Here is a 115,343-nt window from a genome sequence, read left to right as displayed (position 1 = left end):
CAGTGAAAAATATAACCTCTCCGATGAGGAAAAAGCGGAGATCATTCAAACTTTCCGCGCGGAGATAGACGAGTTGTCCAAGCGGCGCGGTTACATCACCGAAGATATCGTGGCCTTGTCCCCGGAAACGCCAAACTTGGAACAACTCCTGCAAAATTTCAAGAAAGAACACCATCATCCCGACGATGAAGTTCGCTTCATTGTCAGCGGACATGGCATTTTTGCCATCCAGGGACCAAATGGCCGTTATTTTGATGTGGAGCTGGAGCCGGGCGATCTCATTTCCGTTCCCGAGGGTTACCGCCATTACTTTACCTTGATGGAGGACAGGAAAGTGGTGGCTGTCCGGATTTTCAAAACGAAAGAAGGATGGGTGCCGATTTACGAGAAAGAGTAAAAACACCCGTGTTTGATCAGAGAAAAAAACCCGTATTTCACAGGCAGATTAGCCAAGAAGTACGGGTTTTCGACATGGATTAAATGGGAATGGCGGAACCGAAGATCTCGTAGTGCATATCGGTATCTTTTACGCCCAATTGGCCGAGGAGCGATTTGACCACTTTCATGAAGGGAACGGGACCGCAGAAGTAGAAATCGGCTTCCGGTGAAGGAATCAGCGATCTCAGCCAGTCCAGATCAAGATAGCCTTCCTTGTCAAAGTTTTTCAGGCGGCGGTCCTCATCGCTCGGCTGCTCATAGCAGACAAAATAGCGGATGTTGTCATGTTGCTCGGCCAGATTTCGCAAATGGTCTTTCATTGCATGAACCCGGCTGTTCAGGGCGGCATGAATAAAGGTGACCGGGACGTCGTGTCTGCGCTCTGCCAGGGTGTTCAGCATGCTGACCAGCGGAGTGAGGCCGACGCCGCCGCTGATGAGAACCACCGGGCGGTTTTCTTTTTCCTGCAAAACAAAGTCTCCGGCCGGAGCGCTGATCATGAGAGAATCCCCTTCAAGGATCCGGTTGTGCAAAAAGGTGGAAACAATGCCGGCGGGAAACTGATCATTTCCGTCTTCCCGTTTCACACTGATCCGGTAATAAGGTTTGCTTGGAGAATCAGATAAACTGTACTGGCGAATATGCGTGATCTTTTCTCCCGGGATGTCCATTTTCACGCTGATATACTGTCCGGGTTGAAAGGAGCAGATGGCTTTCCCGTCCTTGGGCACAAGATAAAAAGAAGTGATCACATCGCTCTCTTTTTCTTTTTTGTCGATCACAAACTCGCGGAAGCCGGTCCAACCTCCGGGCTGCTGCAGAAGTTCTTCCGCTAGTTGAGTCTCAATCCGAATAAACTGATCAGCCAAAAAGCTGTAGACTTCAGCCCAGGCATTGAGAATTTCCGGTGTCGCCTTTTCTCCCAAAACTTCTTTAATCGCCGCGAGCAGATTTTCACCGACAATCGGGTATTGTTCCGGTTTTACATCAAGACTGCGATGCTTATGGGCGATGCGGGTGATCGCCGGGGCAATCGCTTCAAGGTTTTGCAAATGCATGGCGGCACTCATGACCATTTCCGCCAGCGCTTTTTGCTGTTGTTTTTGTTTTTGATGGGTCTGATTAAAGAGATTCAGTAGTTCCGGATGGTTACTGAATAATTTTTGGTAAAAAACGGTGGTGATTTTTTCACCGTGTTGTTTCAAAAACGGAACGCTTTCCATGACAAGACGCATGGAGGCCGGATTTAGCGTTGTCAGTTGGGCCATACTCCATTCACTCCTGTTGTTTTAGTGTAATTTTATTATGAATTTAAGAATGAAGAGGGTGCTGTGATTTCAATCACATCGAATTTGGCAAATAAGTGAACGGGAAGGAGATGGCACGGTTGTGTTTGCGGAAAAAATTCGGACTTTTCCGATAGAGGAGCTATTTTGTTTGGGGAATGGACGGGTCGGCCGGTTACGGATTCCGTCGTCCGCAGAAAGATCGACTGTTCCCGATCAGTAATTGATGTGAATCGAAGGGGGGCAACGGAGCGGTGCCTGGCTCGTGCCTTTAAGGCAAAGGCACATAAAAAGGTACGGGAAAGAAAATACCCATACCCCAAAAATGGTTAAATATTTCGTATTTGGGTTTGTTCCTTGTCAGCAAAACCTCCCCAGGGAAGAGGGTGTTTTTTTTCGCCGACAAAGAGCCGATGGTCCAGTTTGACATGGTGCAGTTTGTGCAAGCAATCCCAGCAAACCAGGATATTTTTCCCTTCATATTGCATAAACGCTTCATATTTGGCCGCTTTTTCATGGCAGTGTTCACACAGATAGCCTCTCGTTTTTTTCATGCTTCTTTCCTCCTTTACCCAATGTTTGTTTTCCAGTGATCAAATAAGGATCGAACTTGACGGGGCTTGTTCTCCTCAGATCAAAATCCTGAAAACAACGGTCAATTTATTAATATTTTCTTCATTCCCTTTCTTCTGTTTTCCGAAACCTTTTTTCTTCAAGTCAGGTAAACAAGTGTTGAACGGGATCTGTGATAAGATAATATTAAACTACCGATTTTTATTTTTGGCAACCCAGCAGAGGAGTGGCTTTAATATGAAAAAACGAATCGAGAAAATTTCAGCATGGCTGAAACGGCAAAACGCTGACTTGGCTTTTATTCATTCACCACACAGCGTTTTTTATTTGAGCGGGTTCATGTGTAATCCGCATGAACGCCTGATGGGGATCTTCGTTTTTCCGGAAGCGAACCCGCTGCTCGTTTGTCCCCGGCTGGAGGAAGAAAATGCCCGTCAGTCAGGATGGGCGCATCAGATTCTCGCTTATGATGATGCGGAAAATCCGTGGGAAAGAATCCGGGAGCAATTGGTGAGATGTTCGGTCGGGGAAGGGGCAGTCGTCGCGGTGGAAAAAGATCATCTTTCCGTTGCCCGGGCGGAACAATTGCAGCAAGTGATTCCGCGGATGGAGCTCTGTCCGGTTGATGAATACTTAAATGAATTGCGCGTCCTGAAAGATGAAACGGAGATTGCCATTTTGCAGAAAGCTGCCAAATTGGCCGATGAAGCGGTTGCGGTCGGAATCGACGCCTTGAAGCCGGGCATTACCGAGATGGAAGTGGTGGCAGAAATCGAATTGGCCATGAAGAAAAAAGGGGTACAGGCGATGTCTTTTGCCACGACGGTTCTGTTTGGGGAAAAATCAGCCCTGCCACATGGAACTCCGGGTTTGCGTCCCTTAAAAAGAGGTGAGCTCGTTCTGTTCGATCTGGGGGTTGTTGTCGACGGCTACTGTTCCGACATTACCCGCACTGTCGCCTTCGGGCCGATCGATGAAAAACAGAAGGAGATCTACCATACTGTATTGGAAGCGGAAACGGCTGCCATCGCCGCGTGCAAACCGGGAGTCCGGCTTGGCGATCTGGATTTGGTTGCGCGCAGGGTGATTGAGGAAGCGGGGTATGGCCAGTATTTTACCCATCGCCTCGGTCACGGTCTGGGAATCGATGTGCATGAGTTTCCCTCGATTCATCAGGCCAATGATCAAGTCCTGCAGGCCGGAATGGTCTTTACCATCGAGCCGGGGATTTATTTGCCGGGTTCAGGCGGCGTTCGCATTGAAGATGATGTGGTGATTACCGAAGAGGGCTGTCAGGTATTGACCCATTATCCGAAAGAACTGATCCAATTGTAATCCCAAACGCGGAAGGTGGTGCTGCGAAGGAAGAAGCACTGCCTCCCGCGTTTTGTTTCCCAAACCGTCACTCGCTTTTCAACGGTTGTTCACCTGAAAATTGCTTTTTCAGGTTAAAATAAAAACAGATCCTTTGATCATAAAACGACAAAAATTACATAGACGAGGAAGTGAGAGCGTGCCACGCCATCATTTTCACTTGAAGGCAACATGGAAGGGAGGCCGGAATGGTACCGGAACGATTGCCGCCGGCAATTTGCAACAACAAATCTCGATCCCCAAGGAGATGGACGGCCCGGGGGTGGGAACCAACCCGGATGAAATGCTCATCGGGGCTGCGGCGACTTGCTATCTGATCACCCTGGCAGCCATCATCGAGCGCAAACAGTTGCCGGTGACCAAACTCTCCCTGGAAACGGAGGGCATTGTCAAAGTCGAGAACAAGTTTACTTTTGAAAAAATTATTCACCGCCCGCATTTATTGGTGAAGAAAGAAGCGACAGAAAAAGAATGGGAAATGATCCGCCACGCCACGGAGATGGCCGAGCGCTCCTGCATGATTTCCAACGCGCTTCGGGGAAATGTGGAACTTGCTGTGGAAGCGGAATTCGAAACTTGCGAATAATTTTTCGGATATGAATGGGCATTGGGCTCCGGCTGATGCCTGTTTTTATTACAGGGAGTGGACTTATGCTGCATACGGTTCTGCATTATTTACAGAGTTTCGGTGTCTGGGGATTATTCGGTTCCACGGCGATTGAAGCGACTTCCGTTCCGTTCCCGGGCGCTTTGTTTCTCTTGATTTATGGATATCTGATGCCGATCGGCACGTGGCAGCTGGTGTTGCTCAGTGCGGTAAACAGCCTGATTTATACACTGTTTTCCTTGATTCCTTATTATATCGGCATGAAGATCGGGAAATTGTCAAAAAAGAAATTGGATCCCCAAAAAATTGAAAAGGCGCAACACTGGTTTCAAAAATACGGAGATTGGAGCATCGCTTTATCGCGACCCACCGGCTTTGGAAATTATATGTCCTACATCTGCGGATTGAGCAATATTTCGATTTGTCGTTATCTCGTGTTCACCTTCATCGGAGTTTTTCCTTGGAATACATTACTTTTGTTTATCGGCCGTCAGGGGAACCTGGAAACGATCCAGAAATTTCTCCAGCTGCTGAAACAAGGAGGAACAATTGCCTTGATCGTCTTTGTTTTGGCATGCAGTGGCTGGATTTTCGCCAAGAAGATCCGGATGGGAAAGGGAGAGTCATCCCCTTATTGACGGGGAGAATACAAGCTGGCGGAGCCGGTCTGAGAATATGAGAGGTAAAGGGAATCCCATTGCCCGGAGAAGGGGGCAATGGGATTTGTAGTGTTGAAGCACTGATGCCCGGTTTGCAGTCAGGACGAAAGAGTTCACCCGGATCAACGGAACTGATCATCGGCCGATTCCCATCCCATTGCCTGCTTTCTTGCTGTTGCCCGGTATTCCGGGTAAAATCGGAAATGATAATATGGAGTGGAGGCAATGAGATGAAAGAACGTTACGTACTGAAACGAATTGGCGAACCTTTGGAAGATAAGGGGTACAATGTGGTGGACAGCGAAGCGGACGAGGTGATCGCATGGTTTCAATATCTGGCCGACGCAGATCTTTTTATCGCGGTTCTGCAAGAAAAAGAGCGGCAGGAACAAGAAAAAGCGAAACAGTAACGGGGCGCATTTTGATTCCGGGCTGACACAAGCGGTTTTGTCTTGCTTTTACAACGGAGTAAAGCCTATGATATAGTAACGACGAGTTTGATCATGGACGGTGTAGCCTGTGTTTCGATCCCTGATACCCGATTTGTATGCCAATTCGATTTACCATATCGATTTAGATGAGTTAAAGGCGCGTGGGATCAAAGCGGTCATTGTCGATTTGGACAATACGCTGGTGGAATCAAACCGCCCTGATGCCACGCCGAAATTGGTAACATGGTTGAATGAAGTGCGAAAACTCGGATTCAAGGTGATGATTGTATCCAACAACAACAAGACGCGCGTGTCCCGGTTCGCGATTCCCTTAAAGGTTCCTTACATCCATGCGGCCCGAAAACCGTTGTCCCTCTCTTTTCTCAAAGCGATGAGGATGTTGGGGGTTTCCAAAGAGGAAACGGTTGTGATCGGGGATCAGCTGTTGACCGATGTGCTTGGCGGAAACCGCGTCGGGCTTTATACGATTTTGGTGGTGCCCGTTTCTGAAGTGGAAGGATTCTTCACCAAGCTGAACCGGCGGGTGGAACGCTTCGTATTCCGCTGGATGGAAAGAAAAGGGCTTTTGAACTGGGATCAGACTTGAGACAAGCGGACAGAAGGTTGAAAGGAAGGTTTGTGACATCATTGAGCAAAGTTAAAGCAGTTCGTTGTGAGGGGTGCGGCGTTCCCGTGCAGACGGAGTCCCCCGAACAAAAAGGATATATACCGGAAAAAGCGTTGGAACGCGAAGTGATTCTGTGCCAGCGCTGTTTTCGCATCCGGCATTACGGGGATTTGGGTGCGGTGGAACAAGATCCGGAGGCCTATTTGCGGGTACTGGATGAGATTGCCGCGACAGACAGCCTGGTGGTGCTGGTCGTAGACCTGTTTGATTTTGCCGGGAGCTGGATTCCGGGATTCAGCCGGCGGATCGGAAAAAATCCCGTTTTGCTCGTCGCCAACAAAGTGGATCTGTTTCCCAAAACAGCCAATTGGAAGCGGCTGCGCGACTGGGTCTCCGCTTCGGCCAGGGAAATGGGTGTACACCCGGTCGATACCCTCCTGTGCAGCAGTGCCAAAGGCTTGAAAATTCCTGATGTGATGCAGGCGATGGAGCATTATCGGGAGGGAAGGGATATCTATATTGTCGGCACCACCAACGTGGGGAAATCGACCTTGATCAACCGGCTGCTCAGGGAAGCGGGCGGAACTCAAGACGAGATGATTACCACCTCACCTTATCCGGGAACCACTTTGGACACGATTCGCATCCCGCTTGAAGATGGCAAGGAGATCATTGATACGCCGGGAATCGTCCGTAAGGACCGCATCAGTGAATGGGTTGACCCAAAAGAACTGAAGATCGTCGTGCCGAACGCGGTGCTGAGGCCGAAGGTATACCAGTTAAACGACGGGCAGACCCTGTTCTTCGGCGGACTGGCCCGGTTGGATTATGTGCAGGGGACAAGGCAGCCGTTTGTCACTTATATGTCAAACCGCCTGTATGTGCACCGGACTAAACTGGCGCAAGCGGATGAAATTTGGCAAAAACACAGGGGGGAACTGCTCGCTCCGCCAAAAGACCCGGCTGCGATTCCGCCGCTGACCAAACATGTGATCACCCTGTCCGGGAAGGAGAAAGAAGATATTGTGATCGCCGGATTGGGATGGGTGGCGTGCGGAAAAGAAAAAGCGCGGGTGGAACTCTGGGTGCCGGAAGGGATTCAGGTGAGTACACGAGCGGCTATCATTTAGCATTGCGCCCGTCAATGGGGCGCTCTTTTATTAGGGAGGGGAAAGGGATGCAAAAACAAAAAAAGGCTGGCCGGATTGTGGCAATGGGGTTGATCGGGGACCCGGTCGCCCATTCCAAGTCGCCGGAGATGATGAACGCGGCGTTTGAGCAGCTCGGATTGCCTTATGTATACCAGGCTTTCCGGGTTGCCCCGGCCGAGCTGGAAGAAGCGGTAAACCGGTTAAAAGCACAGGATTTGATCGGATTTAATGTAACGATACCGCACAAGGTGGCGATCATGGATTTGCTGGATGATTTGGATCAGACCGCTGCCGAGATCGGAGCCGTCAATACGGTCGTGCGGCGAGAAGGAAAGTGGATCGGCACCAATACCGACGGTCCCGGTTATTTGCGTTCGCTCATCGAGGAGTGGAATCCCGCTTTTTCTGAACTGTCGGCTGTGATTCTGGGGGCGGGAGGAGCTGCGCGGGCGGTCGGTTATATACTGGCGACAGCAGGTGTGCCGAAAATCACCGTTGCCAATCGCACCCTGGACAAAGCGGAGGCGCTGGCGGCCCATTTGTCGCAGTGGACCAAAACCGAAGCCGTCCTGCTGGCAGATAGCCGGGCAGAAGTGGAGAAAGCACAGCTGGTGGTCAATACCACTTCGGTCGGAATGCATCCCCATACGGAAGAAAGCCCGGTTCCTTGCGACTGGCTCCGGCAGGGGCAAATTGTCAGCGATCTGGTCTATCATCCAAAAGAAACGCTTTTGTTGCGACAAGCGAAGGAAAAAGGAGCGCGCATCCATACTGGATTGGGCATGCTGGTTCATCAGGCGGCGCTCGCTTTGGAAATGTGGTTGCAGAAAAAAGCGCCGGTTTCCCTGATGAAAGAGGTTTTGGAAGCGTCATTAACAGGAACAAAGGTAAAGAAAGAGTGAATTGGACATGAGGGTAGGCATTTTTGGCGGCACCTTTGATCCCATCCACATGGGGCACCTGTTGCTTGCCCAGCAGGCAATGGAAACGGCATCTCTGGAACAAGTCTGGTTTATTCCGGCCGGGGAACCGCCGCATAAGCAGGAAAATGAAATCACTCCGGCCCAACACCGGCTGCAAATGGTCAGATTGGCAGTCGAAGGCAATCCCCGATTTCTGGTGAATGAGATGGAATTAAAAAGGGAAGGTCCTTCCTATACCGTTGATACCATTCAGATATTAAAGGAATCGACGCCCGAACATGATTTTTTTCTGCTGGTGGGGGCTGATACGGTGAAAGATCTTCCTCATTGGTATAAAATAAAGAAAATCCTTCAACTGGTCCAAGTGATCGGATTGGGGCGGCCCGGTGTTCGGGCGGAGGGATTGCCCGATTTTGTGACTGACCGCCTGCAGTGGATCCCCGGGGCCATTGAAACTTCGATTTCTTCGACCGCCGTCCGGCAGCGGGCCAAGTGCGGCAAATCTTTGCGCTATCTCGTTCCCGACCCTGTTTACCAGTATATAAAGGAGCATCGTCTGTATGGAACTTGATCTTTTATTACAAGCTACAAAAGAACAGCTTCCCCAGCACAGATGGGAACATACGCTTCGTGTTGCCGAGACGTCAATCCGGTTGGCCAGACGGTTTGGAGCAGATGAACAGAAAGCGGAAGTGGCGGCGATTTTGCATGATTACTGCAAATTCTGGCCGGACGAGCAACTGGTGCGTTGGATTATGGACAGGGGTCTTCCAGAAGACCTGCTTCAGTTTAACAAAGAACTGTGGCACGCGCCGGTCGGTGCCGAAGTGGCAGAGGTTCGTTTCGGGATCCAAGATGAAGACATCCTGAACGCGATCCGCTACCACACATCGGGACGTCCGCAGATGTCACTTCTTGAGAAAATCGTCTTTTTGGCCGATTACATCGAACCAGGACGCCGTTTTCCCGGGGTGGAGGAAGTGCGGAAAACGGCGGAATCCGATTTGGATCGTGCCGTGCTGGCGGCACTTGACAAGACGATTGTCTTTTTGATTGAGCGCGGGCAGAAAGTGTATCCTCTCACCCTGCATGCGCGCAATCACATGTTGGAGCAAACAGCTCAAAAGCGATAAGGGAGGAATCTTTTTGAACGTAGTGGAAATCGCTCAGTTGGCGGCCACCGCTGCCGAGGAGAAAAAAGCGCAAGATATCATCATCCTGGATATTCGCGGCCTGTCCGTGTTTGCTGATTACTTTGTGATCTGCCATGGAAATTCGCAAACACAAGTGCAAGCCATCGTCAATGGAATCAAGGATAAAGTGCTGGAATCCGACCTCATCCTGAAAGGGATTGAAGGATTTCAAGATGCGCGCTGGGTTCTGATTGACCTCGGTGATGTGGTTGTCCATGTTTTCCACAAAGATGAACGCGAGTTTTATGATTTGGAACGCCTCTGGGGCGATGCCAGACAGTTAAAAGTACAATAAAAGAATATTCTCCATAAAAAAGGGTTAATATAAAAATATATTTTTGTTGATAATGATTAAAAAAGCGTTGACACTGCTTTAACCTTGTTCATATAATGTTAATAAACTATTTGAGCGAAGCAAGGATGGGGAGCAGTAATCTGTAAAGCCCAGCGCAGAGAGTTGACGGTTGGTGAGAGTCAATCTGGGCCACAGGTGAACTCGCCTCATCGCTCCAAAGGGGAAAGGGGATTTCCTCACTACTCTTTGGCGGTTCATCTCCGTTACCGGATTTGAGTGAGTGCAGTCATCCGACATGCACTAAGCAGGGTGGTACCGCGGGAATTGTCAGTCAACCTCTCGTCCCTAGCACGGAAGCTGGGGGTGGGAGGTTTTCACTTTTCATTGGCGAAAAAAGGGATATTTGAAGTTTACTGTGGAGGAGAACGAACATGAAAGAGTACAGCCCGAAAGAGATTGAAGCCAAATGGCAAAAGGTTTGGCAAGATACCGATTTATATAAAACGGATGAAGATCCGTCCAAGCCGAAATATTATGCCCTGGAACAATTTCCCTATCCTTCCGGGGAAGGATTGCACATGGGGCATATGCGTGTTTATTCCATCGGTGATGTGGTGGCCCGTTTCCGCCGCATGAACGGTTACCGCGTTCTTCATCCGATGGGAGCCGACGCCTTCGGTCTGCCGGCGGAAAACGCGGCCATCAACCGCGGTGTCAATCCGCGCGAATGGACGTTGAACAATATGGAGCGGATTCGCAGAGAACAAGCATTGCTCGGTGTTTCATACGACTGGGACCGCTATGTGGGCACCTGCCTGCCCGATTATTATAAATTCAACCAGTGGCTGTTCCTGCTCTTTTATGAACGGGGGCTGGCTTACCGCAAAAAAGCATCGGTGAACTGGTGCCCTTCCTGCAATACGGTTTTGGCCAACGAGCAGGTGGAAGACGGCAGATGCTGGCGCTGTGATTCGGAAGTGACCAAAAAAGAGCTGGAGCAGTGGTTCTTGCGGATCACCGATTATGCGGAACGGTTGCTCGAAGGTCTGGATCGCCTGCCGGATTGGCCGGAAAAGGTGAAAGCGATGCAGCGCAACTGGATCGGGAAAAGTGAAGGTGCCCATGTCACGTTTTCCGTTCCTGAATGCGGCGATGAGAAGGTGACCGTTTTCACCACCCGTCCCGATACGCTTTACGGAGTGACCTACCTGGTCCTTGCACCGGAGCATCCGTTGGTTCCGCGCCTGATCAAAGGGAAAAAAGAGGAAGAGCCGATTCTCCGGTTCATTGAGGAGATGAAAAAACAGTCGGAGATTGAGCGCACTTCCACGGATGCGGAAAAAGTCGGTTATCCGACCGGCGCGTTTGCCAAACACCCGCTTACTGGGGAATTGGTCCCGATTTGGATCGCCAATTATGTGCTTATGGATTACGGTACCGGTGCGGTGATGGGGGTTCCCGCACACGATGAGCGCGATTTCCAGTTTGCCCGCAAATACGGGCTGGAGATCAAGCAAGTCATCCGGCCCAAAGACGGCGATGCGCCTGCCGAACCGCTGGCGGAAGCTTATACCGAAGACGGCATCCTCATTTCCTCCGGGCCGTTTGACGGATTGGACAATCGTGCGGCGATCAAGGCGATTGCCGACAAACTGCAAGAGCAGGGATTGGGCGGTTCCACCGTCAATTACCGCTTGCGTGACTGGCTCATCTCCCGCCAGCGTTACTGGGGCACCCCGATTCCCGTGATTTATTGTGATGATTGCGGCGTGCAGCCGGTTCCGAAAGAAGATTTGCCGGTGGTGTTGCCGGAAGATGTAGTGTTTGACGGCAAGCGCAATCCGCTGACTACATCGGAAACTTTTGTCCATGCCAAGTGCCCTTCCTGCGGCAAACAGGCGCGTCGGGAAACGGACACCATGGATACGTTCGTCGACTCTTCCTGGTATTATTTCCGCTACACCGACGCACATAATGAAACGGTTCCGTTCAGTCCGGAAGAAGTAAACAAATGGCTCCCAGTCGATGAATATATCGGCGGGATCGAGCATGCGGTACTTCATCTGCTCTATTCCCGATTTGTGACCAAAGTTCTGTACGATGCCGGCATGGTTCAGGTGGATGAGCCGTTTAAGAGCTTGCTCACCCAGGGGATGGTTTTAAAAGACGGATTCAAGATGTCCAAGTCCAAAGGGAATGTGGTCAGCCCGCTGGAGATCATCGACCGGTTCGGCGCGGATACGGCCCGCCTGTTTATCCTGTTTGCAGCTCCGCCGGATCGTGACCTGGAGTGGAGCGATACAGGAGTGGAGGGAAGCCATCGCTTCCTGAATCGGGTTTGGCGCCTGATCGTCCAGAATGAAGAGCTGTTCAAGCAAGAATTCACCCCTTCCGCATCGCTTGACGCCGAGGGCAAAGAGTTGCGCCGCGTGCTTCATCAGACGATCAAAAAAGTGACAGGCGAAATCGGCGAACGCAGTCACTTTAACACGGCGATCAGCAGTATCATGGAATTGGTCAACTCCCTGTACAGCTACCCTGATACGGCAGATCGTGCCATTTACAAAGAAGCGCTGGAAACATTGGTGCTGCTTTTGGCCCCGTTCGTCCCCCATATTGCCGAGGAGATGTGGCAGATGACCGGGCGGAAGGGAAGTGTTCATCTCGCGTCTTGGCCGAAATATGACGAGAGCGCCCTCGTATTGGACGAGATCGAGATCGCCGTCCAAATCAACGGCAAGGTAAGGGACAAACTCGTCGTTTCCGCGAATGCTTCCCGCGAGGAAGTGGAAAAACAGGCGCTGTCCACCGACCGGATTCAAGGCTGGATTGATGGAAAAACCGTGCGAAAAGTGATTGTCGTGCCGGGCAAATTGGTGAACATCGTTGCCAACTGACATTGTTGTCAAGGAAGAGAGCATATTGGAGCCCGCTTGCCGCGTTTGGCAGGCGGGTTTTTTTGTTTTGGAAATTTGTTCATAAAGACTTGTCTGAAAAGCGATCATCATGTACATTGTTAGATATAAAATAACGGAATATTCAGAGGTGTTTGCCTTTGGTTCAATGGGACTGGACGCCGCGTGAGAAAATAATGGCCGGAGCGGTATTGATTTTATTGCTGGTGGCTGTTGCGGCTTGGGTTTTTCAACCATCCGCGGAGAATTTGCCGACGGAGGGCCTTGAACCGTATCAATCTGAAGTGGCGAAGGCGGAGAAAGTTGAGCCTGCAGAGAAAAAGCAGAAGAATGATGTGATTGTCATCGATCTGAAAGGAGCGGTCTCCCATCCGGGACTTTATCATCTCGAATCAGGGGCCAGGGTATACGATGTGTTGGAAAAAGCGGGCGGTGCGGGGAAGGATGCCGATCTCAACCAGGTGAATCTGGCACAGCCCCTGAGCGACGGCATGGTGGTTTACATACCCAGGCGCGGGGAAGCGGTTCCGGAAGGATGGATAGCATCGGGACAAGGCAATATGCAAGGAACATCATCATCGGACAAGATCCATATCAACCAGGCCACCCTGGAAGAACTGGAGAAACTGGATGGGATCGGGCCGTCAAAAGCGAAAAACATTTTCCAGTACAGACAGGAACACGGCCCTTTTCGCACCATCGAGGAAATTGCGAATGTTCCGGGCATCGGGGAAAAGACACTGGAGAAATTTCGCGCACAGATCGTCCTGTAAGAGGATTTGAAAAAGAAAAAACGGCAACCTCGACAGGAAGCCGCTTTTTGCAAAAATTAACGCTCCATGACTTTGCGCACTTTATCGAGAGCCAGATCGAGTTCTTCCCGGGTGATGATGAGCGGGGGAGCAAAGCGGATGGTATTTTCATGGGTTTCTTTGCACAAGAGTCCTTCTTGCATCAAGGATTCACAATAAGGCCTTGCCGCTTCCGTCAGCTCCATTCCGATAAACAAGCCTTTGCCGCGTACTTCTTTGATTTTCGGGTTGTTGATTTTGCGCAATTCCTCAATAAAATAGGCTCCGAGCTCGCGGGAGCGCTTGGGTAACTCTTCTTCGATCAGCACATCCAAGGCGGCAATGGCCACGGCGCAAGCGAGAGGGTTTCCGCCAAACGTGGACCCGTGGGAACCAGGTTCAAAGACGCCGAGAACCTCTCTGTCTGCCGCTACGGCCGAAATCGGCATCACACCGCCGCCAAGCGCTTTTCCCATAATGTACAGATCCGGTTTTACGTCTTCCCAGTCGCATGCGAACAATTGCCCCGTCCGGCCGAAACCGGTCTGGATTTCGTCGGCGACAAAGAGAACATGATGTTCTTTGCACAATTCATATGCTTGTTTGAGGAATCCTTCCGGAGGCACGATGACGCCGGCTTCTCCCTGGATTGGTTCGAAAAGGAACGCGGCCGTGTTCGGGGTAATCGCTTGGCGAAGCGCTTCCAAATCGCCGTAAGGGATTACTTTGAAGCCTGGGGTCAGGGGGCCGAAACCGCGTTTGTACTCATCGTTGGACGAGAGGGAAACAGCGGTGACGGTGCGGCCGTGAAAGTTGTCGGCGCAAACGATGATTTCCGCCTGGTTGTTCGGAACCTTTTTCACATCGTAAGCCCAGCGGCGAACGGCTTTGATCGCCGTTTCAACGGCTTCGGCTCCTGTGTTCATCGGCAAAACCATCTCTTTGTCCGTCAGTTTTGCCACTTTTTCGTAAAAGAGACCCAATTGGTCGTTATGAAAGGCACGTGAAGTCAAGGTGACTTTGTCAGCCTGCTCTTTTAACGCCTGGATCAGTCTGGGATGGCGGTGTCCGTGGTTGAGAGCCGAGTAAGCGCTTAACATATCCATGTAACGGTTACCGTCGGCATCCTCAACCCAGATTCCCTCTGCTTTGGAAATAACGATCGGCAGAGGATGATAGTTCCTTGCCCCGAATTTATCCGTAAGCTCAATGAGTTCCTGGTTGCGCGACATGGAATTACCCCCTTAGCTCAAAACTATTTGATCATTTACAAATTTATTGTAAGGGAAGTATGTTAAGAAAATCAATGAAATGTATACTCTATCAATGACAAGTATAAATATCACTCTTGACGTGGCCGGAACTGTTTAGTATAATCTGTAAAAGATGAAAAATTGAAACCGGAAAAGTTAAAATGGGATAAAGGTTCTCTTATCCAGAGTGGCGGAGGGACTGGCCCGATGAAGCCCGGCAACCTCGGCGGCGTTTGCTGCCGGAAGGTGCCAATTCCTGCAGAAACGAGTGTTTCTGAGAGATAAGAGAAGAGAGATTGACCGTCGCAGGTTCTGCCTCTTCTCTGGATAAGGGAAGGGGTTTTTTTATTGGCTAACTTCTGGGAGGGATCACCTGTGAAACTGGAAACGAGACTGGCACAAATCGGCAACAAGAAGGAGAAGAAGACAGGGGCCGTTAACTTTCCTGTGTATTTTTCCACAGCATATGAGCATATCTCTTTGGGAGTTAGTACTGGTTATGATTATTCGCGCACAGCCAATCCGACCCGGGACGTGCTGGAAGAGGCGATCAGCCAGTTGGAGGGAGGAAACGGCGGGTTTGCCTGCAGTTCGGGAATGGCGGCGATTCATACATTGATGGGGTTGTTTTCCGCCGGGGATCATTTCGTCGTATCCCTTGATTTATATGGTGGAACCTATCGTCTGTTTGAAGAGGTATTGACCCGGTTCGGTCTGTCCTTTACTTACGTGGATTTGCGACGGTCGGATGATGTAAAGCGGGCAATCGGTCCGAATACAAAGGCTGTTTTTATCGAGTCGCCCACCAATCCGCTGATGCATGTAACGGACTTGAAGCAGATTGCGCAAATTGCAAAGCAGGCGGGCTGTTACACCATTGTTGACAATACCTTTATGACTCCGTATTTCCAGCGGCCGCTGGAGCTCGGTGCCGATATCGTCGTCCACAGTGCGACCAAGTATCTGGGAGGCCACAATGATGTGCTGGCAGGGTTGATTGTCGTAAAAGGAGATGAATTGGCTGAACGGTTGCGCTTTATTCAAAATTCGATCGGAGCTGCTCTGGGGCCGCTGGATACGTGGTTATTGATGCGCGGGATGAAAACATTGGCCTTGAGGATGGAAAAACATCAGGAAAATGCGCTGGCGATCGCTGAATATTTAAAGCAACACCCGCTGGTGGACGAGGTTTTTTATCCCTCGCTCAACCCGGAATCAAAAGCGATTTTGGATGAACAGGCGGACGGATACGGGGGAATGATTTCATTCCGGGTCAGGAATAGTGGGATGATTGCCTCAATCCTGGAAAATCTGAATGTGATCACTTTTGCGGAGAGTCTGGGCGGCGTGGAGAGTTTGATCACCTATCCGGCAAGGCAGACCCATGCGGATGTGCCGGCTGAGATCAGGGAGAGCATCGGGGTCTGCGATCGCTTGTTGCGACTGTCAGTGGGAATTGAACACAAGGAAGATCTGATTGCTGATTTGGATCAAGCGCTGAAAAAAGCGGATCAGGAATAGAAAGGAAGGGGAGCAAGATGAGATTTGAGACAAGGCTTTTGCACAACGGGAATGAAATTGATTCGTTTACGGGGGCTTCCAGCATTCCGATTTACCAGTCATCGACTTACCATCAGTTTTCCATTGACCAGCCGGGCGAATTTGACTATGCCCGTTCGGGCAACCCGACGCGCAAAGCGCTGGAGCAAACGATCACAAGACTCGAAGGGGGCTGTCGCGGCTATGCGTTCGCTTCCGGAATGGCGGCGATTTCCACGGTATTTCTCTTGTTCTCGCGCGGAGATCACCTGATTGTGTCCCAAGATGTGTACGGGGGTACATATCGCGTCTTGACAAAGGTGTTTGACCGCATGGGAATTGAAACCACGTTTGTTGATACGACCGATTTGGAACAGGTGGCCGCTGCGATTCGCCCCAACACCCGGGCGATCTATGTGGAAACCCCGTCCAATCCGCTGCTCAAGGTGACGGACTTGCGTGGCATTGTGCGGATTGCTAAAGCGTACCGTTTGCGAACCATCGTCGATAACACCTTTTTAACCCCGTATTTCCAGCGGCCGCTCGAGCTGGGTGCCGATATCGTGGTTCACAGCGCAACCAAATTTATCAGCGGGCACAGTGATGTTGTGGCCGGACTGGTTGTGGTGAAGGATGAAGAACTGGCCGAGGAGATCGGACTGCTGCAAAATGCTTTTGGCGCCATCCTGGGTGTGTACGATTCTTGGCTGGTGCTCAGAGGTCTCAAGACGTTGCAGGCACGGATGGAGTTGTCGACGCAAAGCGCGGAAAAGGTGGCACTGTGGCTGGAACAGCATCCGGATGTCAAACGGGTTTACTATACCGGCCTTCCGTCACACGAAGGGTATCATTTGCAAAATGAACAGGCGAGCGGGCATGGAGCGGTTCTCTCCTTCGATGTCGGCAGCATGGAGAAAGCCAAGCGCATCCTGTCACGGGTCCGTCTGCCGATCGTGGCGGTCAGTCTCGGTGCGGTCGAAAGCATTCTCTCCTATCCGGCGATGATGTCCCATGCGGCAATGCCCGCGGAAGTGCGGAATCGTCACGGGATTACGGACGGGCTGCTGCGCCTGTCGGTCGGACTGGAAAACGCGGATGATCTGATTGATGATCTGGCGGCGGCCTTGCAAGAAAAAAAGGTGACGATCCCGGCAGGTTTTGGTAATTTATAGCGTCTCCTCCAGGGGGCGTTTTTCTTTTGCAGATGATCATGTAAAATGAGAAGGGAAATTTTGCACAGAAGGAGATTGCAGGAAATGGCCATTAAATCGGATAAATGGATACGCGAAATGGCGCTTCATCATCAAATGATCGAGCCGTTTATCGATCGGAACGTGGGGAAAGGGGAAGCGGTCAGTTTTGGACTCAGCAGTTATGGATATGATTTGCGCGTTGCGGATGAATACAAGATTTTTCACAATGCGCTGAACCCCGTCATCGATCCGAAAAAGATCGATTCCGATTCGTTTATCGATTTTAAAGGAGAAGTGTGCATCATTCCTCCCAACTCATTTGCCCTGGCGCGGTCGGTGGAATATTTTCGCATTCCGGAAAACGTCCTGGCCGTGTGTGTCGGCAAGTCAACGTATGCGCGCTGCGGAATCATTACCAATGTGACCCCTCTCGAACCCGGCTGGGAAGGGTACGTTACGTTGGAAATCTCAAATACGACACCGCTGCCGGCAAAGATTTATTCCAATGAAGGCCTTTGTCAGATTCTGTTTTTGGAGAGTGATGAGATTTGTGAAGTCTCTTACCGCTCCAAACAAGGGAAATACCAGGGACAAACGGGAATTACACTGCCAAAGGTATAACAGGATCATAGATGATACAAACAGACGGCGAAATCCATCGGCCGTCTTTTTTGCCTTTATTGACCGGATCGTGAGGAATGCATCAGTCTCCGATTTTCTTCTTTCATCCCAGGATTTGAGTGAGAGGAAAAAATCCGATCGTCATTTCGGGATGATGCGGGAATTACCCGTCTCTGCCCTGATCACTTGGATATGTGTTTTTCAGATCGGAAAAAAATGTAAATTCGATCAGGTGATTGCCACCCGGTTTTGTGATAAGATTACATGCAGAAGTCTTCGTGGACAGGCGTGTCGATCACATACAAACGGAAAATCAGCATGTCTGACCATAAGAACGGGGAGATTCGAGAAATTGAAAAAACTGGGAAACGTTATCTCTTCAAAAATGAAAGAACGCTTCAGTCCGGATCAGATGGAAAGGCAATTAAACGCGTTGTTAAAACACCCTTTAGTGGTCAAATATATGGTGGAGCATGAAGTTTCCGAGGCAATCTTAAAACGTTCGTTCTCCAAGCTCCATCAATTCGTCCAGGAAAATGAAAACTGCAAACAGTGTCTCCGTTTGAGTGAGTGTCCAAACCTGATGAAAGGGCACTTTCCGACTTTAAGGGAATACGGCGGTTTTGTGGATCTGGTCATGAATGAATGCAGCAAGCTCAAGGCGAAAAAAGAGGAAGAGCGGAGAAAAAACTTAATTCAGTGTCAGCAAATTCCTCTGGACATTCAAAAGGCAACGTTTCAAACGATTGAATTGGATCATGGACGGGAAAAGGCGATCGATGCCGCTTTGGATTTCTGCCTGAGAATAGCCAACGGGGAAACGGTTAAAGGCCTTTACTTTTGCGGATCATTCGGGACGGGAAAAAGTTATATTGCCGGTGCTATTTTAAATACCCTGGCTGAATACGGAATTCCCTCCATGATGGTTCACACTTCGGCACTTGCCCAGGAACTGAGGGATACCATCGCCAAGAAAGAAGGATTGCTCAATAGTAAACTGGAAGCATTAAGCAACGTCCCCATATTGGTACTGGATGATATCGGGGTGGAAAACCTGACTTCCTGGTTGAGGGACAGTGTATTGGCCGTGGTTTTGCACAACCGGGTATCCAATCAGCTTCCGACCATTTACACTTCCAACCTCACGCTTGATGAATTGGAGGAATGGCTCTCCATTACGCTGTCAAACGGATATGAACGCCATGAACCGCTGAAGGCCAAAAGGATCATGGAAAGAATCAAGCCTTATGTGACGGTTGTTGAGGTACAGGGAAGAAACAGGAGATATGCCCTGAACAATAATGCCAATTGAGATCTGGTCAGCTTATTTTCCAGTCTGTTCGCTTTTCTCCCGTTCCTTTGGCATCAGTCGTAGCAGAAAAGCACCGATTCCTTATGCTCCGGTTTGAGCATCACGCCAATGGTGATATTGGCGTTTTTTTGTGCCTTGAAAATTAATGACCGGATGGAAAAAGAAGAAGGAAAATGTAGGAAAATGGAGAAATCCTCCGAAGTTTGTAAAAAAAAAGGAGGGGAAGGAGGGTGAAGCGGCCGCTCGTATGGGTCAGCGCGGGATGGATTGCCGGGGTTTTCGCCGCACGCGGGTGGAATGCATTTTTCTTTTACGGATGTGCAGCGGTCCTGGTCGCGCTGGCCGGAGGCTGGATCGTCTATCATTATCGAAAAGGCCGGGTTGTCCTGTTTCTGCTGCTCGGACTGTTTGCCGGAGCATTCCGTTATGCCTGGGACGTGGCGAACAACGTTTCCCATCTGCCGCGCCAGTTTTTGAACAGCCCTCAGGTTGCGATCGGAAAGGTTGTTTCGCTTCCGGATATCGAGGGAGACCAGTTAACGTTCGAAATGATGGTCTTCGACGTAAAAACCGATCGGGGATGGCGCAGAGTGATTCCCGAACGGGTTGCTGTCAGGCGGAAGCTGCATTCTTACGACGAATGGGAAGAAGCCCGGCAGTTAAAGCGGCTGTCCACGATCCGGATCAGGCTCACCTTCAGCAAACCGCCCCGGCCGCGCAATCCGGGAGCCTTTGATTATGGCGCGTATCTATATCGTCGGCATATCCATTTGATCGGACAATCTGACTCGCCGGAACGGATCAAGGTTTTGGCTTCCGTCCCGCATCATCCGCTGGTACTGATCGATCGAGGGCGCGCCTGGCTGGATCAACGAATTGAGAAACTGTACGGCCGAGATCAGAGCGGATATCTTCGCGGCCTTCTGCTGGGAGAGCAATCAGCTGTTCCCGACAGTTTGGAGACCCAGTATGCCACATTGGGCATTATTCATCTTTTATCTGTATCCGGGCTGCACGTGGCTGTTGTGATCGGCTGTTTTTATTTTTTGTTGACGCGCCTGGGGCTGACGCGGGAAAAATCGGCGTTGGCAATCCTTTTGTGTCTTCCGGTGTACGCCGTTCTGACAGGACTTGGTCCGCCGGTGATCCGCGCGGTGATCATGGCCGGTTTTTCACTTTTAGCCATCGTTTTGAAAAAGTTTCGGGATGCCCTTTCGTTTTTGGCTGTTTCCTTTCTGGTCCAGTTAGGATGGAATCCCTTTCAAATCGAAGAAGCCGGCTTTCAGTTAAGCTATCTGGTGACCGCTGCTCTGGTTGTGGGGACGGAGCCTGTCGCCGGCCGCATTCCTGTTCCGTCGCGCAGTCTTCGTCAGTTTTTGGCCGCCAATCTGATTGCAGAGCTGGTGTCGTTCCCGGTTCTCATCTTTCATTTTCACGAGTTTTCGCTTCTTTCTTGGCTGGCCAACCTTCTGTTCGTTCCATTGATCAGTTCCCTGATTCTTCCGCTGTCTCTCGGTTCGCTTCTGCTTGCTTTTGTTCCGGGACCGCTGGCTTCGTGGCTTGCCAGTCTCACCAGCCAATTGCTGGAGCTGGTTCATCAGGGTGTCCGCTGGATGTTGCAATGGACATGGGCATTTCCGTCATGGGCCGGGCCGTCCGCCCTGTGGCTTGCACTTTATTGCTTTACAGTCATAAGTCTGGCCGTCGTTTGGATGAAGCCGTTTGTTCCTCAATGGAAGCGGATCGGTGTCGTTCTTTTGCTGTTCAGTTTGGTGGCATTTGCTTATGGGAAACGTAACGGAGAGGGAGCGGAAAACCGGATCGCATTTCTCGACGTGGGTCAGGGAGATGCGGCAGTTGTGGAAACGCAGACAGGAAAGACGATTCTCATCGACAGCGGAGGGTTTTCCTCGCGCGGAAACCGCTTCGGATCAGGCAGCCGCCGCTTTGATGCCGGTGAAAATGTGATTATTCCTTATCTCAAATACCGGGGCATCAAACAGATTGATCTGTTCATTTTAACGCATGGCGATGCGGACCATATTGGCGGAGCGAAAGCGGTGGTGCAAAGATTTCCGGTGAAAATGGTGATCCGTGGCCCTCTTCCGCCGAAAAGCGCGTTGGAACAGGATTTGTTAAGAGAGATGCGGGAACGAAAAATTCCGATCCGGATCGCCCGGCCGGGATTGAGATGGCAATTTTCGCCCGGTGTGTTCCTTACATTTTTGCATCCGGCGACCGCGAACCGATCGGCAAATGATGAGTCCGTTGTTTTTTTGTTATCGATCGGCCGCTTTCAAACCTTGATGACAGGAGATATCAGCAGTGAAGCGGAAAAGCGGATATTAGCCGGGTGGAGGTTGTCGCATGTCCAGGTGCTAAAGGTGGCACACCACGGGAGCCGCACGTCCACCGGTGCAGAATGGCTCGATGCCGTGGCCCCGCGCTATGCCGTTATCTCCGTGGGGCGGCATAATCCGTTTGGCCATCCCTCTCCCCTGGTGCTTCAGCGCTTGCGTGCCCGACATGCCGTGATCTTGCGAACTGATCAGCTTGGAGCGATCATTTTTCACGTCGAAAAGCAAAAGATCCGGGTGGAAAGCACTTCTCCTTGAAGATGTAAAAAAGGATTCGTCTTTTGCCCGATTTGCCCCGCGATATAATAGTATTATTTATGTACATACATAGGGTGTTGCAACCTGCCGCAGTTCAAACAGGTCTAAAAGAATATAGGGGGTATTTCGTTGCTTGATTCAGAGTTGATCAAACAGGCTCAGTCGGGCGACAGGAAAGCGATTGTGCAAATACTTAAGCAATTGGAGACATCGCTTTATCGCACCGCTTATTATATGATGGGAAACGAACAGGATGCTTTGGACGCCACACAAGAAGCTCTGTTGAAAATATATAAATATCTCCCTTCCTATAAAGGAGAAGCTTTGTTGCATACATGGGCGCAGCGCATTGTTACCAATGTATGCATCGATTTGTTTCGCAAACGGAAAAACGTCATACTGTTTGATGAAGAACCGCAGCATGAGGATGGCAAAGCGGCTAAAGAGGTGGAGCGGGGAGCGATCCTGTCTGATTTGAGACAGGCGATTCGCCGTCTGCCCCTGCAACAGCAAACGGCGATTATCCTGCGCTATGTACAAGGTTATCATTACCAGGAGATAGCAGAAGCGATGGGACTCCCCCTGAATACGGTCAAATCGCATTTGTTTCGTGCGCGCAAACAACTGCAAAAGTGGTTGTCGGAATATCAGGAAGGAGGGGATGTATCTTGGCAGATGAAAAAGTGATGGAATGGATTCAACGTGACTTGGATGGTGATCTGACTGCGGCAGAAAAGAAAATGCTGGAAAAGCAGCTGGAACAGTCGCCGCAATGCCGGGCAACGGCGGAAGAGATGCAGTGGCTGTCCGGTGAACTATCCCTTCTTCCCAAAGTGGAGCCACCGCACAGCGTCGTCGATGCGGTGCTGGAGGCGATCGAGGACGACAAAAAGAAGACGAAGCCGCAAACAGTGATCAAACCGAGATACAATTGGCTCCGATTAGGGAGGATGGCTGCTGCGCTCGTCTTGTTCCTCTTTATCGGTCTGTTTTATCTGAGCAAATGGGGGGCCATTCCCATCAATACGGCCTCCAAAATTGCCGATCCGGTTCCGCCGGAGCATACAGACGGGAGCAAAGATCGGGCTGCCAAATTCGAGCTGGAAAATATTCAGGAGGTTTGGTCACCTGATCGTCAATATTGCGCCATTTGGCAGGGAAATCATTTAATCGTGCGCAAGGCGGACGGAAGCGTCCAATATCGCAGCCGCATTTTTCGGAAGGTTGACGGCTCGCCATCGGTTGTATGGCAAAACAAACAACGCGTTCGGCTGATCCTGCCGTCTGCTGATGGAAAAGACGACCAGACCGTCATGATTGATGTCAAGGAGAAAAAAGAGATAAACTAGGAGGAAGAGGTGGCGAAAATGGATCGTTCATGGCTGAAAGAGTGGCAGGAAGATAACATCGCTCCCGTTTATCTCTTTTATGGTGAAGAAGGTTTCTTGATTGAAGAAGCAATTGAATGGATGAAAAAAAGGTGGAGTCCGGAAGAAGTCTCCTTTGGTAATCTCATGCAGATTGATTTGGATGAGACGCCGGTGCAGATGCTGGTGCAAGAGGCGGAAACTCTGCCCTTTTTTGGGGACAGGCGGTTGATTATCGGTCAGAATGCCCGCTTTTTGACAGCCGGGAAAGGGAAAAGCGGCGTTCAGCATGAAACGGATGCCCTGCTCCAGTACTTAAAGCAGCCTCTGTCCACCAGTGTGGTGGTTTTAACCGTTTCCGGCGAGCAGCTTGACAAGCGAAAAAAAATCGTGAAGGAACTGCTTAAACATGCGCGTGCCGTTGAGTTTCCCCTGTTGGCGGGGAAGGATTTGCTTCAGTGGGTGGAAAGGCGGTTTGCCAAATTGCATGTCCAGGCAGATCCGCAAGCGGTTCTTGATTTGATCATGCTGACTGGTCCTGATCTCCGGCTTCTCCACGCGGAAGTGAGCAAATTGGCCCTTTACGTCGGAGCGGGGGGAAAGGTGACACCGGACATTGTCGCCGAACTGGTACCGCGCACCCTGGAGCATGATGTATTTAAGCTGACGGATAAAATAGCGAAGCGCCAATTGAACGAAGCGTTCCATATCTGGAGTGACCTGATTTTTCAAAAGGAAGAGCCGATTCGCATCCTGGCTCTGATTACACGTCAGATTCGGTTGATGCTGCAGGTCAAGATCTTGCAGCGGCAGGGGATGTCTGACAAAGAGATGGCGGCATTTCTCAAGGTTCATCCCTACCCGGTGAAACTGGCGGCAAAACAGGGAGCGGCCTTTTCCGAACAGCAACTGCGCCTCTTGTTGGATACGGCGATTTTGACTGATCAAGATATCAAGTCAGGAAAAGTGGACAAACATTTGGCGGTGGAACGCCTGCTTTTCCAAGTCAACCTTTCTGCTTGAGCCTCCCGTTGCCACGGAGAGGCCTTTGGCCCAATGATTATGAAAATATAAAAAAGGTGGAATCCCCAACGATGGATGAAAACCGTTTATGTGAACTTCGAAAAAAACAATCCATTTACTCCAATCTGTTCTACCTTTGCATAATCGCACTTCTCTTTGTTTTCCTCTTAGTGGAGCCTGCCGCCCGGCTTGTTTATTTCATCTGGGGTTGCCTGTTTGTCCTGTTCCCGCTCATCAGTTGGTGGATGAAGTCGCCCAATCCGTTTCTTCATCTTTTTCCGGAGATGAGAGAGCTTTATCAGTATGAACGGGACAAGCTGGGGGAGAAGTGGGGAGCCTATTACACTTCCACGTCATTGTTGCTGTTCGTCGTCGGGATTTTTTTCTTCGTCCAGGCTTGGATACGCGAGGGGAACATCCGGTTTGGCGAAGGAATTTCGTGGTGGTATTTTGTTATTGTTCTGCTTTTCTTGATCCTGCTCGGCAATGTTCATTTGCGTAGTCAGGCGCGTCGGATCGACAGCAAAACACCGGAGGAGTTAAAGGATTATGCCAGCGATAAAATGCTGTTTTCATTGGTGTTCGCATCGGTTGCCATCGGAATGACCCTGATCGGCACGATCGTTTACATATTGATGGGAGCGTAAAAAAGCAACCAGCATCAGGCGCTGGTTGCTTTTTTCATTCCTTCCGCCGGAACCGCATGCTCGAGGATATGGCTGGTTACGTTGTAAGCGGAGCTAAAGGAAAGTTCCGAAAGCTGTCCGTCTCCTTCACACCAGTCACCGGCAAAGTAGGCATTGGGCAAGCTGTAAAATTTGACCGGCATCAAGCGTTGATCCTCAATGCATTTGATTTCCTGGACAGTCGCTTTTTTGGAAATGCGCTTGGCGACAAGGCGTTCACGCCAGCCGGGGAAATGCTTGTCATAGACGGATTCGATAGTCGCCACTTTTTCATCCGCTTTTCCTTCTGCAATCTCTTGTTCGTTGAGGTAGGCAACCGCTTGCATCAGCTGTCCCCCGTCAGGAACGCAGGTTATATCGTAGTAGGAAATGTCGGTGATAAAGACGCGTTGCGCTTTTTGATAAATGTAGGTGAACGGGCTGGAAATCCGCTCGCTTAAACCGACATCATAGACAACGACTTGCGTAGGCACATAGTGGCTGTATTCCTCAAAATATTTGGCGAATGGAGTGTCGGCGAACAATTGGCATAACTCTTTTGGAGGAATGCAGAAAATAATATAATCAGCTTCGTATTTTTCTTCTTTTCCATAAACAGCGGTAATCCGGTTGCCATCGAGTTCGATTTTGGTTACTTTTTCTTTGGTGATGATTTTGCTGCCGTTTTTTTCAATGATTTCCGCAAATGAATCAACAATTGCCTGCCATCCGCCGCCGATGTAGCTGACAGCGCGTTGTGTGGCAAACAGCCGTTTATAATATTGGAAAAAGAGGGGGGACGGAATTTTTTCCGGTTCATTGGTAAAAAAGTTGGATGAAGCGATGGTCAACAAAAGATCCCTCACTTGGGGAGTTTCCTTTTGCAGATAATCTCCGATTAACACGCCGGGTTCTCCCCGTTCAAGAGAAGACATCGTTTTGAAGACTTCGTAAGCAAAGCGCCATTTATTCTGTGAATCCAACACTTTGGTGCGATACAATCCTTCGAGTGTTGCAGGCATGGGGGTGGTGAAAGTTCCCATGTCATAAAAGGCTTTGGAAGGTGAAAAATCTTTCCAGTCAACCTTCAGTCCGATTTCATGTTCATACTTGCGCAGGATCGATTTATCTCGCGCATAAATGGCATGGGCTCCAAAATTGAAATTAAACCCTTTTATCGGAATGGAAATTGCGCGCCCTCCGAGCTTCGGTGCCTTTTCCAGCAAGGTTACTTTGCAACCATTGTAAGCGAGTCGAGCTGCGGCGCTCAGTCCGGCAAGTCCTCCACCCACTACAATCACTTTATCAGACACAAGAAACACACTCCTTGGGAAACGGTTACATTTTAAACCATCTTGTATCAACCACTTACACTATTGTAACAAGTTTGAAATGAATCGGATAGTGTTTTATTCATGTTCGCAAATTTCGTGCGAATCTGTAGGCGTGTTATGATTGAGGAAGATAAACGAAAGCATCTGAGAAGCAAAGGAGGGGGCAAAGTGACCAAAAAAGTGGTCAGTGCCTGTTTTGCCGGCATTCACTGCCGCTATGACGGACGGCACAATGCGGTGGAGGCGATTCAAAAATTGATCAGGGAAGGGGAGGCGATCCCGGTCTGTCCGGAACAGCTCGGCGGACTGTCCACTCCCAGAAATCCGGCTGAGATTGTCGGCGGTGACGGGGACGATGTGCTGGAAGGAAAAGCACGTGTGATCGACAACCAAGGCAATGATGTAACCGATGCCTTTATCCGGGGAGCCTATGAAACGTATCGCATCGCGAAGACGGTGGGAGCGAACGAAGCCATTTTAAAAGAAAAAAGTCCGTCTTGCGGCAGTTGCTGCATCTATGACGGCACTTTCCAGGGGAAAACGAACCCGGGTGCCGGCGTGACCACTGCCTTGCTGCGACGAAAAGGGATTAAAGTGATTTCGGAGGACACCTTTTCAGAAAAAAGAATATAATGGATGAAACGAAAGAATAAATCCGATGATAAAGAATGAAAGCCTGCATTTTTGGCGGAAGAAGGTGCCACCCGGACCAGCCATCCGAAACAAAGGACCAACCCCCGATCTGCGGCGCATTTTCATGAAAAAAAAGCCCCCGGACAAGGTGGGGGCTAGGCTTCGGCATTGGCTTTTTCCAAGGAGTTTTTCTCTTGCAATTTCCTGTATTTCAGATACATTGCCAGTCGCCATGGCAACAGCATGCCAAACGCAAGGATGAAGAAGAGCGCCGCTGTTTGTTCCACGCTGATCAGGTGTTCGAGATAGTCATGGAGTACCATGCGCAGGATAAACAGACCGATCAGGATGAGAATAAAAGCGCGCGAACGTTTCAGATAAACTTTGCCATCGATCATTTCAAAATGAGATGTTTTGATCAGAGGGTACGAAAACAAAAGGGCACCGGCCAAAAAAGCGACCCCGGCCCAAGCCCATGGAACGCGCATCGGCGGGTAGAGAAACATCAGGAAACCCGTGCTCATGCCCAGTGGAGGGATGAGAATTTTTCTCGCGTTCGTTGGCTTATTGGTTGCCCGCAGGCGGATGACAATCACCATGGAGGCCATGATTAAAGCAAAAATCGGGGCTACAAAATTTAAACTGATCGGAAAGGAATGCACCATAACCGTCCCTCCTGTTTCTAGAAAAAAGCTAGCACAATTCCCGGGGTTTGTAAATAAGTATGCTTGACTTTTCAGCAAAATTGCAGGAAAATACATTTCAATAAGTATCTTTTGCCGGCAATGCCTGCCTCATACCTAGAGCCGGTACAAACGAAAATAACATAGAACAAGCAGCGATGAGAAAGAATAGTAATGCGGCAGTGGCTGTGCAGAGAGTTGGCGGAGGGTGCGAGCCAATCAGCCGGCCGCATGAATGGGCTTTGGAGCTGTTTTCCTTAACGATGCCATATCAAGTAGGGAAAACCGGGATGATCCCGTTATAGCTAAGAGTGTGCCTCTCTGATGTACAGGAGAGGCAAAGAAGGGTGGTACCGCGAGAATCAGCTCGTCCCTTGCCGGGGACGGGCTTTTTTGTGTGAAATTGTTGCAGGCCGGGTCAATCGCGATCCTGCCAAATGCCGGCAAATCATGATGGTTCAAAAGGAGTGAGAAGATGAAACGTGTCTTATCCGGTGTCCAACCGACCGGCAATATCCATATAGGCAATTATCTTGGCGCCATGAAGCAATTCGTTGAGTTGCAGAATGAGGCGGAATGTTATTTTTGTGTAGTCAATCTCCATTCCCATACCGTTCCCCAGGATCCCCGTCAGCTGTTGGAGAAAACGCGGGATGTGGCGGCGCTTTACCTGGCGATCGGGATTGATCCCGAAAAAGCGACGATCTTTGTCCAATCCCAGATTCCCGCCCATGCGGAAGCATGCTGGTTGTTGCAGTGTGTAGCCCGCGTTGGCGAGCTTAACCGCATGATTCAATTTAAGGAGAAAAGCAAAGGATCTGAAGCGGTGACGGCAGGCTTGTATACCTATCCGGTATTGATGGCCGGTGATATTTTGCTCTATCATGCGACACATGTTCCCGTCGGTGAGGATCAAAAGCAGCACTTGGAGTTGACGAGGGATATTGCTGAACGGTTTAACCGCGATTACAAAGAAATCTTTACAATCCCCGAGCCGTTGATCGGCAAAGTGGGAGCCCGCATCATGTCCCTCGATAATCCGGAGAAAAAGATGAGCAAAAGCACGGAAGGGGCGTACAGCAACATCACGCTGCTCGATGAGCCGAAATTGATTGAGAAAAAAATCAAGCGCGCCGTTACCGATTCGGAAAACCTGGTTCGCTATGACCCGGAAAACAAACCGGGTGTGAGTAATCTGCTTTCCATTTACAGCCTGCTCTCCGGCAAAACGATTTCCGAACTGGAACGGCAATATGAAGGTGCCGGTTATGGCCAGTTTAAAAAAGACCTGGCGGAAGCAACTGTTCAGCACTTGCAGCCGATCCAGGAGAAGTTCCGGGAAATCCGCGGTTCTTCCTATTTGGATGATGTGCTGAAAATCGGTGCGGAAAAAGCAGGTGCAGTTGCGGAGAAGACATTGCGACAAATGAAAGATGCGATGGGGATTTTATAGTGAGTCAATAAGCGGAGGACATTCCAATGGGCGGAATGTCCTCATTTTGAAACTCACCGAAAGCGGTGAATCAATATTGATGAAAGACAGGGAATTCACGAGATCTTCCGTGAAGGAGTTATGAAGGAAGCGCCCGCGGGATGTTATAATGAAAAGAAAGGATAAGTTCGCGAAAGGAGTGAACCGATGCGGCGTTATTTATTTGAATTTTTCTTTTTTTCAGATATTTTCGTGATGAGTCTGGTCTGTGTCTGCGGTCTGGGGTTGACATTGGCATGGGCGAACAGTCTTGTGACGGTGGCGGTGTTCTTGGGCGGAGTCGCCCTATATGCCATCGCTGAGTACGGAACCCATCGTTTTTTATTTCATCTTCCTCCGCCGAAGCATCCTTTTTTGTTGAAGCTGTTAAAGCGGTTACATTATGATCATCATGAAGACCCCGATAAACTGGAATTGCTCTTTTTGCCGCTGTGGTACAGTGTTCCCCAGTTTGTCCTCGTCGGGAGCATCGTTTACCTGGTGACGGGGAAAATCGCGATCACAACCACTTTTTTAAGCGGTGCTGTGCTCTATCATTTATATTATGAATGGAAACATTATATCGCGCACCGGCCGATCAAGCCTCTCACCCCATGGGGGAAGAAATTGAAAAAATATCATTTGTTGCACCATTTCAAGAACGAGCATTACTGGTTTGGCGTGACCAATCCGGCCATGGATCACCTTTTTCGGACTTTTCCCGATGAATCCGGGGTGGAGATGAGCCGGACGGCGCGAAAATTGGCGGATAAAAAATAAAAGCGACCCAATCGATGTGGGTCGTTTTTTCATGTAAAAGAAAGATATTAAGCTTCGAGTGCCTGATATTTTTTGGTGAGGCGGGATTTTTTGCGAGCAGCCGCATTTTTGTGGATCAAACCTTTGGTTACGGCTTTATCCAAGCTGCGGGTTGCTGCTTTCAAAAGCACAGCGGCTTGTTCTTTATCTTGTTGGTCAACGGCTGCCAAGAATTTTTTTACGGCCGTGCGCATCGCCGATTTTTGAGAAGCATTGCGGGCGCGGCGCACTTCGTTGGTTTTGGCGCGTTTGATTGCGGATTTAATGTTTGCCAAGACGTTCACCTCCTGAGGGAAGGGTTTCCGCATCCCAATAATGCAACATGCAATATTCTAGCATGAGGCTCTGCAAAAAGCAACAACGGTCATGAGCAGAATAAATGAGAGGCAAAGAAGCAAACTAAGAGTGGAAACAGGCAAAAAAAGGGGATATATTGGATGAATCAAGCGTCGGAACACCAGATTGATTTGAGTATGTACAATATTCGCACGGATTTGGCCCGCGAAGCTCATGACATGGTGACCCGGGAGCAAGGGCGGGGAAGTTCCATTCCGGGCGTTCGCAAACAGGAAGAGACACAGGACGGGATTACGACCAGTTGGATCTGGATTGACAGCGAAGATGCCGGTGAGCAGATGGGCAAACTGCCGGGTACTTACCTGACGATTGAAGTGCCCGGTCTTCGGTCGGGAGATTCCATGCTGGAAAAGCGCGTATCGCAACATTTTGCTGAGCAATTCAGCCGTTTCCTCGATGAAGTCGGCATTAAGCCAAATGATTCCTGCCTGGTAGTGGGGCTTGGAAACTGGGATGTAACGCCGGATTCACTCGGACCGCTCGTCGTCAAGCACACCCTGGTCACCCGTCATCTCTTTAAATTGCAGCCGGAAACGGTTGCCGAAGGGTATCGCAGCGTTTCCGCCCTCTCGCCGGGAGTGCTCGGGACGACCGGGATAGAAACGAGTGAAATTGTGCGCGGGGTGGTGCAGAAATCAAAGCCTGATTTTGTGATCGCGTTTGATGCACTGGCCTCAAGGGCCTTGTCCCGGGTCAATACGACGATTCAGATTGCTGATACGGGAATTCAGCCGGGGTCCGGTGTCGGAAACAATCGCAAGGCGTTGACCAAGGAGTTTTTGGGTGTGCCCGTTCTGGCCGTTGGTGTTCCCACCGTCGTGGATGCCGTCACCATTGCCCATGACACCATCGATTATGTGATTTCCCACCTTGGCCGGGAATTGCACGGGGTGAAAAATAACCCGCTTGATCCTCACAACCGGCCTTCGGTAAAAGATCTGGAAAACTATCAAGCTCCGCCGGAGACCAGCAACCGCATGCTGGGGATGTTTGGCAGCCTGAACTCGGATGAGAAAAGGCAACTGATTCATGAAGTGCTGGCACCTTTGGGGCAAAATCTGATCGTTACCCCGAAGGAGGTGGATTCCTTCATTGGCAATATGGCCAAATTGATCGCCAACGGACTGAACTGCGCCCTGCATGAGGCTGTAACCATGAAAAATGTGGCTTCGCATGTGCAATAAAACATTTGATTTCCTCCCGGTTAATCCGGGAGATGTGCGGGCAATGCAGAAGCACTTTCGCAGAACAAAATATTGTTTCCATTTGGCGCGAATCCCGTTGTCCGGCTTCCCCGGGGAACGGGATTCTTGTTTGGAGTTTGGGACATCCGCGTGGAACGGGGCTCGTTGAGTTTCAAAAGCAAGATTTTTTATCCTTTTCCGCCTGCCGCTCTCTGCCGGCCGCCGTGAGGTCTCAATCTATTTCTAGCAAATTCAGTTAATCGGTTCTACCTGTTTGCCGGTTTTCATAGATTAGGGTGAGACAAGCAGATAGAGGGTGAACCGAATGAGAAGTCGCTACCGTGGTTTCTTGACGCTGAATATGGCGCGTCCGAAAACGAGGCAGAGGTTTGTGTTTTTATTTTTGGCAGCGGCTGTTCTTTTTTCCTTTGTCGGTGCGCTGGCAATGGTTCAAGCGGAACAGAGTTTGACAGGGTCGGATCTCAGCAGGGTGACGTCTCATCTTTCCCCGCAAACGCTCAGCATGATCGTCGGGGAAAGCATTCCCTATTTCCAGGAGAAAATTCAGACGGCCGGTTTGGAAGAGATTATCTCGCGGACGGCGTTTGAGTTGATGACGAGTATCGATTTTCGTGATCCACGCACTTTTCTGGGCAAAGAGCTGCCGTTGTACGCATTGTTCGACAGCGAGATTGACGTGGCCAGCAGCGATGTGGATTATACTTCGATCCCGATCGAATCACCGCCGCCGCCTGACCTCGATAAACAGATTATGAAGGCGATGGAGCATCCCGATGAAGACAAAACGAGCACCGACCCGGGAAGTATCAAAACGAAGCAAGTGATTATTTATAACACCCATTTTTGGGAATCTTTTTTGCCGGAACTCCATAAAACAAATCCCGACCAGGCCACTGATCTGAATCGCAATATTACCCTCGTTTCCAAGCATTTGGCGAAGCAGCTGGAAAAGATGGGCATCGGCGCCGTCACAACCGAACGGAAGTATACATGGAATTCCGGTGCGTATGTGCAATCGCGCAAAATGGTGCTCTCTGTCTTGAAGCAATACCACAGCATCAGTTATATGATCGATATTCATCGCGATTCACGCAGGCGCGACAAGACGACAAAAGTGTTTGACGGCAAACCGTATGCGAGGCTCGCGTTTGTAGTCGGCAAGGCGAGCACGCACTTTGAGGACAACCTGAGCCTTGCCCGCGAGATGCACAAGCGGATCAACGAGTTATATCCCGGTTTGTCCCGGGCGGTGATTATTAAAGAGAGAGGAAATGGGAACAACGGGGAATATAATCAATCTTTATCGCCCAACAGCATGCTGGTTGAAGTGGGCGGGGTGGATAATTCATTCGCTGAAGCGAATCGGTCGATTGAGGTTTTGGCCCGGGTTTTGGCCGATATAATCCATGAGGGAACCGTGGTTACAGCCCGGCCGGATGCAACGGAGGCAGGTAAATGAGGTGACAGGATGCGCGTTTTGGTGCAGATCGTTTGTATGATCGGAATGTTGGTGACGGGGATTTTCGTCGGAATCGACAGGGCTGAGCAAAATATGCAAAAGATGCAGGGAACCATGGGGGCGCCGCGCGCGATCCAGATTACTCCACAGGATGGAAAAATCGAAATCGCGGTGCTGGGACAAGTCGTTGAAACGAAAAATCCCGTGCCAAAGGTGGCAGCGAAAGTAAGAGAGACGGTAACCAGCCAACAGGAGAAAAACGGAACCAATTATTTGGCGGTGGTGGGAAACGAAGTGGGAACGGGGCTCAAAAACCTTTCCCGTAAGGTGATGAATTTCATTTTTGCCCTGGCCGAGTAAAGATAGGCAGGAGTTGTATACGGGGGCAAAGGAGCATGATGTTCCTTTGTCTTTTTTTGTGTATTTAATTTGTGCATTTAATAAGATAAGAATGTTTTGTGTGAAAACGCGTTGCAGCAGCCGTCGGCTCCGGCCTCCCTGTGTTCCAGATGTCCGTTCGGCGGTTTCGCTTCCCGGCCGTGTCTGGCTTTCCGCTGGTTGTGGCGGCGAGTCATGACCGATTTTGTCATCGCTTCAGAGAGTCAGGGACAGGAAACTCATTGAAGAGAGGGTTTGGGGCTGATATAATTAAGCAATGCAGTCCTCGATTGATGCAGGAGGGAAATGAACGGGAATGGATAACAAAGAACAACGTGCAATGATTCGTAACTTTTCCATCATTGCCCATATCGACCATGGGAAATCGACACTCGCTGACCGAATCTTGGAAAAGACGGGAGCGCTGACCGAACGGGAGATGCAGGAGCAGTTCCTGGACAAAATGGATTTGGAACGGGAGCGCGGCATCACCATCAAATTGCAGTCGGTTCGCCTTCCGTATAAAGGAAAAGACGGGAAAGAGTACATTCTGAACTTGATTGATACACCGGGTCATGTGGATTTTACCTATGAGGTGTCGAGAAGCCTTCAGGCGTGCGAAGGCGCCCTGCTGGTCGTCGATGCCTCGCAGGGAGTGGAAGCGCAAACGTTGGCCAATGTTTATCTGGCGCTTGAAAATGACCTGGAAATCATTCCCGTTATCAATAAAATTGACTTGCCCAGCGCGGAACCGGAGCGCGTCAAACAGGAGATTGAAGATGTGATCGGACTGGATGCCAGCGATGCAGTTCTCGCATCGGCCAAGGCGGGGATCGGCATCGAAGAGATTTTGGAGCGGATTGTGGAAAAAGTGCCGGCTCCGGAAGGTGATCCCGATGCTCCGCTTCGTGCGCTGATCTTTGACTCCGTTTATGATTCGTACCGGGGTGTCATCATTTATATGCGTGTCGTCGACGGAACGATTAAAAAAGGCATGCGCATGAAAATGATGGCCACGGGTAAAACATATGAAATTACCGAAGTGGGGGCTTTTACGCCCCATCAGGTTCCGATGGAACAGCTTTCCGTCGGTGAGGTTGGATACGTTTGTGCCAACATCAAAAACGTCAAGGATACGCGCGTGGGGGATACGATCACCGATGCGGACCGCCCGGCCAAAGAGCCGCTGCCCGGGTATCGCCGCATTAATCCGATGGTGTTTTGCGGGTTGTATCCGGTCGATTCCTCCGAATACGATGATTTGCGGGAAGCACTGGAAAAATTGGAGCTGAATGATGCGTCGCTCACCTACGAGCCGGAGACCTCAAGTGCGCTCGGATTTGGTTTTCGCGCGGGTTTCCTCGGTCTGCTTCACATGGAGATTATTCAGGAGCGGATTGAGCGCGAATTTGGCGTGCAGCTCATCACTACTGCTCCAAGCGTTGTTTACAAGGTGTATCAGACTGACGGATCCGTGCTGGAGATCGAAAATCCGACACTGATGCCGCCGCAGCAAAAAATCGATCGGGTGGAAGAACCTTATGTGAAGGCCACCATTTTGGTGCCGAATGATTATGTTGGGGCTGTAATGGAGATTTGCCAGAACAAACGCGGTCAATATGTCGATATGACGTATATTGATACCAACCGCGTCAGCCTCGTTTATGAATTGCCGCTCGCAGAAATCGTTTATGACTTCTTCGACCAGCTGAAATCAGGGACAAAAGGGTATGCCTCCTTCGACTATGAACTGATCGGCTACAAGCCGTCCAATCTTGTCAAAATGGATATCCTGCTGAATGGCGAAGTCGTCGATGCCCTTTCCTTTATTGTGCATCGCGATCGCGCATACCATCGCGGCCGCGCCCTGGTGGAAAAACTGAAAAAATTGATTCCGCGCCAGATGTTTGAAGTGCCGATCCAAGCGGCCATCGGCAATAAAGTGGTTGCGCGGGAAACGATCAGTGCCATGCGCAAAAACGTGCTGGCCAAATGCTACGGCGGGGATATCAGCCGGAAACGCAAATTGCTGGAGAAACAGAAAGAAGGGAAAAAGCGGATGAAAGCGGTCGGCAGCGTCGAGGTGCCGCAGGAAGCTTTTATGGCCGTGTTGAAAATCGACGACAAATAATCACATCAACCATGCCGTAAGCATCGATGCCGGAACGTCCGTCAGCAGGGAAGGCTTGCCCGCTTTGCCGGACACGCGGCCTGTTGCTTGCGGCATTTTTAGGAGGTGGGCAAATGCCGCCCCAAGCCGTATACATTCATATTCCTTTTTGTACAAATAAATGCCATTACTGCGATTTTACTGCTTATGTCGTGAACGGGCAGCCGGTGGATGATTATCTTTCCGCCCTCGGACGGGAGATGGCTCTCGCTGTGGCAGAAACTCCCCCGGCTGAGATCCGCTCGATTTTTATCGGCGGAGGAACGCCCACTGTCCTGACACCGGCTCAGATGAGGAAATTGCTGGACGATATTCGCCGCTATTTCCCGAACCGGGCCGCCGACTGTGAATTCACGGTCGAGGCCAATCCCGGCACCACCGGTCCGGAACTGCTGGAAGCCATGCTCGAGGGCGGGGTTAATCGCATCAGTTTTGGCGCCCAAACGTTTCGTCCTGATCTGCTTCAGCGGATCGGGCGCATTCACGGGGTTGAAGAGATCGGACAAAGCGTCCGGCTGGCACGGGAGGCCGGTTTTGCGAATATTTCCCTCGATTTGATGTTCGGCCTGCCGACACAGACAGTGGAAGATATGAAACAGACGCTGGAATCGGCGATTGCACTGGGACCCGAGCACTTTTCCTGCTACAGCCTGAAAATCGAGGAAGGGACGCTTTTTCACCATTTGTATGAACGAAATGAACTGCCGTTGCCCTCCGATGATGAGGAGTTCACCATGTATCAGATGCTGCGCTCCCATTTGAAACAGCACGGCTATGAGCAATATGAAGTGAGCAATTTTGCGCAGCCGGGATTTGAGAGCAGGCACAATTGCACGTATTGGCTCAACGAAGAGTATTATGGACTGGGAACAGGGGCGCACGGATACGTGGAAGGGGTTCGCTATGCCAATATCAAAGGGGTCAAAGAATATATTGCGCGTTTGACGGCCGGCAGGCGTCCTGTGGCTGAATCGTATCGCGTCGAACGGGAAGAAGAGATTGAGAATTTCATGATTCTGGGCTTGCGCTTGCTCGCAGGTGTAAGCCGGTCACGGTTCAGGGAACGTTTCGGGGTCAGCATCGAGGATGCGTTTGGCAGCGTTTTGCGGCAATTATTTGAACAAAAGCGATTGGTGCAGCAGGGAGACCGCATCGCCCTGACTGAACAGGGGCTTCTCTTTGGCAATGAGGTATTTGCCTCATTTCTCGGTGGCGTGGAATTATAAGCGGACCAATTGACATCATATTTCCCGTTTGGTAATTTTAAATTAGTATTTTTAGCACTCGTTTCCTTGGAGTGCTAACAAGGAGGGGAGGCAGATGTTAACTGAGCGACAAAAACGGATTCTCTGGGCCGTCATCGACGATTATATCGTTTCGGCTGAACCTGTCGGCTCCCGTACTGTTTCCAAAAAGAAGGGTGTCGGGTTTAGCGCGGCCACGATTCGCAACGAAATGGCTGATCTGGAAGAGATGGGGTTTTTGGAGCAACCGCATACATCTGCCGGAAGAATACCTTCACAAAAAGGGTATCGTTTTTACGTGGACCATTTGTTACAACCGTATATGTGGTCAAAAGATGATCTGATGGCCCTGCACGATTTTTATGCCATGAAAGTTGATCATGTGGAACAAGCGATTAAACACGCAAATTCCATTCTGTCCCAAATGACCAATTACATGACGTTTATTCTGGGGCCGAGATTGTCTGAGAGCAAGCTAAAAGCCTTGCAGATTGTACCGTTGCATGATCGTGCCGCTGTCAGCATTCTGGTGACCGATACGGGATATGTTCATCGGCAGCATGTGATCGTCCCGGAGGGCGTTTCTCTGTCCGCAATTGAACGATTAGTCAATCTGCTCAATTATCGGCTGACGGGGGTACCGATCGCGAAGTTAAAGGCGATTGTCAAGCATGAACTGTCAGAAGAGCTAAAACGGCATGTGGAGCATTTTGATAAGTTGACGGATCTGTTGGATACCATTTTAAAAGCAGAGCTGGAAGAACGCGTTTATACCAGTGGCACAACCCGAATTCTGGACCAGCCGGAGTTCCGGGACGTGGAAAAAATGAAATCGATCCTGGATCTGGTCGAAGAAAGTACGGTGCTGGTTCAATTGTTCAACTCCGACAAAGAAGGGGTTCAAGTGCGGATCGGGGATGAAAATGATTTGGAGGCAGTAAATGATTGCAGCATTATCACTGCTTCCTATATGATAAATGGCGAACCTGTTGGCACGATCGGTGTGCTCGGCCCGACGCGGATGAATTATGGTCGGGTGATCGGCGTTCTTGAATTTTTGGCTCATGATTTTTCCAGACGGATCAGTGCATGGTTTGAGTGAGAACAGGAGTTTACGCATCTTTGGGGGTTCAGTTGCTGAATCCCTCTCCCTATATATAGAAAGGAAGGGAAGCCAAGGTGCCTGATCATGAATACGTAACGGTGAAGGACGAGACCCGGCTCTCAGCTCTAAAAAGCAATGCGGATGCAGTCAGGTCAGTGGCTTCTGCAGTCGCTTCCACATTGGGACCTAAAGGGTTGGACACGATGCTGGTCGATGACAACCATCGGGTGATTGTGACCAATGATGGTGTCACGATTCTGGATCGTATGGAAATCAGTCATCCTGCAGCCAAAATGATTGTCAATGTAGCCAAGTCTCAGCAGGAAGAAGTCGGAGACGGAACGACGACGGCAACGTTGCTAACCGCAGCGCTGGTGGAAGAAGGCGTAAAACAGGTGGTGAAGGGCGTACCCGTGACGAAGGTCATCGCCGGAATCGATCGCGGAATTCGGTTTGCGTTGCGTAAAATGAAGGAAAAAGCAAGACCGATTTACGAATTAGATGATGAATGGCTGCAACGGATCGCTTTTACCGCCAGCAGGGAAAACGAAGATATTACGATGGCCGTCATTGAGGCTGCCCATTTGGTGGGACGCGAGAAATTATTGGATCAGAACTTCAAGCTCGCCGATTGCATCATCGCTCATCCGCGTGTGGATAACAGCGTCTTTTCGGGAATGGTGATCAACCGGCAGCGGATGAATCAGCAAATGCCGCGCAAAAAGGATCACACGCGCGTTTTGGTTCTGAGCGATGCCCTGGAACCTGATTCGGCGGAAAAGAACGGTGCTGGCGAAGCTTCGGCGAAACAGGAAAATGTAAATGAAGCTTTTTATGTCCTATTGGAACATCTGATCCATTTGCAAGTGGGGCTGATCGTCACTTCCAAAGGGGTGGATCCCTATGCGGAAGAGGTTCTGACCGATGCAGGAGTGATTGTGGTAACGGATGTCAGCCAAGCGGACCTGGAAGAGGTCGCCGAACATACGGGTGCACGGATCGTAACAAGGAGCGGACTGAAAAAGTCGCTCGAGGCTTTGGAATCGACTCTGGGTTCCTGTGCAGGCGTGATCGATGATGAGCGCCTTGGCAAACTGCGCATTCTCGGCGGTAAAGGACGTCCGATGGCCACATTGATCGTGGGTGCACAAACGGAAGAGGTTGTAAGAGAGCGGGAAAGGATTGCCAAAGATGCAGCATCGGCCGTGCAAGCAGCCGTGTGCGGAGGATTTTTGCCCGGCGGAGGTGCGGTTGAATTGGCGCTCGCCCGCGATGTTGAGCGCTTTCGTGATATGGTGCAGGGAATGGAGCGGTTTGGCGTTTCTGTTGTGGCAGAATGTTTGGAACGCCCGATGAGTCAGGTTGTGGCCAATGCAGGCTTTAATCCGCTGGAAAAAATCGAGGCGGTCAAAGCGCTTCAGATGAAACGGCAATCCGATTCTCTGGGCATTGATTGCGACCGCGGAACGATTGTGGACATGGTGGAAATGGGTGTTGTTGATCCGCTTCCCGTCAAGGCAAATGCCTTAAAAACTGCCGGTGAAGTAGCCGTTGCCATTTTGCGCATCCATACCATCGTGAAGATGAAGCCGGTTCCGATCCCTGAACAGTCAGGATAGGAGGATTGAAAATGGATCGAGAAAGAGAAGAGCTCCAGCCAAACGCTGGCAGCCAACCTTTTTCGGGCAAGAACGAAGCTGAGGGGCAAGAAAGCGTACATACTGGAGATACTTCTCCGGAAAATTCAGCTTCTCCCGATGAAGTGATTTCCGCCTTGAAGCGGGAATTGGAGGAAGCAAAAAAAGAAGCTGAGAACTGGCAGGCGAAGGCCGAGCAGCATCGGGAGCATTACATGCGCGCGCTTGCCGATTTGGAAAATTATCGGCGCAGGGCGCGCAAAGAAAAAGAAGATGCTATAAAATATAGCGTAGTTCCTCTCTTGGAATCGCTTCTTCCCGTTCTGGACAACTTCGAGCGTGCTCTGGATGCAGCTGATGACAGCGGGAATGTAAAGACGTTGCAGGAAGGGATCGAAATGGTTTACCGCCAGTTTTTGAACGCTTTATCCCAGGCGGGACTCACCCTTATTGAAACCGAGGGCAGACCGTTTGACCCTCATGAACATAATGCCGTCATGCAAGTTGAAAGCAGCAGTCATGAACCCGGAACGATTGTGGAAGAACTTCAGCCGGGATATCGCTATTTGGATCGTGTGATCCGTCCTTCCATGGTAAAAGTGAGCAAATGAGAAAAGGTTCATTTACCTTTGTGAAAACAGGTAGGAGGTAGTAGTCTATGGGTAAAGTTATCGGGATTGACTTGGGTACAACGAACTCTTGCGTTGCTTTCATGGATGGAAGCGAAGTCGTTGTTATCCCCAACGCGGAAGGTGCCCGCACCACTCCATCCGTGGTCGGTTTTTCCAAGACGGGCGAACGTCTCGTCGGTGAAGCGGCCAAACGGCAAGCAATTACCAACCCGGACAAAACCGTGATTTCGATCAAGCGCCATATGGGTACCAACCATAAGGTAAAAATCGATGATAAATCATATACCCCGCAGGAAATTTCGGCGATGATTCTGCAAAAGCTGAAACAGGATGCCGAAGCTTATCTTGAAGAGCCGGTTACCCAGGCTGTCATCACTGTGCCGGCATACTTTAATGACAGCCAGCGTCAGGCGACGAAAGATGCCGGACGGATCGCCGGGTTGGAAGTACTGCGCATCATCAACGAGCCGACCGCAGCTGCTCTCGCTTACGGTCTCGACAAAGCGGAAGATCAGAAAATTCTCGTGTTTGACCTCGGCGGCGGTACGTTCGACGTTTCCATTTTGGAACTTGGTGACGGTGTATTTGAAGTTTTGGCCACCAGCGGGGATAACAAGCTGGGCGGGGATGACTTCGACCAAGTGATCATTGATTATCTGATTGAGGAGTTTAAAAAGGAAAACGGAATTGATCTGCGCAATGACAGCGCTGCGCTTCAGCGTTTGAAAGCCGAAGCGGAAAAAGCGAAAAAAGACTTGTCCGGTCTTTTGACAACAACGATTTCGCTTCCGTTCCTGGCTTCCGATGAAACGGGACCAAAGCATCTCGAAGTTACCCTGACGCGGGCCAAGTTTGAAGAGCTGAGTGCCGATCTCATTGAACGCACGATGGGGCCGACCCGTCAGGCATTGAGCGATGCAGGTCTTCAGCCGAGCGATATCGATAAAGTGATTCTGGTCGGAGGATCGACCCGGATTCCGGCTGTTCAGGAAGCGATCAAACGCCTGATTGGCAAAGAGCCGAGCAAAGGGGTAAACCCTGATGAAGTAGTGGCCATGGGTGCAGCGATCCAGGGCGGCGTGCTCTCCGGGGATGTGAAGGATATCGTATTGCTGGACGTTACCCCGCTCTCGCTGGGAATTGAAACGCTGGGCGGCGTTTTCACTAAACTGATCGAGCGCAACACGACGATTCCGACGGAAAAATCGCAGATCTTCTCCACTGCGGCTGACAATCAAACCTCGGTTGACATCCACGTGTTGCAAGGAGAACGCCCGATGGCTGCGGACAACAAGACGCTCGGACGCTTCCAGTTGACCGATATTCCTCCGGCTCCGCGCGGGATTCCGCAAATCGAGGTAACCTTTAAGATCGATGCCAACGGAATCGTGAACGTGTCGGCCAAGGATAAGGCAACCGGCAAAAGCCAGGCGATCACCATTCAGTCTTCTAGCGGATTGAGCGACGAAGAGATTGAACGCATGGTAAAAGAAGCGGAAATGTACGCAGATCAAGACCGGAAGCGCAAAGAAAAAGTGGAGCTTCGCAATAAGGCAGACCAACTGATTTTCACGGCAGAAAAAACGATCAAAGACCTTGGCGACAAAGTGGACAGCGCCGATGTGGAAAAAGCGAACGCTGCCAAAGACAATTTGAAAAAAGCGTTGGAACAGGACGATGACGACGCGATTAAAAAAGCGACAGAGGAGCTGGAACAAGCGGTTCAACAACTGTCCATCAAACTTTATGAACAAATGCAGCAACAGGCGGCGCAAAACCAAGGCGGTGAAAAGGCTTCGAAAAAGGATGACAACGTTGTCGACGCCGAGTATGAAGAAGTAAAAGAAGATAAATAAAGATCATTTACGGAGGAGAGGAAAGAGTTCTCCTCGACGAGGAAAGTCATTGTCGGGGCTCTGCCTTGACATGGCTTTTCTCTTTTTGTGGGATTGAACCAAAAGCTTTGTGATCGGTAGAGGAGGTGACCCGGTGAGTAAACGCGATTATTACGAAATATTGGGAGTCAGCAAAGGTGCCACTGACGATGAGATTCGTAAAGCCTACCGAAAATTGGCGCGCAAATACCATCCGGATGTCAACAAAGCAGCAGATGCCGAAAAGAAATTCAAAGAGGTAAAAGAAGCATACGAAGTTTTGAGCGATCCCCAAAAACGGGCATCTTATGATCAGTTTGGCCATGAGGGTCCGGGTGCCGGCTTTGGCGGAGGCGGTTTTGGCGGAGCTGGAACCGGTTTTGACACCGATTTTGGGTTTGGTGACATCTTTGATATGTTTTTTGGCGGGGGTCGCCGCAACAATCCTAATGCGCCTCGCCAAGGTGCCGATCTGGAGTTTCGCCTGCAGATTGAATTTAAGGATGCCATTTTTGGGAAAAATGTGGATGTTGTGATCCCGCGCACGGAAAAATGCGATCAGTGCCGCGGTACCGGAGCCAAACCGGGAACGCACCCGGAAACATGTTCGGTATGCCACGGATCGGGTCAGGCGGAAATGGTGCAAAACACACCGTTTGGAAGGATTGTGAACCGCCGCATCTGTCATGCTTGTAACGGTTCAGGCAAGATCATTCGCGAAAAATGCCCCGCTTGTCGCGGTTCCGGCAACGTGAAACAAAAGAAAAAAATCAATGTCAAAATTCCGGCCGGAATTCATGAAGGGGCGCAATTGCGAGTTTCCGGGGAAGGAGAACCGGGGATTAATGGCGGGCCGCCAGGGGACTTATATATCACCATCTTTATTAAGCCGCATGACTTCTTCAGACGAGAAGGCGATGATCTTGTTTGCGAGTTGCCTATCACCTTCGGACAAGCGGCGCTTGGGGATGAGGTCATCGTTCCGACGCTGAACGGGCGGGCGCGGCTGAAAGTGCCGGCCGGTACGCAAACCGGAACAGAATTCCGCCTGCAGGGGAAAGGAGTTCCGCGTATGCGCGGCTACGGCGAAGGTGATCTGCGCGTGAAAGTCCGTGTGGTGACGCCGACCAAATTGACGGAAGAACAAAAAGAAGTCCTGCGCAACTTCAGTCGCCTTTGCGGCGAGTATATCAACAATGAGCAGTCCGGCGGAAACTTCTTTGACAAAATGAAGCAAGCGTTTCGCGGGGACTGATCACAGATGAAACGGGCGTGGATCAGCCCGTTTTTTATTTATTGTCAGATGAGGTGGGTGAATCGGATTGGACTGGATGGAAATTGTCATACACACAAATCAGGAAGCAGTCGAAGCCGTCAGCTTTTTGTTACAGGAGCTGGGGGCTGATGGTGTCGCGATCGAAGATCCCGAAGTGCTCCATCGGGCATGGGAAAATCGCTATGGAGAAATAATCGAGCTTTCGCCGGATGATTATCCCAAAGAAGGGGTTCGCATCAAAGCCTATCTGTCCGAACTGGAAATTGAAGACCCGGAGGAGCTGTTGCAAAAGGTGAGGGAAGGATTGGAGCACCTGAAGCACAGCGGACTGAACATCTCCCCGGGGACGGTCACGCACCGGATGGTGAATGAAAACGATTGGGCGGATGAATGGAAAAAATACTACAAGGTCAGCAAAATTTCAGACCGGATTACGATTAAACCGACATGGGAAGAGTACGATCCTTCGCCGGGAGAAAAAGTGATTGAACTCGATCCCGGAATGGCCTTTGGCACGGGGACGCACCCAACCACGGCTCTGTGCATTCACCTGCTGGAACAGGCTTTAACCCCCGGCGACCGTGTGATTGACGTAGGCTGTGGCAGCGGAGTGCTGAGCATCGTTGCCGGGAAATTGGGGGCGGAGCATGTTCTGGCGCTCGATCTTGATCCCCTGGCTGTCGAAAAAACACGAGAAAATGTGGAAACCAATCATTTATCCGGGGTCATCGAGGCCAGGGAAGGTGATCTCCTCAAAGGTGTGGGGCAAACCGCCGATCTGGTCGTGGCCAATATTTTGGCCGAGATCATTGTGCTTCTGGTTCACGATTTGCCACGGGTGTTAAAACCGGGGGGAGCGTTTATCGCTTCCGGGATTATCGAAGAAAAGGCAAAATGGGTGGAAGCGTCGCTCCTCGATGCCGGCCTTGAAGTGTTGGAAACGAAACACCAGGACGGTTGGGTGGCAATCCTCGCGAAAAAATGGTAAAATGGCAGGAGTGTCAAATGCAGAGATATTTTGTCTTACCTGAGCAAATTTCTGATGATGAATTGGTGATTCGGGGTGAAGATGTCCATCATCTGAAAAATGTATTGCGGGCCAAGCCGGGGCAAAACCTGATCGTTTGTGCCGGTCAGGGCTTGGATTACCAAGCGGAAGTGATGGAGATCGCAGCAAAGGAAGTGCGCTGCCGCATCATCGGCCGAAGCGTTTCCCGCGGTGAACCCCGAACCAAAGTGATCATTGCACAGTCCCTGCCCAAAGGGGATAAACTGGAATGGATCATCCAAAAAGGAACGGAACTGGGTGCGGTTTCGTTTATTCCGTTTATTTCAAAACGAAGCGTTGTTAAAATAGATGCACGCAAGGCAGACAGGAAGCGGGAACGGTGGCAAAAAATTGCCAAAGAAGCGGCAGAACAAGCACACCGCGGGCAAATTCCCACTGTCTCCCGGCCGCTTGCGTGGGAAGAGTTGCTGGAGCAAACGGAGAAGGCTGAGGCGAGTTTTATCGCTTATGAAAAAGGTGGAATTCCTCTGAAGGCGGCGATCTCATCCGTGAGTGCGAACAATATCATGGTGATCATCGGGCCGGAGGGCGGATTCGAGGAGCGGGAAATTGCAGCGGCCAAAGAGAAGGGAGCAATCCCCGTCTCTTTGGGTGCACGTATACTGCGCACGGAAACCGCTCCGCTTGTGGCGCTTTCTTGCATCATGTTTGCAAGAGACGATTTGGGAGGTGAAAATGGATGAGAACGGTGGCATTTCATACATTGGGATGCAAAGTTAATGCATATGAGACGGAAGCGATGTGGCAGCTGTTCAAAAAAGCAGGCTACGAACGCGTGGAGTTTGAGGAAGAAGCGGATGTTTACCTGATCAACACCTGTACGGTAACCAATACGGGTGATAAAAAGAGCCGTCAGGTGATTCGGCGGGCGATCCGGCGCAATCCCGATGCGGTGATCGCGGTTACCGGTTGCTATGCGCAAACCTCGCCGGCGGAAGTGGCTGCGATTCCAGGTGTCGACATCGTGGTGGGAACGCAGGGGCGTGACAAGTTAATTGAGTATGTGGAGAAATTTATCCACGAACGGCAACCGATCAACGCCGTAGCCAACATCATGAAACAGCGGGAATTTGAAGAACTGGATGTACCGGCCTTTGCGGACCGCACACGTGCTTCCCTGAAAATCCAGGAGGGTTGCAACAATTTCTGCACCTTCTGCATTATTCCGTGGGCCAAAGGGCTGTCCCGCAGCCGCAAGCCGGAAAATGTGCTGGCCCAGGCGCGCCAATTGGTTGACGCCGGTTATAAGGAGATTGTGCTCACCGGCATTCATACCGGCGGATATGGCGATGATTTTGAAAACTATAAACTGGCTGATCTCCTGTGGGATCTCGATAAAATCGAAGGGCTGAAACGGATTCGCATCAGCTCGATCGAGGCGAGCCAGATCGATGAACGGATTATCGAAGTGCTGAACGCTTCTGAAAAAATGTGCCGCCATCTTCATATCCCGTTGCAAGCAGGGGATGATGCCGTTTTGAAACGGATGCGGCGCAAATACACCACGGCTGAGTTCAGGGAAAAAATCCTTGAACTTCACGAGGCGATGCCCCAAGTGGCCATCACCACCGATGTGATCGTCGGTTTCCCTGGTGAAACGGATGAACAATTTGAGCGCGGTTATCGCTTTATCGAGGAACTGCAGATGTACCAATTGCATGTGTTCCCTTATTCCAAACGCACGGGAACCCCGGCCGCGCGCATGCCGGATCAGGTTCCGGAAGAAGTGAAACATGAGCGGGTTCGCCGCCTGATTGAACTTTCCAACCGCCTGACTGTTGATTACGCACAAAAATTTGTCGGCGATGTCTTGGAAGTGATCCCGGAGCGTCCCTTTAAAGAAGATCCGACCAGCGGTCTTTATATGGGATATGCGGATAACTATTTGCAAGTTGCTTTTCCGGCAACGGAAGACATGGTCGGAAAAGTGTGCCGCGTGCGGATCGATCGGGTGGAAGGCGAATATTGCCATGGCACGTTTGTGCGCGTTGTCGACGATGTTCCGCGTCCCGCTCGTGCGGTTTAGGTCACTGGCTGTCAGCAGAGTGTTTGCTGACGGCTTTTTTTATGAAAAGGATTTGCGGCATTTTAGGCAGATCATCTGTCCGTTTAAGCGCTTCCCGGCTTGTCTCGTAAGGGAAAATTGTGCTATGATCTCATAGCAAACAGTGGAAGGGATGGTCGAGGATGAGAGAAGTTTCCGCCGGCGGTGTTGTCTACCGGCAACGAGACAGGCGGACCGAAATTCTGATGATTGAAGATCGGTTTGGCCGTTGGACGCTGCCAAAAGGAAAAAAAGAGCCGGGAGAGACGGATGAGGAGACCGCCTTACGGGAAATCGAGGAAGAAACCGGAATTAAGGGCCGGATTGAATCCCGGCTTCAAACAGTTACTTACCATTATCTACATGAACTGCATGGACAAGTGGAAAAGAGCGTCGTCTATTATCTCGTGAAGGCGCTGACCGGAACGGAGACACCGCAGTTGGAGGAGATTAACGGTGTCGTCTGGTTGCCTGCCGAAGAGGCATGGCAAAAACAGCGGGAATTTGGCTATGATAACAATGATGAAGTGATGAAACTCGCTCTCGAGCAAATCAGGTTACGGAAAGGAAATGAATCATGAATGCAAAAGAACTGGCAGCGATGATCGATCATACGCTCTTAAAACCGGAAGCAACGCTGGAACAAATCCGCGTTTTGTGTGAGGAAGCAAAACAATATCACTTCGCCTCTGTTTGTGTCAACCCATTTTGGGTAAAGGAGGCGGCGAAGTTATTGGCCGGAACGGATGTGAAGGTATGTACGGTTGTCGGCTTTCCGCTCGGAGCCACCACAACGGAGACCAAAGTGTTCGAAACCAAGGATGCCGTTAAAAACGGGGCCGATGAAATCGACATGGTCATCAATATCGGAGCATTAAAATCAGGAGATTCGGAAACGGTCAAACGCGATATTGAGGCGGTGGTGAAAGCGGCAGAGGGGAAATTGGTCAAAGTGATCCTCGAAACCGGACTGCTCAATGATGAAGAAATCGCGGGTGCAAGCAAATTGGCCAAAGAAGCGGGCGCTCATTTTGTCAAAACATCGACCGGGTTTGGCAATGGAGGGGCAACCGTTGAAGCCGTTCGGTTAATGCGCAAAACCGTCGGTACCGATTTGGGTGTAAAAGCTTCCGGCGGAATTCGCGATCAGGAGACGGCGAAAAAAATGGTGGAAGCCGGGGCAAACCGGATTGGAGCCAGCGCAAGCGTCGCAATTGTCAGTGGCGGGCAGGGGAGCGGCTCGTATTAAGGGAGGCGGTGAAAATCGCCTCTTTTCCATGTCACGGTTTCATCGGGGATCAGATAGGTAATCCCCCGGGCGAACGGTTCGCAAAACGGCAGTACGGCTACGGAGCAAATCACGTTGAACAGCGTTTGGATATGGGCGATTTGGGTGGCTGGATTATCGGACAGATAAGGCGTGAATTGGCTGATCAACGGGATGAGCGGCGCAAACAGGATCACTCCGGCCAAATTTAGAAGAAAATGGGATAAAGCCACTTGTTTGCTGGCCGTGTTGGCGTTGACCGCCGCGAGGATGGCGGTGACACAGGTTCCGACATTGCTGCCGAAAACAACCGCGATCGCAAACGGCAAAGGGATGGCATGGGAGGCGTAGAAGCCCATCGTGATCGCGATGCAGGCGCTGCTGCTGTGAATGAGCGCGGTAAAAACAGCCCCGATAACAATCCCGGCCAGGATCGGATGGCCGCCATAGTCGATCACCCACTGGATCAGACCGTGTTCTTTGATCGGCGAAGCGATTTTCTGCATGTAATCGATCCCCAGAAAGATCATTCCAAAACCGGCCGTCGTTTTTCCCAGACGGGAGACAATGAGCTGCGGCAACATCCAGAGAATGGTGCCGAGGATGAGAAGGGGAAGCGCGAAATCCTCGATTTTAAGGGCGAGGATTTGCGTTGTAATGGTTGTCCCGATATTGCTCCCCAGAATGATGCCGATCGACTGGGCGAAGGTCAAAACACCCGCATTGACAAAACCGATTGTCAGAACCGTGATCGCGCTTGAAGACTGCAAGAATGCAGTTGTAATCGTTCCGGTCACAAACCCCCTGAACGGGGTGCGCGTGAACTTGAGCAGAATATCTTGCAGGCGATTGGCCGCCAGCGCTTCCAAGCCTGTCCGCATAAAGTGTAGCCCGGTCATGAACACACAAAGCCCGATAAGAAATGGAATTCCGATTTCCCTGAACATGGTCTGCACCCACCCCTCCTGATCCTTTGCCTATATATATGGTGGACAGACAGGGAGCATGACCAGTAAAATGGAAAAGAACCGTTCGTTCAAGGGAGATGAGCGGACAAATGCCAGTTTGGCTGCAACACCGTTCCGGTTTTTGTCCGCGTGGAAATTGATCAAGAATCCTGAAATGGTTGCGGCCTTCGGGGAAGAAAAGGGGGAGAATCAAATCCGGTAAAATCGGGCCGGTACAGTTCGGGGAAACCCGGCAAGGCTCGCGGTTGTTCTCTTTTCGGTAGCAACTGCTTTTCCGGGTCGGGTTCGGGAGAACCAAAAATCGCCCACGTCTCCGTCTGAAATCCGTCCGCAAAGCGGGGAGGGGCAATTTGCTCCGCTTGCTCTCCAGCAGAAGTGCTGGCGGTTTCAGCCTCCGTTCCTTCCGTGTTTTGTCCGCTTTCGGACAAGGACCGGAGTTCCTCTTTGATCATTTTGCGGATCAGCCGCCGGAGATGGGATTCATAAGCAGAAGGTCGACGAACCAATTTATTCACCTCTTTTCCTCAACGTGTTATAGTATATGCTGATGAGAACCATGGGTGAATGTACTGATCCTAATCGAGAGTGGAGGTTCAAACAGTGGAATCCTGCATTTTTTGCCAGATTATCGAAGGGAAGATCCCTTCAAAAAAAGTGTATGAAGACCGCGATGTACTTGCCTTTCATGACATTGCACCCGCCGCGCCCACTCATGTCCTCGTCATTCCGAAAAAACATATTCAATCGCTGATGCACCTGGAGGAAGAAGATCAAGAACTGGTCGGCAAGATCCATCTGGTCATCCAAAAGCTGGCCCGTGAACTCGGCCTGGATGAAAAAGGATTCCGTGTGGTGAATAATACCGGCGAACATGGCGGTCAGACCGTGTTCCACATCCATTTTCATCTGCTGGGCGGACGTACCCTCACTTGGCCTCCGGGCTGATTTCTTCAATAACAGGCTGAAGCGTTTTGACAGGTTTTGGACTTGTACGTTATAATATAAAATGACTCTTTGTGTCCCAACGGTTTCCAGAGCTTGGGCTTTGGAAAAAGCCTGGGAAAGGCTTGATTTGGGCATCGTTGGTAGTTTTCTGATGCAGTTGTCGTGCTGACTCTCCGCTGGGGATCAGGCCGATGCTTGCGTGGAAATGTGTGGGTCTTTTCCTTTAGCTATGGCTGCGCGCCCAAACGGCCTAGCTGACCCGTGGAGGGAGGGAATAGCATGGTAGAAACCCGTGTGCGCAAAAACGAATCGCTGGACAGCGCTTTGCGTCGCTTCAAACGCTCTTGCGCCAGAGACGGTGTATTGGCGGAAGTAAGAAAGCGCGAGCGTTATGAAAAACCTAGCGTACGTCGCAAGAAAAAATCAGAGGCCGCTCGCAAAAAGCGTCGCTAAAGAGGTGGCAACTCTTGAGTCTTTTGGAACAATTAAACGAAGATATGAAGTTGGCGCTAAAAAATAAAGAAAAAACCAAACTCTCCACGATTCGCATGCTGAAGTCTTCCATCAAAAAAGCGGAAATCGATAAACGGCGTCCGCTTACTGATGAAGAGGTGCTCGAAGTGGTGTTGCGCGAAGTGAAACAGCGCCAGGATTCACTTTCCGAGTACGAAAAGGCAGGCCGGGAGGATTTGGTGCAAAAAGAGAAAGAGGAAATGGAGATCCTCCGCGCTTACTTGCCTGAACAAATGAGCGAGGATGAAGTAAAAGCACTTGTGCAGCAGGTGATCCAGGAATTGGGTGCTTCATCCAAAGCCGATATGGGTAAGGTGATGGGTGCTCTCATGCCCAAGGTAAAAGGAAGAGCGGATGGAAGATTGGTCAACCGCTTGGTGTCCGAAGCGTTGAGTTGAGTTATGCAGCAGCGTGTTTTAACCAAAACACGCTGTTTTTTTTCAGTCTGACCACTGAATCAGGAAGGGAGAGGCGGAGAAGAAGCATGTATGAGATCGCTCAATTTCTTACCAATCCCTATGTCATGGGCGTGATTGTGGCCATCGGTTTAATCGGAATTGCGGTTGAACTGATGTCGCCGGGTTTTGGGGCACCAGGGATCATCGGGCTCATTTGTTTCTTTTTCTATTTCTGGGCTCATTTCACCATGGGAACGGTGAGCTGGGGAGCACCGGCTCTGTTTGTGCTGGGGGCCGTTTTACTCGTCTTGGAATTGATGTTGCCGACGCTGGGAATTTTGGGAGTGATCGGATTTGTGATGATTCTTGCCTCAATTGTCATGGCGGCAGCCGATTTGTGGGCGGGATTGACGGCCCTTGTCATCGGCTTTGTGCTGGCCGGTATCATTTTATGGGTGCTGATCCGCTTCATCGGGTTAAAAGCGTCCTGGAACCGGATTGTGCTGAAGGCGGAACAAAGGAATGAAGAGGGGTATGTGTCCGCAAAAAAGCGTCGGGATCTGTTGGGCATGGAAGGCGTCGCCGTCACCCAGCTCCGTCCTTCCGGGTTTGCCCGGTTTGGAGAACGGAAAGAAGATGTTGTCAGTGAAGGAGAGATCATTCCGCAAGGTGCGAAGGTTAAGGTGATCGCCGTTGAAGGGGCCAGAGTCGTCGTACGAAAGATCGAGGACTAGTCATCTTTTCCTGATCATTCATTCAAAGAGAATCTCCATTTTTCATGACTTATGGAATTTTTTTGCGATATGATAGAATTGTCAATAAAGGAAATCAGTTGAAGGAGTGAAGGGAATGACGGGCGGAGCGTTGGGGGCTGTTTTGTTGGTCATCCTGATTGTTATTGTTTTATCGATTTTCTTCTCATTTGTACCGGTAATGCTCTGGATCAGCGCGATGGCATCGGGGGTTTATGTGGGACTCTCCACGCTGGTCGGGATGCGCCTTCGCCGGATTGTTCCTGCACGAATCGTAAATCCCTTGATCAAGGCGCGCAAAGCCGGCTTGCATGTTGATATTTCCCAATTGGAAACGCACTATCTGGCCGGAGGGAATGTGGACCGGGTTGTCGATGCCTTGATCGCCGCCCAGCGGGCTGATATCGATCTGATTTTTGAACGGGCCGCGGCAATTGACCTGGCTGGGCGGGATGTGCTCGAGGCCGTGCAGATGAGCGTCAATCCAAAAGTAATCGAGACACCGGAAGTCTCTGCTGTATGTAAAGACGGAATCGAGGTAAAAGTGATTGCCCGGGTAACGGTGCGTGCCAATATCGACCGTTTGGTGGGCGGAGCGGGAGAAGAAACGATTATTGCCCGTGTCGGAGAGGGAATTGTGACGACGAATGGTTCCGCTGACAGCCATAAGGATGTGTTGGAAAACCCGGATATGATCTCGGAAACCGTGCTCTCCAAAGGGCTGGATGCCGGAACCGCCTTTGAAATCCTCTCCATTGACATCGCTGACATTGACATCGGGAAAAATATCGGGGCGAAACTGCAGATCGACCAGGCGGAAGCGGATAAACGCATCGCTCAGGCGAAAGCCGAAGAACGGCGGGCAATGGCCGTGGCACTGGAGCAAGAGATGAAGGCAAAGGTGCAGGAGATGAGGGCTAAAGTGATCGAAGCGGAAGCCGAAGTGCCGCGCGCGTTGGCCGAGGCGCTCAAGTCCGGGAAAATGGGGTTCATGGATTATTACATGATGCAAAATATTGAAGCCGATACCAAAATGCGCCGCTCGCTGGGTGATGATGATCCGGAAGCGGATGCGGAAAATTAATCAGTCCCCGCTTCACCCAAGGGAGGTGGTTTCATGGAAATTCGCATCTCAGCGCAAAAGCTGCGGAGCGGATCGCTTCAGGCGGTGAGAACCGGCTTGGAACGGGGGCAAAGGCCGGGCAAAAGGATTGGCTCGCTCCGTGAAGGGATGCGGATGAGAGAGATTTTAGGTCCGCCCCGCGCATTGAAACCGTATCGTTTTTCGCTGTTCCGTTAAAATTAAAACAAATTGAACTCGGCTCGTGAAGAGATTTCACGAGTCTTTTTTATTATTCATGGAAACAACTGCGTTTATTAGATTTTGCTTCAAATTTCATACTAAAAACCAAAGGAGGTGAAAGGCATGGCACGTCGATCCAATTCCAATCGCCTGTTGGTGCCGGGAGCGGCTTTGGTTCTTAACCAATTTAAAGAAGAGATCGCGGCCGAGTTCGGTGTGAAATTGGGTTCGGATACCGCCGCGCGCGCCAACGGATCTGTCGGAGGAGAAATTACCAAACGCCTGATCGCTGCGGCTCAAAACGAAATGAAAACGGAATAAGATGGAAGACGGCGGCATAGTAGGTCTCTATGCCGCTTTTTGTGTCTGCTTCATAAATCGGCCTTTGGGCGCATAAGAGTGAAAAAAGAAGAAGATCGGATGGGAGAGGGCGGGAGCTGATGCGCAAATGGGTTTCGGATTGGTTGGACCTGCCGGCAGAAGTGACAGAAGAAGTTCCACGGATCGAGATGGTCGGCTCGCGGCGGCTCCAGATTGAAAACTATCTTGAAGTTGAAAAATTCAGCCCAACCGAATTGAAGCTGAAAGTGAAGGAAGGAACCCTGCAAATCAAGGGGGAGAAATTAAAGATCGCCGTCATTTATCAGGATGGTGTGCGGATTGAAGGCGAGATTCAGGAGTTGCGATATATGAAGTAAGGGGAGAAATGCGGTGGCAGTGATGGGTTATCCGGCATTAGTCAAAGGAAAAGTCCGTTTGGCCTGTACGGGGGAACGGGTTACCGGTTTGATCAATCAAACGGTACAGGCAGGCATACATCTGGAAGATATTCAATGGGTTCATGAGCAGAAGCTCCACCTTACCGTACCATTAACGCATTTTTTTTCGTTCGTTTCAATCGCCCGCAGGAACAAGGTGAGACTGAAAATAGTCAAAAAAGAAGGTGTGCCGTTTTTCATGCGCAAGCTGAAGCGGCGTAAAGCGTTTTTGCTCGGTGTCGCTCTTTTTATTCTGCTCACGCTCTCTCTTTCTTCATTTGTCTGGAGAGTGCAAATTGAGGGAAACGAGCAAATTCCGGAACGATATGTACAAGCCCTCTTAAAGAAGGAAGGGGTGTTTGTCGGGCAACTTAAGGGAAAACTACCGGAAGCGGAAGTTATCCAGCACGATTTGCTCATGCACCTTCCAAAGGCTTCGTGGGTAGGATTCCGCGTGGAAGGGACAAGGGTGATTGTCACGATTGTGGAGAAAAAAGAGCCGGAAACAAAAAAAGAGGAGAACCGGGACCCGGGGCCCGTAAACCTGGTCGCCAAAAAGAACGCGATGGTTTATGATTTGCGCGTCGAGAGGGGAAATCCGCTCGTTGAGGTCAATCAGGTGGTGAAAAAGGGACAGATCTTGGTCTCCGGCATTTACGGCGACCCGGAAAATCCGGATCATGGAAAAATCGTCGGTGCAAAAGGAAAAGTGATCGGGGAAGTCTGGTATGAATCCAATGTATCGGTTCCGCTTGTGCAGAAGCGGAAGGTGTATACGGGAGAGCGGGTGAAAAAGCTGTCGCCATATCTGTTTTCCATGATCATTCCCAACCCTTTTGCCGAAAAAGTCCCATTCAAAAAGGTGGAAACGATTCGCAAAATCCACTCCTGTTACTTGGGGAAATGGCGGCTCCCGTTCGGATTGGTCGAAGATGAGATTTTGGAGATGAAGTGGGTGAAGAAGGATCTGACTCCCGAGGATGCCGTGATGTTGGGAAAAATGCGCGCGAGGGAGGAACTTCAACAGAGATTGGGGGGCAACGGACGAATTTTGGAAGAAAAAATTTTGCACCAGCGCGTGGAGAATGGTAAAGTGAATTTGAAAGTGCACTTTGATGCCATTGAAAATATTGCAAGTATACAACCGATTCTGCAAGGAGAATGAGCCATTGCAAAATCAAGATCATTCGCTGAAAATTCGCTTGCGGGATGCCGCAGAAGCACTTAGTCTATTCGGGCCTCATGACGCCTATCTGAAGCAGATTGAAGCCAATACTTCCGCCAGGATCTTTTCGCGCGGCGAAGTGGTGATCATCACCGGAAGCGAGGAAGAACTGGAGATATTGGATCATCTGTTTCGTGTGCTGCTGTCCTTGATCAGGCAGGGAAAAACGATATCAGATCGCGATATTGTCTATGCCCACCGTCTGGCCAGACAGGGACAAGCAGACGAACTGCTCGAACTTTATCAGGAAGAGATCGGCACGACGCAAAAAGGGAAGGCGATTCGCGTTAAAACGCTCGGACAACGCCATTATGTGTCCGCCATCAAGAAGTCGGATATCGTCTTCGGAATCGGGCCGGCCGGTACTGGAAAAACCTTTCTCGCAGTCGTGTTGGCCGTATCTGCCCTGAAAGCGCACAGCGTGAAAAAGATCGTCCTTACACGTCCTGCTGTGGAAGCCGGGGAAAATTTGGGCTTTTTGCCCGGGGATTTGCAGGAAAAAGTGGATCCGTATCTTCGCCCGTTATATGACAGTCTCTACACCATGCTGGGAACGGAACAAGTGGCGAAGATGATGGAGCGCGGATTGATTGAGGTGGCTCCTCTGGCCTACATGCGGGGGCGGACATTGGAAGATTCCTTTGTCATTCTCGATGAAGCGCAAAATACGACCCCCGAGCAGATGAAGATGTTTTTGACCCGCCTCGGCTTTGGGTCTAAAATGGTGATTACCGGCGACGTGACCCAGGTGGATTTGCCCAGAGGCAAAAATTCGGGATTGAAAGAGGCTGAACGGATTTTAAAGGCAGTACCGGAGATTCAGTTTATCTATCTCGGACAGGAAGACGTTGTTCGTCATACGTTGGTGCAGAAAATTATTGATGCTTATGAACAGGATCGAGTAAAGGAATAAGCAGCAAGGAGTCGGTTCAAAGATGAAGGAGAAAAAGGAACCGTCATCCCAGCGGGAGAAAAAAGGGAAAAAGGTTGAGACCTGGAAAACGAGTTTTCGCATACACTTGCTCTTATACGCGATCATAGGGATCGCGTTCTATTTATTACTCTTAAAACATGTATTGCCCGAACAATACGTCATACGCGTGGGACAAGTCAGCCCGGCCACGATCGTTTCCCCCGTCACGAAGATCGATGAATATGCGACCGAAATGGCAAAAGAGCAGGCGGCGGAAAAGGTGGAACGCGTTTACACCAAGGATGACCGGGTTACCAATCAGCAGATTGACAAAATCGACCGCTTTTTCGCCGAAGTCAGAAAGGTGCTGACTGATCACACTTTGTCCGATGATGAAAAAAAGCAGAAAGTGAAACTGATTTTGGAAGAAACATTTTCCGATGCATTTTCCGATACCTTTTATGCGAACTTGCTGAAAATCTCTCCCGACGATCTGACGGCGATCCGGCTGAAGACGAGGGACATTGTGTTTGATATCCTGAACAAGGGAGTTCGCCAGGAGGAGCTGGAGAACAAAAGGGATTCGGTGGACCGCGTCCTGGTTACTACTTTGCTGGATCAGGACTCGTTGGACAATCGTTCCCGTTCGATTGTGCGCGAATTGGCCAAAAAGAGCATTGTTCCCAATGATTTTTTTGATCGGGAACGAACCACGGCTTTGCGTGAGGCAGCGAAAGATGCCGTGCAGCCCATTCCGATTCGAAAAGGGCAAATTATCATCGCTCTGGGTGAGGTCGTCACTCCGGATCAGTACAATAAACTGCAGGAACTGGGTCTTTTGCGCAAAGAGACTAATTTTTGGCCGCATTTAGGCTTGCTGCTCTTTATTTTCGTGGTGTTGGCTGCCATCTTTACCTATATTCGCAATTATAAGCCCCGGCTTTATAAAAATAATATGAATCTGCTTCTCCTGTTTTCAATTTTGCTGTTGACGGTGCTCGGGATGAAGATGGTGGCCATTGGGCAGAATTTGGAATGGAGTATGATCGGTTTTCTCGCGCCGGTCGGCTTCGGGGCGATGCTGATCACGCTGCTCCTCGATCTTCAGGTGGCCATGGTGTGCAACGTATTGCTCGCTGTTTTTGCCAGCATCTTTTTTAACGGGGATAATCATATTTTGTTTGATTTTCGCTTTGGTTTTACCGCGCTGGTCAGCGGTGCAGCCAGTGCCTTCGCTCTGACCGATGTCCGCAGGCGGAGCGGGATTTTACGGGCGGGACTGGTCGCCGCACTTTCCGTCAGTTTGGCCATCCTGGCCCTTTATATGATGTATCCTACGGAAGGAACGATGAACGAACTGTTTTTATCCATCGGGTTCGGCATGTTGGGCGGAATCTTTTCGGCCGTGCTGACGATCGGTTTTTTGCCGTTTTTTGAGACGGCTTTTGGCATCCTGTCACCCATGCGTTTGGTGGAACTGGGGAATCCCAACCAACCTCTGCTGAGGCAGCTGCTGATCAAATCCCCGGGTACATACCACCATTCCATCATTGTCGGAAATTTGTCGGAAGCAGCCGCGGAAGCGATCGGGGCAGACGGATTGCTGGCCCGGGTGGGGGCTTATTATCACGATATCGGCAAGACGAAACGGCCGCAGTTTTTTGTCGAGAACCAGCTGAACCGCTCCAATCCGCATGATAAAATTTCGCCGAATTTAAGCAAAACGATCATCATTTCCCACGCGCGGGACGGAGTGGAATTGTTAAAACAATACCGCATTCCGAAACCGATTCAGGATATTGCCGCCCAACACCACGGAACCACCTTGCTCAAATATTTTTATTATAAAGCGTTGAAACAAAATAGCGGGACCCAGGTGTTGGAGGAGGATTACCGTTATCCGGGACCCAAAGCTCAATTCAAGGAAGCGGCGATCGTGGGTATTTGCGATTGTGTGGAAGCAGCAGTTCGCTCCCTCGCCCGGCCCACCCCGTCCCGGATTGAAAACATGGTCAAGAAAATTGTGCAGGATCGCCTGGAGGACGGGCAATTTGATGAGTGTGATCTTACGTTCAAAGAGCTGGACATGATCACAAAGTCGATCTGTGAAACGTTGCAGGGCATTTTTCACTCCAGGATCGAATATCCGGAAGAACCTGTTAAAGTAAAAGGAGTAAAGCAAGGATGAATTTGCGTTTGGAACTGGGTATAGAATTAGAGGTGACGGAAGAGGAGAGAGAAGCGATCTCCTCGCTGGAAAAAGCGTTGCAGGCTGCCGCGGATTTTGAAGAGCTGCCGCCGGTTGAAGTGGCCGTAACCATTGTTGACAATGAAAAAATTCACCAGCTGAACCGGGAATACCGCGGGATCGACCGCCCGACCGATGTTTTGTCATTTCCGCTGTGGGAACCCGATGAAGAGTGGGTAATCGATGAAGAAGAAGAGGGAGTCATGCTGGGAGATATCGTGATTTCCCTGCCGAAGGCAAAAGAGCAGGCTGCGGAATACGGCCATACGCTTGCCCGTGAACTCGGTTTTTTGGCTGTGCACGGTTTTTTGCATCTCCTTGGCTATGATCATGAGACCGAGCAAGAAGAAAAAGAAATGTTTTCAAGACAGGAGGAGATTTTAAGCCGGATCGGTCTTCAGCGATAGAAGGGGGCTTCTTCTCATGTGGGTGACCAAATTGCTGCGCAGCTTTGTTTACGCTCTGGAAGGGCTAAAGTATACGGTCATTACGCAACGGAACATGCGCATCCATTTTCTCATTGCCCTCGCTGTCCTTTTTTTCGCCTTGTACCTCCCGATCAGCAAGTTGGAGGTACTTGTCGTGTTTATCACGATTATTCTGGTTTTATTTGCGGAGTTGATCAATACCGCTGTTGAAGCGGTGGTGGACATGGTGACGGAGGAATACCATCCGCTGGCCAAAATCGCGAAAGATGTGGCTGCGGGAGCGGTGCTGTTGACCGCCGGGCTTGCGGTGATTGTCGGAATCAGTGTCTTTTATCCGTATCTCGATAAACTGTTTACCCGCCTGACCGCGGGTACTTCTTATCCTGCCAACATCGGGCTGGCCGTGATCATCGTGTTCGACTTTTTCCTCACTCTGCTTTTAAAGGGTTGGTGCCACCGTGTCGAAAAGCATACATGGGAGCCGAGCATGACCTCTTCGATTTCACTCTGCATCTCAACTCTGCTGATTCTGGTAACGGGCAACCTGCATATTACGTTTTTGGTTCTGCTCCTGCTCATGATGCTGGTGGGCATGCGCCTTCGTTACCAGCCTCGGCGACTGTCCGTGGTGATCGGAGGCATTCTCGGCATTTTTGTGGCGACGATCGGTCTGCAGTTATTGTAAATGATTCCATCCTTTCTCTATAATAGAGGCACCCAGCCAAAAGAAGGAGCATGGAAAGATGAAAGAGTTGATTGAAGCAGCGAAACAAGCAAGGGAAATGGCTTATGTTCCCTATTCAAAATTTCGGGTGGGAGCGGCTGTATTGACCAAAGACGGAGAGATTATCCGGGGATGCAATGTGGAAAATGCTTCTTACGGATTGACGAACTGTGCTGAACGCACGGCCCTGTTTAAAGCGATTTCCGAAGGTTATCGCGAGTTTGCGGGGATTGCGGTCATCGCCGATACCGAGGGACCGGTTTCACCGTGCGGAGCATGCCGTCAGGTCATGGTTGAGTTATGCCCTCCCGATATGAAAGTATTTTTGTCCAACTTGAAAGGGGCGATTCAGGAAACGACGGTGGCCGATTTGCTGCCAGGAGCGTTTCAGAAAGGGGATTTAGATGCACAAGGATGATTTTCGTTCCGGATTTGTGGCGCTGATCGGGCGTCCAAACGTTGGAAAATCGACATTGATGAATCATTTAATCGGACAAAAAATCGCGATTATGTCAGATAAACCGCAAACGACGCGCAACAAGATCCATGGAGTTCTGACCAGAGAAGAAGGGCAGATTGTCTTTCTGGATACTCCGGGCATCCACAAACCCCGCTCCAAGCTGGGCGAATTCCTGGTACAAACAGCCCGGAATGCGTTGGATGAAGTCGATTTGATCCTGTTTCTGATCGATGCGGCAGAAGGAGAGGGGCCGGGCGACCGCTTTATCATGGAGAATTTGCAGGGAGTCGAAACGCCGGTCTTTCTGGTGGTCAACAAAATTGACCAGGTTCATCCGGATGATTTGCTGCCGCTCATCGACCGGTACCGCAACCAATTTTCGTTTGCCGAAGTGATTCCCATTTCCGCCCTCCAGGGCAATAATACATCGACACTGGTCGAGCAGATCTTTCGCTACTTGCCGGAGGGGCCGCAATATTACCCGGCTGACCAGATCACTGACCATCCCGAACGCTTCATCGTAGGCGAGTTGATTCGCGAGAAAGTGTTGGAACTGACCCGGGAGGAAGTGCCCCATTCGGTGGCGGTTGTGGTGGAAGAGATGAGCAAACGAGAGGAGAAAGACCTCATCGATGTGCGGGCCACCATCTACACGGAACGTCCGTCGCAAAAGGGAATCTTGATCGGCAAAAAAGGAGCACTGCTTAAAGAAGTGGGGAAACGGGCCCGGCTGGAGATTGAGCATTTGCTCGGAACCCGGATTTTTCTCGATTTGTGGGTCAAGGTAAAAAAAGACTGGCGCAATGAAGTGTTGATGCTGCGGCAGTTTGGTTATACGGAAGACGAGTGAACCGTACGGGAAATGATCATGACTTTTTCGATCCCGGAGGAATTCCCTGCGTGCCGAGTGTTGGACGCACACCGCCACCCGGCCCGTGAGAGCACGCAGGAACAACATCATGAGTGAAAGTCAATAACAGGGAGAATGCCAATTTTTCCATCTAATACTCTCCGCTGCTCTAGGTCATCCTAATGGTTGTAATGAGGCATAGAGAAAGGATGATGCTAGTTGCGAAATTTTGTCTGGAATTGTTTCCAAGTGACTGGCAGTATCGACGCTTACCTCTTGTTCAAGGAACTCCAAACACTGGAGGATGTTGCGGAAAGGGCGGAACAAGAGGAAGAAGGGGAGGAAAACTGCTGCTGAGAGGAAAGGGCGAATCTCATGTTGGTGAAAGTGGAAGGGATTGTCCTCAAAGCGAAAGATTACGGCGAAAGCCACCAAATTTTGACGCTGTTTACGAAAGAGCAGGGAAAACTGGCGGCGATGGCCCGCGGTTCCAAAAAAACAAAGAGTCGTTTCAGTGCAGTGACGGAGCCGTTTACAGAGGCGCAATTTGTCCTGTTTACGGGAGGGAGCGGGGTTGCCACCTTGTCGCAGGCCGATTCGCTCGATTCCCATCACCCGATTCGCTCCGATTTGCTGCTCACAGCCTATGGCGCCTATTGGCTTGATCTTTTGGATAAATGCACGGAAGAGAGAGAACCCCTGCCGCCGCTTCACCGATTGCTCAGCGCCCTGCTCAAACGTTTGGAAAAAGGAACCAATCCGGAGATTTTGACGCGGATTTTTGAACTCCGCATCTTGAAATTGGCCGGATATACGCCGGTATTGAATCATTGTGTCATCTGCCGCCGGGAACGCAGCCCTGTTCGCTTCAGTGTCCGTCAGGGCGGTTTTTTGTGTGAAGAATGCCAGGAACGCGATCCGGAGGCGATTCCGGTTTCAGCGGCAACGGGCAAAATTCTGCCGGTTTTGGAGCGCATCCCGGTGGAACGGTTGGGGGAAGTAAAGGTAAGACCGGAAACGGAAGCGCAATTGCAACAGATTGTCCGTTCCTTTATGCAGGAATATTTGCCGTTTCAGTCCAAATCCCTCAACTTGTTGGAACAGATTCGCGCAACTTGGATAAAATAAGCCAAACGATGGTTGACAAAGTCTGATTGATTTGCTATATCTGTAATTAACATTTTTTCAATATACAGCGCAATGAGAGAAAAGGAGTAACCAAAAGAGCCATGCATAGCGAGTCGGGGAGGGTGCAAGCCCGATCTTGGTGTTTGGTGAATGGCAGTTCTTGAGCGCGGATGAAGGTTTGAAGAAAAAGCGGGTCAGCACGCTGCATGCTGACCAAATAGGGTGGAACCGCGGGAGAACAACCTCTCGTCCCTATGGCATCGAATCGTGTCATAAGGGCGGGAGGTTTATTTAATTTGGGGAATTAATGGAGGTGGCTGCGATGAATATGCAAGAAATGATCAAGCGATTGCAAGATTTCTGGTCGGAACAGGGATGCATCCTCTGCCAGCCGTATGATGTGGAAAAAGGGGCAGGGACGTTAAACCCGATGACGTTTTTGCGCTCACTCGGCCCTGAACCGTGGAAAGCGGCCTATGTGGAGCCTTCGCGTCGCCCTGCTGACGGGCGTTACGGCGAGAATCCCAACCGCTTGTATCAGCACCATCAGTTCCAGGTGATTTTGAAACCGGCACCGGCCGACATTCAGGAAATTTATCTGAACAGTTTGCGCGCCCTGGGTGTGGACCCGTTGCAACATGACATCCGCTTCGTGGAAGACAACTGGGAAAACCCCACGTTTGGCGCGGCAGGCCTCGGTTGGGAAGTTTGGCTCGACGGGATGGAAGTGACGCAATTCACCTATTTCCAGCAAGTAGGGAGCCTGGATGTCGATCCTGTTTCGGTTGAATTGACATACGGGCTGGAGCGGTTGGCTTCCTATATCCAGGACAAAGAAAATGTGTTTGAATTGGAATGGGTTCCCGGAGTGCTGTACGGCGATGTATTCGGCCAGCCGGAATATGAGCATTCCAAATATACATTTGAAATTTCCGATCCGGATTGGCTGTTCCGGCAATTCGATGATTTTGAGCGGGAAGCCAAACGGGCATTGAGCGAAAACTTGGTATTTCCGGCTTATGATTTCGCTTTGAAATGTTCCCACACTTTTAACCTGCTGGATGCGCGCGGAGCGATCAGTGTGACGGAACGAACGGGCTACATCGGCCGCGTCCGCAATCTGGCACGCAAAATTGCCCGGGCGTACATCGAAGAGAGAGAAAAACTGGGCTTCCCATTGATGAACCGAAAGGGAGGGGAAGAGAATGAATAAGCGAGACCTGTTGGTGGAGATTGGTTGTGAGGAAATTCCCGCCCGCTTTGTCGGCGATGCAGTCAGGCAACTTGGCCAAAAGCTGGCCGATTGGCTCAATGAACAGAGGATCTCATATGAGACGTACCATACCTATGCCACACCGCGCCGCTTGGCTGTGCACGTTCACGGAGTGGCCGAACGGCAAGCAGATCTCTATGAAGAAGTAAAAGGGCCCGCCGAGCGGATTGCCAAAACCCCGGATGGAAGCTGGAGCAAAGCAGCGGAGGGGTTTGCGCGCAAACAGGGAGTGGCGGTCGACGACCTCGTGTTTAAAGAGATCAGGGGAGAAAATTATGTATTTGCCAAAGTGCACCATGAAGGGGCAGACACCGTACGCCAATTGCAGGAAGGGTTGCCGGAGGTGCTTCAAGCGTTGCATTTCCCCAAAACGATGCGCTGGCAGGGGCGTACCCGGTTTATCCGCCCGGTTCGCTGGTTGGTTTGCCTCTTCGATGACGCGGTTGTACCGGTTGAGTGGGCAGGGTTGACAGCCGGACGCAAGACGCGTGGACACCGCTTTTTGGGGCATGAGATTGAGATCACCCATGCGGCGGAATACGTGAATGCGTTGAAACAGCAATATGTGTTGGTTGACGCGACCGAACGGCGCGAGCTCATTTTGCAGCAACTGCGCCAATTGCAGGAACAACGGGGTTGGGTTATTCCGGTTGACCCCGGTCTGCTCGAGGAAGTCACTTATCTGGTGGAATACCCGACAGCGCTGTATGGAACGTTTAACGAAGAATTTTTGACGCTTCCCAAGGAAGTGCTGATCACCACCATGCGGGAACACCAGCGCTATTTTCCCGTCGAAGATGCGGACGGGCATTTGCTCCCTTATTTTGTGACAGTGCGCAACGGCGATGACCGTTATCTGCAAACAGTGGTCAAAGGGAACGAGAAGGTGCTCCGCGCCCGCTTGGCCGATGCGCGTTTCTTCTATGAAGAAGACTTGAAACAGCCGATCGGGCAAGCGGTTGCCAAACTGGAACAGATCGTTTACCAAGAGAATTTGGGCAGTGTCGGAGACCGGATTCGGCGGATGGCAAATCTTGCATCGGCCATCGGTGAGCGCTTGAACCTTGAGCAGAAAGAGTTGCAGCAATTAAGCCGTGCGGCCCAAATCGCCAAATTTGACCTGGCCACGCAAATGGTTGGAGAATTCCCCGAATTGGAAGGTTTCATGGGAAGAACGTATGCGCGGAAAGCAGGGGAAGAGGAGGCGGTTGCCGAAGCGATCTTTGAACATCACTTGCCCCGATTCGCCGGCGATAAACTGCCGCAAACAAAAATCGGAGGGATCCTGGCCCTTGCCGATAAACTGGATGCGATTTGTTCAAGCTTTGGCATCGGCATTCAGCCGACCGGTTCGCAGGATCCATACGGATTGCGGCGCAAAGCGGCAGGAATTGTGCAAATTTTGCTGTCTCCGGCATACCGTTCGTTGTCGTTGGATGAACTGTTGGAGCTTTCTCTGGAACAATTGGAGCAAGCAGGCCTGCTAAAACAGGATAGGGCTGGTGTGAAAAAGGATCTGACGGAGTTCTTTTCCCTGCGCATCAAAACGGTGCTTCAGGAAGAGGGAATCCGCTATGATGTCATCGATGCCGTCATTGCTTCCGGCATTTCCCATCCGGCAGAAGTGCTGGAAAAAGCCGGAGTGCTGATGGATCAGCTTTCGCGCGAATCGTTCAAACAGGAAGTTGAAGGGTTTACGCGCGTTGCCAATCTCGCAGCCAAAGCAGATGGCGCAGAATTGAACAAAGAGGCGCTCACGGAACCGGCAGAACAGGCTTTACTTCGGGCGTTTGAAGAAGCGGTAGCACTATGGGAGCGTGCGGCCGAGCAAAAGGATCCGGCGGCTCTCTACAGTGCGCTTGCCCATATGGTTCCGGAAATTCATCGCTTTTTTGATGAGATCATGGTAATGGTCGATGATCCGGCAGTCCGCTTTAACCGGTTGGCCCTGCTTGCCGGGATTATGCGGTTGACCAGGAGATTCGCTTCCTTTGAATATCTGGTATTTGCTTAAAACGATCAGCGCATGTCGTCCACGGGGATGATATGCGCTTTTCTTTTCAGAGGCCCGTCTGGACTATTTCCAGGGAAATCGTTATTCACAAAAACCGCTTGCAGTCAGTCGGGATTCATGTCATGGTAAAATTATCCCCTTCCTCTGCGTAGGGGCTTTTTTACGATCTAGTCAGGAAAGCGAGGCACCATGATGGGAGAGAAAAAGAAAAGCAAAAGCGAACTACATTTAAACAGTGCAGTTGAGGGAGAATTGCGCACATTTCTGCAAAAGTCTTTTCTGGAAGCAGCAAAGCTGTACCAAAGCCTGACCGGGAGGATTCCCTCTCTGGAAGAGTGGGAGCGCATGATTGCCCTGGGTTTCCAAGGGATGGAAGAAAAAGTGATCGCTGATTTGACCGGGTATCAGATCACGGAAGGAAAATTGAAGAAGAAAAAGCTGACGAAGCAGGCTGAATGGAGACCGGGCGATGTGGTGGCCATTCCACTGCTCGGGAAAAAAGTTTATGGTTATGGCATGATCGTTCGGGGCGGGAAACAGGATGAGGATTTATATTTGGAATATTACTCGTTATTCAGCAAAAAGAAATGGACGCTTACCGAGTTCAAAAACAAAGAGAAAACGATATTATGGACTCTTTGCACAGACCGGGCGCCTTTAGCCACACGAGAATGGAAAAGGGTCGGCCATGTTGCTTTTGATGAAAAAAGCTATCAGCTGCCTGATTTTTTTGGCTTTGATGAAACCTTTTTCGGAAACAGCAAGCTTTATTACATAAGCAAAGGGATAGCCAACAATCGCGAGGCCAGAGTTTACGGTGTGACCAGGGAAGAAGCGGAAGCTGTGAAAAACCCCGATGGCACACAGAGTGCAGAACAAATTGAAGAGTGGCTGTATGAAGCTTTTTTGGGGATGCAGCAGTGAATCCCGAATAACAGGAACCAATTTTATGATTGATTGATCCGTTGCAGGAATATCCCTGCAACGGATCAATGACGTTTAGTGTGGGGGAATAACAGGTTGCTCCTTTTCCGGCTGAGGGAAATCGCGGAAATGATGAAACGCCGGTTCCGTCTCCGCAAAGAAACGGGATTGATCTTCGGGAGAGACATAGCCTAACTGGATTCCCGTAGCTTTGGCGATAAAAGGATCAATCGTGCATAAATCCGATTTGGACAAGTCGGCGACAGCCGTTTTGCCCAACGATAGGATGACCAATTCCATTTCCCGGACCACGGCGTTCAGATACCGTACCAAGTTTCGTGCCGCCTGCTCGACATCCAGTTGATCCGTCTTTTTGCCTGTGTAAACGAGCAGGCTGGTTGGCGGTTCAAAGGGAAGTGCTTTTACCATTTGCTCGCTCGCCAGTGCCATTAAAGCCGCCGTTCCGATATAAACGCTGTCTGCGCCCAGGGCGAGTGCCTTCAACATTTGACCCGGAGTGACCAACCCTCCGGTGGCAATCAGGCTGATCTTGCGTGTGGCTCCTTTTCGCGCCAGGAAATCCGAAGCTCTGGTGATGGCGAAGAGAGTGGGCAAACCGACATCATCCTGCAACGTGGGAACTCCCCCATGCGTTCCCCCCTCCGCACCATCGATCGTGATAAAGTCGACTCCTGCCTCGACAGCAATCTGCAATTCTTTTTCCAAGTGATGCGTAGCGGCGATTTTCAAACCGACAGGTACACCGGTCTCCTCGCGCAACCTTCTCACCAGCCGGATGAAGTCTTCTTTGGAATTGACACCGGGTAGCCGTGAGTGGATTCGTGCATCTTCCCCCGGTCGCAAACCAAACACTTCCCTGTAATCTTCCCCGATATTATGCGCGGCGGTACGTTGCGGGGCCGAACCCTGAGCCCCCTGCCCCAACTGGATCTCCACCGCATCCAGAAGCTTGTATTTCTCGGGCTGGTTCATCCAACCGCCCCGATTGTACTGACCGATAAACAGATTGGCCGCTTCCCGTTCTTCTTTCATGAGTCCCGCTTCCCCTGAGTTGGTCGCTGTCCCGACCATAGTGGCTGCTTTGGCGAGCGCGATTTTGGCCGGTTTGCTCAGTGCTCCTCCAAACGACATGGCGGCGATCATGATCGGAATGGAGATAGTCATCGGTTTTTTGGCGCGGGGGCCGATGGTCACCGAAGTGTTGATTCCGACATTTTCAGGGGTGGGGAAGCGGAAGAGATGGACGGGATTAAACAGGATTTTCTCCCACGGGGACAAGTGTATCGGGCTGCCCAACGGACGGGAAACCGGAGTGCCCTGATTTGCCCTCATGGCGATTTCCATCAGATTGGTGACCCCCACTTTTGTCGTGGCGGGAACCATTTCAAACAGGTTTTCGATGTACTGATCCCGAATGGTCCGGAGAATCGCCTGATCGATTGTTTCGTTGATCGTGGCCCGAATCCATCGTTCAATGAATTTCAGCATGATCCGTATGCTCCTTGGGTCCCACGCGGTCGATCCCGTTTTTGAGGCTTTCCACCTTTTGTGCCATCGCCAGGCACATTTGCCTGATGGTCCCCAGCTGACGGGCCGCATGTTGCTCTTCCACGGCAATGTCGACCAACTCGCGATGATCATAGTTGGTGAGTTTGCCGTAGTGTTCTTGTTCAATCGTGGCCAATGTTCCCGCCATCGTTTCAATGCGGTTCAGTTCAGAGTGTAGATAGGAAAGAGTGTGTTTTAAGTCTTGATTGCTTTTCATCATGTGTTTTACACCTGCCTGTATGATTGTAGGTTATTAGAGGGTGTGGGTTGATCGGGAATGATTTGTTTTGATAGCTTCCCTTGCGATCGGGATAAAATATCGCCGAGGCAGAATAAGAGCTGCGAACTTCTTTTGTTAGGATGATCGCAAAACAAAAATTCCATTCAAAGCAGGATGTGAAACGGGCTCTTTCTCCCGAAGAAAATTTACGGTGGTAATTCGCTCGTCGATTAGTATATACTATATGTGGATATCAAAATAAAAGTATGTCACAATTAACTACATCCCCGTGATCTGGAGGTGCGATTGAAATCGAACTTTCGAAACGTCAGGAAAAAATCCTTGAAATCGTAAAAGCGGAGGGGCCCATCACTGGTGAATCGATTGCTGAAAAGCTGAATCTGACCCGTGCAACCCTGCGACCGGATCTGGCGATCCTGACGATGGCCGGCTTATTGGAGGCGCGTCCGCGCGTTGGCTATTTTTATTCGGGAAAAACAGCAAATCAGTTGATGGGTGAACATGTTCGCAATCTCTACGTCAGAGATTACAAATCGATGCCGGTTGTTGTGCAGGAGGATACTTCTGTTTACGACGCGATTTGCAGCATGTTCTTGGAAGATGTGGGTTCCCTTTACGTAATCAAAAAAGAAGGGCAGCTGGCGGGGGTCATTTCCAGAAAGGATTTGTTGCAGGCGGCCATGGGAAAACAGGATCTGCACACAATGCCGGTGGGGGTGGTCATGACCCGGATGCCCAACATCATCACCTGCCAGCCGGATGACACCCTGTTTGAAGCTGCACTGTCCATGATGCGGCACGAGGTGGATTCGCTGCCCGTGGTCAGACCCTTCGCCGACAGGCCCGGTGAATGGGAAGTAATCGGGCGCATCAGCAAAACAACACTGGTCAAAGTTTTTGTGGAACTCGGACAACCATAGAAACAAACCTGAAGGAGGGGAAACCCATTTTCATGAACAATCAACCCATTGTTTACGTCATCTCCGATTCGGTCGGGGAGACGGCTGAACTTGTTGTAAAAGCTGCTTCCAGCCAGTTTAGTTGCGGTGACATTGAAATTCGCCGTGTCCCCTATGCCACTGATCGCGAAACGATTATCGAGACAGTACAGGCAGCAAAAGAAGAACATGCGATGATCGCCTTTACCTTGGTTATTCATGAGCTGCGTCAGCTGCTGATTGAAGAGGCGGAGCGCAAGCAGGTGATCTATGTCGATATTATGGGCCCGATGCTGGAGGGAATGTCCCGTTTGTACCAGCTTACCCCGAAAATGGAACCGGGCTTGATTCATAAATTGGACGAAGAGTATTTCCGCAAGGTTGAAGCGATTGAGTTTGCCGTGAAATATGATGACGGAAAAGACCCGAGGGGACTTTTAAGTGCCGATGTTGTGCTGGTGGGGGTATCACGTACATCAAAGACGCCGCTGTCGATGTATTTGGCGCATAAACGATACAAAGTAGCCAATGTGCCCTTGGTTCCCGAGGTTGAACCGCCGGAGGAGTTGTATCGTGTGCCTGTTCACCGCCTGATCGGGTTAACGATCGATCCGAACCAGCTCAATAATATTCGCCGCGAACGGCTGAAAGCGCTCGGGCTCGCCTCCGGCGCCAATTATGCCAGCATGGAGCGGATTTTGTATGAACTGGAGTATTCCGAAAAGGTGATCCGCCGTCTGGGTTGCCCGATGATCGATGTTTCCAATAAAGCGGTTGAGGAAACGGCGAATATCATCCTGGATATCTTAAAAAGAGGAGGAAACAGGCATGCGTGAGAAATGGGTGGTTCATTTTCATGAAGGAAATGCGGGCATGAAGGATTTACTGGGAGGAAAAGGGGCCAATCTGGCGGAGATGACCCGGGCCGGCCTCCCGGTTCCTCCCGGGTTTACCATTACAACAGACGCCTGTCGCTTCTATATGAACAACGGGGGAATGTTGCCGGACGGTTTGTGGGAGCAAGTGAAGGAAGCCTTGCAACACCTGGAGAAGGAGAGCGGAAAAAGATTTGGGGATCCTGATTCACCGTTGCTCGTTTCCGTTCGCTCGGGGGCAAAATTCTCCATGCCCGGGATGATGGATACGATTTTAAACCTGGGGCTGAACGACCGTACCGTCGAAGGGCTGTCGAGTGCCACCGGTAATCCCCGCTTCGCTTACGATTGTTACCGCCGCTTTATTCAGATGTTTGGAGATGTCGTGCTGGAGATTCCCCATTATCTGTTTGAAAAGATCATCAATGAGCGGAAAGAGAAAGCCAAAGTTCAATATGATACGGAATTGGAGGCGGCCGACTGGAAAGAAGTGACGTCCCGATTTAAACAGCTGATTTTACGGCAAACGGGAAAGCGCTTTCCGGAAGATCCGATGGAGCAGTTGCGTCAGGCTGCCGAGGCCGTATTTAAATCATGGAATAATGCCCGGGCAAAGGTTTATCGCAAAATGAACAGGATTCCGGATACGCTGGGAACCGCCGTCAACGTTCAGATGATGGTGTTCGGCAATATGGGAGAGGATTCGGGAACTGGTGTGGCCTTTACACGAAATCCTTCTTCCGGGGACCGGGAGCTTTACGGCGAGTTTTTGCTTAACGCCCAGGGAGAAGATGTCGTGGCGGGAATTCGCACACCCCAGCCCATCCGCGTTTTGCAGGAGAAAATGCCGGAGATTGATCAAGAACTGAAGAGGATCTGCCAGGAACTGGAGCGATATTATCAGGACATGCAGGACATCGAATTTACCATTGAGCGGGGAAAACTGTATATTCTGCAAACCAGGGCCGGAAAGCGCACAGCGCAGGCTGCGGTGAAAATCGCCGTCGATCTGGCGTATGAGGGGATTATCGACCGGGATGAAGCGCTTCTCCGCATCGCACCGGAACAACTGGATCAAATGTTGCACCGCCGGATTGATCCCAATGCGCCCAAGGAGGTGCTGGCGAAGGGGCTTCCCGCTTCCCCCGGTGCGGCTTCCGGAAAAATCGTATTTGACGCGGATCAGGCAGAGCAGTTGGCAGGTAAAGGGGAAAAGGTGATCCTGGTTCGTCCGGAAACGACGCCGGAAGATATTCACGGGATTTTGGCGGCTCAGGGAATTCTGACGACACGGGGTGGAATGACCAGCCATGCTGCCGTGGTTGCCCGTGGCATGGGGAAAGCCTGTGTTTGCGGATTGGAACAATTAAAAATCGACCTGCGCCTGAAAGAAGCAGTGCTCGGGGAAATTCGGCTCAAGGAAGGCGATTTCATTTCCATCGATGGAAGCACGGGACAGGTGATTCGGGGAGAAGTTCCGCTGATCGATCCGGAGTTGTCCGCCGAATTCCGGGAGTTGTTAAATTGGGCTGATGAGCGGCGCGTTCTGGGCGTGAGAGCCAATGCGGACAATCCTGTCGACGCAGGGAAAGCGCGGCAGCTGGGTGCGGAAGGAATCGGTTTGTGCCGGACGGAGCACATGTTCATGGAGGCGGAACGGGTTCCGATCGTCCAGGAAATGATTTTGGCGGAGACGTTTGCCGAAAGGGAGCGGGCACTTGCCAAACTGCTTCCCATGCAGAAAGAAGATTTTAAAGGAATCTTTCGCGAAATGGACGGTTTGCCGGTAACAATCCGGTTGCTTGATCCCCCGTTGCATGAATTTTTGCCGAACAGTGAGGAATTGATCGTTGAACTGACCAAAATGCAAATGCAAGGCAGAGACAAGGAAGAAGAATACCTTGAAAAGGAAAAATTGCTGAAAAAAGTTCGGGCGCTCAGCGAATTTAATCCGATGCTCGGTCACCGCGGATGCCGTTTGGGGCTCACTCATCCGGAAATCTACGAAATGCAGGTAAAGGCAATATTCCTCGCCGCCGACGAATGTCGGAGGGAAGGAATTAACGTGATGCCGGAAATCATGATTCCGCTCGTCGGGCATGTGAACGAATTAAAACGGATGCGGGAGCTGGTCGAACGCGTGGCGGCGGAAACGGTAAAAGAGGGAGAAGCGATTTCCTATTCCGTCGGGACGATGATCGAAGTGCCGCGTGCTGCGCTGACAGCGGATGAGATCGCAACGGAAGCCGATTTCTTCTCGTTCGGCACCAACGATCTGACCCAGACGACATTTGGCTTCAGCCGTGATGATGCGGAAGGGAAATTTTTGCACGGGTATGTGGAAAATAAAATTCTGGCGGATAATCCTTTTGTCACGCTGGATCGGAAAGGCGTCGGCCAGTTGGTCCGCCTGGGCGTGGAAAAAGGGCGTTCGGTCAAACCGGAATTGAAAGTCGGCATTTGCGGGGAACACGGCGGGGAGAAAAACTCCATTCAATTTTGCCATGAAGCCGGCCTTCAGTATGTGAGCTGTTCGCCGTTCCGGGTGCCGCTCGCGCGGTTGGCAGCAGCACAAGCGGCAATATCCGTTAAAAAGGAACAAAAACAAAAAAATTGACAGAGATTCCCTTAAAATGCCCAGCCAGATCCTGGGCATTTTTTATTGAAATAATTCTTTGATCGAAGTAAGATAAATTGTTAAGAAAACATACTGGGCAGGCTCGACATTTTTTTCGTTTTCTTCTATTGTAAAAAAAGGTTAACAGAAGGAGAAGCTATTTTTTTGTAGAATAGGAGGATAAGGAAATGAACGAACTTTAATATCTATATATTACCAGTGGCGGGAGCGAAAAAATCGGAAGGACTTTGCCGAATGGTGGCGAATGATAACATTCGTTCCGCGTTTCTGGAAGAGTTTGATCAGGAGTCATACCATGGTCTGGGGTAGAAAGCAGTGGTTTTTATGGGAGGAAGAATCCCTGACGAATTGATTGACCAAGTGAGGCAGCATTTTGATATTGTCGATCTCGTCCAACAATATGTTCAGCTCAAAAAAAGCGGAAGAAATTATTTTGGATTATGTCCGTTTCATTCCGAAAAATCCCCTTCCTTTTCAGTTTCGCCGGACAAGCAGATTTTTTATTGTTTTGGCTGTGGAGCGGGCGGGGATTGCATAAAATTTATTATGGAGATTGAACAGCTCACATTTGCCGAAGCGATCAGGCATTTGGCAGATCAAGCCGGCATTCACATACCGGATACGGACGCCGATCCTGGTGATCCGGAAGAGGATGAACGCCAGCAGATGCGCAAAGCCTTGGACTTGGCAGCGAAGCTTTATCATCACATCTTGGTGGCAACCGAGTATGGAAAAGCAGCAAGACAATATTTGCGCCGGCGAAATGTCTCTCCGGAAGCAATTGCCGAGTTTCAGCTCGGGTATGCACCTCCTTCTTATCAATTTCTTCTTCCATTTCTTAAAAAAAGAGGGTTTCATGAAGAACTGCTCGAAAAAGCAGGGTTAATCACCTCACGGGACAAAGGATCGAAGAAAAGGTATTTTGATCTCTTCCGTGACCGGATCATGTTTCCCATCCACGATTCGCAGGGAAAAGTGATCGCGTTTGGCGGTCGCCTGCTTGGTGATGGACGTCCAAAATACTTAAACAGTCCGGAGTCACCGTTATTTCATAAAAGGAATCATTTATTTAATCTTCATCGTTCACGTTCTCACATGAGAAAAGAAGCGTCTGTCCTTTTGTTTGAAGGGTATATGGATGTCATTACTGCTTGGCAGGCGGGGATTTGCAACACCGTAGCCACCCTGGGGACATCATTGACCGATGCCCATGCGCGCTTGATCAAGCGAAACACCGATACGGTTTATATCTGCTATGACGCGGACAACGCGGGACAGAATGCCGCGGTACGCGGTCTTGATGTGCTGAAAGGGAGTGAAGTGACCGTCAAGGTGGCGCAGATGCCTGTCGGACTTGATCCCGATGATTACATCAGGCAATTTGGGGGTACAGCCTTTAAAGAGGAAATCTTGGCTGCCTCGTTGTCATTAACTGCGTTTAAACTGGAAAGTCTAAAGAAAAATTATGATCTTAAGGACGAAGACCAGCGGATGAAGTATTTGGCTGAAGCTATTGATGCGATTGCCGAACTGCCGCTGGCCATCGAACAGGATCACTACCTGCGCCGTTTGTCCGAAGAGTTTCAGCTGTCGCTGGAGGCCCTGAAGGAAGAGAGAAGAAAGGCGCGAACGCGAAAAAAGAGAGAGGCCAGAAGGGATAAAGAGGGAACCAAGTGGAATAATGGGTATCGAGAGGTTAGCAAACATTTGCTCGGTAGTGGTGGTCCGGCATCGGTTGCCGAAAAATCCGAGATGTTTCTTATAGCCCATATGATCCGAAGCAAATCTGTTACCGAATGGGTGAAAAATCATTTGGGAGCAGACTTTTATAATGAAATTTACGCAGCGCTGGCTGCTTATCTATATGCTTATTATGACCAAGGAAATCCCGAAAACCCTGGCCGTTTTATAAGTTCTCTCGAGGATGAGAGCCTGTCTTCAAAAGCGAGCGAACTGGCTATGCTCGAGTTACCGGAGGAGATTGCGGAGGATGCGCTTCTGGATTATGTCCGGCATGTGAAAATGGCTCCTCTTCTTAAAGAGATCGAAGAAAAAGAGAAAATGGTTGAACAATTATCGCGTGCTGATGAACCCGTCAAAGCCGCCCAGTTGTCCTTGGAAATTTTGCAGCTCAGAAAGCAGTTGCAAATGCGGATGAAGTAAGCGAGTTCATCAGAAAGGAGGAAGACGAATTTGGCAAAGGAACAAAATGTGGATACCGAGTTGGAATTAACTCTGGACCAAGTGAAAGAGCAACTGGTCGAACTTGGGAAAAAACAAGGGGTTCTCACATATAAGCTGATTATGGAAAAAATGGCTCCATTTGAGCAGGATTCCCAGCATATCGATGAGTTTTTTGAACATCTGAGCGATCAGGGAATTGAAGTGATTAACGAGGACAACGACGATGAGTTTGAAGATGCGGATGATGTCGACGTAGAAGCCGAGGATTATCTGGAAGAGGATTTGACCCCTCCCCCGGGGGTTAAAATCAATGACCCCGTTCGGATGTACCTGAAAGAGATCGGCCGTGTTCCCCTGTTGACGGCGGAAGAAGAAGTGGAGTTGGCCAAACGGATCGAACAGGGGGATGAAGAAGCGAAGAGAAGGCTGGCTGAGGCAAACCTGCGCCTGGTTGTCAGCATCGCCAAACGCTATGTCGGGCGTGGCATGTTGTTCCTGGATTTGATTCAGGAGGGCAATATGGGTTTGATCAAAGCCGTTGAGAAGTTCGATTACCGCAAAGGATACAAATTCAGCACATACGCAACCTGGTGGATTCGCCAGGCGATCACCCGCGCCATTGCCGATCAGGCCAGGACGATTCGGATTCCCGTTCATATGGTGGAAACCATCAATAAATTGATACGTGTTTCCAGGCAGTTGCTTCAGGAGTTGGGACGAGAGCCGTCTCCCGAAGAAATTGCGGAAGAGATGGGGCTCAGCCCGGAAAAAGTGCGTGAGATCATGAAAATCGCCCAAGAGCCTGTTTCTCTGGAAACGCCGATCGGTGAAGAGGACGACTCTCACCTGGGGGATTTCATTCCGGATGACGATGCACAAGCTCCTGCGGATGCCGCAGCTTACGAACTGCTGAAAGAGCAGTTGAAAGAAGTGCTGGACACTCTCTCGGAACGGGAAGAAAACGTCTTGCGCCTGCGTTTCGGGCTGGATGACGGACGTACCCGGACTCTCGAAGAGGTAGGAAAAGTTTTTGGTGTTACACGGGAACGGATTCGCCAGATTGAAGCCAAGGCTTTACGGAAACTGCGCCACCCGAGTCGCAGCAAACGGCTTAAAGATTTCCTTGAATAACTCTCTCCCGCAAACTGGGCACCCACACGGATTGGGTGCTTTTTTGTTTTTTGTTGATTAAATTTTATCCCTTTTCAATCCCCAATGCAAATAAGTTTCGGACAATTTTTGTTGAATTTGGCAGGCATCCGACTGACTTTTAAAAATTCTTGAAGTAATAAAACAAGTCAACCTATAATGAAAATGAAAGCGCTGTCATACATCTGGGAGGAGTGGAGTGCTGTGAACTATGAACTGACGAGCGAACAAAAGATGATTCGCAACTTGATGCGTGATTTTGCCGAAGGAGAAGTTGCTCCCGGAGCGGATGAGCGGGATCGGACCAAGCGATTTCCAAAAGAGATATTCGAGAAAATGGGCGAATTGAAGCTGATGGGATTGCCCTTTCCGGAAGAATATGGCGGGGCCGGTGCGGATACGGTCAGCTTTGCGATTGCCGTGGAAGAACTGAGCCGGGTTTGCGCTTCGACTGGGATCACCTATTCCGCCCATATTTCTCTCGGTTGTGCCCCGCTCTACCTGTTTGGCACGGAGGAGCAGAAACAGAAATACCTGGTTCCGTTGTGTGAGGGGAAGACACTGGGGGCATTTGGTCTGACGGAGCCGAATGCCGGTTCGGATGCAGGCGGTACCAAAACACGTGCGGTGAAAGAAGGCAATGAATGGATTATTAACGGTTCCAAATGCTTTATCACCAATGCGAGTTACGCTGATTTCTTGGCCCTGACCGCAGTGACGGGAAACTCGCAAGGCAAAAGGGAAATCACTTCTTTTATCGTTTCAACGGACCAACCGGGATTCCGGGTGATTGATAATTATGAAAAATTGGGGCTTCACAGTTCCAATACCACGGAGCTGGTTCTGGAAAACGTACGGGTTCCCGATGAAAATCGCCTGGGCGAAATCGGCAGAGGGTTTAAACAGTTTTTGATCACGCTCGACGGAGGGCGAATCGGAATCGGGGCGATGGCTGTGGGAATCGCCCAGGGAGCCTATGAACTGGCTCTTCAATATGCCAAAGAACGGACTCAATTTGGCCAATCCATCTCCAAATTTCAGGCAGTTGCCCATAAATTGGCCGATATGCATATGAAAATCGAATTGGCGAGGACTTATGTGTATAAAGCCGCCTGGCTGAAGGATCAGGGGCGCAAATTTACCAAAGAAGCCTCGATGTGCAAACTGTTTGCTTCCGAGACGGCGATGTGGGTGACGACACAGGCGGTGCAGATTCTCGGCGGTTGGGGCTATATGCGCGATTATAAAGTGGAGCGCTTCTTCCGTGATGCCAAATTGACGGAAATCGGGGAAGGGACATCGGAGATACAGCGCAACATCATCGCGCGGGAGATCGGCTGTTAACAGGGAATAGCAAAAAATTTTCACAGAAAAAAGGGGGCGGCGGCGAGTGGCGGAATTGTTGGATCTCACAGTTGGCGGGCTGTTGGCTGAGCAGGTCCACAAATTCGGAGAAGAGGAGGCCGTGGTATATCCGGAAAAAAATCTTCGCTGGACCTACCGCAAGTTCCAAAATCAGGTAAACCGAACAGCCAAAGGGCTGATGAAACTCGGCCTGAAAAAAGGGCATCATCTTTCCATTTGGGCGACCAATCAACCGGAATGGCTGATCACACAATTTGCAACAGCGAAAATCGGCACGGTGATGATTACGGTCAATACGCATTACCGGGTACGTGAACTGGAGTATTTGTTAAGGCAATCAGATACGGAAACATTAATTTTGGAAGAACAGGTGCACGGGACGCGCTTTATCGACATGCTCTACCAGATTTGCCCCGAGCTGATCCACTCGCAACCGGGAAGATTGAAAGCGAAGCGGCTGCCGCATCTGAAAAATGTCATCCTGCTGGGTGACAAACGTTATCCGGGTACTTTCATCTGGCGGGACCTGATCGAGATGGGTGCGGAGCTGGATGATGAAGAACTGATGCGAAGAGAAGCATCGCTGTCCCCCGACGATGTGATCAATATGCAATATACCTCAGGCACAACCGGCTTTCCCAAAGGGGTGATGCTGACCCACCGGAATATCGTGAACAACGCCCGCAATATCGCTGAATGCATGAGGCTGACGCAGGCGGACCGCATGTGCATCCCTGTCCCCTTTTTCCATTGTTTCGGCTGTGTGTTGGGTACCCTTGCCTGTGTCAGTGTTGGCGCAACCATGATTCCCCTCGTTACCTTTGATGCCGGCAAGGTGCTGGAAACGGTGGAAAAAGAGCGATGCACTGCTCTTCACGGTGTTCCGACCATGTTTATCTCCGAATTGAATCACCCGCGCTTTTCCCGGACCGATTTCAGTACGCTTCGGACGGGAATCATGGCCGGGTCCAACTGTCCGATTGAAGTGATGCGGAAAGTGACCGAAGAGATGGGAATCCGGGAATTGACCATCGCCTACGGGCAGACAGAATCTTCTCCGGTGATCACGCAGACGAGAACCGATGATGCGCTGGAGATGCGGGTGACAACTGTTGGGAAGCCGCTGCCCCATGTTGAAGTGAAAATCGTTGATCCCCAAACGGGCGAGCTGCTCGGAGACGGACAGCAGGGGGAATTATGCACAAGGGGCTATCACGTGATGAAAGGGTATTACAAAATGCCGCGCGAGACAGAAGAGGTGATTGATGAAGAGGGCTGGCTGCATACGGGGGATCTGGCGATACGGACGGAAGAGGGCTACTATCGGATTACCGGACGGCTCAAGGATATGATCATCCGCGGCGGGGAAAATATCTACCCTCGGGAAATTGAGGAATTTTTGTACACGCACCCCAAAGTGCTGGATGTCCAGATCGTTGGCGTCCCCGATGAAAAATACGGAGAGATTCCCGTCGCTTTTGTTCGCAAAAAAGAAGGGACCGATTGTTCGGAAGAGGAGATCCGGCAATTTTGTACCGGCAAGATCGCCAAATACAAAATTCCCGAGCATGTGATTTTTGTCGATTCCTATCCGATGACGGCAAGCGGGAAAATTCAAAAATACAAATTACGGGAGCAGTTTATGATCAACCGTCAGGAAAGTTAGGCTGGCGCAGGCGAAACGGAAGCATGACGGTTACAAACCGATTTCCTTAAACGGAATCGGTTTGTTTTTTTGGAAGAGTCCTGTAAAATTTGGATAGAAAAATCTTAAGGAAATGGAGATCTTTCAGTCATGAAACCATTGCCGCCCATTTTGATGAATTTTCCGCACTCCTTTGAAACGGAAAGGCTTGTGATCCGATGCCCCTTGCCTGGTGACGGAGCGTTGGTATATGAAGCTGCCACCGAGACGTTGGAGTTGCTGAAACCATGGATGGATTGGGCACAGAAACCGCTGGATCAGGTGGAGATGGAAGCGAATATCCGCCAGGCTTACTGCCAGTTTCTCGAGCGGAGCGATCTTCGTTTCCATCTGTTTGAAAAAGGAAGCAATCTCTTTGTCGGCAGCAGCGGATTGCACAGAATCGATTGGAGAATCCGCAAGTTCGAGATTGGATATTGGTGCCGGAAAAAAATGATGGGAAAAGGGTATATCACGGAAGCGGTCCGGGGTTTAACCGTGTTTGCCTTTGAAATATTGAAGGCGAACCGGATTGAAATTCGTTGCGACCAGCGAAATGTGAGGAGTCGCAAAGTGGCTGAACGGCTGGGTTATACATTGGAAGGCGTGCTTCGCAATGACCAGTTGTCGGCTGATCTTCGTTTGCGAAACACCTGCATTTATTCCATGATTCCTGAAGATTTTCACAGCCTTTCATTACGTAAAAGCGACGGCGCAGCACTGTAGATGCTTGCGTCGTTTTGGGCTGCACGATATTCTTGAGTTAGGAAACTATTTCGAAAAAGGGGGAATATTCTGTCATGAGCAAATCATTCCAACTTCCCGAAGAGTTGCAAACTGATTTTTTCCCGATCTATGACATTGACTATTTGGAATATTACACCGGAAATGCCAAGCAGGCTGCTTACTTTTTCTGCCAAACTTATGGCTTTCGCCCGGTGGCGTACAGTGGCCTGGAAACCGGCAATCGGGAAAAAGTTTCGTATCTGCTTGAACAGGGGAACGTGCGCATCCTGGTCAGCGGATCATATCAGCCGGATCATGAGATTGCGCGGTTTGTGCAAAAACACGGGGATGGAGTAAAGGATATTGCCCTTCGCGTCGAGGATGCCGAAACCGCTTTCACCGAGGCGATCAAACGGGGAGCGATCGCCATCAGGAAGCCTTATGCCGAACAAGATGAACATGGAATCGTGAAGAAAGCGGTGATCGGAACATATGGGGACACGGTGCATACCCTGGTTGAGCGAAAAAACTACAACGGGCTGTTCGCACCGGGATTCGTGCCGGGAGAACTCAACCTGCCCGTTCGTTCCGTCGGCATTATCGGCGTCGATCATGTGGTCGGCAACGTGGAGAAGATGGAAGAATGGGTTTCGTATTATGAAAAGGTGATGGGCTTTAAACAATTGATCCATTTTGATGATGAAGATATCAGCACTGAATATTCGGCGCTCATGTCAAAAGTCATGCAAAATGGCACAGGCCGGATCAAGTTTCCGATCAACGAGCCGGCAGAGGGGAAACGAAAATCTCAGATCCAGGAGTTTCTGGACTTTTATCACGGTGCAGGAGTTCAGCATATTGCTCTCATCACCGAGGATATTGTCGCCACCGTGGAATCTCTGAAAGAAAATGGGGTCGAATTCCTTTACACACCGGATACGTATTATGAAACACTGCTTGACCGGGTGGGCGAAATTGATGAAAGCATCGAAGATTTAAAACGTCTGCACATTTTGGTGGACCGGGATGATGAAGGTTACTTGCTCCAGATCTTCACCAAACCGATCGTGGATCGGCCGACGCTGTTCTTCGAGATTATCCAGCGCAAAGGCGCGCGTGGCTTCGGTGATGGAAACTTTAAGGCTTTGTTTGAAGCGATCGAACGCGAACAGGCTCGCCGGGGAAACTTGTAAGACAGGTGAATCAGCGAAGCGGTTTTTTCGTCTGTCATATTTTTTGGGAGAATCGGTCATCCTAAACGGGAATTGACTTTGGATTCGAGGTGACGGACAGATGAAAAGCCGCTTTTTTTCTATCGGCGTTTGTTTGGTGTTGATATTCCCACTCCTGTTTGGCATGAGAGGGAAGATGTTTGCTGCCCCTGCGGCGGAAGGACAACGGCCGCAATACCGGATTGATGCGACGTATGTACCGCAAAAGGATGAAGTAAAGGCGCATATGGAGCTGATCCTGCCCGCACAGGGAACAAGAGCACAGACGGAAGCCTTTTTTCACCTTTATCCCAATGTGTTTCGCGACTGGAAATACGGTCGGGAAGCAAAACCGCAAAAACCGGGTTACATCGATATTTCCAATGTGCGCGTCGACGGCAAACCGGTAAAGGAAAAAATCAGCGGGATTATCATGCGGATTCCTTTGCCGACACCGCTGACGAAGGGAAAGAGTGCGCGGATCGAAATGGATTTTCTTTTGAATCTGCCCCGCGGAGGAACAAGGTTAAATACCTTTAAACAGACTGCTTTTCTGGCGCAGTGGTATCCGATGCTGTCGGTCAGGGATCAGGACGGTTGGCATACAGAGCCGTATACAACCGTCGGCGATCCTTTTTACACGCAAATGTCCGACTTTGAAGTCACGTTTCGTTTACCGCAAGGATATCAGGTGATCTCCACCGGGAATAATGCAGATGGGAAGGTTCGTTCCCCCATTACGGTAAAACAGGAGCGCGTACGCGATTTTGCGGCGGTTTTGACCAAAGATTACCGGGTGACGCGCGGGAAAATGGGAAACATCCAGGTGAATTTATGGTACCTCAAAGGGATGGAAAATGTGGTGAAACCGCTGCATGAGGCGGCTGTTTCGGGGATGAAATTTTACGGAGAGCGGTTTGGCCCCTATCCCTATGATGAGGTCGACATCGTTCTCGGGGAGACGGGGTTTGGCATTGCCGGCATGGAGTATCCCGGTCTGGTGACATCGATTCCGACAGTGCCGGCAGAGTCGGGACAGGTGCCGGCTGTCAATGTGGTCGTGCATGAGTTGGCCCACCAATGGTGGTATGGCGTTGTCGGCAACAACCAGGTAAAAGAACCCTGGCTGGACGAAGGATTGACCACTTTTTCGGAATTCCTCTACATGCAAAAGAAAATGAAAGAGGATGAGCGGGGACTGTTAAAAAAAGCTGCCAAACGGACGGATGAAATTCACCGCGTCGTCGGGGTAACCTCGGTGGAGAGATTATATGACTATCCTGACGCCGTCTACGGCATGATGGTTTATATTCGTCCGGCGGCGATGATGTTTCAGCTGATGGACGAGATCGGCGAGAAAAAGGTGATGGATATTCTGCACACCTATTATGAACGATATCGTTTTAAAGTGGCGACCACCCGGGATTTTATCCGTGTTGCCAACGAGGTGGCCGGAAAAGATCTCACTCCCTTTTTCGATGAATGGCTGTATTTCAAGCATAAATAAGCGTCCGATGTTCAATCGCGGGGAAACTCGCAGCGACCTTTGCGACAGACCCGTCGGACTCTTGTTTTTCGGGCCGGAATCATTTCCGGCTTTTTTTAAATCCAGGCGTAAACTTGGTCGATCAGATCCGGATCGATCGATACGTTGCCGGCTCCGCTTACATTGACGCCTCCGTCTCCGATCGTTGACGCACCGCCAAGGGTTTTTGATCTGTTCTCAGGAGCGAGTTGAAGGGAGTTGCCCACCTGAATCCGGGCGGTGGTAAACATATTGCTGATTTTGCAGTTGAAAATATTGTTGACGGACATCTTCATCCCTCCTTCGGATGCCATTTTATTCAGCGGCGGGCGAAGATGTTATAATAAGAGGGCCGAGAACAGGAGGAGAGAGCTTTAGCCATGGTGGAATCATCATCTTACATACCAGGATGGCAAATATCCAAACGACTTCAGACCCTGGCCGAGTTTGTTCCCGACCGGATCCGCGTGGCGGACATTGGCGGCGACCACGCTTTTCTGTTGCTCCATCTGGCGAAACAAAAGCGGCTGAAAAAGGGCATCGTCGGGGAAATCAACCGGGGACCCTTTGAAAATGCCAAAAATCGTGTTCGGCTTATGGGGTATGAGGAAGTGATCGAGGTTCGTCTCGGAGACGGCCTGTCGGTCCTGGAGGAAGGGGAAGTGGATGCGGTCGTGATTGCCGGCATGGGCGGTTCACTCATCGCGAACATTCTCGAAGAGGGAAAAGAAAAGCTGACCCGTGTCCGTCGTTTGATCTTGCAACCGAATATCGGGGCGTACCGGGTTCGGGAGTGGCTGCGGCAAAACCACTTCCGCATTGTCGCCGAGACGATTGTGGAAGAGGCCGGAATTTTGTATGAGATCATCGTCGCCGAACCGGGGGAAGAGGATGCTTATGGCAGGAGCGGTCTGCCTTCTTCCCTGCTGCTGGAGATCGGACCGGTATTGTGGAGAGAAAAGCATCCGTTGTTGCATCGGAAGGTTGCAGAAGAGCTTGCAGCCAAAGAAAAGGTGTATCAGCAGTTGGCAAAAGGAAAGTCGGAGGAAGCAGTCATCCGCAGGAAAAAACTCGCGGACGAACTGGAACAATGGAGGAAGGTGTTCACATGTCTATCCGGGGAGTCGAATTGATCAAAGCGATGAATCATTATGCACCACCGCGCCTGGCCGTGGATAACGACCGGATCGGGCTGCAGGTGGGTGATCCGGAAGCAGAGGTCAAAGGAGTGCTGGTTACGCTCGATGTAAATGAAGAGGTTGTCGATGAAGCGATTCAGAGAAATGCGAATTGGATCATCGCCCATCATGCCGTCATCTTCCATCCCCTTAAAGCCGTACGCACGGATCAACCCGCCGGACGAATGTTTGCCAAATTGCTTAAACATGACATCAATGTTTATGTGGCCCATACGAATCTGGATGCCGCCGACGAAGGGGTAAATGTTGTTTTGGCAGAAAAGTTGGGCCTTCAGCATCTTCGCGTGCTCATTTCCTACCGTGAGGAAAAACTGAAAAAGCTGGTTGTCACCGTTCCGGTTTCCCATCATGAACAGGTGCTCGACGCCGTGTGTGCGGCCGGCGCCGGATGGATCGGCAAATACAGCCATTGCACGTTTAATGTGGAAGGAACCGGTACATTCATGCCCCGCGAAGGAACTTCCCCCTTTATCGGGCAACAGGGTGAGTTGGAAAAAGTGCAAGAAATTCGCCTGGAGACGATTTTGCCGGATCATCTGCAGGAACAAGTGATTCAGGCCATGCTGGCTGCCCATCCCTATGAGGAGGTTGCCTACGATCTCTATCCATTGGAACTGAAAGGGAAAAAGCTGGGATTCGGGCGAATCGGCCAACTGCCGGAACAAACAACACTGCTTGATTTTGCGCGGACGGTGAAACAGTCCTATCAACTGGACGGTTTAAAAGCGGTGGGTGAGTGGTCCAATCCTGTCCGTCGGGTGGCGATTCTCGGCGGTTCAGGGGGACGGTATATTCACGAAGCGAAACAGGCGGGCGCCGATGTGTACATCACGGGAGACATCGATTATCACACAGCGCAGGAGGCAGAGGCCATCGGGCTGAATCTGCTGGATGTCGGCCATCATGTTGAGCATCATGTTGTCGACCGGGTCCGCCATATCCTGCAACGGCAACTGGGCGAGGCCGTTTCGGTTTTTGCTTCCCGCGTCAACACCAATCCCTTCCGCTTTATCGGGGGATAGCATTTCCGCTTATTACCAGTTGCGCTTGATTTCTCGCTTTGTTAAAATATGTAGATGCACAGGAGAAAAGTAAACAAGGCAATCGCCGGTGGTGTACCGCAAGGTCCCACGGGAGGAAAGTCCGAGCTCCACAGGGCAGGGTGCCGGCTAACGGCCGGTGGGGGCGACCCTAAGGCTAGTGCCACAGAAATGTAGACCGCCGATGGAGGCTGTTTGCCTCACAGGCAAGGATGCAACGGTGCGGTAAGAGCGCACCAGCAGCATGGAGACATGCTGGCTAGGTAAACCCCACCCGGAGCAAGACCTGATAGGAGATCAGCACATGATGTGCAACTGTGGCCCGCAGTGATCTCGGGTTGGTCGCATGAGTCGTGCAGCAATGTACGACCTAGACAGATGATTGCCACTCCAATGGGTGGAAGACGAGCAAGCCGTCGACCGGACCACCCGGAGAACAGAACTCGGCTTATTGTTTGCTTTTCTCATCGCTTGTTCGGAGCAAAAAGACGCTTGTGCGTCATCCGTGACTGCTGGCATTGGCTGAATGTCGGCAGTCTTTTTTTATGTCCGGATTTCGCATAGATTGGGGCGAAAGAAGCAAAACTAACCCTAAATATGTTAAAAAAGGTTGAAGTGAGATGAATCCGGATTTTACTTCGTATGATGCGTATATTGAGAGATATAAAATGTTTTATAACGAAGAAGGGGACAATCGCCCGCCGATCATGGACGAGCCTGAATTCAACAAAACCTTTCGTTTGCTCGCGGAAAGCTATGATACTTACCAAAACTTGATTGAGATGGGACATATGGATCAGGCTGCCACCTATTATGCCAATGTGATCAACACTCTTGAAAACCGCCTGGCCATTGCCGATGCCTCCGACAATTTTCGCAGGCAGGTGATCGATCGGGAAGAAATGTAGACCATGCGCGATTTGCCATGGTCTGTTTTTTATGGCCTGGATGGGAATGTGAGGTGCGATCATGTTCGCCGAAAGATTTTTGATGATTGGTAAAACCCGCGATATGGCGGTCGGCTCGGGAGTGTGTGTCGGAGTTGATGGGGATTTCTGGCGTGCATGGGATATCAAAAAAGGCCGTTGACGAAGAAAGGTCAACAGCCTTGTTTCCCAGAGATTGCGCATCCAATATGCGATAGAGTTGATAAATTTCCTGAATCAGCCGTTTCTTTGCCATCAAGGAGACCGATTTGTCAAAAATGAGGTTTTGCGTCATCTGTTCCAGTGTTTGCAAAGCGGATTGGTCCTGTTTCAGCAGGACACAGTTTAACAGGTGGTCGGCCTGGCGGGCGAGCAATGGTCGGTCTGTCGATTCGACCATTGTTTGATAAAGATCAAATGCGGTCAAATGAGTTTTGATCGCTTGGTAAACCCGGTACCGGCGACCGGGATCATAGATCAAGATTTCGCCGATTAACCCCCGGGATGTGGACATCACCGTCCAATGCTTATCCCGTTCTTCAAAATCGGCATTTTGAACCACGAATCCTTTTGTCTGCAAGTGGTCAAAACCGGCGTAGGCCCAGTCTGCCTGATCTTTTTCCTTTACGGACAGGCGCAGGGAGAGAAGGGCGGTTCGCTTTCCTTTCAGGTAGGGAGTAAGATGAACCGTCTCTTTGACCCATTTTTCAGACGGGGTGGCATTCAGCGGTTTTTTCCAAACGAGGCAGTCATCAATCCACAGCTGTTTTTGGATGGAGATCGGCTTGCCGGAGGCCGGATAAGTGCTCATATGCCAAAAGGTGAGTTCATATGAAGGCGAAGGTGGAAGATAGATCCGCTGAACCCACTGTACATTGTTCTCGTTCCGGTTTTTCATGCCGGTGGGAACGAAGAGATTGGCATATCCCATTCCTGAGGGAGCAATATTCTCATTGTCTTCTGCCGTAAATTCCTTTTGCAACAGATACGTGACCACACCTTGAATTTGTCTCAGTTTCAGGCGGTGAAGCGCCAGTTTTAAAGCCCCCTCCACATAAGAAACGGACGGACTAGCAGGGGTGGCTGACAACTTGCTTGTATAGAGCATGAGAATAAACGGCAATCCAACCTTCCGGGTTCGTGCCTGCATCGTGTCAATCTGGTCAACCAGGCGGTCGATTTTTTGCGTGTTGCGAAACTGGTCGTCGCGAAAGCTCATTACCACACCGTCAAAGTAAGGGCGGTAGGCTTTCAGCAAGCCATCGGTGATATACGGATAGTAGATTTGCGGCAGAAACTGAAAAGAGGGATTTTCCTTTTTTCCCGCATCTTTGATCGCTTTGAGGACGGCCGGTGTGAAAAAAGAAAGATTTTCGCTGAAATCGTCCATCACAATTCCCTGCAAATTGGGATAACGCAGCGATAAACGGGCGACTGCACGCGCCCAGGCCACGTAATCTTTCCCGTACGGTTCCGGTGAGTGAATGGCCGTTTCGGAAGGAGGGACAAGATAGACCCAGACACGGATTCCCGCTTTTTGCGCTGCAGGAAGAAATTCATTGCGCAAATCGTCCCAGTCGGAAGGTTGATGCCAAACTAAGTAAAAATACGTGTTCACCTTTAAATCTTTGAGATGATGGATCATTTGCGGGGTGTCCACGTGGAAGAGCCCGTCCGCCCGCGGTTTTTTCTCCCTGATTTCAGCCCCGTAATCGCCGTATAACGGTTTTTGCCATAGCGTCCCGGCGGCCGGGTTGCCTGTGGAGTCCGGAAGCAAGGATTGCCCCAACAGCACAAACAGCATCAGTGAAGCAAAAAATGCTTTCATCGCATCGGGCTCCTCAAATGCTTTTAAGGATAGTTTGAAAAACGATCCGCAGAAATATGTAAAGGGACTGGTTAAAAAGAGGGTTATAAAAAGGATGAAAAGAGCAGAACTTATAAAAAGGCCAGACCATAAGGGGGATGAAAATGCACTTATTGAAAGAATTAACCGAAGCGAGAGCCGTTTCCGGGTACGAGCACGAAGTTCGTGCCATCATGGAACGCGAAATGAAAAAGCATCATGTTCATATCATGACAGACGGCCTTGGCGGGATATTTGCCGAGATTCAGGGAACCAGCAGCAAACCCCGCATCATGGTGGCAGCCCATCTGGATGAGGTTGGCTTTATGGTTTCTGAAATTACCAAATCGGGCTACCTTCGCTTTACGCCGTTGGGAGGCTGGTGGAGCCAGGTGCTGCTTTCGCAACGCGTGCAAATCATGACTGAAAATCGCGTGTTTACAGGCGTGATCGGCTCCAAACCACCGCACGTTTTAACAGCGGAAGAGCGCAATAGGGTGTATCCGATGAAAGAAATGTTTATTGACGTCGGTGCCCACAGCGATGAGCAGGTAAAGGAGTGGGGCATCCGGGTCGGTGATCCCGTTGTGCCGCTCTGCCCGTTTGAGATCATGCCTGACAATGATACGATTTTGGCCAAAGCGCTGGATAACCGGACCGGCTGCTGGCTGGCTCTGCAAATGGTGGAACGGCTGAAAATGGAGTCACATCCCAATACCGTGATTGCCGGGGCAACCGTTCAGGAGGAAGTGGGACTCAGAGGAGCGACGACGGCTCCGCGCCTGGTGAAACCGGATCTGGCTTTTGCCGTTGATGTGGGAATTGCCGAAGACCAACCGGGAGTGGAAACAGAAAATAAACCGAAAATGGGGAAAGGCCCGCTGATCACCTTTTTGGATGCGACAATGGTTCCCAATATTCGTCTGCGCAATTATGTCGTCGAAGTGGCCGAGAAAAACAATATTCCTTATCAGATTGAGATCATGACAGGAGGCGGAACCGATGCCGGCCAGTTCCACCTGTATGGAAAAGGAACGCCTTCGCTGGTGATTGGAGTTGCGGCAAGGTATATTCACAGCCATGTCTCCATGGTAAGCAAAACCGATCTGGAAAATGCAGCCCGCCTCCTGCATGAAGCGGTGAAAGGGCTTGACGAGCAGAAAGTGGCAGAAATCACGCAGTATCTATAGGGCGGTTTCTTATAACCGTCCTGATTCCTTTGTCAGGACAGGGGAGTTCCGGAAACAACGTTCTCATATTCTCGCAGGATTCGTGCATCTTTTGCTCAAGGTTAAAGTATGATATTCTTAAAGTGTTTGCACGTAAAGGGAAAAACGGGGTTATACAATGGAACAAACGCTATTCATAATGCTGCAGGAGTATGGGTATATAGCCATCTTTCTTTTCCTGGTACTGGGAATTGTGGGAATCCCTTTACCGGATGAGATCTTAATGACCTTTCTCGGGTATTTGACATCGATCGGAAAATTAAATCTGTATATGACTTATTTGAGCGCTTTGATCGGTTCGGCGTCCGGGATCACGATCAGCTACCTGCTGGGCCGGCAATTGGGTTACCCGTTCTTGAAAAAGTACGGACGCAAAATCTTTATTACCCGTCGCCGTCTGCGCATTACTCAGGTTCTTTTTCGCAAGTACGGAAACTGGCTTTTGTTTGCCGGGTATTTCATTCCCGGGGTTCGTCATGTAACTGCTTATCTTGCCGGGATATCGCGCCTTTCATTTTCCCGTTTTTCGCTGTTTGCCTACGCGGGAGCAGTCATCTGGTGCGCCACTTTTATCGGATTGGGACATGTCCTTGGCTCCAATTGGGAGACAGGATTTGAGGTGATGCACAAATATGGTGCCCGTATTCTTCTTGTAGCGTTGCCCGTCATCCTGATTTTTCTGGGGTGGTTTCTGTGGAACCAGAGCCAGAACAGCAACGGATTGGATACCAAATAGACCGGGCGATCGCAGTTTGCCATCATCGCACAAGAGGTGATGGTTTTTTATCATGGGAAGAGGAGCTGGAAGAATTGCCGAGAGTGAAGATTGAACTGGCAGATCAATCTTATGAATTCGAGGTTTATGACGGGGCCAATTTATTGTTGGAGGCGGCCTCCAGGTCGATTCCTCTGCCGTTCCAATGCACGACGGGACGCTGTGGAACCTGCAGGGTCCATGTGCAGGAGGGAATGGAGAATCTAAGCGATTATACCGATTCAGAGCTTTATCGGCTGGGGGATGAAGAGCTGGTTCAAGGAGGCCGGTTAGCCTGTCAATTGTTTGTTTACGGGGACGTTCGAATCTCAGTCAATTCGGAAAAGAGTGAATGAGTTTGATTAAGCGAATTCATTTGGGCAGCGAAGAGCAGGTCAGACAAATTTTACAGGTGCAGCAGGCGGCATACCGGGTGGAGGCCAAAATGATCGGCTGTGAAGAGTTACCGCCGTTAAAGGATACAAAAGATTCAATCAAGCAATCAGGGGAAACGTTCCTCGGGTTTTTTGCAGGAGAGGAATTGGCCGGTTTTTTGGCTTTTAAGCGGACGGGTGATTTTATCCGCATTTGCCGTCTCGCCGTTTCCCCCTCCCATTTTCGCCGCGGGGTGGCGTCTGCGTTGTTAAAAAAAGTATTGCAGGAAGACGGGGTGAAGGAGTGGGGAGTGACGACAGGGAAAGCCAATCTGCCGGCGATCCGCTGTTATGAGAAACACGGGTTTGTCCGGGTGGCCGAACGATTGACCCCGGAGGGGATTGTATTGATATATCTTAGAAAACAATTGACGAAAAGTGAAAAAAAGGGATAGAATAAAAACGATACATTTAGTATTTTGGTTAATTTCATATTCATATGGCCACTAGGGGTGCACATTGTGCTGAGAGGAACGGAAGGGGTTCCAACCCTTTGAACTTGAACTGGTTAATACCAGCGAAAGGAAGTGGGGAAATTCGTGTATTCGTTGTTTTTTGGATAAATACCGGTATCCCCATGCGGATGCCGGTTTTTTTGTTAAAAGAGGAGATGGATGATGGAATTGCACGTGATTTCGGACCGGACGCAATCGCCGGCTGATCTGGTCAGGATATGGCCGTCTCTTTGTCCGTGGGTGGATGCTTTTCATCTGCGGCTGAAGGACCGGTCCGCCGACAGCGTTCGGGCGATAGCGAATCATTTGTTGCAGCAAACGGATCTCCCGCCCTCTTCCATTGTAATCAACACCCATATTGATGTTGCCCTTCAGTTAAACTGTGGCGGTGTTCACCTGCCTGAAAAGGAAGAGATTTCTCCGCGTACTTTATGCAGGTTGCAACGGGTGATGCGGGTGGGGCGTTCCGTTCACTCTCTGGAAGGGGCGAAACGGGCTGAAACAGAGGGATTGGATTATATCTTCGTCGGGCATATCTTTACGAGCAACTCCAAGCCTGGACTTCCTCCGCTTGGCACAGAGCACCTTGAGGAGATCGTCAGCCGGGTGAACATTCCGGTGATCGCGGTTGGCGGGATCGGGATGGACAACCTTTCCCGGATCAGAAAGGCCGGTTGTGCCGGGGTTGCTGTCATTACCGCAGTTTCGCAAGCACCAGCCCCGGAGAAAGTGGCAGAAGAGATGAAAAGAAGGTGGAATTTTGCATCGTGACGTTTTGGTAATCGGCGGTGGGGTGATCGGTTGTTCAATCGCTTACCATCTGGCTAAAAAAGGATGTACGGTAACCGTGCTGGAGCGCGACAGGATTGGTGCACAGGCATCGTCTGCGGCTGCCGGGATGCTTGGGGCCCAGGCGGAAATGGATCGCCCCGGACCGATGGTTGATGCCGGATTGAAGAGCCGGGCGATGTTTCCACGGTTGGCTGAAGCCTTGCTGGATGAAACCGGATTGGATATCGAATTAAACAGGACCGGTTTATTGAAATTAGCCTTTGATGAAGCGGAAGCCGAAAGGTTGAAGAAACGGGGCGAGTGGCAGCGGCAAGCCGGGCAGACAGCCAGATGGCTCTCTGTAACAGAATGTTTTGAATTGGAGTCCGGTCTGAGTGATCGGATTGTCGGCGCGCTGCATCTTCCCGATGATTACCAGGTATCGGCCCCGAGGCTGACACAGGCGTTTGCCAGAGCGGCTGGCCGTCTTGGCGTCAAGTTTGCCGAAGGGTGCCGTGTCGATTCATTTCAGAGGGAAGGAAGGCGTGTGATCGGCGTTTCGACCAGTCTCGGGCTCAGGAGTGCCGATGTGGTGATTCTGGCGACAGGGGCATGGACCGAATGGGTGGCCAAAGGGATGGATATTTCCCTACCCATGGTTCCGGTGAAAGGTGAGTCCCTTGCACTGCAATCTCCGCACCCGGTTTTGAAACACACCCTGTTTGGCGAAGAAGGTTATCTGGTGCCGAAAGCCAACGGGGAAATCATTGTCGGGGCGACGGAAAAAAAAGGGAGATTCGATTGCCAGGTGCAGGCGGAAGCGATCCGTTCACTCCTCGAATGGGCCCTCAAGGCCGTTCCTGCTTTGGAACATGCCAATCTCACGCGGTTCTGGTCCGGCATTCGTCCGGGAAGTTACGACGGTCTGCCCTATATCGGGCGATGGGAGGAATACGATAACCTGTATATCGCCAGTGGTCACTACCGCAATGGAATTTTGCTCAGCCCGCTCACCGGAGAATGGATGGCGCGGATGGTTTTCGGTGAAACAGCGGAAGAGTGGTTGCCGTTTTCACCGATGCGTCTGTTGAAGACGGACGAAGGGGGGAGAAGATGAAAACCATTCAATTAAATGGCCAGCCCTATGAAGTGGAAAAACATATCGATACAATTGGCGACCTGCTAGAGCACTTTCATCTGGGAGAGCGGATTGTGATTGTGGAACATAACCGTCGGGTCTTGTCCAAAGAGGATCACAAGGCAACTCCGCTCAGGGCAGGCGACGTAGTCGAGATCGTTCATTTTGTCGGAGGAGGTTAATAGCATGCTGAAAATCGGGAGATATCAATTTCAATCCCGTTTGTTTTTGGGAACCGGAAAATTTTCTTCACTCGAAGTACAACGAGAGGCGGTGGAAGCCTCTGAAGCAGATGTATTGACGTTTGCCATCCGCCGCCTGGATGTTTTTAATCCGGATCAGCCCAACTTTTTGGAGAAACTCGATCTGAAGCGTTATACCCTTTTACCCAACACGGCCGGGGCGACGACAGCGGAAGAGGCTGTGCGGATCGCCCGTCTCGCCAAAGCTTCCAACCTGTGTGACATGATTAAGGTCGAGGTGATTGCTGATCCGAGAACGTTGCTTCCCGACCCGATCGCCACACTGGAAGCTACCCGCATCCTGGTCGAAGAGGGGTTCACCGTTTTGCCGTATACTTCCGATGACCCGGTGATCGCCCGCAAATTGTGGGAAGCGGGTGCCCATGCCATTATGCCGGGAGGTGCGCCCATCGGTTCGGGACAAGGTTTGCTCAACCCGATGTACCTCCGTTATATTATTGAAGAATCGCCGGTTCCGGTGATTATCGATGCGGGGATCGGTTCTCCGGCTGATGTTGTGCAGGCGATGGAATTGGGGGCGGATGGTGTGCTGCTGAATACCGCCGTCTCGCAAGCGGATGACCCGGTGAAAATGGCCGAAGCGATGAAATGGGCGGTAAAAGCAGGAAGATTGGGCTTTGAAGCTGGGCGGATTCCCAAACGGACGACAGCCAGTGCCAGCAGTCCGCAAACCGGCTTGGTAAAATAACAAAAATCCCCTTAAGGGTAAAGGACATCCTTAAGGGGATTTTTTATTCAGATGCGGAATTGTCGGGAGACCGGATCGGGCTTGGCCGCTTTTGTTTTTTTGGTGCGATAGCGGGAAATATTGAGCAGAATTCCCAGCGAGGTCAGTTTGAGGATCAGGGCGGTTCCTCCGTAACTGATCAGCGGCAGGGGAACACCGGTCACCGGAAGCAGCGCCGTCACCACTCCCAGGTTGAAGATCGCTTCAATGGCAATCGAACTGACGATTCCGATTCCCAGCAGCGTCCCGAATGAGTTGGGAGCCTGCAATGAGATCAATACTCCCCGCACAATGAGAAAAATAAACAAAGTGATCAAAAAAGCGCCACCAACAAAGCCCAGTTCTTCTGATATGATGGAGAAGATAAAATCTGTATGCGCCTCGGGCAGGTAGGCCAGTTTTTGAATGCTTTTCCCCAGGCCGACGCCGGTCAGCCCTCCCGGTCCGATCGCGATAAGGGACTGGATGATTTGATATCCGTCCCCGGTGGGATCGCTTAAAGGGTTCAGCATGGTTTTGATCCGGTCTACCCGGTAACTTCCCGAGAGCATCACCAGGATCAAAACGGGAACACCGGACAAAAAGAGATACATGAGATGCTTGAACCTGGCACCGGCGCAAAAAATGATGATCAGACTGGTCAGGATAATGATCATCGTCGCACTGAAATGAGGTTCGATGACAAGCAGAGCGGAAACAAAGCCGATGATGATCAGGGGCGGCAGCAACCCGCGACGGAATTTATCGAGATGGGGCTGTTTTTTCACCATGATCGAAGCTGTGTAAATGATCATTCCCAGCTTGACCAATTCCGAAGGTTGAAAGGAAAGAAAACCGAATCCAAGCCAGCGTTTGGCGCCGTTGTGCACTTGTCCGACCAGGGGAACCAAGAGCAACAGGATGACGCTCACGGCCAATATCCAGCCTACATGTTTCCGATAAGTTTCATATGGTATATTGGAAACGACGAAAAAAAGGATCAGACCCACCAAGCCGTTGGCAAGTTGCTTTTTAAAAAAATAATAGGAATCATGGATATGCGGGTCGGTATAACCTTTAAAATAACTGGCGCTAAATACCATAACCAGACCAAAACCGAGCAAGATAAAGGTAACCAAAATTAACCAAAAATCAGGTTTGCCACGTTTCATCGTGAAAATCTCCTTCTGCGAAATGTTTTTCAATTCCGTTCATGATGGCAGGATGGAAACCGAAGCGAAAAGGAGAATCAATTGTATGTTAAAGAAAATGCAACGAATTAAGCAAATCGATCCATTTATTATTCTGACGCTGTTCGTACTTGCTGCTATCAGCATTGTTGCCATATCCAGTGCGACTTACACGAGCGATCCTTCATTTGTGCAAAAACAGATGCTCTGGTATTCAATCGGCTTTCTATGTATGATCGGGGTTCTCCTCTTTGATTATAAAATTTTGCTTCAGGGTCGGTTTTTGTACATTCTTTATGGGTTTGGCATATTGTTGTTGCTCATCGTCATGATTCCCGGTGTCGGAATAAAAGTAAACGGTGCACAGCAGTGGATCGGAATCGGAAGTTTAACCTTTCAACCGTCTGAGTTGATGAAGCTGATCTTTATTCTGATCTTAGCAAAAATCCTTTCCGTGAAAAAAGGAGCACCTTGGTCCGATCTCAAGACATTGGGAAAAATAATCGCTTTTTTTGCCATCCCATTCCTGATTATCGTTTTACAGCCGGATTTGGGAACAGCCATGATTCTGATGGCGATTACGGCGAGCATGTTGCTTGTCGGGGGACTCAACTGGAAATGGTTTGCCGGGGGAATCGCCGTTGTGGCCATAGCGGCCGGCACTGTTATAATTCTCTATACCACGCATTCGCCCCTGCTCCATCTCATTTTGCAGCCGCACCAAATTCAACGGATTCAAATTTTCCTCGATCCGGCGTCCGATCCCACCGGGGCCGGCTATCAGTCGACACAGGCCAAAATCGCGATCGGATCGGGAATGCTGAAAGGGAAAGGATTTCATCACGGGACGCAGGCGCAGGGAAATTGGATTCCCGAACCGTACAATGACTTCATTTTTGCTGTGATCGGGGAAGAGTTTGGCTTTATCGGAGCCAGTGTGCTTATGTGTGCCTATCTCTTTTTGCTTTACCGCCTGATCCAAATTGCGATGAGGGCCTCGCATCCGTTTGGCGTTTACCTCACCTCCGGGATTGTCGGCATGTTTGTCTTCCAGATATACCAAAACATCGGGATGACGCTGGGGTTAATGCCGATTACTGGCATTCCGCTGCCATTTATCAGTTACGGAGGAACCTCGCTCGTCACCCAGATGATGGCCATCGGCTTTGCGCTCAATGTCGGCATGCGTTCGCGCAATGAACTGATGTTTGACACGTTTGTTGCTTAAAGTGGTGCAACCCCCTTGCCGGAATGCGGCATCCGGCCAAGGGGGGTTTTTTATAAAAAAAAGGGTGGTAAATAAAACCATTGATTGAGGAGAATGTCATAATTATCATTAATAATAGGAAAAGAAGTCAAAAATTTTTTGACCAAATTCGATCATCTCTTCACAGAAGCGTTGATTTTGAAGGAAGTACATGTCATGAAATGAAACAAAAGCGGGTAATGTTAAAATAGATGATGAGAGGAGTGGATCAGATTGTTTTTTCCCATTTGGTATGGTGTGAACCCCATCTTTGTGCTAGTTTCCATTATCGGTCTCGTGATCACGCTATGGGCCCAGTGGAAAGTGCGGGGAAATTACCAAATCTGGTCGCGGGTTCGTGCGAGATCGGGATTGACCGGGGCGGAAGTTGCACGCAGGATTCTCGATCGAAACGGTTTGTATCACGTGCCGGTGCAAATGGTTCCGGGGAGTCTGACTGACCACTATGATCCGACTGCGCGGGCGGTTCGCCTGTCGGAACACGTATACACATCTGATTCAATCGCGGCCATTTCCGTGGCGGCCCATGAATGCGGACATGCCATTCAGCATAAAGAAGCTTATGGAGCGTTGGTGTTTCGCCACCGCATGGTTCCCGTTCTGAACATTGCCTCCGGTCTGGCGCCTTTCTTGTTGATGGCGGGGATCTTTTTTAAGTTTACCGGCCTGTTGATGCTCGGTTTGATCTTTTTCTCGGTTGTGGTGCTGTTCCATCTCGTCACGCTGCCGGTGGAATACAATGCGAGCAGCCGGGCCAAGAAAATCATGGCGATTGAAGGGTTTGTGCACGGTCCTGAAGAGGAAAGAGGCGTTCGCCGCGTCTTGGGTGCTGCCGCGCTCACCTACGTTGCCGGTGCGTTGGTCGCCTTGCTTGAATTGTTGCAATATGTCTTTATTCTCTTTTTCCAGAATGACCGGGATTAACAAGCCAAAGCCCCTTTTACAGGGGTTTTTTCTTTGCCGGCATTTCGGTGGCCGGACCGTCGGGAACCACTTTCCCCCCGATTTTTCGGACTTCTCACCCGGATTGCGCCGAAAAGGCTTGAGTTTTTTGTTGTAAAAAAACGGAAGCGGCTCAGGGGTAATAGAAACGGTTGGCATTCACATACTAAAGGCAAATAAAAAGTTGAAGGAGGGAACTGTGAATGCTGACTCGTCGGCTGTTCATCAGCGGCTTGGTCGTGCTTTCGATGATCACCATGTCCGTGGGCTGTGCCACAAGCAAGCAAGGATTGCCCAATCCGAACGAACCGGGGTATCGTACGCAAAAAGTGGCCAATGAGTCGCTGCGCAACCGCAATGTGCGCAATGATGTACGCAATGGGAATACCTACTTGAATCGTACCGATACCAATGATAATAATTTGTCGCGCAACGTGCGGGTGGCGGATGACGTTGCCAGGGGGGTAGCGGGTTTGAAACAGGTGAATACTGCTGCCGCCATTGTGATGGGTCGTAACGCTTATGTTGCGGTCACTTTGAAACATAACACCGGCGACGGGAAATTGACGGAGAGGATAAAAAAACAGATTGCCAGGAGGGCCAAAGCAGTTGATCCAAGCTTGCGCAACGTCTATGTCTCCTCCAATCCGAACTTTGTCAAACAAATGAATAATTATGCCAATGATTTGCGAAACGGGAGACCGATCAGCGGGTTTATCAAAAACTTGGGCGATATGATCAGAAGAACGTTCCCGGAAGCAAAATAAGCAGAAAACCCATTTTCCTTAGAAACCCATTTTCTACGGGGAATGGGTTTTCTTATTTGTAATTAATTAAGTTTCTCTATAGGGATTTATTCGTCTTTGTTTTTTTATATAATGGTTGTGAAAGAAATGTTGGCCGAGGAGTGTGATCCATGAGCAGACTAACCCCAATGGATATTTTTAATAAGGATTTTAAGCATGCCATCCGTGGTTATGATATTGAAGAGGTTAACGAATTTTTGGATTTAGTTATAAAAAATTATGAAGAAGTGCTGCAAGAAAATGAATATTTAAAGGATCAGATCAAAAAATTAAAGAAAAATCAAGGGGGTTCGGGTGCGGCAGCCAATCAGAATGATGACCTGATGGATCAGATTCTCATGCGCCTGGAGAGATTGGAACAAATCGTGCTCAGATAAGGAGGAGACGATTGTCAGCGATTCAGCGTTTTTTCAGCGGAGTGACAGAAACTGGGGATCAGCAGGAGCCCAATTTGAGGACAAGATATTACCGAAATCAAAAATGGGAGGCAATCGAAGCGTTAAAAGGGTTGCCCGGGCAGTTTCCTTCCTTTCGGTTGATTCATGTGGATGAATCTCGCGGGGAGGTTATGTTGGAATGTCGCAATGGTATAGGGTTGAAACATGATTTGGTCGTCACCGTGATCGATATCACCCCGCTCCGGACGGCGGTTGATATTCATGCCGCACTGAGGGCAAAGTTTGTTGACTTCGGGTGGAACGGAAAAATTATCCGAAGCATCTATCAATATTTGGACCGACGATTGAGCAAAGATTTGAGTAACGGGTGAATTTCTGGACGAAAGCCGGCTGTTTAAGGAAGATTTATTTGACAGATTTTTCTGATTATATCATCGGCAGGATTGATTTATTCAACGGTACGTATGAGACAAGAGAATTCGCAGTCAGGGCAAATGTACATCTGAAGCGGTGGATACCCATCGCTTTTTTTGTGCAAAAAAAGAGACAGGATACCCGGAGAGATTTTGTTCTTTGGAGACCCCTCATCCGTCCTTCTGGTGTTGCCGCCTTGCAAATCAAGCCTGTCATCGTGAGAGTCATATTTTTTATTTAATATTAGTATAATTTCATTTATCGGAAGGTTTTTAATACGGATATGACGAAGTAATTTTCATTCCGTTTTTTGTTTGTGTATTGAAGGAGGGAGAGATTTGAAAAAGTTCGGCCTTTTTTCTCTGCTTTTATTGCTTGTTTTGGCTGCCGGTTTATCGGGATGCGCCTCAAAAGCCAATGGTCCAGAGCAAAAGATCCTGAATTTGAATGCCACCGGCGAACCGACCAGTCTCGATCCGGCCAAGGCATTTGATGAGGATACGCTGGAAATCACCAACAACCTGTTTGAAGGTTTGATGCGTCTGGACAAAAACGATCAGCCGCAACCGGCGCTCGCCGATAAGGTCGATGTCAGTTCCGACGGGCTGACTTACCGGTTTCACCTGAAAAAGACCAAATGGTCCAATGGGGATCCTTTGACCGCGCATGATTTTGAATACGAATGGAAGCGGGTGCTCGATCCGAAAACGGCCGCGGAACCAGCGTTCTTGCTCTATTTTATTGAAGGAGCGGAAGCATATAACACGGGGAAAGGGAGCGTGGATCAGGTCGGGGTCAAAGCTTTGGATGATGACACGCTGGAAGTCCGGCTGGCAAAGCCCACCCCTTCCTTTTTACAGTTGACGGCTTATCCCGTCTACTTCCCTGTTGACCGAAAAGTAGTCGAGAAAAATCCGAATGCATTTGCCGATGCAAAAACGTATGTGAGCAACGGGGCGTTTAACCTGACGGAGTGGAAGCACAATGATCATCTTACCCTTGAGAAAAATGACCAATATTACAAAAAAGAGAAAGTGAAACTCGATGGACTGCATTATTCGATTGTCAGTGATAACAAAACGATTTACCAACTGTATCAAACAAAAAAGTTGGATGTCGCAGCCGGAGCGCAAATGCCGGCGGATCTGCTTCCCTCCATGCTGAAAAACGGGACAATCAAGACGATGGACGGCAACGGGCTTGCCTTTTTCCGCTTTAATACGAAGAAACCGCCGTTTACCAATGCTAAGGTGCGCAAGGCATTTGCACTGGCCATTGATCGCCGGACCATCGCAGAGAAGATCGTCGGCGGAGGAGTAAAACCGGCGTATGGCTATGTGGCCCCTTCCGCCCCGAATCAATTTCGCAAACAAGGCGGCGACTTGATTAAGGACGGACAGTATGATGAAGCCAAAAAATTGCTTCAGGAAGGCATGAAAGAAGAAGGCTGGAGCCAACTGCCGACAGTCACGCTGCTGTACAGCAATTCCAATGAGAAATATAAAAAGATCGCCGAAGCAGTACAAGAGATGATCCATCAGCACCTGAATGTGGAGATACAATTGCAGGCCGAGGAGAAGAAGGTGTTTTTCGCCGATCAACGCAGTTCGAACTTCGTCATGCAGCTGGCAAGTTTCCTAGCTGACTACAACGACACCTATAATTATCTGGAGAGCTGGCAAACCGATCATTCAATGAATCATACGCATTGGAGCAACAAAGAATATGACGCTTTGCTGGAACAATCTTCGGAAACGAGCGATATCAACAAACGTGACCAGTTGCTTCATCATGCTGAACAGATCTTGTTTGATGAAGCGCCGATCACTCCGCTGTATTTCTACAATATCGCTTATGCGCAGCAGCCGGACGTGACGGGAATTATCCGCCATCCGGTCGGGCCGAATGATTATTCGGAAGCAGATAAAAAATAAGGAATTTGCTTGGGGAAAAACGGAAAATGGGAACAACTTGTTGCAAAACCTCTTTGTTGGCTTGGGAGCGGAGTCGGTTTCTGCTCCATTTTTATTTCCTCCATTTAACAAACGTTTTTTTACAGGAAGAAACACATACTAAGCCTAAACCCGGAAACCAAATGGAGGGATCGGCATGGCTAAGGACAAGAAGCTGAATAAGGAAGAAGAAAACCAGAACGAACCGAATGTCGCAAATAGACCGGATGATGAGGAAACAGCGGCGGAACTTTCACCCAATCCCACCTTTGCCAGTGAAGACAACGACCGTGACGACCAGAGAGGCGCGCGTACCGAAAATGGTGGTATGGGACTTGGCATCGCCGCTTTGGTTCTGTCCGTCCTCGCCTTTTTCTTCTGGCCTTTCGTTTTGTCGATTGCCGGCATCGTCGTCGGTGCGTTCGCCGTCAGAAGGAAAAGCACGTTGGGCTGGTGGGCCATTGCTGTGGGAATCGTTGCTTTGATTTTAGCGTTTGTACTCTTTCCGTTTCGTTTGATATTTTAACCTTCCGGGTGGAAACAAGTCCCCAAAAAAGGGGGCTTGTTTTTGTGTATTGGTTTATGGTATAATGATCATGTCGATACGCGGATGTAGTTTAATGGCAGAACACTAGCTTCCCAAGCTAGTAGTGCGGGTTCGATTCCCGTCGTCCGCTCCAACATGAAAAGGTACCACCGTCAGGTGGTACCTTTTCTTTTTTCATTAAATTGGGATAAAATAAGAGAGTGTTTTTTAAAAAAATATCGGGGAGGATGCTTGTGCAGGAAAAAGAATATGTCCGTTCTCTCTTTGTCCAGGAAGACGAGGTCTTGAAAGGGATTGCCGCCGGATTGGCCGAACGCGACATGCCGCAGATTTCCGTACCGCCGGAAGTGGGAAAAACGCTTTACCTGCTCACCAAGATTTCCGGAGCCAAAAAGGTGTTGGAAATCGGGACACTGGGTGGATACAGTACGATCTGGTTGGCCCGAGCCTTGCCGGAAGACGGGAAAGTGGTATCGCTTGAACTGAAACAGAAGCATGCCGACTTTGCCATGGAAAACTTGACAAAAGCAGGGCTGGATACACGCGTTTCCTTTATGGTGGGGGATGCGGCGGATAGTTTGTCCCAATTGACCCAAAGAAATGAGCGGTTTCAATTTATTTTTATTGATGCAGATAAAATGAATTATTTGCATTACTTGGAAAAAGCGATTGAACTGGCTGAACCGGGAGCGATCATTGCCGCGGACAATCTCTTTATGGGCGGGAAAATCCTGGATGAGTCTTATCAAGGTCCGTCCCCTGTGGCCGTACGGGAATTTAACCGCCGCATTGCCACCGATCCCCGGTTGGAATCCATTCTGCTTACCATCGGTGACGGTCTGGGAATTTGCCGCGTCAAATAAATATAAAAACTGCCGGAGGAAAATGTTTCACTTCGGCAGTTATTCACATGGGTTTTTCTCATTCCGGATTTGATTTTGAGCCAAAGCGGAATTTATTTCCCCATTTTTCAATCCATTTCTCCGATTTTACTGCTATTTCGGGGTACCGCCGGCGCAGGCGATCAAGCAGGCGTTTCGCCCAGGGCGTGGTTTGCGACAACAGGATCAACCCGATCAGCGTAAAGAGAAACCCTTGCAGAATCGGGACAAAAAAGCCAATAATCCCGAGGACGAGAAATGTCCAGCCAAGTACGACTTTGATCACGTGTTTTACTCTGTCATTCATGGGGAACAATAAACCACCTTTTGCTTTGGGGTGTCATCGTAATTAGTATACCCGACCAACCTGGGATAAAAAATGGTCAGCTTTTTGGACAATTAAAAAACGACATCAAAGGAGTAGATCAGATGAGCCGTCTGGAAGAGATTCTGGCCTATAATCGGGAATTTGTGAATAATAAGGAATATGAACCATATCTGGCGGAAAAATATCCGAAAAAAGAGCTGCTGGTCGTAACCTGTATGGATACCCGGTTGGTTGAGCTTTTGCCAAAGGCGCTCAATCTTAAAAACGGAGATGCCAAAGTGGTAAAAACGGCCGGTGCCATGGTGACAGAGCCATATGGCAGCGTGATGAGAAGCATTTTGGTGGGAGTGTCGCTGCTGAAAGCGAAAGAAATCTTTGTGATTGGGCACAAAGGATGCGGCATGGAAGGGCTGAGAGCCGGATCGGTTCTGGAACACTTAGAGGAGCACGGGGTCACGCAGAACGAAATTGAAGCCGTTCGTGAGCAAGGGGTGGATCTGCATAAATGGTTAGCCGGATGCGCAAACGTGGAAGAAGGGGTCATGAACAGCATCCGTCTGATCCAAAATCATCCCCTGCTTCCCCAGGAAATTCAGGTTCACGGTTTGATCATTGATCCCGAAACCGGGGAGCTGGAGCTGATTCATGACGGGCGGAAATAAGTTTGGTCTCCGGCTTTCAAGTGGAATCTTATTCTGATAAAATTGATGAAGAAAAGGGGGAATAAAAATGGCGCTCGCAACATTTGGTGCAGGCTGTTTTTGGGGAGTAGAAGAAACGTTTCGCCAGGTTCCGGGTGTAATCAACACCACAGTGGGCTATATGGGCGGGACGTTGGAGAACCCAACCTATGAAGATGTATGCACTGACCGCACCGGACATGCGGAAGTGGTGCAAATCGAATATAATCCGGAGCAGGTCTCCTATCTGGATCTGCTCGATATCTTTTGGAACAACCATAATCCGACGACGTTAAACCGTCAGGGTCCCGATGTGGGAACGCAGTACCGTTCCGTGATCTTCTACCATAATGAAGAGCAAAAGAAATTAGCCGAAGCATCCAAAGAAAAGATGGACAAAAGCGGCCGCTGGAAAAATCCGATCGTCACGGAGATCACACCGGCTTCAACATTCTGGCGGGCAGAAGAATATCATCAACGCTACCTGCAAAAGCGCGGCCTTGACTCGTGCCATATCTGATCCTGAAATCGACCGATGCTGCTTCTTGAAGAGGCGGCATCTTTTTTTACAAAAATATTATTGCGAAAATAAATAATATAATTTCTTGTAAGATAAATGATGAGGCGATAAAATAGAGATGGAATCGACGTATTTTTATTTATGCAACCGTTTGCACAAAGGAGGCTTCGGAGATGAAAAAATGGATCGGTCTTGTCGCGGTTTTCGCGATAGTGACCGCACTGTTGAGCGGATGCGGGCCGAAGCGCGATCCCCATGTTCAGGCCGGTGGAATCGAGCGGAAGCCGGACAAGCTGGTAGTCTGGGAAAACGCGGATGACGGGGTGCAAATCAACAACACCAAAAAATTGGCCGCCCAGTTTACCAAACGAACGGGGATCAAAGTCGATGTCGTTGCCGTTCCTCTCTTGAAACAGGAAGATAAACTGACGCTGGATGGCCCGGCCGGAAAGGGGCCTGACCTGGTTACCTGGCCGCATGACCGGCTGGGGGAAGCGATTGTCAAAGGTCTTTTGCAACCGATTCAGGTAGATGATTCCGTCAAAGAGCAATTTGATGATAACGCCATGCGGGCCATGACTTATAACGGTCAGGTTTATGGTCTGCCGAAAGTGACGGAGAGTATCGCTTTAATATATAACAAAAAATTAATGAACAACGTACCGGCAACGTATGAAGATCTGATGAAGTACGCAAAAGAGAACAATAAACCGGCGGAAAATAAATATGGAATCATGTTTGAGGCGAATAATCTTTATTATACGTATTTCCTGTTTGCGGCCAAAGGCGGTTCCGTTTTTGGGGAGACCGGTGGCAAAACCGATCCGGATAAAATTGAATTAAACAGCCCGGGCTCGATTGCCGGGATGAAAGAAGTGGAAAAATGGTTCAGTCAGGGGTTGTTGCCGAAAGGGCTGAAAGGGGATACCGTGAGCGGGCTCTTTAAAGAAGGGAATGTGGCGGCCGTCCTGAACGGTCCCTGGGCAGTCAAGGACTATCAGGCTGCCGGCATTGATCTGGGTGTCGCACCGCTTCCCAAGGTTGACGGAAAACCGGCACGGACGTTTGTCGGTGTGAAAGGATGGTATTTATCCGCTTACAGCAAGCATCCCCGATACGCGACTGATCTGATGAAATTTTTGACAAGCAGAGAAGCATTGAAATCACGATTTCTGGAAACGGGTGAAATTCCTCCGCGCAAGGATCTTCTGAATGATCCGATGATTAAAAACAATCCGTTGATTAATGGCTTTGCCGAGCAGGCGAAAACAGGGGTGCCCATGCCGAGCATTCCGGAGATGGGGGTTGTCTGGGAACCGGTTAACAATGCCCACACCTTTGTCGCGGAAGGGAAACAGACTCCCAAACAAGCACTGGATGACGCAGTCAGATTGATCAAAGAAAACATCAAAACGATGAAACAATAAGCAAAATCAGAAGGGAAGACAGGGGCCTCCGACTGCCGGGGCCCCGACGACCCGTCCTGCAACATGCTTTTTCAGACGGAATACAGGGTAAAGGATGCGAGGTTGGATGAATTCAGCAAAATGTCCGTTAATAAGAAGAAGCAGGGTTGCCGCCGTGCTGTCCGCTTTGTCGATGGGCCTCGGGCAAATGTACAATCGACAGTGGGTGAAAGGCGGATTGTTATTGGGGTTGCAGATCGCCTATATCGTTGTTTTCTATCCTTTTTTTAACATCGGACTCTGGGGCATTGCCACCTTGGGCACAATTCCGCAAGTGGATAATTCGCTCGATTTGATGGCGGAGGGGATTATTTCCATTTTGCTTATCCTGTTTGGCCTGGGCTGTTACGGTTTCAATATTCGCGATGCCTACAAAGTGGGAAAATTGCGGGAACGGGGAGTCAAACCTCCCGGAGTGATGCAGACCTTCCGGCATGTTACCGATCAGGGTTTTCCGTATCTTGTGATCGGACCGGCCATGATATTGCTTGTGTTTGTGGTGCTCTTTCCCATTTTGTTCATGATAGTGCTCGCTTTCACGAACTATGACCTTTATCATCAACCTCCGGCCAAATTGGTCGACTATGTCGGGCTGGATAACTTCGTGCACCTGTTTCAACTCAGCTTTTGGAAAACATCTTTTTTCAGCGTTCTCTGCTGGACGGTGGTTTGGACGTTGGTTTCGACAACGGTTCAGGTGATTTTGGGCCTGTTTTTAGCCGTGATCCTCAATCAGAAAAAACTGAAGTTTAAAAAGTTTTTCCGCACCATTTTGATCTTGCCGTGGGCAGTTCCCTCGTTTGTCTCGATCATTGTTTTTTCCGGCCTGTTTGATAACAACTTCGGAACGGTTAACCTTTTTTTGCAGGGAATCGGGCTGGGGGCACTGCCGTGGATGACGGATCCCTTTTGGGCCAAAATCGCCATTTTGCTGATCCAATTTTGGCTTGGCTTTCCCTTCAGCATGGCTTTATATACCGGTGTGTTACAAGCGATCTCTGCGGATCTGTATGAGGCGGCTGAGGTGGACGGGGCGACGATCTGGCAGAAATTTCGCCATATCACTTTGCCGATGGCGCTTTATGCAACGGCTCCGTTGCTGATCGTTCAATATGTGGGCAATTTTAATAATTTCAATGTCATTTATCTCTTTAATAAAGGGCTTCCGGCCATCCCGGGACAAACGGCCGGGGGGACGGACATTCTTATTTCCTGGGTTTACAAATTAACCTTTGAAACCTCCAAATACAACTATGCCGCGGCGATTTCCGTCATCATCGGCTTGATCGTAACCGTGCTGGCCGTTTTGCAATTCAGGGGAACCCGTTCGTTCAAAGAGGAAGGGATGATCCGATGAACAGCAGCAAACGGCAAACGTATCTCCGGCTTCTCCTGAGTTACCTGATTCTGATCATCATGGCTGTGATTTGTATTTACCCGTTGCTGTGGGTGATCGGGGCTTCATTCAGCCCGGGGGACGGCATCTTTTCCACTTCGCTGGTTCCGAAACATGCGACCTTGGCTCATTATCGCTGGCTTTTCTTCAATCCTAACAGCCAGTATCCGACCTGGTATTGGAACACCCTGAAAATCGCCCTGATCAATGCGTTTGTGTCCGTGATCATCACCACTGGTACGGCCTATGTGTTTTCCCGTTACCGTTTTTTCGGACGCAAATACGGATTAGTTTTATTTCTGACTTTGCAGATGTTCCCGTCGATGATGACAATGGTTGCCATTTATCTGTTGCTGAATTGGATCGGTCTGTTGGATACGCACCTGGGGTTGCTGATTTTTTACGCGGGAACGCAAATTCCGTTCAACACCTGGTTGGTGAAAGGGTATTTTGACACGATACCCTACAGCCTTGATGAAGCAGCGCGGATCGACGGGGCCGGCCATGTCACCATCTTCTGGAAAGTGATCATGCCGCTGGCCAAACCGATTCTGGCGGTGATGTTTTTGTTTAATTTTATGACACCGATGACTGATTTTCTGTTGCCGCAAATCATATTGACCAGCCCGGATAATCAGACGCTGGCGGTCGGGCTGTTCAGCTTTATCAACAAAGATGTAGGCAAGCAATATACGTTGTTTGCTGCCGGTTCCGTGTTGATTGCCGTTCCGATCACGGTGATTTTCCTGTCTTTACAGCGCTACTTTATCTCCGGATTGACTGCAGGAGCGAATAAAGGCTGATTCAGGGAGGAGATGAGCTTTCATGCTTATTGAAGCACTTTTTCACGAAACGAGGGTTCCCTATGCCTGTCCGGAAAATTTGCATTCCCTCAGGGTGCGACTGCGTGCCGGGAAAGGAGAAATCGCCCGCTGTCTCGTGCTCCACGCGGATCGCTATGAATTACTGGATTCCTATTTTCAGCAGACGGAAGCGGAATGGATGGCCTCGGACCAGCGGTTTGATTATTTTGAAGCTTTGCTGGAGTGCACTGCAAAACGCCTGCAATATGTATTTCTCCTGGAAGGAAAAAAAGGAGAGCGGGTTTATTTCGGAGAATCGGGAGTGTCAAAGGAACGGAACCGGGCAGGAGTTTTCCAGTATGCCTATATCCATGAATCAGCCTTGTTTGTGACCCCGGAGTGGGCCAGGGATGCGGTGGTTTATCAGATTTTTCCGGACAGGTTTGCCAATGGTGACAAGGAGAACGACCCGCCCCGGACGGAAGATTGGAGCAAGGATGCACGGCCCGGAAGGGACAGTTTTTACGGCGGTGACTTGGAGGGGGTGATCCATTCCCTCCCCTATTTGCGCAAACTGGGGGTTAATGCGCTCTATTTCACTCCCATTTTTGCCTCCCCATCCAATCACAAGTACGATACAGCGGATTATCTGAGAATTGATCCCCAGTTTGGCAATCTGGACACGTTTAAGCGCCTGATCAGGGAGGCTCACCGGCACGGGATGCGAATCATTCTTGATGCGGTGTTCAACCATTCGGGTGACCGGTTTTTTGCTTTTCGCGATGTACTGGAAAAGGGAGCGGACTCGCAATACAGAGACTGGTTTTTCATCGAGCAGTTTCCGGTTGTGCAAACGCCACAGCCCAACTATGAGACGTTTGCTGTCAATGTTCCTGTCATGCCGAAGCTGCGCACGGAAAACAGGGAGGTAAAAGAATATTTGTTCCAGGTCGTCCGCTACTGGACAGAAATGGGGATCGACGGGTGGCGGCTGGATGTGGCCAATGAGGTGGATCATGCCTTTTGGCGTGATTTCCGATCTTTTGTGAAGATGCTGAATCCGGAAGCCCTCATCATCGGCGAAGTATGGCATAATGCGGTAAAATGGCTGGAAGGGGATCAGTTTGATTCGGTCATGAATTATTTGTTTCGCGACTGCGTTTATCGTTTTTTTGCAGAGCAAACATCAGATGCCAGCGAGTTTGATGCCGAATTGACCACAGCACGCATCTCTTATCCGGATCAGGCGCTGCAAGTGGCATGGAATCTGCTTGATTCCCATGATACCGAGCGCTTTTTGACCTCTTGCGGTGAAAAGGAAGAACGGTTCCGCCTGGCCGTCTTGTTTCAGATGACCTATGTGGGGACGCCGTTGATTTATTACGGGGATGAAATAGGCATGACCGGAGAGACAGATCCTGATTGCCGCCGGCCGATGTTGTGGGATAAAGAGGAGCAAAATCAGGCGCTTTTCTCCTATTATCAACGGCTCATCCGGATTCGCCGGAGTTGTGCTCCGTTGCGGAGGGGGAGTTTCCGGACATGGTTGGCTGATCCAGGTTCCCCTGTCTATGCCTTTGTGCGCTCATGGCAAGGGGAAAATGCAGGAATTGTCCTGAATAACAGCGACAGCTGGCAAAATGTTTCCTTGCCGCTGGATACATGGGCAAAAAGGAATTGGACCGATTTGTTGACGGGGGAAAAAGGCCAGGCATCAGGAAACCGGATGGAGTTGATTCTTTCCCCTTATCAGGGAATGGTGCTGGTTTGAAAAACAGTCTGATCATTTGTTAAAGGGGTATTTTTATGGCAACGATTAAAGATGTGGCGAAACTGGCGGATGTGTCGCCATCGACAGTGTCGAGGGTGATTGCCGGAAGCAACCGGATCAGCCTTGAAACCAAGCTCCGCGTTAAACGGGCGATGGAAGAACTGAACTACGTTCCGAACGCGATCGCCAGAAGTCTGGCGCGGAGCCGCTCGCGAACCATCGGTTTTACCATCGCCCGGGAGGCGGATCAGGCTTTTTCCAATCCTTTTTTTTCAGAAGTGATGCGGGGGATGTCGACTATCGCCCAAGCAAGGGATTACAACATCCTTTTGTCTATCAGCCGGACACCGGAAGAGGAACGGCAAAAATGCATGCAACTCTTTCGCGAGCGCAGGGTCGACGGGTTGATTGTCTCCACTTCACGCAAGCAGGATCCGCTGATCGACCTGCTGATTGCCGAAAACGTTCCCTTCGCCTTGATCGGGAGAAGCTGTGAACACCCGGTTTTATCGGTGAATAATGACAATATACAAGCGGCCAAAAAAGCAACATTGCATTTATTGGAGCAAGGATATGAGAAAGTGGTTTTTATCAGCGGCGATCCCAATCTGATCGTAAGTCAGGACCGGATCAGCGGGTATAAACAAGCATTGAGCGAGAAGGGAATAAGCTTCGCGGCGGAAAGAGCAGTGACGGCGGAGTTTTCCATCGAAAGCGGATTTAATGCCCTGCAGGAACTGAAATCCCGCGGTGTCGACTTTGACGCGGTGCTGGCGGCCGATGACTTGTTCGCCTTGGGAGCCTTGCAATTTGCCGGACATAACCGACTGCGCGTCCCCGAAGAACTCGGGATTGTCGGTTTTAACGATTCGCCGTTGTTGTCCTTTACGAATCCTCCTTTGACCAGTGTCAAAATCTTATCGTACGAACTCGGCATGGAGGCGGTGAAACTGCTTTTGAACGCTTTGAGCGATCCGGAACATTGCAGCTTGCCTGCTGAGCATGTGATTCCGTCACAACTCATCATCCGCCAATCGAGTTTGAAAAAGAACAGGGAAATGGATTGCACCTGAATCTCATGTCAGGTGTTTTGTTTTATGATAGAATGGTGAAGTTATGAAGAGAGGAAAGGAGGGCAAGTCGGTGATCTATTTGGATAATAGCGCCACAACGCAAACAGATCCCGAAGTGGCCAAAGTAATGGCTGATGTGATGGTCGATGTGTTCGGCAACCCTTCATCTTTGCATGGACTGGGGGTAAAAGCCGAGCGGTTGGTCACCGGGGCGCGCAAGGTGATCGCGCAAGCCTTGAACGTTTCCCCTGAGGAAATTTTTTTCACCTCGGGCGGTACGGAAGCCAATAACCTGGCGATTCGCGGGGTAACCGAAGAATATGCCGGCCGCGGAAAACACCTGATTACAACCGAGATTGAACACCCGTCGGTATATGAGGTGTTTCAATACTTGGAACGCAAAGGGTGGAACGTTACCTATCTCCCTGTAGACTCACAGGGACGGGTGAATCCTGATGATGTGGAACGGGCGATCACAGAGGAAACGGTGCTTGTCTCCATCATGCATGTCAATAATGAAATCGGCACCATTCAGCCGATTGAGGAAATCGGGCGGCGGCTGGAGCGCTATCCCAAAGTGCTGTTCCATGTGGATGCCGTACAGTCTTTCGGCAAGATTCCCTTATTGCCCCGCCAGGCGAAAATCGACTTCCTCTCCGCGTCCGGCCACAAACTGCATGGACCGAAAGGAGTCGGTTGTTTATATATACGCAAAAATCTTCACCTCCCGCCTCTTTTGATCGGCGGCGGACAAGAGCAGGGAATCCGTTCCGGAACCGAGAACGTACCGGGAATTGTCGGAATGGCAAAAGCGGTCGTGTTGGCCCGGCAGAAGGGGGATGCTTTTATACGCGATTCTGCCAACTGGAAAGAAGCTTTTCTCAGACAGATCCAGGAGCGGTTGTCTTCCGTGATCATCAACGGCGATGTGAGCAGGGAAGGCGGTGCGCCGTATATTATCAATCTTTCATTTCCCTTCCTGAAATCGGAAGTGATCGTTCATGCGTTGGAGAAAGAGGGAGTCTATGTTTCCAGCAAGTCGGCCTGTTCCTCCAAAAAAGAGTTGCCCAGCCGCGTCCTGAAAGCGATTGGACGGTCGGATGAAGAAGCGCTCGGCTCGATTCGCATCAGTTTGGGACGGATGAACACCGAAGAGGATCTCATGCGGTGTGCCGATGCGCTGGGCAAAGTGATCCCCATGTTACAACAGGTGATGAAGGTGCATAACAGATGAAAAGAAACTGTGTTTTGCTCCGCTACGGAGAATTGGCATTAAAAGGAAAGAATAAGGCGGATTTTGAAGACCGTCTGGTAAACAATATCCGCGAAAAAACGGCGCGTTTTGCCGGTGTGAGCGTGGTGAAAACACCGGGCCGCATTTTTGTGGAACTGGAAGATGAAGCACCGGAAGCGCTCATTGACGAACTGAAGACCGTATTTGGTCTGGTCGGGATTTGCCCGGCGATCCGGGTGGAAAACGATTGGGAAAAGATTAAGGAAGCGGCCCTGGAATTGGTGCGAAAGCAGGAAGGTGTCCGGACATTCAAAGTGAACAGCAAGCGGGCGGACAAAAAGTTTCCGATACGGTCGCAGGAGATGAATCACCGCCTCGGCGGATTCATTTTGGGAAATGTCCCCGAACTCAAAGTGGATGTGCACAATCCCGAATTGACGCTTCATGTGGAAGTGCGCAGCAAATACGCCTATATCTACGGAAATGATATTCCGGGACCGGGCGGATTGCCGGTGGGAGCCAGCGGCCGCGTCCTGCTGCTCTTGTCGGGAGGGATTGACAGTCCTGTGGCCGGCTATCTCGCTTTAAAGCGCGGGGTGGAACTGCATGCGATCCATTTCCACAGCTACCCGTTCACCAGCGAGAGGGCCAAGCAGAAAGTGATCGACCTGGCACAGATCCTGACGCGTTATGGCGGGAAAATCCATCTGCACATCGTTCCGTTTACGGAAATTCAAACGGAAATAAACAAACATTGCTATGACTCTTATTCCATTACGATCATGCGCCGGTTCATGCTGCGCATCTCCGAGGCCGTCGCCAAAAAACATGGTGCGCTTGCCCTGGTGACGGGGGAAAGCCTGGGGCAGGTTGCCAGCCAAACGCTCGAAAGTATGAATACCATCAATGAAGTGACAAATATGCCGATCTTAAGGCCGGTGATCGGGATGGACAAACAGGAAATCATGACGATTGCCAAACGGATCGGAACGTATGAAACTTCGATTTTGCCCTATGAGGACTGCTGTACGGTCTTTTTGCCAAAAGCGCCCAAAACCCGGCCGGATAAACAGGTGGCGGCCCGTGAAGAAGCCAAACTGGATCTGGAACGCCTGGTGCGTGAAGCGGTTGAAGGGACGGAAGTGATCGAATTAAATCCGGGTGAACCGGAAGAAGAGTTTTCCTTCTTCTGAGCTGAAGAAAGCGATTTTTGAGTTTGCCTCCTCAAAAATCGCTTTCAAACTTGATAAAATCAGAATCTTCCTCCCTGGATATATTTTTTGATATTTTGAAATGGAGGGGATCAGCGATGATTAACTTCCAGGATGAAATCTGTGCTTTAACCAAAGAGCTCGTCGAGCATCCCAGCATTGTCGGCACGATCGGGGAGCGGGACATGGCGGCTTTTATTTATGAAAAATTGCGTCAGCTCCCTTATTTCCTTGATCATCCGCATCATTTGCGCATTACGCCGACCCGGCATGATGACCGGGAACGGTACAATGTGCTGGCGCTGGTCAGAGGAAGGGATGAAAATTGTTCCGAAACGGTGATCTTGATGGGGCATTTGGATACCGTGGGTGTCGAGGATTACGGCAAATGGATGGGACTGGCCTTTTCACCGGATGAGCTGCTCAGGGAATGGAGCAAAGGAAAAATTCCCGCTGCCGTTGCCAGGGACTTGGCCGGCGGGAATTACATGGGCGGCAGGGGAGTTTTGGACATGAAAAGCGGGGTTGCCGGCATTATGGCGATTTTGCGCTACTTTGCTGAAAACAGGCACCGTTTTCAAGGGAACCTTCTCTTTCTGGTCACATGTGATGAAGAGAATAATTCGCGGGGAATTTTATCTGCTCTGGCCGACATCCATCAGCTGGCCCGGGAAGAAGAACTCCGGTTCATTGCCGCGGTGAATTCCGATTATACGGCCCCGCGTTTTGACGGGGACCCGAACCGCTATATTTATTTGGGTACGGTTGGCAAACTGCTCCCCGCCTTTTATATTGTCGGCAAAGAGACGCATGTCGGTCAGGCGTTTGAAGGATTCGACCCAAACCTGATTGCGGCTGAACTTACCTCCCGCATTGATTACAATCCTGATCTGTGCGATGAAATGTTCGGCGAGGTGACGATGCCTCCGGTTTCGTTGAAACAGACTGATCTAAAAAAGCAGTATGATGTGCAAACTCCACAAACCGCCTTTGTTTACTACAACTTTTTTGTTCACAGTTGGTCGCCGCGCGATGTTTTGTGCCGGTTGAAGGGGATTGCCCGTGAAGCGTTTGAAGCGGCCATTGCAAAGTATCACCAGCGGGGTCGCCTTTACAGCCGATTAAGCGGAAATTCGTATGTTCCTCCGGAGATTGAACCGCGCGTTTTCACATATGAGGAATTTTACCACCTTTGCCGGGAAAAACACGGGGCGGAGTTTGAACAGCAGATCCTGGCTTTTTCCCACAATATGCTGAACAAGGAATCAGTGGATATACGCCAGTACGCCAAGCAGATGGTAGAGGAATTATGGCGCTGGGGCGGGGATGCGGAACCGGCGGTCATCCTGTTTTTCGCATCTCCGTATATCCCCCGTGTTGTCCTGAACGAAGATGATCCGCGCGACTTCCGCCTGATTGAAGCGGTTTACCGCGCGGTGGAGCAAATCGAACCTTACTGTGCGGAAAAAATACAAGTTCGTAAATTTTTTCCGTATATTTCGGACATGAGCTTTGTGGCGCTGAGTGATGATGAAAAAGAGATTCAGGCCTTTGAAATGAACATGCCCGTCTGGGGAGTGAAGCACCAGATGGATCTGGAAGCGATCCGTCAGCTGGATGTCCCCGTGATCAATATCGGTCCTTATGGCAAAGATGCCCATAAACAATGGGAACGGGTTGAAATCTCTTACTCGATGAAAATTGTTCCGAATTTGACGGTTGCGGTAATCAGGCACTTGTTTTCCTCATAATTTTAGTTAACGAGGGTGTCCAACTGACTGGACATGAAAGTTCTTTCCGGTCTGGCGGAGCGTCACTTTGCGGTATGCGAATCTCAAATTGAGGGTTCGCTTTCTCTGCTTCTTCAGCCAGTTGTGAAAGGTTAAGAGGGCAGGCATGTTGGTCCGCCAAAAAGGCGAAGCCGGTATCAGCATGCCTGTTTAAAGGAGTAAAAAAAACATGGCAAGTTGGCTAACGGATATGGCTTTTTGGATTGGCTTTTTTAACATCATTATCCTGGATCTCCTTTTGAGCGGGGACAATGCGGTGGTAATCGGGATGGCGGCGCGAAACCTGCCTGAGCATCAGCGAAAAAAAGCGGTCATGATCGGTGCTGGAATGGCGGTCATTTTGCGCGCTTCTCTCACTGCGATCGCCGCGTATCTGTTGAAGATTCCGCTCCTCATGACAATTGGGGGGATTTTGTTGTTATGGATTGCCGTCAATTTGCTGGCTGATGAAGAAGAAGGCACGGAGGTGTCCCTTGGCCGTACCCTGAAAAGCGCGATTAAGACGATCATTGTGGCGGATGTGGTGATGAGCCTGGACAATGTGCTGGCGGTAGCCGGAGCGGCGCACGGCAGTGTTGTACTGGTCCTGTTTGGTCTGGCTTTAAGCATTCCCATTATCATGTGGGGGAGCGGGCTGGTGGCTTCCCTGTTAAAACGGCTCCCCTGGCTTATCTATGCAGGAACCGCCATCCTCGGGTATACTGCCGGTGAATTAATGATCGGAGATCCTTTGGTGCGCAGTTATCTGTCCGGGGGACAGGATTATTTGGATACGGCGGTTCCGATTGTTTTGGCCATTCTTGTCATGGTCGGGGGTCATGTGATGAAGAAGGTGAACAGCAAACAAAAAACAGCATGAGCATAAGGAGGAGAAATGTTTCCTTTGCTCATGCTGTTTTTTGGCTGGGGAAGCAGGATTCGAACCTGCGCATCACGGAGTCAAAGTCCGTTGCCTTACCGCTTGGCTATTCCCCATCGACTCTATTCCTTAGCATCGCCGCTGCGGAAAAAATTATTCACGATCACGCGAAAATATTTCCATGCAATCACCTTTAGTCAATTATTTATTAATAGTTACTTGACAAAAGTAAGTGAATGAGGTTAAGATGGCATTACAGAAATTATCAGAAATGGAGGGAGTCTGATGAATACCGGTCTTTTGCTGATTCGGCTTGCAGTCGGTTTGACGTTTATGGGGCATGGATCGCAAAAACTGTTCGGCTGGTTTGGCGGGCCTGGTCTGAAAGGGACAGGACAATGGTTTGAATCGATCGGGATCAAGCCGGGTTTATTTATGGCTTTTTTGGCCGGATTGGGTGAACTGGCGGGCGGTTTTTTGTTTGCCGCCGGTCTTGGGGGACCTGTCGGGGCCGTTTTGATTGTGTTGACAATGCTGGTGGCTGTTTTTAAAGTTCATGGAAAGAATGGTTACTGGGTGACACAAGGGGGATATGAATACAATTTGATCCTGATTGTCGTTGCCGTCGGTGTCGCCTGCACCGGTTCGGGAACATATTCGCTTGATGCCGTTCTATTCAGATGATGACAGAAAGAGGAGTCAAAAATGTTGAAAGTATATCCGGCTGAATCACGATACACCTCCGATCACGGTTGGTTAAAGACAGCGCACAGTTTTTCATTTGCCGACTACTATGATCCAAACAATCTTCAATTCGGTCCCCTGCGGGTGTTGAATGATGATATTGTTGCCCCGCTCACCGGCTTTGGCCCCCATCCCCACCGGGAGATGGAAATTGTCTCGATTGTTCTGCAAGGGCAATTAAGGCATGAGGACAGCTCGGGAGCGACGGAAACCACCACATTCGGCGGTGTTCAGAGAATGACCGCAGGCACGGGGATCGTCCATTCGGAAGTGAATCCTTCCAGTGAAGAAAAAGTAAATTTTTTGCAATTATGGTTTCTGCCTGAGCAAAAAGGGCTGACGCCCTCTTATGAAAAAACGGAATTTCCGGTTGAGAAGATGAAAAATCGTCTTTTGCCGATTGTCGCGAAAAATCCTGCTTCCAAAGAAATTGCCCATATTCATCAGGATTTGACCATTTACTTGGCTGATCTGGAAAAAGGAAAAGAAATCGTCTTTTCGCAAAAGCCGGGACGGAGAATTTTCCTGTTTGCGATTGAGGGACGATTGGTTGTTAATAAAGGTGAAGCGATCTTAAACAGACGCGATTCTGCCCGCATCACGCAAACCCCCGTACTTCAGTTGGATGCTGAATCCGATGCGCGATTCATGCTGATTGATTTGCCTTGAGTCCGATCATCATGAATAACTTCGGGGAGCTCATAATGTTTTGAGTCTGTTGGCAAACTGGTTGCATGTTTTTGAAAAAAGCCGGGAGATCTGATGATCCTCCCGAGGTTGTTGACAAAGAAGGTCAACAGCCTTTTTTTGTTGAAAAGGTATAAAAAAAATTCCGAAGGAAGGTTTCTATGTTCAGGACGAATTCATCCAGA

116 protein-coding genes, 2 tRNA genes, 1 other RNA gene, 2 riboswitches and 2 other annotated features (1 of these 123 running past the window's edge) are annotated in these 115,343 nt (G+C 50.2%); of the genes, 104 read left to right on the top strand and 15 right to left on the bottom strand.

Annotated features, from left to right (window positions below; all coding sequences use genetic code 11):
• A protein-coding gene (locus I8U17_RS06525) for a 1,2-dihydroxy-3-keto-5-methylthiopentene dioxygenase (RefSeq protein ID WP_033101780.1) crosses the window boundary here: on the top strand, positions 1-397 show its 3' portion. The gene continues 125 nt to the left of window position 1, outside the view; 397 of the gene's 522 nt are visible here — the last part of the coding sequence; its start codon lies beyond the left edge, outside the window; the stop codon is at positions 395-397.
• 79 nt (positions 398-476) lie between these two features.
• On the opposite strand, the gene hmpA is transcribed toward I8U17_RS06525, so the two are convergent.
• Both hmpA and I8U17_RS06515 read right to left on the bottom strand, forming a co-directional pair.
• Complete coding sequence (hmpA, locus tag I8U17_RS06520) at positions 477-1,706, bottom strand: NO-inducible flavohemoprotein (RefSeq protein WP_198059184.1); 1,230 nt, start codon at positions 1,704-1,706, stop codon at positions 477-479.
• Positions 1,707-2,053: 347 nt separating this feature from the next.
• On the bottom strand, positions 2,054-2,278 hold the full coding sequence (locus I8U17_RS06515) for a hypothetical protein (RefSeq protein ID WP_198055289.1): 225 nt from the start codon (positions 2,276-2,278) through the stop codon (positions 2,054-2,056).
• 256 nt (positions 2,279-2,534) lie between these two features.
• Here I8U17_RS06515 and I8U17_RS06510 point away from each other — a divergent pair, with 256 nt between their 5' ends.
• The 12 genes from I8U17_RS06510 (at position 2,535) to I8U17_RS06455 (ending at position 13,246) form a co-directional block, all read left to right on the top strand.
• Positions 2,535-3,632 carry a M24 family metallopeptidase gene (locus I8U17_RS06510; protein ID WP_033101777.1) on the top strand — a complete coding sequence of 366 codons (1,098 nt, stop codon included), beginning with the start codon at positions 2,535-2,537 and terminating at the stop codon, positions 3,630-3,632.
• A 178-nt stretch (positions 3,633-3,810) separates the two neighbouring features.
• A complete protein-coding gene (locus I8U17_RS06505; protein WP_033101776.1) occupies positions 3,811-4,257 on the top strand; it encodes an OsmC family protein in 447 nt (148 codons plus the stop codon).
• A 65-nt stretch (positions 4,258-4,322) separates the two neighbouring features.
• On the top strand, positions 4,323-4,916 hold the full coding sequence (locus I8U17_RS06500; protein ID WP_198059183.1) for a DedA family protein: 594 nt from the start codon (positions 4,323-4,325) through the stop codon (positions 4,914-4,916).
• A gap of 251 nt (positions 4,917-5,167) precedes the next feature.
• A complete protein-coding gene (locus tag I8U17_RS06495; protein ID WP_033101775.1) occupies positions 5,168-5,347 on the top strand; it encodes a hypothetical protein in 180 nt (59 codons plus the stop codon).
• Positions 5,348-5,456: 109 nt separating this feature from the next.
• Positions 5,457-5,975: a YqeG family HAD IIIA-type phosphatase gene (locus I8U17_RS06490; protein WP_033101774.1), complete on the top strand. Its 519-nt coding sequence runs from the start codon at positions 5,457-5,459 to the stop codon at positions 5,973-5,975.
• 41 nt (positions 5,976-6,016) lie between these two features.
• The gene (gene yqeH, locus I8U17_RS06485) at positions 6,017-7,126 is read left to right on the top strand and encodes a ribosome biogenesis GTPase YqeH (protein ID WP_033101773.1); all 1,110 of its coding nucleotides are present in this window, start codon (positions 6,017-6,019) and stop codon (positions 7,124-7,126) included.
• Between the two features lie 47 nt (positions 7,127-7,173).
• Positions 7,174-8,049, top strand: a complete 876-nt coding sequence (gene aroE, locus I8U17_RS06480) for a shikimate dehydrogenase (RefSeq protein WP_052154354.1) — start codon at positions 7,174-7,176, stop codon at positions 8,047-8,049.
• Between the two features lie 7 nt (positions 8,050-8,056).
• Complete coding sequence (locus tag I8U17_RS06475) at positions 8,057-8,641, top strand: nicotinate-nucleotide adenylyltransferase (protein WP_033101772.1); 585 nt, start codon at positions 8,057-8,059, stop codon at positions 8,639-8,641.
• Entirely contained in the window at positions 8,631-9,203 is a 573-nt protein-coding gene (gene yqeK, locus I8U17_RS06470) for a bis(5'-nucleosyl)-tetraphosphatase (symmetrical) YqeK (protein WP_033101771.1), read from the top strand. Before I8U17_RS06475 ends, yqeK begins: the two co-directional genes overlap by 11 nt.
• A 13-nt stretch (positions 9,204-9,216) precedes the next feature.
• A complete protein-coding gene (rsfS, locus tag I8U17_RS06465; RefSeq protein ID WP_033101770.1) occupies positions 9,217-9,558 on the top strand; it encodes a ribosome silencing factor in 342 nt (113 codons plus the stop codon).
• A gap of 113 nt (positions 9,559-9,671) precedes the next feature.
• Positions 9,672-9,908 (top strand) — a binding site (T-box leader).
• An 81-nt stretch (positions 9,909-9,989) separates the two neighbouring features.
• The gene (leuS, locus tag I8U17_RS06460) at positions 9,990-12,455 is read left to right on the top strand and encodes a leucine--tRNA ligase (protein ID WP_198055291.1); all 2,466 of its coding nucleotides are present in this window, start codon (positions 9,990-9,992) and stop codon (positions 12,453-12,455) included.
• 158 nt (positions 12,456-12,613) lie between these two features.
• Positions 12,614-13,246, top strand: coding sequence for a helix-hairpin-helix domain-containing protein (locus tag I8U17_RS06455; protein WP_198055292.1), 633 nt, complete (start codon positions 12,614-12,616; stop codon positions 13,244-13,246).
• Between the two features lie 56 nt (positions 13,247-13,302).
• On the opposite strand, the gene I8U17_RS06450 is transcribed toward I8U17_RS06455, so the two are convergent.
• The gene (locus I8U17_RS06450; RefSeq protein WP_198059182.1) at positions 13,303-14,496 is read right to left on the bottom strand and encodes an ornithine--oxo-acid transaminase; all 1,194 of its coding nucleotides are present in this window, start codon (positions 14,494-14,496) and stop codon (positions 13,303-13,305) included.
• Positions 14,497-14,692: 196 nt separating this feature from the next.
• Positions 14,693-14,805, top strand: a riboswitch (SAM riboswitch).
• An 87-nt stretch (positions 14,806-14,892) separates the two neighbouring features.
• On the opposite strand from I8U17_RS06450, the gene I8U17_RS06445 reads away from it, so the two are divergent.
• From I8U17_RS06445 to I8U17_RS06405, 9 genes are all read left to right on the top strand, one after another.
• Positions 14,893-16,038, top strand: a complete 1,146-nt coding sequence (locus tag I8U17_RS06445; protein ID WP_198055293.1) for an aminotransferase class I/II-fold pyridoxal phosphate-dependent enzyme — start codon at positions 14,893-14,895, stop codon at positions 16,036-16,038.
• Positions 16,039-16,055: 17 nt separating this feature from the next.
• Entirely contained in the window at positions 16,056-17,228 is a 1,173-nt protein-coding gene (locus I8U17_RS06440) for an aminotransferase class I/II-fold pyridoxal phosphate-dependent enzyme (protein ID WP_033101766.1), read from the top strand.
• An 84-nt stretch (positions 17,229-17,312) separates the two neighbouring features.
• Positions 17,313-17,870, top strand: coding sequence for a dCTP deaminase (gene dcd, locus I8U17_RS06435; protein WP_033101765.1), 558 nt, complete (start codon positions 17,313-17,315; stop codon positions 17,868-17,870).
• A gap of 352 nt (positions 17,871-18,222) precedes the next feature.
• Positions 18,223-19,182, top strand: coding sequence for a primosomal protein DnaI (gene dnaI / locus I8U17_RS06430; protein ID WP_198059181.1), 960 nt, complete (start codon positions 18,223-18,225; stop codon positions 19,180-19,182).
• 230 nt (positions 19,183-19,412) lie between these two features.
• The gene (locus tag I8U17_RS06425; protein WP_198059180.1) at positions 19,413-21,797 is read left to right on the top strand and encodes a DNA internalization-related competence protein ComEC/Rec2; all 2,385 of its coding nucleotides are present in this window, start codon (positions 19,413-19,415) and stop codon (positions 21,795-21,797) included.
• 129 nt (positions 21,798-21,926) lie between these two features.
• Positions 21,927-22,484, top strand: coding sequence for an RNA polymerase sigma factor (locus I8U17_RS06420; RefSeq protein WP_033101761.1), 558 nt, complete (start codon positions 21,927-21,929; stop codon positions 22,482-22,484).
• Positions 22,466-23,146 carry an anti-sigma factor family protein gene (locus I8U17_RS06415; RefSeq protein ID WP_198055296.1) on the top strand — a complete coding sequence of 227 codons (681 nt, stop codon included), beginning with the start codon at positions 22,466-22,468 and terminating at the stop codon, positions 23,144-23,146. Before I8U17_RS06420 ends, I8U17_RS06415 begins: the two co-directional genes overlap by 19 nt.
• Positions 23,147-23,164: 18 nt before the next feature.
• A complete protein-coding gene (holA, locus tag I8U17_RS06410; protein WP_033101822.1) occupies positions 23,165-24,187 on the top strand; it encodes a DNA polymerase III subunit delta in 1,023 nt (340 codons plus the stop codon).
• A 71-nt stretch (positions 24,188-24,258) separates the two neighbouring features.
• Positions 24,259-24,834: a hypothetical protein gene (locus I8U17_RS06405; protein ID WP_033101759.1), complete on the top strand. Its 576-nt coding sequence runs from the start codon at positions 24,259-24,261 to the stop codon at positions 24,832-24,834.
• Between the two features lie 14 nt (positions 24,835-24,848).
• Here the strand turns inward: I8U17_RS06405 and I8U17_RS06400 are convergent, their stop codons facing one another.
• Positions 24,849-26,165, bottom strand: coding sequence for a phytoene desaturase family protein (locus I8U17_RS06400; RefSeq protein ID WP_370589219.1), 1,317 nt, complete (start codon positions 26,163-26,165; stop codon positions 24,849-24,851).
• A gap of 189 nt (positions 26,166-26,354) precedes the next feature.
• Between I8U17_RS06400 and I8U17_RS06395 the strand changes: the two genes are divergently transcribed.
• Positions 26,355-26,819: a 2-thiouracil desulfurase family protein gene (locus I8U17_RS06395; RefSeq protein ID WP_033101757.1), complete on the top strand. Its 465-nt coding sequence runs from the start codon at positions 26,355-26,357 to the stop codon at positions 26,817-26,819.
• Positions 26,820-26,974: 155 nt separating this feature from the next.
• Here I8U17_RS06395 and I8U17_RS06390 read toward each other — a convergent pair whose 3' ends face one another.
• Positions 26,975-27,484, bottom strand: coding sequence for a CcdC family protein (locus tag I8U17_RS06390; RefSeq protein WP_033101756.1), 510 nt, complete (start codon positions 27,482-27,484; stop codon positions 26,975-26,977).
• Between the two features lie 167 nt (positions 27,485-27,651).
• Positions 27,652-27,880 (top strand) — a binding site (T-box leader).
• 97 nt (positions 27,881-27,977) lie between these two features.
• On the opposite strand from I8U17_RS06390, the gene trpS reads away from it, so the two are divergent.
• Together trpS and I8U17_RS06380 are read left to right on the top strand one after the other, a co-directional pair.
• The gene (trpS, locus tag I8U17_RS06385) at positions 27,978-28,955 is read left to right on the top strand and encodes a tryptophan--tRNA ligase (protein ID WP_033101755.1); all 978 of its coding nucleotides are present in this window, start codon (positions 27,978-27,980) and stop codon (positions 28,953-28,955) included.
• A gap of 186 nt (positions 28,956-29,141) precedes the next feature.
• Positions 29,142-29,753, top strand: coding sequence for a sterol desaturase family protein (locus tag I8U17_RS06380; RefSeq protein WP_198059178.1), 612 nt, complete (start codon positions 29,142-29,144; stop codon positions 29,751-29,753).
• A 47-nt stretch (positions 29,754-29,800) separates the two neighbouring features.
• Here the strand turns inward: I8U17_RS06380 and rpsT are convergent, their stop codons facing one another.
• Complete coding sequence (rpsT, locus tag I8U17_RS06375) at positions 29,801-30,067, bottom strand: 30S ribosomal protein S20 (RefSeq protein WP_033101754.1); 267 nt, start codon at positions 30,065-30,067, stop codon at positions 29,801-29,803.
• Positions 30,068-30,229: 162 nt separating this feature from the next.
• On the opposite strand from rpsT, the gene gpr reads away from it, so the two are divergent.
• The 15 genes from gpr to deoC all read left to right on the top strand — a co-directional run bounded on the left by gpr (position 30,230) and on the right by deoC (position 47,491).
• Positions 30,230-31,333 carry a GPR endopeptidase gene (gene gpr / locus I8U17_RS06370; protein ID WP_198059177.1) on the top strand — a complete coding sequence of 368 codons (1,104 nt, stop codon included), beginning with the start codon at positions 30,230-30,232 and terminating at the stop codon, positions 31,331-31,333.
• A gap of 325 nt (positions 31,334-31,658) precedes the next feature.
• Positions 31,659-32,813, top strand: a complete 1,155-nt coding sequence (gene spoIIP, locus I8U17_RS06365; RefSeq protein WP_033101752.1) for a stage II sporulation protein P — start codon at positions 31,659-31,661, stop codon at positions 32,811-32,813.
• Positions 32,814-32,822: 9 nt separating this feature from the next.
• Positions 32,823-33,173, top strand: coding sequence for a DUF3679 domain-containing protein (locus tag I8U17_RS06360; RefSeq protein WP_033101751.1), 351 nt, complete (start codon positions 32,823-32,825; stop codon positions 33,171-33,173).
• Positions 33,174-33,507: 334 nt separating this feature from the next.
• Positions 33,508-35,322 (top strand): translation elongation factor 4, encoded by a 1,815-nt coding sequence (gene lepA, locus I8U17_RS06355; protein ID WP_033101750.1) that lies wholly within the window; start codon positions 33,508-33,510, stop codon positions 35,320-35,322.
• Between the two features lie 113 nt (positions 35,323-35,435).
• Complete coding sequence (gene hemW, locus I8U17_RS06350; protein WP_033101749.1) at positions 35,436-36,587, top strand: radical SAM family heme chaperone HemW; 1,152 nt, start codon at positions 35,436-35,438, stop codon at positions 36,585-36,587.
• Between the two features lie 94 nt (positions 36,588-36,681).
• Positions 36,682-37,707, top strand: a complete 1,026-nt coding sequence (gene hrcA, locus I8U17_RS06345) for a heat-inducible transcriptional repressor HrcA (protein ID WP_033101748.1) — start codon at positions 36,682-36,684, stop codon at positions 37,705-37,707.
• 77 nt (positions 37,708-37,784) lie between these two features.
• On the top strand, positions 37,785-39,329 hold the full coding sequence (locus I8U17_RS06340) for a TCP-1/cpn60 chaperonin family protein (RefSeq protein WP_198055301.1): 1,545 nt from the start codon (positions 37,785-37,787) through the stop codon (positions 39,327-39,329).
• 11 nt (positions 39,330-39,340) lie between these two features.
• Positions 39,341-39,958, top strand: a complete 618-nt coding sequence (gene grpE, locus I8U17_RS06335) for a nucleotide exchange factor GrpE (RefSeq protein WP_052154349.1) — start codon at positions 39,341-39,343, stop codon at positions 39,956-39,958.
• Positions 39,959-40,005: 47 nt separating this feature from the next.
• Positions 40,006-41,835, top strand: coding sequence for a molecular chaperone DnaK (gene dnaK / locus I8U17_RS06330; protein WP_033101746.1), 1,830 nt, complete (start codon positions 40,006-40,008; stop codon positions 41,833-41,835).
• A 133-nt stretch (positions 41,836-41,968) separates the two neighbouring features.
• A complete protein-coding gene (gene dnaJ / locus I8U17_RS06325) occupies positions 41,969-43,108 on the top strand; it encodes a molecular chaperone DnaJ (RefSeq protein WP_198059176.1) in 1,140 nt (379 codons plus the stop codon).
• A 67-nt stretch (positions 43,109-43,175) separates the two neighbouring features.
• Positions 43,176-44,117 (top strand): 50S ribosomal protein L11 methyltransferase, encoded by a 942-nt coding sequence (prmA, locus tag I8U17_RS06320; RefSeq protein ID WP_198059175.1) that lies wholly within the window; start codon positions 43,176-43,178, stop codon positions 44,115-44,117.
• A gap of 17 nt (positions 44,118-44,134) precedes the next feature.
• Positions 44,135-44,881, top strand: a complete 747-nt coding sequence (locus tag I8U17_RS06315) for a 16S rRNA (uracil(1498)-N(3))-methyltransferase (protein WP_033101744.1) — start codon at positions 44,135-44,137, stop codon at positions 44,879-44,881.
• Positions 44,878-46,224, top strand: a complete 1,347-nt coding sequence (gene mtaB / locus I8U17_RS06310) for a tRNA (N(6)-L-threonylcarbamoyladenosine(37)-C(2))-methylthiotransferase MtaB (RefSeq protein ID WP_033101743.1) — start codon at positions 44,878-44,880, stop codon at positions 46,222-46,224. The genes I8U17_RS06315 and mtaB overlap by 4 nt, the downstream gene beginning before the upstream one ends.
• 161 nt (positions 46,225-46,385) lie before the next feature.
• On the top strand, positions 46,386-46,823 hold the full coding sequence (locus I8U17_RS06305) for an NUDIX hydrolase (protein WP_198059174.1): 438 nt from the start codon (positions 46,386-46,388) through the stop codon (positions 46,821-46,823).
• Complete coding sequence (deoC, locus tag I8U17_RS06300) at positions 46,820-47,491, top strand: deoxyribose-phosphate aldolase (RefSeq protein ID WP_033101741.1); 672 nt, start codon at positions 46,820-46,822, stop codon at positions 47,489-47,491. Before I8U17_RS06305 ends, deoC begins: the two co-directional genes overlap by 4 nt.
• On the opposite strand, the gene I8U17_RS06295 is transcribed toward deoC, so the two are convergent.
• Positions 47,488-48,456, bottom strand: a complete 969-nt coding sequence (locus I8U17_RS06295; protein WP_232330943.1) for a Na/Pi cotransporter family protein — start codon at positions 48,454-48,456, stop codon at positions 47,488-47,490. The two genes, deoC and I8U17_RS06295, sit on opposite strands and share 4 nt — an antisense overlap.
• Before the next feature lie 161 nt (positions 48,457-48,617).
• Positions 48,618-48,983 (bottom strand): hypothetical protein, encoded by a 366-nt coding sequence (locus I8U17_RS06290; RefSeq protein ID WP_033101740.1) that lies wholly within the window; start codon positions 48,981-48,983, stop codon positions 48,618-48,620.
• Positions 48,984-49,077: 94 nt separating this feature from the next.
• Here I8U17_RS06290 and I8U17_RS06285 point away from each other — a divergent pair, with 94 nt between their 5' ends.
• The 20 genes from I8U17_RS06285 (at position 49,078) to I8U17_RS06190 (ending at position 65,333) form a co-directional block, all read left to right on the top strand.
• The gene (locus tag I8U17_RS06285) at positions 49,078-49,422 is read left to right on the top strand and encodes a histidine triad nucleotide-binding protein (RefSeq protein WP_033101739.1); all 345 of its coding nucleotides are present in this window, start codon (positions 49,078-49,080) and stop codon (positions 49,420-49,422) included.
• A gap of 279 nt (positions 49,423-49,701) precedes the next feature.
• Positions 49,702-49,875 (top strand): 30S ribosomal protein S21, encoded by a 174-nt coding sequence (gene rpsU / locus I8U17_RS06280; RefSeq protein ID WP_033101738.1) that lies wholly within the window; start codon positions 49,702-49,704, stop codon positions 49,873-49,875.
• A gap of 14 nt (positions 49,876-49,889) precedes the next feature.
• Positions 49,890-50,333 carry a GatB/YqeY domain-containing protein gene (locus I8U17_RS06275; protein ID WP_033101737.1) on the top strand — a complete coding sequence of 148 codons (444 nt, stop codon included), beginning with the start codon at positions 49,890-49,892 and terminating at the stop codon, positions 50,331-50,333.
• 86 nt (positions 50,334-50,419) lie between these two features.
• The gene (locus tag I8U17_RS06270) at positions 50,420-51,067 is read left to right on the top strand and encodes an NfeD family protein (protein ID WP_052154348.1); all 648 of its coding nucleotides are present in this window, start codon (positions 50,420-50,422) and stop codon (positions 51,065-51,067) included.
• A 115-nt stretch (positions 51,068-51,182) separates the two neighbouring features.
• Complete coding sequence (gene floA, locus I8U17_RS06265) at positions 51,183-52,169, top strand: flotillin-like protein FloA (RefSeq protein ID WP_033101736.1); 987 nt, start codon at positions 51,183-51,185, stop codon at positions 52,167-52,169.
• A 33-nt stretch (positions 52,170-52,202) separates the two neighbouring features.
• Complete coding sequence (locus I8U17_RS06260) at positions 52,203-52,385, top strand: hypothetical protein (protein ID WP_033101735.1); 183 nt, start codon at positions 52,203-52,205, stop codon at positions 52,383-52,385.
• Positions 52,386-52,511: 126 nt separating this feature from the next.
• Entirely contained in the window at positions 52,512-52,709 is a 198-nt protein-coding gene (locus tag I8U17_RS06255; protein ID WP_033101734.1) for an alpha/beta-type small acid-soluble spore protein, read from the top strand.
• 119 nt (positions 52,710-52,828) lie between these two features.
• On the top strand, positions 52,829-53,086 hold the full coding sequence (gene yqfC / locus I8U17_RS06250; protein ID WP_033101733.1) for a sporulation protein YqfC: 258 nt from the start codon (positions 52,829-52,831) through the stop codon (positions 53,084-53,086).
• Between the two features lie 22 nt (positions 53,087-53,108).
• On the top strand, positions 53,109-54,311 hold the full coding sequence (yqfD, locus tag I8U17_RS06245) for a sporulation protein YqfD (RefSeq protein ID WP_232330942.1): 1,203 nt from the start codon (positions 53,109-53,111) through the stop codon (positions 54,309-54,311).
• A gap of 4 nt (positions 54,312-54,315) precedes the next feature.
• Positions 54,316-55,284, top strand: coding sequence for a PhoH family protein (locus I8U17_RS06240; protein WP_033101731.1), 969 nt, complete (start codon positions 54,316-54,318; stop codon positions 55,282-55,284).
• A gap of 22 nt (positions 55,285-55,306) precedes the next feature.
• The gene (locus I8U17_RS06235) at positions 55,307-57,472 is read left to right on the top strand and encodes an HD family phosphohydrolase (RefSeq protein WP_198055307.1); all 2,166 of its coding nucleotides are present in this window, start codon (positions 55,307-55,309) and stop codon (positions 57,470-57,472) included.
• Positions 57,473-57,474: 2 nt separating this feature from the next.
• Entirely contained in the window at positions 57,475-57,939 is a 465-nt protein-coding gene (ybeY, locus tag I8U17_RS06230) for an rRNA maturation RNase YbeY (protein ID WP_370589220.1), read from the top strand.
• Positions 57,940-57,955: 16 nt separating this feature from the next.
• Positions 57,956-58,645, top strand: a complete 690-nt coding sequence (locus I8U17_RS06225; protein ID WP_198055309.1) for a diacylglycerol kinase family protein — start codon at positions 57,956-57,958, stop codon at positions 58,643-58,645.
• Positions 58,646-58,667: 22 nt separating this feature from the next.
• The gene (locus tag I8U17_RS06220) at positions 58,668-59,102 is read left to right on the top strand and encodes a cytidine deaminase (protein WP_268745629.1); all 435 of its coding nucleotides are present in this window, start codon (positions 58,668-58,670) and stop codon (positions 59,100-59,102) included.
• Entirely contained in the window at positions 59,089-59,994 is a 906-nt protein-coding gene (gene era / locus I8U17_RS06215; RefSeq protein WP_033101727.1) for a GTPase Era, read from the top strand. The genes I8U17_RS06220 and era overlap by 14 nt, the downstream gene beginning before the upstream one ends.
• A gap of 219 nt (positions 59,995-60,213) precedes the next feature.
• Positions 60,214-60,351: a YqzL family protein gene (locus I8U17_RS06210; RefSeq protein WP_081943948.1), complete on the top strand. Its 138-nt coding sequence runs from the start codon at positions 60,214-60,216 to the stop codon at positions 60,349-60,351.
• An 18-nt stretch (positions 60,352-60,369) separates the two neighbouring features.
• Positions 60,370-61,122: a DNA repair protein RecO gene (gene recO, locus I8U17_RS06205; RefSeq protein WP_198055310.1), complete on the top strand. Its 753-nt coding sequence runs from the start codon at positions 60,370-60,372 to the stop codon at positions 61,120-61,122.
• Positions 61,123-61,444: 322 nt separating this feature from the next.
• Positions 61,445-62,335, top strand: a complete 891-nt coding sequence (gene glyQ, locus I8U17_RS06200; protein WP_033101725.1) for a glycine--tRNA ligase subunit alpha — start codon at positions 61,445-61,447, stop codon at positions 62,333-62,335.
• Positions 62,328-64,409 carry a glycine--tRNA ligase subunit beta gene (gene glyS, locus I8U17_RS06195; protein WP_198059172.1) on the top strand — a complete coding sequence of 694 codons (2,082 nt, stop codon included), beginning with the start codon at positions 62,328-62,330 and terminating at the stop codon, positions 64,407-64,409. Before glyQ ends, glyS begins: the two co-directional genes overlap by 8 nt.
• Positions 64,410-64,601: 192 nt before the next feature.
• Positions 64,602-65,333 carry an Imm26 family immunity protein gene (locus tag I8U17_RS06190; protein ID WP_198055312.1) on the top strand — a complete coding sequence of 244 codons (732 nt, stop codon included), beginning with the start codon at positions 64,602-64,604 and terminating at the stop codon, positions 65,331-65,333.
• Between the two features lie 75 nt (positions 65,334-65,408).
• Here the strand turns inward: I8U17_RS06190 and I8U17_RS06185 are convergent, their stop codons facing one another.
• Positions 65,409-66,842 (bottom strand): FMN-binding glutamate synthase family protein, encoded by a 1,434-nt coding sequence (locus I8U17_RS06185; protein WP_033101817.1) that lies wholly within the window; start codon positions 66,840-66,842, stop codon positions 65,409-65,411.
• Entirely contained in the window at positions 66,826-67,122 is a 297-nt protein-coding gene (locus I8U17_RS06180; protein WP_033101722.1) for a hypothetical protein, read from the bottom strand. Before I8U17_RS06180 ends, I8U17_RS06185 begins: the two co-directional genes overlap by 17 nt.
• 305 nt (positions 67,123-67,427) lie before the next feature.
• On the opposite strand from I8U17_RS06180, the gene ccpN reads away from it, so the two are divergent.
• The 10 genes from ccpN (at position 67,428) to I8U17_RS06130 (ending at position 81,420) form a co-directional block, all read left to right on the top strand.
• Positions 67,428-68,063 (top strand): transcriptional regulator CcpN, encoded by a 636-nt coding sequence (gene ccpN / locus I8U17_RS06175; RefSeq protein WP_033101721.1) that lies wholly within the window; start codon positions 67,428-67,430, stop codon positions 68,061-68,063.
• Positions 68,064-68,095: 32 nt separating this feature from the next.
• The gene (locus I8U17_RS06170) at positions 68,096-68,917 is read left to right on the top strand and encodes a pyruvate, water dikinase regulatory protein (protein WP_033101720.1); all 822 of its coding nucleotides are present in this window, start codon (positions 68,096-68,098) and stop codon (positions 68,915-68,917) included.
• A complete protein-coding gene (gene ppdK, locus I8U17_RS06165; protein ID WP_033101719.1) occupies positions 68,910-71,573 on the top strand; it encodes a pyruvate, phosphate dikinase in 2,664 nt (887 codons plus the stop codon). Before I8U17_RS06170 ends, ppdK begins: the two co-directional genes overlap by 8 nt.
• A gap of 345 nt (positions 71,574-71,918) precedes the next feature.
• A complete protein-coding gene (dnaG, locus tag I8U17_RS06160; protein ID WP_198055315.1) occupies positions 71,919-73,757 on the top strand; it encodes a DNA primase in 1,839 nt (612 codons plus the stop codon).
• 30 nt (positions 73,758-73,787) lie between these two features.
• Positions 73,788-74,909 carry an RNA polymerase sigma factor RpoD gene (gene rpoD, locus I8U17_RS06155; protein WP_033101718.1) on the top strand — a complete coding sequence of 374 codons (1,122 nt, stop codon included), beginning with the start codon at positions 73,788-73,790 and terminating at the stop codon, positions 74,907-74,909.
• Positions 74,910-75,131: 222 nt separating this feature from the next.
• Positions 75,132-76,271, top strand: a complete 1,140-nt coding sequence (locus I8U17_RS06150) for an acyl-CoA dehydrogenase (protein ID WP_033101717.1) — start codon at positions 75,132-75,134, stop codon at positions 76,269-76,271.
• Positions 76,272-76,326: 55 nt separating this feature from the next.
• Positions 76,327-77,958 carry an AMP-binding protein gene (locus tag I8U17_RS06145; protein ID WP_198055357.1) on the top strand — a complete coding sequence of 544 codons (1,632 nt, stop codon included), beginning with the start codon at positions 76,327-76,329 and terminating at the stop codon, positions 77,956-77,958.
• A gap of 138 nt (positions 77,959-78,096) precedes the next feature.
• Positions 78,097-78,702 (top strand): GNAT family N-acetyltransferase, encoded by a 606-nt coding sequence (locus tag I8U17_RS06140; RefSeq protein WP_198055358.1) that lies wholly within the window; start codon positions 78,097-78,099, stop codon positions 78,700-78,702.
• A gap of 74 nt (positions 78,703-78,776) precedes the next feature.
• The gene (gene hppD / locus I8U17_RS06135; protein WP_198059171.1) at positions 78,777-79,895 is read left to right on the top strand and encodes a 4-hydroxyphenylpyruvate dioxygenase; all 1,119 of its coding nucleotides are present in this window, start codon (positions 78,777-78,779) and stop codon (positions 79,893-79,895) included.
• A gap of 100 nt (positions 79,896-79,995) precedes the next feature.
• Positions 79,996-81,420, top strand: a complete 1,425-nt coding sequence (locus tag I8U17_RS06130; protein ID WP_198055317.1) for a M1 family metallopeptidase — start codon at positions 79,996-79,998, stop codon at positions 81,418-81,420.
• A gap of 95 nt (positions 81,421-81,515) precedes the next feature.
• On the opposite strand, the gene I8U17_RS06125 is transcribed toward I8U17_RS06130, so the two are convergent.
• On the bottom strand, positions 81,516-81,728 hold the full coding sequence (locus tag I8U17_RS06125; RefSeq protein WP_033101715.1) for a spore germination protein: 213 nt from the start codon (positions 81,726-81,728) through the stop codon (positions 81,516-81,518).
• Positions 81,729-81,818: 90 nt separating this feature from the next.
• On the opposite strand from I8U17_RS06125, the gene I8U17_RS06120 reads away from it, so the two are divergent.
• From I8U17_RS06120 to I8U17_RS06105, 4 genes are all read left to right on the top strand, one after another.
• Positions 81,819-82,571 carry a tRNA (adenine(22)-N(1))-methyltransferase gene (locus I8U17_RS06120; protein WP_198059170.1) on the top strand — a complete coding sequence of 251 codons (753 nt, stop codon included), beginning with the start codon at positions 81,819-81,821 and terminating at the stop codon, positions 82,569-82,571.
• Complete coding sequence (locus I8U17_RS06115; RefSeq protein ID WP_198059169.1) at positions 82,547-83,659, top strand: Nif3-like dinuclear metal center hexameric protein; 1,113 nt, start codon at positions 82,547-82,549, stop codon at positions 83,657-83,659. Before I8U17_RS06120 ends, I8U17_RS06115 begins: the two co-directional genes overlap by 25 nt.
• A 66-nt stretch (positions 83,660-83,725) precedes the next feature.
• An RNA gene (gene rnpB / locus I8U17_RS06110) (RNase P RNA component class A) lies at positions 83,726-84,143 on the top strand.
• A gap of 154 nt (positions 84,144-84,297) precedes the next feature.
• Positions 84,298-84,585 carry a hypothetical protein gene (locus I8U17_RS06105; protein WP_152568590.1) on the top strand — a complete coding sequence of 96 codons (288 nt, stop codon included), beginning with the start codon at positions 84,298-84,300 and terminating at the stop codon, positions 84,583-84,585.
• On the opposite strand, the gene I8U17_RS06100 is transcribed toward I8U17_RS06105, so the two are convergent.
• Complete coding sequence (locus I8U17_RS06100) at positions 84,503-86,431, bottom strand: hypothetical protein (RefSeq protein WP_198059168.1); 1,929 nt, start codon at positions 86,429-86,431, stop codon at positions 84,503-84,505. The genes I8U17_RS06105 and I8U17_RS06100 overlap by 83 nt on opposite strands.
• Positions 86,432-86,574: 143 nt before the next feature.
• Between I8U17_RS06100 and I8U17_RS06095 the strand changes: the two genes are divergently transcribed.
• The 8 genes from I8U17_RS06095 to I8U17_RS06060 all read left to right on the top strand — a co-directional run bounded on the left by I8U17_RS06095 (position 86,575) and on the right by I8U17_RS06060 (position 92,181).
• A complete protein-coding gene (locus I8U17_RS06095) occupies positions 86,575-87,639 on the top strand; it encodes a M42 family metallopeptidase (protein ID WP_033101711.1) in 1,065 nt (354 codons plus the stop codon).
• 157 nt (positions 87,640-87,796) lie between these two features.
• Positions 87,797-88,414 carry a DedA family protein gene (locus I8U17_RS06090; RefSeq protein WP_198055320.1) on the top strand — a complete coding sequence of 206 codons (618 nt, stop codon included), beginning with the start codon at positions 87,797-87,799 and terminating at the stop codon, positions 88,412-88,414.
• Positions 88,372-88,788 (top strand): 2Fe-2S iron-sulfur cluster-binding protein, encoded by a 417-nt coding sequence (locus tag I8U17_RS18310; protein WP_160173884.1) that lies wholly within the window; start codon positions 88,372-88,374, stop codon positions 88,786-88,788. The genes I8U17_RS06090 and I8U17_RS18310 overlap by 43 nt, the downstream gene beginning before the upstream one ends.
• A complete protein-coding gene (locus I8U17_RS06080) occupies positions 88,785-89,261 on the top strand; it encodes a GNAT family N-acetyltransferase (RefSeq protein ID WP_232330937.1) in 477 nt (158 codons plus the stop codon). Before I8U17_RS18310 ends, I8U17_RS06080 begins: the two co-directional genes overlap by 4 nt.
• 43 nt (positions 89,262-89,304) lie before the next feature.
• Positions 89,305-89,409: riboswitch (TPP riboswitch) on the top strand.
• Between the two features lie 74 nt (positions 89,410-89,483).
• Positions 89,484-90,092, top strand: coding sequence for a thiamine phosphate synthase (locus tag I8U17_RS06075; RefSeq protein WP_052154344.1), 609 nt, complete (start codon positions 89,484-89,486; stop codon positions 90,090-90,092).
• On the top strand, positions 90,082-91,209 hold the full coding sequence (thiO, locus tag I8U17_RS06070) for a glycine oxidase ThiO (protein WP_198059167.1): 1,128 nt from the start codon (positions 90,082-90,084) through the stop codon (positions 91,207-91,209). The genes I8U17_RS06075 and thiO overlap by 11 nt, the downstream gene beginning before the upstream one ends.
• Entirely contained in the window at positions 91,206-91,412 is a 207-nt protein-coding gene (gene thiS, locus I8U17_RS06065) for a sulfur carrier protein ThiS (RefSeq protein WP_033101706.1), read from the top strand. Before thiO ends, thiS begins: the two co-directional genes overlap by 4 nt.
• A 4-nt stretch (positions 91,413-91,416) precedes the next feature.
• A complete protein-coding gene (locus I8U17_RS06060) occupies positions 91,417-92,181 on the top strand; it encodes a thiazole synthase (protein WP_198059166.1) in 765 nt (254 codons plus the stop codon).
• A 47-nt stretch (positions 92,182-92,228) separates the two neighbouring features.
• Here the strand turns inward: I8U17_RS06060 and ftsW are convergent, their stop codons facing one another.
• A complete protein-coding gene (gene ftsW, locus I8U17_RS06055) occupies positions 92,229-93,371 on the bottom strand; it encodes a putative lipid II flippase FtsW (protein WP_198059165.1) in 1,143 nt (380 codons plus the stop codon).
• Between the two features lie 85 nt (positions 93,372-93,456).
• Between ftsW and rodA the strand changes: the two genes are divergently transcribed.
• From rodA to I8U17_RS06010, 9 genes are all read left to right on the top strand, one after another.
• Positions 93,457-94,617 carry a rod shape-determining protein RodA gene (gene rodA / locus I8U17_RS06050; protein ID WP_052154342.1) on the top strand — a complete coding sequence of 387 codons (1,161 nt, stop codon included), beginning with the start codon at positions 93,457-93,459 and terminating at the stop codon, positions 94,615-94,617.
• A 252-nt stretch (positions 94,618-94,869) separates the two neighbouring features.
• The gene (locus I8U17_RS06045) at positions 94,870-95,580 is read left to right on the top strand and encodes a zinc metallopeptidase (RefSeq protein WP_220185029.1); all 711 of its coding nucleotides are present in this window, start codon (positions 94,870-94,872) and stop codon (positions 95,578-95,580) included.
• Positions 95,581-95,801: 221 nt separating this feature from the next.
• Entirely contained in the window at positions 95,802-96,365 is a 564-nt protein-coding gene (locus I8U17_RS06040) for a YhcN/YlaJ family sporulation lipoprotein (RefSeq protein WP_033101704.1), read from the top strand.
• Positions 96,366-96,514: 149 nt separating this feature from the next.
• Positions 96,515-96,781, top strand: a complete 267-nt coding sequence (locus I8U17_RS06035; protein ID WP_033101703.1) for a DivIVA domain-containing protein — start codon at positions 96,515-96,517, stop codon at positions 96,779-96,781.
• Positions 96,782-96,792: 11 nt separating this feature from the next.
• Positions 96,793-97,173, top strand: a complete 381-nt coding sequence (locus I8U17_RS06030; RefSeq protein WP_052154340.1) for a hypothetical protein — start codon at positions 96,793-96,795, stop codon at positions 97,171-97,173.
• Positions 97,174-97,554: 381 nt separating this feature from the next.
• On the top strand, positions 97,555-99,150 hold the full coding sequence (locus tag I8U17_RS06025; RefSeq protein ID WP_198059164.1) for a peptide ABC transporter substrate-binding protein: 1,596 nt from the start codon (positions 97,555-97,557) through the stop codon (positions 99,148-99,150).
• Between the two features lie 175 nt (positions 99,151-99,325).
• Positions 99,326-99,694, top strand: coding sequence for a DUF308 domain-containing protein (locus tag I8U17_RS06020; RefSeq protein WP_033101701.1), 369 nt, complete (start codon positions 99,326-99,328; stop codon positions 99,692-99,694).
• Positions 99,695-99,774: 80 nt separating this feature from the next.
• Positions 99,775-99,848 (top strand) — tRNA-Gly (locus I8U17_RS06015).
• A 94-nt stretch (positions 99,849-99,942) separates the two neighbouring features.
• Positions 99,943-100,578, top strand: a complete 636-nt coding sequence (locus I8U17_RS06010; RefSeq protein WP_033101700.1) for an O-methyltransferase — start codon at positions 99,943-99,945, stop codon at positions 100,576-100,578.
• A gap of 58 nt (positions 100,579-100,636) precedes the next feature.
• Here the strand turns inward: I8U17_RS06010 and I8U17_RS06005 are convergent, their stop codons facing one another.
• Positions 100,637-100,903, bottom strand: coding sequence for a PGPGW domain-containing protein (locus tag I8U17_RS06005; RefSeq protein WP_033101699.1), 267 nt, complete (start codon positions 100,901-100,903; stop codon positions 100,637-100,639).
• Positions 100,904-101,025: 122 nt separating this feature from the next.
• Between I8U17_RS06005 and I8U17_RS06000 the strand changes: the two genes are divergently transcribed.
• From I8U17_RS06000 to I8U17_RS05950, 11 genes are all read left to right on the top strand, one after another.
• Entirely contained in the window at positions 101,026-101,586 is a 561-nt protein-coding gene (locus I8U17_RS06000; protein ID WP_033101698.1) for a beta-class carbonic anhydrase, read from the top strand.
• A gap of 67 nt (positions 101,587-101,653) precedes the next feature.
• Complete coding sequence (gene msrA / locus I8U17_RS05995; RefSeq protein ID WP_033101697.1) at positions 101,654-102,124, top strand: peptide-methionine (S)-S-oxide reductase MsrA; 471 nt, start codon at positions 101,654-101,656, stop codon at positions 102,122-102,124.
• 173 nt (positions 102,125-102,297) lie between these two features.
• Positions 102,298-103,551, top strand: coding sequence for a maltodextrin ABC transporter substrate-binding protein (locus I8U17_RS05990; RefSeq protein WP_198059163.1), 1,254 nt, complete (start codon positions 102,298-102,300; stop codon positions 103,549-103,551).
• 106 nt (positions 103,552-103,657) lie between these two features.
• Positions 103,658-104,947 (top strand): sugar ABC transporter permease, encoded by a 1,290-nt coding sequence (locus tag I8U17_RS05985; RefSeq protein WP_198055329.1) that lies wholly within the window; start codon positions 103,658-103,660, stop codon positions 104,945-104,947.
• Positions 104,944-105,789: a sugar ABC transporter permease gene (locus tag I8U17_RS05980; RefSeq protein ID WP_033101696.1), complete on the top strand. Its 846-nt coding sequence runs from the start codon at positions 104,944-104,946 to the stop codon at positions 105,787-105,789. Before I8U17_RS05985 ends, I8U17_RS05980 begins: the two co-directional genes overlap by 4 nt.
• Before the next feature lie 22 nt (positions 105,790-105,811).
• Positions 105,812-107,560, top strand: a complete 1,749-nt coding sequence (locus I8U17_RS05975) for an alpha-glycosidase (RefSeq protein ID WP_198059162.1) — start codon at positions 105,812-105,814, stop codon at positions 107,558-107,560.
• Between the two features lie 35 nt (positions 107,561-107,595).
• Complete coding sequence (locus I8U17_RS05970; protein WP_033101694.1) at positions 107,596-108,633, top strand: LacI family DNA-binding transcriptional regulator; 1,038 nt, start codon at positions 107,596-107,598, stop codon at positions 108,631-108,633.
• A 70-nt stretch (positions 108,634-108,703) separates the two neighbouring features.
• Complete coding sequence (locus I8U17_RS05965) at positions 108,704-109,867, top strand: cysteine desulfurase family protein (RefSeq protein ID WP_033101693.1); 1,164 nt, start codon at positions 108,704-108,706, stop codon at positions 109,865-109,867.
• Positions 109,864-111,060, top strand: a complete 1,197-nt coding sequence (thiI, locus tag I8U17_RS05960) for a tRNA uracil 4-sulfurtransferase ThiI (RefSeq protein WP_198055331.1) — start codon at positions 109,864-109,866, stop codon at positions 111,058-111,060. Before I8U17_RS05965 ends, thiI begins: the two co-directional genes overlap by 4 nt.
• Before the next feature lie 116 nt (positions 111,061-111,176).
• Entirely contained in the window at positions 111,177-112,829 is a 1,653-nt protein-coding gene (locus I8U17_RS05955; RefSeq protein ID WP_198059161.1) for a M20/M25/M40 family metallo-hydrolase, read from the top strand.
• Between the two features lie 208 nt (positions 112,830-113,037).
• Positions 113,038-113,727, top strand: coding sequence for a TerC family protein (locus I8U17_RS05950; RefSeq protein ID WP_232330936.1), 690 nt, complete (start codon positions 113,038-113,040; stop codon positions 113,725-113,727).
• A gap of 41 nt (positions 113,728-113,768) precedes the next feature.
• Here I8U17_RS05950 and I8U17_RS05945 read toward each other — a convergent pair.
• A tRNA-Gln gene (locus I8U17_RS05945) sits at positions 113,769-113,843 on the bottom strand.
• A 166-nt stretch (positions 113,844-114,009) separates the two neighbouring features.
• Between I8U17_RS05945 and I8U17_RS05940 the strand changes: the two genes are divergently transcribed.
• Together I8U17_RS05940 and I8U17_RS05935 are read left to right on the top strand one after the other, a co-directional pair.
• Entirely contained in the window at positions 114,010-114,411 is a 402-nt protein-coding gene (locus I8U17_RS05940) for a DoxX family protein (protein ID WP_033101690.1), read from the top strand.
• Between the two features lie 21 nt (positions 114,412-114,432).
• Positions 114,433-115,140: a pirin family protein gene (locus I8U17_RS05935; protein ID WP_198055332.1), complete on the top strand. Its 708-nt coding sequence runs from the start codon at positions 114,433-114,435 to the stop codon at positions 115,138-115,140.
• Positions 115,141-115,343: the final 203 nt, after the last annotated feature.

The organism is Thermoactinomyces sp. CICC 10521 (assembly GCF_016055135.1).
GTDB lineage: Bacteria > Bacillota > Bacilli > Thermoactinomycetales > Thermoactinomycetaceae > Thermoactinomyces_A > Thermoactinomyces_A daqus.
This window is presented reverse-complemented; position numbering and strand designations above follow the sequence as displayed.

Bases quoted from the DNA above. Each gene is read 5' to 3' on its own strand.
- hmpA (WP_198059184.1), bottom strand. From the start codon at position 1,706: ATGGCCCAACTGACAACGCTAAATCCGGCCTCCATGCGTCTTGTCATG.
- I8U17_RS06515 (WP_198055289.1), bottom strand. From the start codon at position 2,278: ATGAAAAAAACGAGAGGCTATCTGTGTGAACACTGCCATGAAAAAGCG.
- I8U17_RS06510 (WP_033101777.1), top strand. From the start codon at position 2,535: ATGAAAAAACGAATCGAGAAAATTTCAGCATGGCTGAAACGGCAAAAC.
- I8U17_RS06500 (WP_198059183.1), top strand. From the start codon at position 4,323: ATGCTGCATACGGTTCTGCATTATTTACAGAGTTTCGGTGTCTGGGGA.
- I8U17_RS06495 (WP_033101775.1), top strand. From the start codon at position 5,168: ATGAAAGAACGTTACGTACTGAAACGAATTGGCGAACCTTTGGAAGAT.
- aroE (WP_052154354.1), top strand. From the start codon at position 7,174: ATGCAAAAACAAAAAAAGGCTGGCCGGATTGTGGCAATGGGGTTGATC.
- I8U17_RS06475 (WP_033101772.1), top strand. From the start codon at position 8,057: ATGAGGGTAGGCATTTTTGGCGGCACCTTTGATCCCATCCACATGGGG.
- yqeK (WP_033101771.1), top strand. From the start codon at position 8,631: ATGGAACTTGATCTTTTATTACAAGCTACAAAAGAACAGCTTCCCCAG.
- leuS (WP_198055291.1), top strand. From the start codon at position 9,990: ATGAAAGAGTACAGCCCGAAAGAGATTGAAGCCAAATGGCAAAAGGTT.
- I8U17_RS06450 (WP_198059182.1), bottom strand. From the start codon at position 14,496: ATGTCGCGCAACCAGGAACTCATTGAGCTTACGGATAAATTCGGGGCA.
- I8U17_RS06440 (WP_033101766.1), top strand. From the start codon at position 16,056: ATGAGATTTGAGACAAGGCTTTTGCACAACGGGAATGAAATTGATTCG.
- dcd (WP_033101765.1), top strand. From the start codon at position 17,313: ATGGCCATTAAATCGGATAAATGGATACGCGAAATGGCGCTTCATCAT.
- holA (WP_033101822.1), top strand. From the start codon at position 23,165: ATGGATCGTTCATGGCTGAAAGAGTGGCAGGAAGATAACATCGCTCCC.
- I8U17_RS06405 (WP_033101759.1), top strand. From the start codon at position 24,259: ATGGATGAAAACCGTTTATGTGAACTTCGAAAAAAACAATCCATTTAC.
- I8U17_RS06390 (WP_033101756.1), bottom strand. From the start codon at position 27,484: ATGGTGCATTCCTTTCCGATCAGTTTAAATTTTGTAGCCCCGATTTTT.
- trpS (WP_033101755.1), top strand. From the start codon at position 27,978: ATGAAACGTGTCTTATCCGGTGTCCAACCGACCGGCAATATCCATATA.
- I8U17_RS06380 (WP_198059178.1), top strand. From the start codon at position 29,142: ATGCGGCGTTATTTATTTGAATTTTTCTTTTTTTCAGATATTTTCGTG.
- gpr (WP_198059177.1), top strand. From the start codon at position 30,230: ATGAATCAAGCGTCGGAACACCAGATTGATTTGAGTATGTACAATATT.
- spoIIP (WP_033101752.1), top strand. From the start codon at position 31,659: ATGAGAAGTCGCTACCGTGGTTTCTTGACGCTGAATATGGCGCGTCCG.
- I8U17_RS06360 (WP_033101751.1), top strand. From the start codon at position 32,823: ATGCGCGTTTTGGTGCAGATCGTTTGTATGATCGGAATGTTGGTGACG.
- lepA (WP_033101750.1), top strand. From the start codon at position 33,508: ATGGATAACAAAGAACAACGTGCAATGATTCGTAACTTTTCCATCATT.
- hemW (WP_033101749.1), top strand. From the start codon at position 35,436: ATGCCGCCCCAAGCCGTATACATTCATATTCCTTTTTGTACAAATAAA.
- hrcA (WP_033101748.1), top strand. From the start codon at position 36,682: ATGTTAACTGAGCGACAAAAACGGATTCTCTGGGCCGTCATCGACGAT.
- grpE (WP_052154349.1), top strand. From the start codon at position 39,341: ATGGATCGAGAAAGAGAAGAGCTCCAGCCAAACGCTGGCAGCCAACCT.
- dnaK (WP_033101746.1), top strand. From the start codon at position 40,006: ATGGGTAAAGTTATCGGGATTGACTTGGGTACAACGAACTCTTGCGTT.
- I8U17_RS06315 (WP_033101744.1), top strand. From the start codon at position 44,135: ATGCAGAGATATTTTGTCTTACCTGAGCAAATTTCTGATGATGAATTG.
- mtaB (WP_033101743.1), top strand. From the start codon at position 44,878: ATGAGAACGGTGGCATTTCATACATTGGGATGCAAAGTTAATGCATAT.
- I8U17_RS06305 (WP_198059174.1), top strand. From the start codon at position 46,386: ATGAGAGAAGTTTCCGCCGGCGGTGTTGTCTACCGGCAACGAGACAGG.
- deoC (WP_033101741.1), top strand. From the start codon at position 46,820: ATGAATGCAAAAGAACTGGCAGCGATGATCGATCATACGCTCTTAAAA.
- I8U17_RS06295 (WP_232330943.1), bottom strand. From the start codon at position 48,456: ATGTTCAGGGAAATCGGAATTCCATTTCTTATCGGGCTTTGTGTGTTC.
- rpsU (WP_033101738.1), top strand. From the start codon at position 49,702: ATGGTAGAAACCCGTGTGCGCAAAAACGAATCGCTGGACAGCGCTTTG.
- I8U17_RS06270 (WP_052154348.1), top strand. From the start codon at position 50,420: ATGTATGAGATCGCTCAATTTCTTACCAATCCCTATGTCATGGGCGTG.
- floA (WP_033101736.1), top strand. From the start codon at position 51,183: ATGACGGGCGGAGCGTTGGGGGCTGTTTTGTTGGTCATCCTGATTGTT.
- I8U17_RS06260 (WP_033101735.1), top strand. From the start codon at position 52,203: ATGGAAATTCGCATCTCAGCGCAAAAGCTGCGGAGCGGATCGCTTCAG.
- I8U17_RS06255 (WP_033101734.1), top strand. From the start codon at position 52,512: ATGGCACGTCGATCCAATTCCAATCGCCTGTTGGTGCCGGGAGCGGCT.
- yqfC (WP_033101733.1), top strand. From the start codon at position 52,829: ATGCGCAAATGGGTTTCGGATTGGTTGGACCTGCCGGCAGAAGTGACA.
- yqfD (WP_232330942.1), top strand. From the start codon at position 53,109: ATGGGTTATCCGGCATTAGTCAAAGGAAAAGTCCGTTTGGCCTGTACG.
- I8U17_RS06235 (WP_198055307.1), top strand. From the start codon at position 55,307: ATGAAGGAGAAAAAGGAACCGTCATCCCAGCGGGAGAAAAAAGGGAAA.
- I8U17_RS06225 (WP_198055309.1), top strand. From the start codon at position 57,956: ATGTGGGTGACCAAATTGCTGCGCAGCTTTGTTTACGCTCTGGAAGGG.
- era (WP_033101727.1), top strand. From the start codon at position 59,089: ATGCACAAGGATGATTTTCGTTCCGGATTTGTGGCGCTGATCGGGCGT.
- recO (WP_198055310.1), top strand. From the start codon at position 60,370: ATGTTGGTGAAAGTGGAAGGGATTGTCCTCAAAGCGAAAGATTACGGC.
- glyQ (WP_033101725.1), top strand. From the start codon at position 61,445: ATGAATATGCAAGAAATGATCAAGCGATTGCAAGATTTCTGGTCGGAA.
- glyS (WP_198059172.1), top strand. From the start codon at position 62,328: ATGAATAAGCGAGACCTGTTGGTGGAGATTGGTTGTGAGGAAATTCCC.
- I8U17_RS06190 (WP_198055312.1), top strand. From the start codon at position 64,602: ATGGGAGAGAAAAAGAAAAGCAAAAGCGAACTACATTTAAACAGTGCA.
- I8U17_RS06185 (WP_033101817.1), bottom strand. From the start codon at position 66,842: ATGCTGAAATTCATTGAACGATGGATTCGGGCCACGATCAACGAAACA.
- I8U17_RS06180 (WP_033101722.1), bottom strand. From the start codon at position 67,122: ATGATGAAAAGCAATCAAGACTTAAAACACACTCTTTCCTATCTACAC.
- I8U17_RS06170 (WP_033101720.1), top strand. From the start codon at position 68,096: ATGAACAATCAACCCATTGTTTACGTCATCTCCGATTCGGTCGGGGAG.
- ppdK (WP_033101719.1), top strand. From the start codon at position 68,910: ATGCGTGAGAAATGGGTGGTTCATTTTCATGAAGGAAATGCGGGCATG.
- dnaG (WP_198055315.1), top strand. From the start codon at position 71,919: ATGGGAGGAAGAATCCCTGACGAATTGATTGACCAAGTGAGGCAGCAT.
- hppD (WP_198059171.1), top strand. From the start codon at position 78,777: ATGAGCAAATCATTCCAACTTCCCGAAGAGTTGCAAACTGATTTTTTC.
- I8U17_RS06130 (WP_198055317.1), top strand. From the start codon at position 79,996: ATGAAAAGCCGCTTTTTTTCTATCGGCGTTTGTTTGGTGTTGATATTC.
- I8U17_RS06125 (WP_033101715.1), bottom strand. From the start codon at position 81,728: ATGTCCGTCAACAATATTTTCAACTGCAAAATCAGCAATATGTTTACC.
- I8U17_RS06120 (WP_198059170.1), top strand. From the start codon at position 81,819: ATGGTGGAATCATCATCTTACATACCAGGATGGCAAATATCCAAACGA.
- I8U17_RS06115 (WP_198059169.1), top strand. From the start codon at position 82,547: ATGTCTATCCGGGGAGTCGAATTGATCAAAGCGATGAATCATTATGCA.
- I8U17_RS06105 (WP_152568590.1), top strand. From the start codon at position 84,298: ATGAATCCGGATTTTACTTCGTATGATGCGTATATTGAGAGATATAAA.
- I8U17_RS06100 (WP_198059168.1), bottom strand. From the start codon at position 86,431: ATGAAAGCATTTTTTGCTTCACTGATGCTGTTTGTGCTGTTGGGGCAA.
- I8U17_RS06095 (WP_033101711.1), top strand. From the start codon at position 86,575: ATGCACTTATTGAAAGAATTAACCGAAGCGAGAGCCGTTTCCGGGTAC.
- I8U17_RS06090 (WP_198055320.1), top strand. From the start codon at position 87,797: ATGGAACAAACGCTATTCATAATGCTGCAGGAGTATGGGTATATAGCC.
- I8U17_RS06080 (WP_232330937.1), top strand. From the start codon at position 88,785: ATGAGTTTGATTAAGCGAATTCATTTGGGCAGCGAAGAGCAGGTCAGA.
- I8U17_RS06075 (WP_052154344.1), top strand. From the start codon at position 89,484: ATGGAATTGCACGTGATTTCGGACCGGACGCAATCGCCGGCTGATCTG.
- thiS (WP_033101706.1), top strand. From the start codon at position 91,206: ATGAAAACCATTCAATTAAATGGCCAGCCCTATGAAGTGGAAAAACAT.
- I8U17_RS06060 (WP_198059166.1), top strand. From the start codon at position 91,417: ATGCTGAAAATCGGGAGATATCAATTTCAATCCCGTTTGTTTTTGGGA.
- ftsW (WP_198059165.1), bottom strand. From the start codon at position 93,371: ATGAAACGTGGCAAACCTGATTTTTGGTTAATTTTGGTTACCTTTATC.
- rodA (WP_052154342.1), top strand. From the start codon at position 93,457: ATGTTAAAGAAAATGCAACGAATTAAGCAAATCGATCCATTTATTATT.
- I8U17_RS06040 (WP_033101704.1), top strand. From the start codon at position 95,802: ATGCTGACTCGTCGGCTGTTCATCAGCGGCTTGGTCGTGCTTTCGATG.
- I8U17_RS06035 (WP_033101703.1), top strand. From the start codon at position 96,515: ATGAGCAGACTAACCCCAATGGATATTTTTAATAAGGATTTTAAGCAT.
- I8U17_RS06020 (WP_033101701.1), top strand. From the start codon at position 99,326: ATGGCTAAGGACAAGAAGCTGAATAAGGAAGAAGAAAACCAGAACGAA.
- I8U17_RS06010 (WP_033101700.1), top strand. From the start codon at position 99,943: ATGCTTGTGCAGGAAAAAGAATATGTCCGTTCTCTCTTTGTCCAGGAA.
- I8U17_RS06005 (WP_033101699.1), bottom strand. From the start codon at position 100,903: ATGAATGACAGAGTAAAACACGTGATCAAAGTCGTACTTGGCTGGACA.
- I8U17_RS06000 (WP_033101698.1), top strand. From the start codon at position 101,026: ATGAGCCGTCTGGAAGAGATTCTGGCCTATAATCGGGAATTTGTGAAT.
- msrA (WP_033101697.1), top strand. From the start codon at position 101,654: ATGGCGCTCGCAACATTTGGTGCAGGCTGTTTTTGGGGAGTAGAAGAA.
- I8U17_RS05990 (WP_198059163.1), top strand. From the start codon at position 102,298: ATGAAAAAATGGATCGGTCTTGTCGCGGTTTTCGCGATAGTGACCGCA.
- I8U17_RS05985 (WP_198055329.1), top strand. From the start codon at position 103,658: ATGAATTCAGCAAAATGTCCGTTAATAAGAAGAAGCAGGGTTGCCGCC.
- I8U17_RS05980 (WP_033101696.1), top strand. From the start codon at position 104,944: ATGAACAGCAGCAAACGGCAAACGTATCTCCGGCTTCTCCTGAGTTAC.
- I8U17_RS05975 (WP_198059162.1), top strand. From the start codon at position 105,812: ATGCTTATTGAAGCACTTTTTCACGAAACGAGGGTTCCCTATGCCTGT.
- I8U17_RS05970 (WP_033101694.1), top strand. From the start codon at position 107,596: ATGGCAACGATTAAAGATGTGGCGAAACTGGCGGATGTGTCGCCATCG.
- thiI (WP_198055331.1), top strand. From the start codon at position 109,864: ATGAAAAGAAACTGTGTTTTGCTCCGCTACGGAGAATTGGCATTAAAA.
- I8U17_RS05955 (WP_198059161.1), top strand. From the start codon at position 111,177: ATGATTAACTTCCAGGATGAAATCTGTGCTTTAACCAAAGAGCTCGTC.
- I8U17_RS05950 (WP_232330936.1), top strand. From the start codon at position 113,038: ATGGCAAGTTGGCTAACGGATATGGCTTTTTGGATTGGCTTTTTTAAC.
- I8U17_RS05935 (WP_198055332.1), top strand. From the start codon at position 114,433: ATGTTGAAAGTATATCCGGCTGAATCACGATACACCTCCGATCACGGT.